At 66.9% G+C, this 115343-nt stretch carries 97 protein-coding genes, 3 tRNA genes, 2 pseudogenes and 1 riboswitch (2 of these 103 only partly in view); of the genes and pseudogenes, 49 read left to right on the top strand and 53 right to left on the bottom strand.

Annotated elements, in window-relative coordinates; all coding sequences use genetic code 11:
* Both CCO03_RS15495 and CCO03_RS15500 read left to right on the top strand, forming a co-directional pair.
* Positions 1-1823: the 3' portion of an Rne/Rng family ribonuclease gene (locus tag CCO03_RS15495; RefSeq protein ID WP_087284796.1), read on the top strand. Its footprint begins 1261 nt before the window's first position; only the last 1823 of its 3084 coding nucleotides appear in the window; its start codon lies beyond the left edge, outside the window; it ends in the stop codon at positions 1821-1823.
* A gap of 213 nt (positions 1824-2036) precedes the next feature.
* Positions 2037-3362, top strand: a complete 1326-nt coding sequence (locus tag CCO03_RS15500; protein WP_087282493.1) for a replication-associated recombination protein A — start codon at positions 2037-2039, stop codon at positions 3360-3362.
* A 98-nt stretch (positions 3363-3460) separates the two neighbouring features.
* On the opposite strand, the pseudogene CCO03_RS19910 reads toward CCO03_RS15500, so the two are convergent.
* From CCO03_RS19910 to CCO03_RS15520, 4 genes and pseudogenes are all read right to left on the bottom strand, one after another.
* Positions 3461-3595, bottom strand: a pseudogene (locus CCO03_RS19910) (class I tRNA ligase family protein); the annotation flags it as partial.
* A gap of 322 nt (positions 3596-3917) precedes the next feature.
* Complete coding sequence (gene lolA / locus CCO03_RS15510; RefSeq protein WP_236903877.1) at positions 3918-4550, bottom strand: outer membrane lipoprotein periplasmic chaperone LolA; 633 nt, start codon at positions 4548-4550, stop codon at positions 3918-3920.
* Positions 4551-4927: 377 nt separating this feature from the next.
* Positions 4928-7300, bottom strand: coding sequence for a DNA translocase FtsK (locus CCO03_RS15515; protein ID WP_087282497.1), 2373 nt, complete (start codon positions 7298-7300; stop codon positions 4928-4930).
* Positions 7301-7358: 58 nt separating this feature from the next.
* Positions 7359-8033: a Crp/Fnr family transcriptional regulator gene (locus CCO03_RS15520; protein ID WP_087282498.1), complete on the bottom strand. Its 675-nt coding sequence runs from the start codon at positions 8031-8033 to the stop codon at positions 7359-7361.
* Between the two features lie 175 nt (positions 8034-8208).
* Between CCO03_RS15520 and trxB the strand changes: the two genes are divergently transcribed.
* From trxB to CCO03_RS15585, 13 genes are all read left to right on the top strand, one after another.
* Positions 8209-9195, top strand: coding sequence for a thioredoxin-disulfide reductase (gene trxB / locus CCO03_RS15525; protein WP_087282500.1), 987 nt, complete (start codon positions 8209-8211; stop codon positions 9193-9195).
* 210 nt (positions 9196-9405) lie between these two features.
* A complete protein-coding gene (gene rpmB, locus CCO03_RS15530; protein WP_087282502.1) occupies positions 9406-9639 on the top strand; it encodes a 50S ribosomal protein L28 in 234 nt (77 codons plus the stop codon).
* A gap of 26 nt (positions 9640-9665) precedes the next feature.
* A complete protein-coding gene (rpmG, locus tag CCO03_RS15535) occupies positions 9666-9836 on the top strand; it encodes a 50S ribosomal protein L33 (protein ID WP_087282504.1) in 171 nt (56 codons plus the stop codon).
* A gap of 183 nt (positions 9837-10019) precedes the next feature.
* Complete coding sequence (locus tag CCO03_RS15540) at positions 10020-10403, top strand: ComEA family DNA-binding protein (protein WP_087282506.1); 384 nt, start codon at positions 10020-10022, stop codon at positions 10401-10403.
* Between the two features lie 110 nt (positions 10404-10513).
* Complete coding sequence (locus CCO03_RS15545; RefSeq protein WP_157667729.1) at positions 10514-11521, top strand: recombination-associated protein RdgC; 1008 nt, start codon at positions 10514-10516, stop codon at positions 11519-11521.
* A gap of 78 nt (positions 11522-11599) precedes the next feature.
* A complete protein-coding gene (gene crcB / locus CCO03_RS15550; protein ID WP_418236029.1) occupies positions 11600-11998 on the top strand; it encodes a fluoride efflux transporter CrcB in 399 nt (132 codons plus the stop codon).
* Positions 11999-12328: 330 nt separating this feature from the next.
* Complete coding sequence (locus CCO03_RS15555) at positions 12329-12598, top strand: BTH_I0359 family protein (protein WP_087282510.1); 270 nt, start codon at positions 12329-12331, stop codon at positions 12596-12598.
* A 372-nt stretch (positions 12599-12970) separates the two neighbouring features.
* Positions 12971-14011, top strand: a complete 1041-nt coding sequence (gene pyrC, locus CCO03_RS15560; protein WP_087282512.1) for a dihydroorotase — start codon at positions 12971-12973, stop codon at positions 14009-14011.
* A gap of 138 nt (positions 14012-14149) precedes the next feature.
* Positions 14150-14995 (top strand): NYN domain-containing protein, encoded by an 846-nt coding sequence (locus tag CCO03_RS15565; RefSeq protein ID WP_087282514.1) that lies wholly within the window; start codon positions 14150-14152, stop codon positions 14993-14995.
* Positions 14996-15332: 337 nt separating this feature from the next.
* A complete protein-coding gene (gene htpX / locus CCO03_RS15570) occupies positions 15333-16214 on the top strand; it encodes a protease HtpX (RefSeq protein ID WP_087282516.1) in 882 nt (293 codons plus the stop codon).
* A 188-nt stretch (positions 16215-16402) separates the two neighbouring features.
* Positions 16403-17104 (top strand): MarC family protein, encoded by a 702-nt coding sequence (locus tag CCO03_RS15575; protein WP_087282519.1) that lies wholly within the window; start codon positions 16403-16405, stop codon positions 17102-17104.
* Between the two features lie 168 nt (positions 17105-17272).
* On the top strand, positions 17273-18316 hold the full coding sequence (locus CCO03_RS15580; RefSeq protein WP_087282521.1) for a type IV pilus twitching motility protein PilT: 1044 nt from the start codon (positions 17273-17275) through the stop codon (positions 18314-18316).
* A 76-nt stretch (positions 18317-18392) separates the two neighbouring features.
* Positions 18393-19529 (top strand): PilT/PilU family type 4a pilus ATPase, encoded by a 1137-nt coding sequence (locus tag CCO03_RS15585; RefSeq protein WP_087282524.1) that lies wholly within the window; start codon positions 18393-18395, stop codon positions 19527-19529.
* A gap of 415 nt (positions 19530-19944) precedes the next feature.
* Here the strand turns inward: CCO03_RS15585 and CCO03_RS15590 are convergent, their stop codons facing one another.
* The 8 genes and pseudogenes from CCO03_RS15590 to CCO03_RS15625 all read right to left on the bottom strand — a co-directional run bounded on the left by CCO03_RS15590 (position 19945) and on the right by CCO03_RS15625 (position 30933).
* On the bottom strand, positions 19945-21726 hold the full coding sequence (locus CCO03_RS15590; protein ID WP_087282526.1) for an acyclic terpene utilization AtuA family protein: 1782 nt from the start codon (positions 21724-21726) through the stop codon (positions 19945-19947).
* Between the two features lie 92 nt (positions 21727-21818).
* Positions 21819-22586, bottom strand: coding sequence for an enoyl-CoA hydratase/isomerase family protein (locus tag CCO03_RS15595; protein WP_087282528.1), 768 nt, complete (start codon positions 22584-22586; stop codon positions 21819-21821).
* 312 nt (positions 22587-22898) lie between these two features.
* A complete protein-coding gene (locus CCO03_RS15600; protein ID WP_087282529.1) occupies positions 22899-24989 on the bottom strand; it encodes an acetyl/propionyl/methylcrotonyl-CoA carboxylase subunit alpha in 2091 nt (696 codons plus the stop codon).
* A 10-nt stretch (positions 24990-24999) separates the two neighbouring features.
* Complete coding sequence (locus tag CCO03_RS15605; RefSeq protein ID WP_087282531.1) at positions 25000-26178, bottom strand: acyl-CoA dehydrogenase family protein; 1179 nt, start codon at positions 26176-26178, stop codon at positions 25000-25002.
* Positions 26179-26275: 97 nt separating this feature from the next.
* Positions 26276-27906 (bottom strand): annotated as a pseudogene (locus CCO03_RS15610) (acyl-CoA carboxylase subunit beta).
* A gap of 29 nt (positions 27907-27935) precedes the next feature.
* The gene (locus CCO03_RS15615) at positions 27936-28736 is read right to left on the bottom strand and encodes a TetR/AcrR family transcriptional regulator (RefSeq protein WP_157667730.1); all 801 of its coding nucleotides are present in this window, start codon (positions 28734-28736) and stop codon (positions 27936-27938) included.
* A gap of 256 nt (positions 28737-28992) precedes the next feature.
* Entirely contained in the window at positions 28993-29451 is a 459-nt protein-coding gene (locus CCO03_RS15620; RefSeq protein WP_335583021.1) for a Rid family detoxifying hydrolase, read from the bottom strand.
* Between the two features lie 36 nt (positions 29452-29487).
* Positions 29488-30933 (bottom strand): aminotransferase class V-fold PLP-dependent enzyme, encoded by a 1446-nt coding sequence (locus CCO03_RS15625; RefSeq protein ID WP_087282535.1) that lies wholly within the window; start codon positions 30931-30933, stop codon positions 29488-29490.
* 257 nt (positions 30934-31190) lie between these two features.
* Here CCO03_RS15625 and CCO03_RS15630 point away from each other — a divergent pair, with 257 nt between their 5' ends.
* From CCO03_RS15630 to CCO03_RS15640, 3 genes are all read left to right on the top strand, one after another.
* Positions 31191-32549 carry a cache domain-containing protein gene (locus CCO03_RS15630; RefSeq protein WP_169717481.1) on the top strand — a complete coding sequence of 453 codons (1359 nt, stop codon included), beginning with the start codon at positions 31191-31193 and terminating at the stop codon, positions 32547-32549.
* 17 nt (positions 32550-32566) lie between these two features.
* Positions 32567-33205: a response regulator gene (locus tag CCO03_RS15635; protein ID WP_087282539.1), complete on the top strand. Its 639-nt coding sequence runs from the start codon at positions 32567-32569 to the stop codon at positions 33203-33205.
* Positions 33206-33356: 151 nt separating this feature from the next.
* Positions 33357-33433 (top strand) — tRNA-Met (locus CCO03_RS15640).
* Between the two features lie 622 nt (positions 33434-34055).
* Here CCO03_RS15640 and CCO03_RS15645 read toward each other — a convergent pair.
* Positions 34056-34643, bottom strand: a complete 588-nt coding sequence (locus CCO03_RS15645) for a lytic transglycosylase domain-containing protein (RefSeq protein WP_087284802.1) — start codon at positions 34641-34643, stop codon at positions 34056-34058.
* 352 nt (positions 34644-34995) lie between these two features.
* The gene (locus CCO03_RS15650) at positions 34996-36738 is read right to left on the bottom strand and encodes a proline--tRNA ligase (protein ID WP_087282541.1); all 1743 of its coding nucleotides are present in this window, start codon (positions 36736-36738) and stop codon (positions 34996-34998) included.
* A gap of 102 nt (positions 36739-36840) precedes the next feature.
* Between CCO03_RS15650 and CCO03_RS15655 the strand changes: the two genes are divergently transcribed.
* Positions 36841-37569, top strand: a complete 729-nt coding sequence (locus tag CCO03_RS15655) for an RNA pyrophosphohydrolase (RefSeq protein ID WP_087282543.1) — start codon at positions 36841-36843, stop codon at positions 37567-37569.
* A 68-nt stretch (positions 37570-37637) separates the two neighbouring features.
* Complete coding sequence (locus CCO03_RS15660; RefSeq protein ID WP_157667731.1) at positions 37638-38183, top strand: CNP1-like family protein; 546 nt, start codon at positions 37638-37640, stop codon at positions 38181-38183.
* 194 nt (positions 38184-38377) lie between these two features.
* On the opposite strand, the gene proB is transcribed toward CCO03_RS15660, so the two are convergent.
* The 4 genes from proB to rplU form a co-directional block, all read right to left on the bottom strand.
* Complete coding sequence (gene proB, locus CCO03_RS15665) at positions 38378-39514, bottom strand: glutamate 5-kinase (RefSeq protein WP_087282547.1); 1137 nt, start codon at positions 39512-39514, stop codon at positions 38378-38380.
* A 151-nt stretch (positions 39515-39665) separates the two neighbouring features.
* Entirely contained in the window at positions 39666-40739 is a 1074-nt protein-coding gene (gene cgtA / locus CCO03_RS15670; protein ID WP_087284803.1) for an Obg family GTPase CgtA, read from the bottom strand.
* 173 nt (positions 40740-40912) lie between these two features.
* On the bottom strand, positions 40913-41173 hold the full coding sequence (gene rpmA / locus CCO03_RS15675; RefSeq protein ID WP_087282549.1) for a 50S ribosomal protein L27: 261 nt from the start codon (positions 41171-41173) through the stop codon (positions 40913-40915).
* A gap of 13 nt (positions 41174-41186) precedes the next feature.
* On the bottom strand, positions 41187-41498 hold the full coding sequence (gene rplU, locus CCO03_RS15680) for a 50S ribosomal protein L21 (protein ID WP_087282550.1): 312 nt from the start codon (positions 41496-41498) through the stop codon (positions 41187-41189).
* 331 nt (positions 41499-41829) lie between these two features.
* Here rplU and CCO03_RS15685 point away from each other — a divergent pair, with 331 nt between their 5' ends.
* Both CCO03_RS15685 and CCO03_RS15690 read left to right on the top strand, forming a co-directional pair.
* Complete coding sequence (locus tag CCO03_RS15685) at positions 41830-42759, top strand: polyprenyl synthetase family protein (RefSeq protein WP_087284805.1); 930 nt, start codon at positions 41830-41832, stop codon at positions 42757-42759.
* 25 nt (positions 42760-42784) lie between these two features.
* Positions 42785-42861 (top strand) — tRNA-Pro (locus tag CCO03_RS15690).
* Positions 42862-43222: 361 nt separating this feature from the next.
* Here CCO03_RS15690 and CCO03_RS15695 read toward each other — a convergent pair.
* Both CCO03_RS15695 and ffh read right to left on the bottom strand, forming a co-directional pair.
* Positions 43223-44164: an NUDIX hydrolase gene (locus CCO03_RS15695; protein WP_236903879.1), complete on the bottom strand. Its 942-nt coding sequence runs from the start codon at positions 44162-44164 to the stop codon at positions 43223-43225.
* 121 nt (positions 44165-44285) lie between these two features.
* Positions 44286-45692 (bottom strand): signal recognition particle protein, encoded by a 1407-nt coding sequence (ffh, locus tag CCO03_RS15700; protein WP_087282555.1) that lies wholly within the window; start codon positions 45690-45692, stop codon positions 44286-44288.
* A gap of 101 nt (positions 45693-45793) precedes the next feature.
* On the opposite strand from ffh, the gene CCO03_RS15705 reads away from it, so the two are divergent.
* The 6 genes from CCO03_RS15705 (at position 45794) to CCO03_RS15730 (ending at position 51714) form a co-directional block, all read left to right on the top strand.
* Positions 45794-46600, top strand: coding sequence for a cytochrome C assembly family protein (locus CCO03_RS15705; RefSeq protein ID WP_087282557.1), 807 nt, complete (start codon positions 45794-45796; stop codon positions 46598-46600).
* Positions 46601-46605: 5 nt separating this feature from the next.
* Positions 46606-46839, top strand: coding sequence for a PP0621 family protein (locus CCO03_RS15710; RefSeq protein ID WP_087282559.1), 234 nt, complete (start codon positions 46606-46608; stop codon positions 46837-46839).
* Between the two features lie 65 nt (positions 46840-46904).
* Complete coding sequence (locus CCO03_RS15715) at positions 46905-48563, top strand: sensor histidine kinase (protein ID WP_169717482.1); 1659 nt, start codon at positions 46905-46907, stop codon at positions 48561-48563.
* Positions 48564-48568: 5 nt separating this feature from the next.
* Positions 48569-50083 (top strand): sigma-54-dependent transcriptional regulator, encoded by a 1515-nt coding sequence (locus tag CCO03_RS15720; RefSeq protein WP_087282563.1) that lies wholly within the window; start codon positions 48569-48571, stop codon positions 50081-50083.
* Positions 50076-50645, top strand: coding sequence for a 1,6-anhydro-N-acetylmuramyl-L-alanine amidase AmpD (gene ampD / locus CCO03_RS15725; protein ID WP_236903881.1), 570 nt, complete (start codon positions 50076-50078; stop codon positions 50643-50645). The genes CCO03_RS15720 and ampD overlap by 8 nt, the downstream gene beginning before the upstream one ends.
* A gap of 472 nt (positions 50646-51117) precedes the next feature.
* A complete protein-coding gene (locus tag CCO03_RS15730) occupies positions 51118-51714 on the top strand; it encodes a hypothetical protein (RefSeq protein WP_205690321.1) in 597 nt (198 codons plus the stop codon).
* A gap of 108 nt (positions 51715-51822) precedes the next feature.
* On the opposite strand, the gene CCO03_RS15735 is transcribed toward CCO03_RS15730, so the two are convergent.
* The 7 genes from CCO03_RS15735 to CCO03_RS15765 all read right to left on the bottom strand — a co-directional run bounded on the left by CCO03_RS15735 (position 51823) and on the right by CCO03_RS15765 (position 58313).
* Positions 51823-52734 carry a carbohydrate kinase family protein gene (locus tag CCO03_RS15735; protein WP_087282567.1) on the bottom strand — a complete coding sequence of 304 codons (912 nt, stop codon included), beginning with the start codon at positions 52732-52734 and terminating at the stop codon, positions 51823-51825.
* A gap of 42 nt (positions 52735-52776) precedes the next feature.
* Positions 52777-54186 carry a zinc-ribbon and DUF3426 domain-containing protein gene (locus tag CCO03_RS15740; protein ID WP_087282569.1) on the bottom strand — a complete coding sequence of 470 codons (1410 nt, stop codon included), beginning with the start codon at positions 54184-54186 and terminating at the stop codon, positions 52777-52779.
* A gap of 144 nt (positions 54187-54330) precedes the next feature.
* Positions 54331-55230: a 50S ribosomal protein L11 methyltransferase gene (prmA, locus tag CCO03_RS15745; protein ID WP_087282572.1), complete on the bottom strand. Its 900-nt coding sequence runs from the start codon at positions 55228-55230 to the stop codon at positions 54331-54333.
* Between the two features lie 24 nt (positions 55231-55254).
* Positions 55255-56607 carry an acetyl-CoA carboxylase biotin carboxylase subunit gene (gene accC, locus CCO03_RS15750; protein ID WP_087282574.1) on the bottom strand — a complete coding sequence of 451 codons (1353 nt, stop codon included), beginning with the start codon at positions 56605-56607 and terminating at the stop codon, positions 55255-55257.
* Positions 56608-56616: 9 nt separating this feature from the next.
* Positions 56617-57069, bottom strand: a complete 453-nt coding sequence (gene accB / locus CCO03_RS15755) for an acetyl-CoA carboxylase biotin carboxyl carrier protein (RefSeq protein ID WP_087282576.1) — start codon at positions 57067-57069, stop codon at positions 56617-56619.
* A gap of 108 nt (positions 57070-57177) precedes the next feature.
* Positions 57178-57561: a TlpA family protein disulfide reductase gene (locus tag CCO03_RS15760; protein WP_236903884.1), complete on the bottom strand. Its 384-nt coding sequence runs from the start codon at positions 57559-57561 to the stop codon at positions 57178-57180.
* A gap of 146 nt (positions 57562-57707) precedes the next feature.
* Positions 57708-58313: a hypothetical protein gene (locus CCO03_RS15765; protein WP_087282580.1), complete on the bottom strand. Its 606-nt coding sequence runs from the start codon at positions 58311-58313 to the stop codon at positions 57708-57710.
* A 79-nt stretch (positions 58314-58392) separates the two neighbouring features.
* On the opposite strand from CCO03_RS15765, the gene mpl reads away from it, so the two are divergent.
* The 7 genes from mpl to CCO03_RS15800 all read left to right on the top strand — a co-directional run bounded on the left by mpl (position 58393) and on the right by CCO03_RS15800 (position 65473).
* Positions 58393-59778, top strand: coding sequence for a UDP-N-acetylmuramate:L-alanyl-gamma-D-glutamyl-meso-diaminopimelate ligase (gene mpl / locus CCO03_RS15770; protein WP_087282582.1), 1386 nt, complete (start codon positions 58393-58395; stop codon positions 59776-59778).
* A 134-nt stretch (positions 59779-59912) separates the two neighbouring features.
* Positions 59913-61646 carry a type IV-A pilus assembly ATPase PilB gene (gene pilB / locus CCO03_RS15775; RefSeq protein ID WP_236904156.1) on the top strand — a complete coding sequence of 578 codons (1734 nt, stop codon included), beginning with the start codon at positions 59913-59915 and terminating at the stop codon, positions 61644-61646.
* A 19-nt stretch (positions 61647-61665) separates the two neighbouring features.
* Entirely contained in the window at positions 61666-62883 is a 1218-nt protein-coding gene (locus CCO03_RS15780) for a type II secretion system F family protein (RefSeq protein ID WP_087282585.1), read from the top strand.
* Complete coding sequence (locus CCO03_RS15785) at positions 62884-63753, top strand: prepilin peptidase (RefSeq protein WP_236903886.1); 870 nt, start codon at positions 62884-62886, stop codon at positions 63751-63753.
* A complete protein-coding gene (gene coaE / locus CCO03_RS15790; protein ID WP_087282587.1) occupies positions 63750-64355 on the top strand; it encodes a dephospho-CoA kinase in 606 nt (201 codons plus the stop codon). Before CCO03_RS15785 ends, coaE begins: the two co-directional genes overlap by 4 nt.
* Positions 64356-64480: 125 nt before the next feature.
* Entirely contained in the window at positions 64481-65242 is a 762-nt protein-coding gene (zapD, locus tag CCO03_RS15795; protein ID WP_087284808.1) for a cell division protein ZapD, read from the top strand.
* A 3-nt stretch (positions 65243-65245) separates the two neighbouring features.
* A complete protein-coding gene (locus CCO03_RS15800) occupies positions 65246-65473 on the top strand; it encodes a DNA gyrase inhibitor YacG (RefSeq protein WP_087282589.1) in 228 nt (75 codons plus the stop codon).
* A 352-nt stretch (positions 65474-65825) separates the two neighbouring features.
* Here the strand turns inward: CCO03_RS15800 and CCO03_RS15805 are convergent, their stop codons facing one another.
* The 4 genes from CCO03_RS15805 to secA all read right to left on the bottom strand — a co-directional run bounded on the left by CCO03_RS15805 (position 65826) and on the right by secA (position 71360).
* Positions 65826-66299: an NUDIX domain-containing protein gene (locus CCO03_RS15805; protein WP_087282591.1), complete on the bottom strand. Its 474-nt coding sequence runs from the start codon at positions 66297-66299 to the stop codon at positions 65826-65828.
* A complete protein-coding gene (locus tag CCO03_RS15810; protein ID WP_087282593.1) occupies positions 66296-67171 on the bottom strand; it encodes an ATP-binding protein in 876 nt (291 codons plus the stop codon). The genes CCO03_RS15805 and CCO03_RS15810 overlap by 4 nt, the downstream gene beginning before the upstream one ends.
* Before the next feature lie 108 nt (positions 67172-67279).
* Positions 67280-68509, bottom strand: a complete 1230-nt coding sequence (argJ, locus tag CCO03_RS15815) for a bifunctional glutamate N-acetyltransferase/amino-acid acetyltransferase ArgJ (RefSeq protein ID WP_087282595.1) — start codon at positions 68507-68509, stop codon at positions 67280-67282.
* Positions 68510-68582: 73 nt separating this feature from the next.
* On the bottom strand, positions 68583-71360 hold the full coding sequence (gene secA / locus CCO03_RS15820) for a preprotein translocase subunit SecA (RefSeq protein ID WP_087282597.1): 2778 nt from the start codon (positions 71358-71360) through the stop codon (positions 68583-68585).
* Between the two features lie 355 nt (positions 71361-71715).
* Between secA and CCO03_RS15825 the strand changes: the two genes are divergently transcribed.
* Positions 71716-72021, top strand: coding sequence for a DciA family protein (locus tag CCO03_RS15825; protein ID WP_087282598.1), 306 nt, complete (start codon positions 71716-71718; stop codon positions 72019-72021).
* Positions 72022-72245: 224 nt separating this feature from the next.
* Here CCO03_RS15825 and CCO03_RS15830 read toward each other — a convergent pair whose 3' ends face one another.
* The gene (locus tag CCO03_RS15830) at positions 72246-72992 is read right to left on the bottom strand and encodes a response regulator transcription factor (RefSeq protein WP_087282600.1); all 747 of its coding nucleotides are present in this window, start codon (positions 72990-72992) and stop codon (positions 72246-72248) included.
* Positions 72958-74997 carry a PAS-domain containing protein gene (locus CCO03_RS15835; RefSeq protein ID WP_087282601.1) on the bottom strand — a complete coding sequence of 680 codons (2040 nt, stop codon included), beginning with the start codon at positions 74995-74997 and terminating at the stop codon, positions 72958-72960. Before CCO03_RS15835 ends, CCO03_RS15830 begins: the two co-directional genes overlap by 35 nt.
* 247 nt (positions 74998-75244) lie before the next feature.
* On the opposite strand from CCO03_RS15835, the gene acs reads away from it, so the two are divergent.
* Both acs and CCO03_RS15845 read left to right on the top strand, forming a co-directional pair.
* Positions 75245-77215, top strand: a complete 1971-nt coding sequence (acs, locus tag CCO03_RS15840; RefSeq protein ID WP_087284810.1) for an acetate--CoA ligase — start codon at positions 75245-75247, stop codon at positions 77213-77215.
* Between the two features lie 225 nt (positions 77216-77440).
* Positions 77441-77968 carry a ferritin-like domain-containing protein gene (locus CCO03_RS15845; RefSeq protein WP_236903888.1) on the top strand — a complete coding sequence of 176 codons (528 nt, stop codon included), beginning with the start codon at positions 77441-77443 and terminating at the stop codon, positions 77966-77968.
* Positions 77969-78643: 675 nt separating this feature from the next.
* On the opposite strand, the gene CCO03_RS15850 is transcribed toward CCO03_RS15845, so the two are convergent.
* Positions 78644-79630 (bottom strand): Bug family tripartite tricarboxylate transporter substrate binding protein, encoded by a 987-nt coding sequence (locus tag CCO03_RS15850; protein ID WP_087282605.1) that lies wholly within the window; start codon positions 79628-79630, stop codon positions 78644-78646.
* A 373-nt stretch (positions 79631-80003) separates the two neighbouring features.
* Entirely contained in the window at positions 80004-81437 is a 1434-nt protein-coding gene (locus tag CCO03_RS15855; protein ID WP_087282606.1) for a cation:proton antiporter, read from the bottom strand.
* A 139-nt stretch (positions 81438-81576) separates the two neighbouring features.
* On the opposite strand from CCO03_RS15855, the gene CCO03_RS15860 reads away from it, so the two are divergent.
* On the top strand, positions 81577-82071 hold the full coding sequence (locus CCO03_RS15860) for an acyl-CoA thioesterase (protein ID WP_087282609.1): 495 nt from the start codon (positions 81577-81579) through the stop codon (positions 82069-82071).
* Between the two features lie 475 nt (positions 82072-82546).
* Here the strand turns inward: CCO03_RS15860 and CCO03_RS15865 are convergent.
* The 6 genes from CCO03_RS15865 to petA all read right to left on the bottom strand — a co-directional run bounded on the left by CCO03_RS15865 (position 82547) and on the right by petA (position 86814).
* Positions 82547-82622 (bottom strand) — tRNA-Thr (locus CCO03_RS15865).
* Positions 82623-82773: 151 nt separating this feature from the next.
* Positions 82774-83283, bottom strand: coding sequence for a ClpXP protease specificity-enhancing factor (locus CCO03_RS15870; protein ID WP_087284812.1), 510 nt, complete (start codon positions 83281-83283; stop codon positions 82774-82776).
* A 7-nt stretch (positions 83284-83290) separates the two neighbouring features.
* The gene (locus tag CCO03_RS15875) at positions 83291-83908 is read right to left on the bottom strand and encodes a glutathione S-transferase N-terminal domain-containing protein (protein ID WP_087282610.1); all 618 of its coding nucleotides are present in this window, start codon (positions 83906-83908) and stop codon (positions 83291-83293) included.
* Positions 83909-84015: 107 nt separating this feature from the next.
* Complete coding sequence (locus CCO03_RS15880) at positions 84016-84768, bottom strand: cytochrome c1 (RefSeq protein ID WP_087284814.1); 753 nt, start codon at positions 84766-84768, stop codon at positions 84016-84018.
* A gap of 24 nt (positions 84769-84792) precedes the next feature.
* On the bottom strand, positions 84793-86208 hold the full coding sequence (locus CCO03_RS15885) for a cytochrome b (protein ID WP_087282612.1): 1416 nt from the start codon (positions 86206-86208) through the stop codon (positions 84793-84795).
* Between the two features lie 9 nt (positions 86209-86217).
* Positions 86218-86814 (bottom strand): ubiquinol-cytochrome c reductase iron-sulfur subunit, encoded by a 597-nt coding sequence (petA, locus tag CCO03_RS15890; RefSeq protein WP_087282614.1) that lies wholly within the window; start codon positions 86812-86814, stop codon positions 86218-86220.
* A 174-nt stretch (positions 86815-86988) separates the two neighbouring features.
* Here petA and mscL point away from each other — a divergent pair, with 174 nt between their 5' ends.
* The gene (gene mscL / locus CCO03_RS15895) at positions 86989-87414 is read left to right on the top strand and encodes a large conductance mechanosensitive channel protein MscL (protein ID WP_087282616.1); all 426 of its coding nucleotides are present in this window, start codon (positions 86989-86991) and stop codon (positions 87412-87414) included.
* A 45-nt stretch (positions 87415-87459) separates the two neighbouring features.
* Here mscL and pdxA read toward each other — a convergent pair whose 3' ends face one another.
* Positions 87460-88521 (bottom strand): 4-hydroxythreonine-4-phosphate dehydrogenase PdxA, encoded by a 1062-nt coding sequence (pdxA, locus tag CCO03_RS15900; RefSeq protein ID WP_087282618.1) that lies wholly within the window; start codon positions 88519-88521, stop codon positions 87460-87462.
* A gap of 9 nt (positions 88522-88530) precedes the next feature.
* Positions 88531-89313, bottom strand: a complete 783-nt coding sequence (locus CCO03_RS15905; protein ID WP_236903889.1) for a Nif3-like dinuclear metal center hexameric protein — start codon at positions 89311-89313, stop codon at positions 88531-88533.
* A gap of 74 nt (positions 89314-89387) precedes the next feature.
* On the opposite strand from CCO03_RS15905, the gene CCO03_RS15910 reads away from it, so the two are divergent.
* Positions 89388-90539 carry a trypsin-like peptidase domain-containing protein gene (locus tag CCO03_RS15910; protein WP_087282621.1) on the top strand — a complete coding sequence of 384 codons (1152 nt, stop codon included), beginning with the start codon at positions 89388-89390 and terminating at the stop codon, positions 90537-90539.
* A gap of 173 nt (positions 90540-90712) precedes the next feature.
* Here CCO03_RS15910 and thiC read toward each other — a convergent pair whose 3' ends face one another.
* Entirely contained in the window at positions 90713-92662 is a 1950-nt protein-coding gene (gene thiC / locus CCO03_RS15915) for a phosphomethylpyrimidine synthase ThiC (RefSeq protein ID WP_087282623.1), read from the bottom strand.
* Between the two features lie 135 nt (positions 92663-92797).
* Positions 92798-92908, bottom strand: a riboswitch (TPP riboswitch).
* Between the two features lie 136 nt (positions 92909-93044).
* Here thiC and CCO03_RS15920 point away from each other — a divergent pair.
* Both CCO03_RS15920 and CCO03_RS15925 read left to right on the top strand, forming a co-directional pair.
* Complete coding sequence (locus tag CCO03_RS15920; protein WP_236903891.1) at positions 93045-93434, top strand: nuclear transport factor 2 family protein; 390 nt, start codon at positions 93045-93047, stop codon at positions 93432-93434.
* Between the two features lie 166 nt (positions 93435-93600).
* Positions 93601-94044: an acyl-CoA thioesterase gene (locus CCO03_RS15925; protein ID WP_087282626.1), complete on the top strand. Its 444-nt coding sequence runs from the start codon at positions 93601-93603 to the stop codon at positions 94042-94044.
* 293 nt (positions 94045-94337) lie between these two features.
* Here the strand turns inward: CCO03_RS15925 and CCO03_RS15930 are convergent, their stop codons facing one another.
* The 3 genes from CCO03_RS15930 to CCO03_RS15940 form a co-directional block, all read right to left on the bottom strand.
* Entirely contained in the window at positions 94338-95327 is a 990-nt protein-coding gene (locus CCO03_RS15930) for a tripartite tricarboxylate transporter substrate binding protein (RefSeq protein WP_157667732.1), read from the bottom strand.
* A 477-nt stretch (positions 95328-95804) separates the two neighbouring features.
* Positions 95805-96494 carry an HAD family hydrolase gene (locus tag CCO03_RS15935; RefSeq protein ID WP_087282630.1) on the bottom strand — a complete coding sequence of 230 codons (690 nt, stop codon included), beginning with the start codon at positions 96492-96494 and terminating at the stop codon, positions 95805-95807.
* Between the two features lie 148 nt (positions 96495-96642).
* Positions 96643-97377, bottom strand: a complete 735-nt coding sequence (locus CCO03_RS15940) for a DUF4197 domain-containing protein (protein ID WP_087282632.1) — start codon at positions 97375-97377, stop codon at positions 96643-96645.
* Positions 97378-97464: 87 nt separating this feature from the next.
* Between CCO03_RS15940 and CCO03_RS15945 the strand changes: the two genes are divergently transcribed.
* The 4 genes from CCO03_RS15945 (at position 97465) to CCO03_RS15960 (ending at position 103550) form a co-directional block, all read left to right on the top strand.
* A complete protein-coding gene (locus CCO03_RS15945) occupies positions 97465-99372 on the top strand; it encodes a pertactin-like passenger domain-containing protein (protein WP_205690322.1) in 1908 nt (635 codons plus the stop codon).
* A gap of 94 nt (positions 99373-99466) precedes the next feature.
* Complete coding sequence (locus CCO03_RS15950; protein ID WP_087282636.1) at positions 99467-100330, top strand: HpcH/HpaI aldolase/citrate lyase family protein; 864 nt, start codon at positions 99467-99469, stop codon at positions 100328-100330.
* A 461-nt stretch (positions 100331-100791) separates the two neighbouring features.
* Entirely contained in the window at positions 100792-101493 is a 702-nt protein-coding gene (locus tag CCO03_RS15955; protein WP_087284818.1) for a LuxR C-terminal-related transcriptional regulator, read from the top strand.
* Between the two features lie 107 nt (positions 101494-101600).
* Complete coding sequence (locus tag CCO03_RS15960; RefSeq protein WP_157667733.1) at positions 101601-103550, top strand: sensor histidine kinase; 1950 nt, start codon at positions 101601-101603, stop codon at positions 103548-103550.
* Positions 103551-103870: 320 nt separating this feature from the next.
* Here CCO03_RS15960 and CCO03_RS15965 read toward each other — a convergent pair whose 3' ends face one another.
* Positions 103871-104323, bottom strand: a complete 453-nt coding sequence (locus CCO03_RS15965) for a YchJ family protein (RefSeq protein ID WP_169717483.1) — start codon at positions 104321-104323, stop codon at positions 103871-103873.
* A 296-nt stretch (positions 104324-104619) separates the two neighbouring features.
* On the opposite strand from CCO03_RS15965, the gene CCO03_RS15970 reads away from it, so the two are divergent.
* A complete protein-coding gene (locus CCO03_RS15970) occupies positions 104620-105456 on the top strand; it encodes an NAD-dependent protein deacetylase (protein ID WP_087284822.1) in 837 nt (278 codons plus the stop codon).
* A gap of 195 nt (positions 105457-105651) precedes the next feature.
* On the opposite strand, the gene CCO03_RS15975 is transcribed toward CCO03_RS15970, so the two are convergent.
* The 4 genes from CCO03_RS15975 to CCO03_RS15990 form a co-directional block, all read right to left on the bottom strand.
* Positions 105652-106572: a hypothetical protein gene (locus CCO03_RS15975; protein WP_087282639.1), complete on the bottom strand. Its 921-nt coding sequence runs from the start codon at positions 106570-106572 to the stop codon at positions 105652-105654.
* A 296-nt stretch (positions 106573-106868) separates the two neighbouring features.
* Positions 106869-108434, bottom strand: a complete 1566-nt coding sequence (locus CCO03_RS15980) for an acyl-CoA synthetase (protein WP_205690416.1) — start codon at positions 108432-108434, stop codon at positions 106869-106871.
* A 707-nt stretch (positions 108435-109141) separates the two neighbouring features.
* Positions 109142-109900: a class I SAM-dependent methyltransferase gene (locus CCO03_RS15985; protein WP_087282644.1), complete on the bottom strand. Its 759-nt coding sequence runs from the start codon at positions 109898-109900 to the stop codon at positions 109142-109144.
* A gap of 625 nt (positions 109901-110525) precedes the next feature.
* Positions 110526-111866, bottom strand: coding sequence for a threonine ammonia-lyase (locus tag CCO03_RS15990; RefSeq protein WP_087282645.1), 1341 nt, complete (start codon positions 111864-111866; stop codon positions 110526-110528).
* A gap of 250 nt (positions 111867-112116) precedes the next feature.
* On the opposite strand from CCO03_RS15990, the gene CCO03_RS15995 reads away from it, so the two are divergent.
* On the top strand, positions 112117-112812 hold the full coding sequence (locus CCO03_RS15995) for a YqaA family protein (protein ID WP_087282647.1): 696 nt from the start codon (positions 112117-112119) through the stop codon (positions 112810-112812).
* A gap of 225 nt (positions 112813-113037) precedes the next feature.
* Here the strand turns inward: CCO03_RS15995 and CCO03_RS16000 are convergent, their stop codons facing one another.
* Positions 113038-115343, bottom strand: the 3' portion of a protein-coding gene (locus CCO03_RS16000) for an AAA family ATPase (RefSeq protein WP_087282650.1). Its footprint extends 613 nt past the window's final position; 2306 of the gene's 2919 nt are visible here — the last part of the coding sequence; its start codon lies beyond the right edge, outside the window; its stop codon occupies positions 113038-113040.

Here is a 115343-nt window from a genome sequence, read left to right on the forward strand (position 1 = left end):
TCCTGCGCATCATCCAGGAAGAGGCCATGAAGGACAGCACGGCCGCCGTGTACGTCCAGGTGCCGGTCGAGGTCGCCAGCTTCCTGCTCAACGAAAAGCGCGCCGAGATCGCCAAGATCGAACTCATGCAGCGCATCAGCGTGCTGCTGATCCCCAACAAGACGATCGAGACGCCGCACTACAAGCTCGAACGCCTGAAATTCGACGATCCGCGTCTGGATCGCATCGAGCCCAGCTACAAGCAGGTCGACGAGTTCGAGGACCCGACGGCCATCACCCGCCGCTCAAGCACGCCCAAGAACCGCCAGACGCCGCGCATCAAGAACATCCTGCACGACGGTCCCGCGCCCGAGCTGGAACCCCAGCCGGAAGCGGCAGCCGCAGCGCCGGCCACGCCGGCCGTGGCACCGCCACCGGCCCCTGCGCCCGTGGTTCAGCCCTCCGTCGAGGTGCCGGGCTGGATCGCCAAGCTGCTGCAGATCTGGCGCGCCATCTTCGGCAACGACGCGCCGACCATGCCGATGCCCACGCCGGCACCGCAGCCCACGCCCCAGCCCATGGCGCCCGCGCCGCAAGGCCCCATCGACGACGCCCCCGCGCCTGGCGCCGAAGACCGCCGCAACGAACGCAGCCGCCGCGACGGCCGTGACGAACGCCGCCGCGGGGAAGGCCGGGATGGACGCGATGGCCGCCGCGACGAGCGTCGCCGGGACACCCGCGAAGGGCGTGACGAGCGCCGCCGCGACGACACCGACTGTGCCGACCGCCAGGACGACGACCGCAGCGAGCGCCAGGACCGCGCCCGCGGTGAGCGCCCCCGCAGCGAGCGCAGCGGTGAACGCGACCGGAGCGACCGCGGCGGCGAACGCCGTGCGCGCCAGGACCGCAGCGAGCGCGACGACGAGGCCGGTGACGACGAGCGCCGCAGCCGCCGCGACGAACGCGACAGCCGCGAACCGCGTGAAAGCCGCGAGCCGCGCGAATTGCGTGAGAACCGCGAACCGCGCGAGAGCCGTGACACGCGCGAAGGTCGCGAGCCCCGCGAAGACCGCGACTCGCGTGAGGGCCGTGAGCCGCGCGACAACCGAGACGGCCGTCCCAGCCGCGACGACCGTGAACGCGAGCGCAACGGCCGCGACCGCCGTGAACGCGATGCGCTGAGCGACGACACCGGCCGCGACGAGGCCGGCGCGACCGACGACCGCCAGGAAGCGCGCGAGCCGCGTGAGCGCCGCTCCCGCGATCGCTTTGGTCGCGACCGCCGTGAACGTGGCGACCGTGTCGAGCGCGACGACCGCGAGGACCGTGACATGCCGGCCCAGGACGACGCCCAGCCCGATGCCGCGCCGACACGCGCCGAATCGGCCCCGCGTTCGTACTTCCAGCGTGCGCAGGGCGACGCCAGCCCGGCCCGCGCCGACGTGGTGAACGCCTCGGCGGACGAGCTTGCCAGCAGCCCCGCGCCCACCACGGTCAGCGCAGCACCGGCCAACCCGGCCCCCGTGAGCCCGGCGCCCGTGGCGGTGGCCGCTGTGGCCGCCGCCGAGGTGGTCGCCGACACAGGCCGCATGCCGCGCATCGGCCGGTACGAGCTGCCGGTGCAGGAGCTGACCCAGGTGGCCAGCGCCGCGCAACTGGAGTGGGTGAACTCCAACGCCGAACGCGTGGCCGCCGTGCAGGCCGCCATCGCCGCCGAGCCCAAGCCGGTGCACGTGCCGCGTCCCCGCCCGGTGCTCAAGCCGCTGGACGAGCTGCCGCCGGTGCTGGTGGAAACCAAGCGTCAGCTGGTCAGCCCGCTCGTCGAAGACGACGTCAGCCTGTGAGTCGCCCCCTCGGGCTCGCCACGGCGGGCCCGGACCGGCGCACAGGCTGAGCATGCAGCCCACGGCCCGATGCCAGCGCCTGCGCGTCATCGGCCTGCGGCTGCAGCGCTTTTGCCTCTTCAAAAATGACGCAGTATGGGTCGATTCCCGTTGAACATTCAACGAGAATCGACCCATACTGCATTGAATCATCCAATCCCTGGAGCAACCACCATGGATTTGTTCAGCACCGCGCCCACCCCGCCTCTGGCCGAGCTGCTGCGTCCGCAAAGCCTCGATGAGGTCATCGGCCAGTCGCACCTGCTGGGTGAAGGCAAGCCGCTGCGACTGGCCTTTCAGTCGGGCAAGCCCCATTCCATGATCTTCTGGGGGCCGCCTGGCGTGGGCAAGACCACGCTGGCGCGCCTGACCGCCACCGCGTTCGCCTGCGAGTTCATCGCCTTGTCGGCCGTGTTCTCCGGCGTCAAGGACATCCGCGCCGCCATGGAGCAAGCCCAGCTGCACCTGGCCCAGGGCAAGCACACCATCCTGTTCGTCGACGAGATCCACCGCTTCAACAAAAGCCAGCAGGACGCGCTGCTGCCATATGCCGAAAGCGGCCTGGTCACCTTCATCGGCGCCACCACCGAAAACCCCTCGTTCGAAGTCAACTCGGCCCTGCTCTCGCGGGCCCAGGTGTACGTGCTGCAGTCGCTGTCGGACGAGGAGCTGCAGCAGCTGCTGGCGCGGGCGCAAGCCAAGGCCTTGACCGGGCTGAGCTTCGACGACCGGGCGCGCGACACGCTGATCGGCTATGCCGACGGCGATGCCCGTCGCTTTCTGAACCTGCTGGAGCAGACGCAGACGGCCGCCCGCACGGCCGGCATCACGCACATCACCCCCGAATTCGCGGAGAACGCCCTGAGCCTGAACGCGCGCCGTTTCGACAAGGGTGGCGACAATTTCTACGACCAGATCTCGGCGCTGCACAAATCGGTGCGCGGCTCGCACCCCGATGCCGCGCTGTACTGGCTCACGCGCATGCTGGACGGCGGCGCCGACCCGCGCTACCTGGCGCGCCGCATCGTGCGCATGGCCTGGGAAGACATCGGCCTGGCCGACCCGCGCGCCATGCAGATCGCGAACGACGCCGCGCTGACCTTCGAGCGCCTGGGCAGCCCCGAGGGCGAGCTGGCGCTGGGCCAGGCCGTCATCTACCTGGCCGTGGCGGCCAAGAGCAACGCCGGCTACAACGCCTACAACCAGGCCCGCGCCTTCGTCAAACAGGACAAAAGCCGCGAAGTGCCCGTGCACCTGCGCAACGCGCCCACCCAGCTGATGAAGGAACTGGGCCACGGCCACGCCTACCGATATGCGCACGACGAGCCCAACGCCTATGCGGCCGGCGAACGCTACCTGCCCGACGGCATGGCCGAGCCGCGCTGGTACCAACCCGTGCCACGCGGGCTGGAGGGCAAGATCGGCGAGAAACTCGCCTGGTTGCGCGAGCTGGATGCGCAAGCGGACCCCGCCAAGCCGACACCGCGCGATGCCGGATGATCAGGCTGCGGCAGAAGCATTGCCGCAGTATGTATGGTCTACCGCTCTCACATGAACGATGACGACCGCATACCCCTTTGGGGATGTCACACCCATGCGATCGGCAGGCCGTGGTCCCAACCCGGCACGTACATGGCGTCCAGTCCCTTGAGCTGGCGCGCCTTGACGATCATGTCCTTGAGTATCTTGTTCACGGCATGGCCGATGTGAATCAGGCCGTTGGCGCAGGGCGGCCTGATTGGGCTCGAGTTGCCGGGCGCCACTTGCCAGCGTCGAACCTGAGCCCCCTGATGGCGCCCAAGGCGCTGAAGACGCTGCGCAGTGCCATGGCCAAATCTGCACGTACCAGGCGACGGTGTGGAGCAGGCCACCGACCTGCACGGCGATGGCAATGTCGTCGGCCATGGCGCTGCTGCACGATCAGGCGTCTGTTGCGTGACGGCTCAGGCGGAAGCACAGGCCCATGGGGCTGCTTGTCGCGGATGTCGCGTGCGCAAGCCATGAAGCGCTTTCCCTCTGGACGGACACGCTCGATCCCGCGTGAGAGCGGATCACTCACTCCTTCAGCACATCGGCGCCCGCGGGCGGCTTGAATTGGAAGGTTGCGGCCGGCAGGGCTGCGTTGGACTCGAAGCCGCCAAAGGTGATGACCGAACGCTGGCCAAAGTTGTCGGTGATGTCCAGGGTCTGCAACTGCGGCCCCTTGTCGCCGGGCTTGAGGCCGACGCGCACGCTCTTGATCTGGCCATCGGGGTTCTTGGGCGTGGCCAGCACCCATTGCTGGGCCTCGGCATCGGGCAGGGCCTTCAGCTCGAAATCCTTGCGCAGCGCATCCAGGTTGTTGGCCGACGAGACGATGGCCGCCGGCGTCGAGCCCAGCACCTGCGCCTGGGCCTTGCGCGTGACCTGGTTCAGGTCGGCGTCGTACAGCCACAGGGTCTGGCCATCGGCCACGATGGTCTGGGCAAAGGGTTTCTGGTAGTCGAAGCGGAACTTGCCCGGACGCTCAAAGGCGAACTGGCCGCTCTGGGTCTTGGGCGCGCCCGGCTTGCCATCTTTACCGGGCGGCGTGACCACCTGGGTGAAGCTGGCCTGGCCGCTGCGGACCTGGGCGGCAAACTGCGCCAGGCTGTCCAGGCCATCGGCCCAGGCCGGCGCCTGCAGCGCAGCCCCCAAAGCGAGGGCCATCAGGGAAGGTCGAAGAAGGCGTGTCATGCGGGATGGATCAAGGGTAGCGGTCAAGGTCACCAGCCTAGCGCAAGCGAAGTGCCCGCACGTCAAGCCGGCGTGAAGCCGTGCAAGCAGACGTCACGGCACGCGGCTGGGATGGCGGCGATGCGGGGTCTCACCTCATGGGTCCGATTCGGCTCGCATGCGTGAGGCGGGTTGAAAACGTCGTGAGACCGTTTGGTCCTCAGCTTCCGTGGTCGCTGCATCGCCAACCTGGGGGAAAGAGTTCGTGCCCGGCTGCGGCCATGCATCGCATCATTTGGCAGTATGCAGGGGTTGCCGTTGTGAATTGAACGGCGACCCCACCATACTGCCCTGATGCAATCACTCCTGCATCATTCGCCGTTGCGCGCGGGCACGAGGATGTCGCGTTGACCATTGGCGCCCAGCGCCGAGACGACGCCGGCGTTCTCCATGTCTTCGAGCAAGCGGGCCGAGCGGTTGTAGCCGATGCGCAATTTGCGCTGGACGTAGGAGATGCTGGCCTTGCGGTCCTTCAGCACCACCTCGACGGCCTGGTCATACATCGGGTCCTTCTCGCCACCTTCGCCGTCGCCACCGCCATAGCTGGTGTCCTCGCCGTCCACCGTGCCCCCTTCCAGCACGCCGTCGATGTAATTGGGCTCGCCCTGGGTCTTCAGGTATTCAACGACGCGGTGCACCTCGTCGTCACTGACGAAGGCGCCGTGCACCCGCGTGGGCAGCGAGGTGCCCGAGGGCATGTAGAGCATGTCGCCCATGCCGAGCAAGGCCTCGGCGCCCATCTGGTCGAGGATGGTGCGGCTGTCGATCTTGCTGCTGACCTGGAAGGCGATGCGCGTGGGGATATTGGCCTTGATGAGGCCGGTGATGACGTCCACGCTGGGGCGCTGCGTGGCCAGCAGCAGGTGGATGCCGGCGGCCCGCGCCTTTTGCGCCAGGCGCGCGATCAGCTCCTCGATCTTCTTGCCGACCACCATCATCAGGTCGGCCAGCTCGTCGATGATGACCACGATGTGCGGCAGGCGGTCCAGCGGCTCGGGGTCGTCCGGCGTCAGGCTGAACGGGTTGTAGATGAACTCGCCCCGCGCCTTGGCTTCGTCCACCTTCTGGTTGAAGCCGGCCAGGTTGCGCACGCCGACCTTGCTCATCAACTTGTAGCGCCGCTCCATCTCGGCCACGCACCAGTTCAGGCCATTGGCCGCCTGCTTCATGTCCGTCACCACAGGGCACAGCAGATGAGGAATGCCTTCGTAAACCGACATTTCCAGCATCTTGGGGTCGATCATCAGCAGGCGCACGTCCTTGGGCTCGGCCTTGTAGAGCAGCGAGAGGATCATGGCGTTGATGCCCACCGACTTGCCCGAGCCGGTGGTGCCTGCCACCAGGGCGTGCGGCATCTTGGCCAGGTCGGCGACGATGGGGTTGCCGACGATGTCCTTGCCCAGGCCCACGGTCAGCAGCGACTTGGCTTCGTGGTAGACCTGCGAGCCGAGGATCTCGGACAGGCGGATGGTCTGCCGCTTGGCGTTGGGCAGCTCCAGCGCCATGAAGTTCTTGCCCGGGATGGTCTCGACCACGCGGATGGAGACCAGCGAAAGCGACCGCGCCAGGTCCTTGGCCAGGTTCACGATCTGCGAGCCCTTGACGCCGGTGGCCGGCTCGATCTCGTAACGCGTGATGACCGGGCCGGGCGCCGCCGCCACGACCTGCACCTCGACGCCGAAGTCCTTGAGCTTTTTCTCGATCAGGCGGCTGGTCATCTCCAGCACCTCGGGCGAGACGGTGTCCTGCTTGACCAGGGCTTCGTCCAGCAAATCGACCTGGGGCAGGTTGCTGTCGGGCAGGTCCTTGAACAGCGGCTTCTGGCGCTCTTTCACCACCCGCTCGCTCTTGGCGGGCTCGGCCACAGGTGGCTCGATCACGCGCGGTTGGGGCGTGGGCGAGAACGCAGCAGGCTCGACCACGTCGTCCAGGGTCGTCGAAGGCGATTCATCGCGCCGTTCACGCACGGCACGGCGCCCCACCGCCTCGTCCTCGGCAACTTCGCGGCGAATGCGGCGCGCCTGCACCAGCGCTTCCAGCGCGCGGCCGATGCGTTCCGCCAGGGATGACCAGGAAAACCGGAACACGGCCGCCAAGCCGAACACCACGCCGGCGATGCACAGCAGTCCGGAGCCCGTGAACCCGAACCAGTTCTGCATGAGCTGGCCCGAGAAATGCCCGAGGATGCCGCCCGCGTGGCCGCCCGGCACCACGGCGTCCAGGCGGTACAGGCGGCTCCACTCCAGCGCACAGCTGGCCACCATGAGCAACACCAGCCCCAGCCAGAAGCCGGCGCGCGTGGCCAGCATGCGTTCAAGCTCACCCGCGCCGGCCAGGTCAGCCGGCGACGTTTGCGGCTCCAGGCGCATCCAGCGCGCCAGTGCGCCCAACCAGGCGCGGATGCCGGCCGCCACGGCCCACCAGACCGAGTAGCCAAACAGGGCAAAGCCGAGGTCGGACAGGTAGGCGCCGGAATGGCCCGCCCAGTTGCGCACGGCCCCCCCGGTGCCGGAGGTCATGAAGGCCTCGTCCAGGGCGGAATGAGACAACAGGGCCATGAGCACGAAAATGATCAGGGCCAGACCGAGCACCAGGCCGGTCTCCTGAATCAGGCGTCCCACGGATCGGCGCAGCGAAAACCGCTCGGTACCTTCAGCGTCCAAAGTATTGAGTGAATAAGCCATGGCAAATCGATCTGCGAGCTTAACCGATCGATTTGGCGTCTGGACGGGGTGTCCGGCCTCAGCTCAGCGCGTGCAAGCGCTCCTTGACCAATAGTCCACCATCGGGCTGGGTTTCGATGAGCGCGCGCTCTTCCAGGTCCTTCATCACGCGGCTGACCATTTCGCGCGAGGCGCCCACCATCTTGGCAATGTCCTGTCGCGAAATCTTGTCGCGGATGCGCAATTCACCGTCCGGGCCTTCCACGGCGAACTCGAGCAGCGCACGCGCCACACGCCCGTAGACGTCCATCAGCGCCAGCGATTCGATCTTGCGGTCGGCGTGGCGCAGCCGTTGCACCAGGCCTCGCATCACGGCGTAGGCCATGGACGAGTTCTCGGGCAGGCAACGGGCGAACTCCAGTCGGCCCAGCATCAGCACATCGGTCTGGATCTCGGCCTTCACCGTGGCCGAATGGGGCTGGTTGTCAATCAGGCTCATTTCGCCGATGTAATCGCCCGGGTGCATGGTGGCGAGGATCACCTCCCGCCCCCGCTCATCGGCCTTGATGACGCGCACCCGACCGGTCAACAGGATGAACAAAGCATTGCTCTTCTTGTCCTGTTCCACGATGACCTCGCCACGTTTGAAGCGGCGCTTGACCACCGAGTCCGCTACGGATGCCGCCTGCGCATCGGTCAGGACGGAAAACAGCGGCACCCGACGAATCAAGTCCAAGCTCGACAACATGGTCATGAAAACACTCTCCTGGAAGCAATTTCAGAAGTCAGCGCGGTGGCACCCCACACAAAATCACCACCGACTGCGTCAAACTGGACATCCTGTCCAGGGCAATAGTTCACCAAATTCGCATCTGCTGGATGCGTATGCTAGCGTAGCGGCTTCTCTTTTGAGCAGTACAGCAACAGAAATGAAGCACAGCAAGCACGCGCGGGTATTGATTCTTGGTTCCGGCCCGGCTGGTTATTCGGCGGCGGTCTATGCGGCTCGCGCCAACCTCAACCCCATCCTGGTCACGGGCATTGCGCAAGGCGGCCAGCTCATGACCACCACCGACGTGGACAACTGGCCCGCCGACGTGGATGGCGTTCAGGGCCCTGAACTGATGGCTCGCTTCCAGAAGCACGCCGAGCGCTTCAACACCGAGATCATCTTCGACCACATCAACCACGTCGACCTCAGCCAGCGCCCCTTCCGCTTGGTGGGCGACTCGTATGAGTTCACGTGTGACAGCCTGATCATCGCCACCGGTGCCTCGGCCAAGTACCTGGGCCTGCCCTCCGAAGAGTCGTTCAAGGGTCGCGGCGTGTCGGCCTGCGCCACCTGCGACGGCTTCTTCTACCGCGAACAGGACGTGTGCGTGGTCGGCGGCGGCAACACCGCCGTCGAGGAAGCCCTCTACCTGTCCAACATCGCCCGCAAGGTCTACCTCATCCACCGCAGGGACAAGTTCCGAGCCGAACCCATCCTGGTGGACAAGCTGATGGCCAAGGTGCAGGCCGGCAAGATCGAGCTGAAGACCTTCCACACCCTCGACGAGGTCCTGGGCGATGCCAGCGGCGTCACCGGCATCCGCATCCGCAACACCCAGACCGACGCCACGGAAGACCTCCAGCTCATGGGCTGCTTCATCGCCATCGGTCACTCGCCCAATTCCGAGCTCTTCACCGAGCAACTCAAGCTGCAGAACGGCTACATCGTCACCCAGGCCGGCACCAACGGTTTCGCGACCATGACCAGCGTCCCCGGCGTGTTTGCCGCCGGCGATGTGCAGGACCACGTCTACCGCCAGGCCATCACCAGCGCCGGCACGGGCTGCATGGCGGCCCTGGACGCCCAGCGTTACCTTGAGCAAGAGGTGGAGACGCTTGAGCGCCCTGCCGAAATCTCGCTATAATGCCGGGTTTTCCGCGCTCAGTCGGGTGCGGATCAGCGATGGTGCCACCACGGCGCCCAGGCCTTCCCTTTGGGGCAGTGCCGGGTGCCAGGCATCTCCGGGGCAACCGCCACCCTGAAATTGGCGAGGTGAGGCAGCGGCCGATGCATGTCGGCCAGGTGCATTCCCCACGGGGATGCAAGCTGCCGTTAAAACAGATGGAGTGTCCTCATGGCACGCGTGTGTGAAGTCACGGGCAAGAAGCCCATGGTGGGGAACAACGTTTCCCACGCCAACAACAAGACCAAGCGTCGTTTCCTGCCCAACCTGCAGTACCGCCGCTTCTGGGTGGAAAGCGAAAACCGCTGGGTGCGTCTGCGCGTTTCGAGCGCTGCACTGCGCCTGATCGACAAGAACGGCATCGACGCCGTGCTCGCAGACATGCGCGCACGTGGTCAAGCCTGATCGCCAACGCAAGGAGTTAACACATCATGGCAACCAAAGGCGGACGCGAAAAAATCAAGCTGGAATCGACGGCTGGCACGGGTCACTTCTACACGACCACGAAGAACAAGAAGACCATGCCCGAGAAGATGTCCATCACGAAGTTTGACCCCAAGGCTCGCAAGCATGTCGAGTACAAGGAAATCAAGCTGAAGTAAGCACACGCGTTTCTGGCGTTACCAGAAAATGCGCAAGAAGCCCGACTGTTCGACAGCCGGGCTTTTTTCTTGCCCAAATGGTCAATCTCTACGCCATTCGTCTTCGGGAGTGCCCCTGATGGTTGAGCCCCGGGAAAGCCGGTTCAATCAAGCTCCGACCAACAGTTTTGGAGGAGATGCACCATGTTCAAAATCATCCTTGCCGTGTTCGCCGCCTTGTACGCTTCGCTGGCCATGGCCGCCGTGGAGGTCAACACGGCCACGGCCGCCGACCTGGACACCATCAAGGGCATTGGCCCCAAGATGTCGGCCTCCATCCTGGATGAGCGCAAGAAGAACGGCAACTTCAAGGACTGGGCCGACTTCGCCGCGCGCGTGAAGGGCGTGGGCGAGAAGAACTCGGTCAAATTCTCTGACGCAGGCCTGACCGTCGGCGGCAAAGCGCTGTCTGGCGCGGCGCCCAAGGCCGCAGCGGCCAAGCCGGCCGCAACCCCGGCAACCGCCAAAGCCGCGGCACCTGCCACGGCTGCCGCGCCGGCCAAGAAGCCCGCCAGCGGCGCCAAATGACCTGGCCCGCCCGGCCCCGGGTCTGCTGCAGCCAGCCCGGGCGCCCGCTGCGAATCCTCTAAGATGGTGGGTTTCCCCAAGCCCGGCTTGGACCACCTACAGGATTCGCAGTGTTTTCAAACCTCATGCTGTTCCGGATTGAAGCCGGCTGGCCGCAATCCCTCACCGAACTTCAAGACGCGCTGATGCAGGAGGCCTTTTCGCCCTGCAGCGCCACCCAGCAAAAGGCCACGGGCTGGGTGCCCGTACGTGGCCAGAACCACGGCGAATTCGCGGAATCCGTGGCCGGCCAGTGGATTGCCAAATTCACCATCGAGACCAAGGCCGTTCCGGCCGACGCACTGCGTCGACGCGTGGACGAGCTGGCGCAGCAGATCGAAGCCACCACAGGCCGCGTGCCTGGCAAGCGCGAGAAGAAAGACCTGCGTGACGACGCGCTGCAAGAGCTGCTGCCCCATGCCTTCCCCAAGCAATCGAGCAACTGGGTCTGGCTGGATCCCGAATCCCGCATCCTCGCGCTGGACGCGGCCAGCCCTGGCAGGGCCGACGAAATCACCAGCAGCCTCACGCGCGTGGCGGGCCGTGGATTTGGTCTGCGCCTGATCCAGACCCACAGCACACCGCAGTCGGTGATGGCCCACTGGCTGGGCAGCGAAGAAGCCGATGCCATGCCCAGCGACTTTGCGCTGGGGCGTGAGTGCGAGCTCAAAGGCGGTGGCGAAGAGCCCGCCATGGTCAAGTTCAAACGCCACGACCTGTCCACCGACGAAGTGCGCCAGCACCTGGCCGATGGCAAGCTGCCCATCGCCCTGGCCGTGAACTGGGAAGACCGCGTCCGCTTCACGCTGACCGAAGCGCTGGTGCTGAAGAAAATCGGCTTTGACGACAGCGTGTTCGCCGATGCCGGCGACGACGACGACCGCTTCGACACCGACATCACCATCAAGACCGCCGAGCTGCAGGCGCTGATCGCCAGCCTGCTGCAAGCCCTGGGCGGCGAACAGGCCCCGGGCGCCCTACCTGGCGCTGCGCCCACGCCTGCAGCCGCGCTTTCGGCGGGAGCGACTGAGGCCACGGGCCAGGCCGCAGAGGCATGGGCCGAAGGCCCACCGTTCTGACACTCAACAGGAGTACCAGAACACCCTCGATGAATGATCATCGCAGGTGCACGGATACCCCTTGAATCGCCTCGCACCATGACCGCCCTTCCCCAGGACCTGCGTTTCGCCTTGGCCATCTGCGTGGGCGCCTGCGTGGGTGCGCTCCTGCGTTGGCGCCTGGGGGTGTGGCTCAACCAGCCCGGGGCCTGGATGCCCTGGGGCACCTTGACGGCGAACTGGGTCGGCGCGCTCGTGATTGGCGTGTGCATCGGCATCTTCGAGCTGCGTACGGACCTCGACCCGGCCTGGCGCATGTTCTGGATCACGGGCCTGCTGGGCGCCTTGACCACCTTCTCCAGCTTCAGCGCCGAAGTCATCGCCATGCTGCAGGACGGCCGCCTGGCGCGGGCCCTGGCCACCACCAGCCTGCACCTGGCGGGCTCACTGCTGCTGACCTGGGTCGGGTTGCAGGGCGTGCGCAGAATCCTTTCCTGAGTATGAAACCACTGCCGTTGGTGGTTGAACGACAGTGACCTGATACCCCTTGATCCATTCAACAAGGCATCGCTTCGTGGGATGGGGCGGCGGCGCCCGCACCCTGCCCACAGGGAGCGGCGTCATCGGGCCCTTCTGGGGCCCGCCGCGGCACCGAATTGCCAAAAAACCACGCTTGCCGACATCCAGGCCCCGTCAACAGCGGGAATCCATCGTGCGTTGAAGGATTGCGCTCAGAATGGGTTCAACGGCTTCTGGCATTGACTTTGCTTGAAATCGTGCACCCCGACCCCAAGTCCACTCGGACACACCATGAAAGGGAACCCCCAGATGAACATGCTTTACGACTCCGACACCTTCTCGGTCGTGCACCTGTTCGCCGAAGCCGTGGGGCCGCAAGACGGGCCAACGCTTGAACGCCACGGGTTCGAAATCGTGGACAAACGCACGGGCAAAGAGGTGTATCTGGACGGTTCCTGGGCCGAGCTGTTCCAGGTCCACATCCAAGCCTGGCAGGCCAAGACCCCGACCCAGGAAGAGGTCGAGGACACGCTGGAAGGCTTCGCGGTGCTGGCTCAAAACCCGGTGCTGATGCACTGAGGCCTCATCACCAATCCACCGCGTGGGCGCCCGCCCCCTGAGCCGCCACAGGCCCCTGTGGCGGCTTTTTCATCGGCCGATGCCGGATGAACGGTGCGCGCCCGGCCGCCACGGAACGGCCAGCTCACCCACGCAGCGCATGCGGTGCTTGCTCAGAGGGTCGATGCCATCGCCGCCTCGCTCGGCCGCATCGCCACCCTTGAGCTCGCCGCGCGCCGGCATCCTGCGACGGGCGGATGCCTGCTTGAAACGCCGCCCCGCAGCTGGGGCCCGTCGCCGCTCTCGACCTGCAGGTTCCGGCCGCGCAATCCGGCCTGCGAGAATCGGCGGGTTCGGGGCCTGACCCCGCCGTCCTGTCTAGACCCGCATCGAATGTCCGCCGTGAACACCCTGACCCTGACCCGACCCGACGACTGGCACCTGCACGTGCGCGATGGTGCCGCCCTGCACAGTGTGGTGCCCCACTCCAGCGCGCAAATGGGCCGCGCGCTCATCATGCCCAACCTCAAGCCGCCGGTGACCACGGCGGTGCAAGCCCAGGCCTATGCCGAGCGCATCCGCGCCGCCGTTCCGGCGGGCCACCGCTTCACGCCGCTGATGTCGCTGTACCTGACCGACACGCTGGCCCCGGACGAAATTCGCGCCGCCAAAGCCGCTGGCGTGGTGGCGTGCAAGCTCTACCCGGCTGGCGCCACCACCAACAGCGACGCCGGCGTCACCGACATCCGCAACACCTACGCCACGCTGGAAGCCATGCAGCGCGAAGGCGTGCTGCTGCTGATGCACGGCGAGGTCACCGATCCCGAGGTTGACCTGTTCGACCGCGAGGCCGTCTTCATCGACCGCGTGCTGCAACCGCTGCGCCGCGACTTTCCCGAGCTGAAGGTGGTGTTCGAGCACATCACCACGCGCGAGGCCGCTCAGTACGTGGCCGGCGCCGACACCTTCACCGCCGCCACCATCACGGCGCACCACCTGCTCTACAACCGCAACGCCATCTTCACGGGCGGCATCCGGCCCCACTTCTACTGCCTGCCCGTGCTCAAGCGCGAGCAACACCGCCAGGCGCTGGTGACGGCGGCCACCAGCGGCAGCCCCAAGTTCTTCCTGGGCACCGACAGTGCCCCGCACGCCGCGCTGCTCAAGGAAGCCGCGCTGGGCTGCGCCGGCTGCTACACCGCCTACGCCGCCATCGAGCTGTACGCCGAGGCCTTCGACCGCGCCAACGCCCTGGACAAGCTGGAAGCCTTTGCCAGCCTGAACGGCCCGGCCTTCTATGGCCTGACGCCCAACACCGACACCATCACGCTGCAGCGCGAACCCTGGACCGTGCCCGAGGCCTACCCGTTTGGCGAAACCCAGGTCAAGCCCCTGGGCGCAGGCGAAACCCTGCAATGGAAGCTGCAAGCCTGATGCAGATGATGGGGTATGCCTGAATCTCCGTTTTCAAGACAACGGAGATCGATGCATACCCCGCCTCCATCACACCTCGTTCGGCCCGCAACCCTGGGGCCGCTGGCAGACAGGCCTCTTCAACGGAACAGGACGCCCATGGAACCCGTGCCGCGCATCGCCTTGCTGATCGACGCCGACAACTCGCCGGCCGACCTGATCGACGAAATCCTCACCGAGCTGTCCACCCTGGGCGTGATCAACATCCGGCGTGCCTACGGCAACTGGACCAAGTCGGCACTGGGCGGCTGGCAGGACCGGCTGCTCGAGTTCGCCATCCGGCCCATGCAGCAGTTCGACTACTCGCGGCGCAAGAACGCCTCGGACATGGCGATGACGGTGGACGCCATGGAGCTGCTCTACACCGAGCGGCCCGATGCCTTCGCGATTGCGTCGTCCGACGCCGATTTCACGCCGCTGGTCATGCATCTGCGCGCCAAGGGCGCGGCCGTGTACGGCTTCGGCGCCGCCCAGACGCCCAAGCCCTTCGTCAACGCCTGTTCGCGCTTCCTGTACCTCGAGGCGCTGCGCGAAGCCAGCGAAGAGCCTGCCAATACCCCGTTGACGGAGGCGGTGGCGCCCCAAGCGCACGGCACGCAGCCGCCAGCGGTAACGGCGTCGGACGCCAGGCCCAACGATGCGCCCCCCGCGCCCGAGGGCAGCAACCCGCTGCCGCCCTGCGCCAGCCTGCGCGTGCCCACCTCGCAACTGCGGCAGAACGCCCGGCTGATGAACGGGCTGCGCAGTGCCGTGCAGGCCAATGCCGATGAGCAAGGCTGGGTGCGCGTGGGCACGCTGGGCCACCAGATCGCCAACAAGGAATCGTTTGACGCGCGCAACTACGGCTACGGCAGCCTCAGCAAGCTGCTGGCGGCCACCGAAGCCTTTGAGCTGCGCGACGAAGGCACGCCCAAGGTCGCCGTGCGCGTGAAGCCCAAGCGCTGAGGCCCACGACCGGCCCCCGCCAGCCCCGCAGCCCCGCAGCCCCGCAGCCAGCTGCATTGGGCCAGGGCATCGCCCCGATCGTCGGGCGAATGCGCCTTCAACGGAGTATGCAGGCTTTGTCGATCATTTTTCATCGGCAAGGCCGGAATACTGCCTTCATCAACCCCACCATCTTCAGCATGCCGTCCTGCCACGGCCAGCCGGCCAAGCGGCGCAGTTACCGCATCTTTGAAAGCCTTTTGCGGTGACGGATTTGCGTTCAGTGCGGTTGAAGTTGGCAGGCTTGTCCCTACCATTCGAAACCTGACATCCCTGCCAAAAGGAATCGAGCTCCCCCATGAAACGCATTGCCCTGTTCGTCTTGACCAACCTGGCCGTTGTGGCCGTCATCGGCTTGGTCGCCAACCTGTTGGGGGTAAGGCAGTACATCACCGCCAACGGCATCAACTTCAGCTCGCTGCTCGTGTTCTCCATCATCGTGGGGTTCACCGGCGCCATCATCTCGCTGCTGATGAGCAAGTCCATGGCCAAGATGAGCATGGGCGTGAAGATCATCAACCAGCCCAGCAATGCCGACGAGGCCTGGCTGGTGGACGTGGTGGCGCGGCTGTCGCAAAAAGCCGGTATCGGCATGCCCGAGGTCGGCATCTACGAGGGCGAGGCCAACGCCTTTGCCACGGGCGCGTTCAAGAACTCCTCGCTGGTGGCGGTTTCCACCGGGCTGCTGCGCGGCATGACGCGCGACGAGATCGAGGCCGTGCTGGCCCACGAAGTGGCCCACGTGGCCAATGGCGACATGGTCACCATGACGCTGATCCAGGGCGTGATGAACACCTTCGTGGTGTTCGCCTCGCGCGCGCTGGGTTACGTGATCGACGGCTTCCTGCGCGGCAACCGCAGCGATGACGCGCCGCAAGGCACGGGCATCGGCTACATGATCACCGTGTTCGTGCTCGACCTGGTGTTCGGTTTCCTGGCCCACATCATCGTGGCCTGGTTCTCGCGCCACCGCGAGTTCCGCGCCGACGCGGGCGCCGCTCACCTCATGGGCCAGTCGCAGTCCATGGTCAATGCCCTGGCCCGCCTGGGTCAGATGAACAACCAGGACCTGCCCAACAAGAGCCTGGCCACCATGGGCATCGCCGGCGGCATCGGCAAGCTGTTCTCGACCCACCCGCCGATCGAGCAACGCATCGCGGCCCTGCAACAGGCTCGCTGACCAGCGCCCTGGCGCCCTCGGCCGCACAGCCGGGCAGCGCCAGCAAGACGCCCGACCCAGCCCGGCCCGCGCCGGGCTTTTTGTTGGAGTGCCGGTGCTGAAGGCGTAGCGCTTGAGGGCATTGGCTGACGAAGCCTCACGGCAGCCCTCGCTACACTGGCTGATTCTTGCCGCGGGAAGGATGGACGATGGACATGGACGTGGGGGCGCTGTTCGGAAGCTTTGGTCGCAGCTACCTGTTCGTCATCGCGGCGGTGCTGCCCATCATCAACCCGGCAGCCGTCGCACCGATTTTTCTCACGCTGACCGAGGGCGCCGACGTCGGCACCCGGGTCAGCCTGGCCAAGCGAATTGCCACCAACTCGTTCATGCTGATGCTGGGCGTGTTGCTGGTGGGCTCGTACGTGCTCGACTTCTTCGGCATCTCGCTGCCCATCGTGCGCCTGGGGGGCGGCCTCATCGTCGCGGCCTCGGCCTGGCGCCTGCTCACCGCCAGCCAAGACACCAGCGACCACCGCGAAGCCCTGGCCCAGGCCTTCACGCCCGAGCAGGCGCAACGCCAGGGCTTTTTTCCGCTGACTTTTCCCATCACCTGCGGCCCTGGGTCGATCTCCGCCATCATCACCGTCGGCGTGACCCTGCACGATGGCCGCACGTCGTTCGGCATGGCCAACGCCCTGGGCGGCGCCGCGGCCCTGGCGTCGCTGGCGGCCCTCATCTACCTGGCTTACCGCTACGCGCAGCAGATCCTGCGTCCGCTGGGCGAGGCCGGCATGTTGGTGTTCACGCGGCTGTCGGCCTTCATCCTGCTGTGCCTGGGCATCCAGATCATGTGGGACGGCACGAGCGAGCTGCTGCGCGGGGTGCTGACGCTGCAGGTCCGCATGTGAGCACAGGCGCCATACCCTGGGGGTGAGCGTTGTGGCACCGTGACAGATGTGTGCAATCTGCGCGGCGATTGGCAGGCGCCAGCAGGCGCCGCCCCGTGCAAAGCCACGGAACCTCGTCATAATCGTCTCAAGCGTAGCAAACTGTAAGTCTCACACCGGAGGAACCCCGTGGACATCACCCAACTGCTGGCGTTCAGCGTCAAGAACAAGGCGTCTGACCTGCACCTGTCAGCCGGGTTGCCCCCCATGATTCGCGTGCACGGCGACGTGCGTCGCCTGAACGTGGAACCGTTGGACCACAAACAGGTGTTCGCCATGGTGTACGACATCATGAACGACGCCCAGCGCAAGGCGTACGAAGAATTCCTGGAGGTGGACTTCTCGTTCGAAATCGACGGCCTGGCGCGCTTTCGCGTCAACGCCTTCAACCAGAACCGGGGCGCCGGCGCCGTGCTGCGGACCATCCCGAGCAAGATCCTGTCGCTGGAGCAGCTCAACGCGCCCAAGATCTTCGGCGAGCTGTCGCTGCAGCCGCGGGGCCTGGTGCTGGTGACCGGCCCCACGGGCTCGGGCAAGTCCACCACGCTGGCGGCCATGATCAACCACCTCAACGAAAGCGAGTACGCCCACGTGCTGACGGTGGAAGACCCCATCGAGTTCGTGCACGAGTCCAAGAAGTGCCTGATCAACCAGCGCGAGGTCGGGCCGCACACGCTGAGCTTCACCAACGCCCTGCGGTCGGCCCTGCGCGAAGACCCCGACGCCATCCTCGTGGGCGAATTGCGCGACCTGGAGACGATTCGCCTGGCCATGACCGCCGCCGAAACCGGCCACCTGGTGTTCGGCACGCTGCACACCTCGTCGGCCGCCAAGACCATCGACCGGATCATCGACGTGTTCCCAGCCGAGGAAAAGGAAATGGTGCGCTCCATGCTGTCCGAGTCGCTGAACGCCGTGATTGCCCAGACCCTGTGCAAGACCAAGGACGGCCAGGGCCGCGTGGCCGCGCACGAGATCATGATCGGCACCCCGGCCATCCGCAACCTGATCCGCGAGGACAAGGTGGCTCAGATGTACTCATCCATCCAGACCGGCCATGCCTACGGCATGCAGACGCTGGACCAATGCCTGTCCGACCTGGTGCGGCGCAACGCGATCAGCAAGGCTGAGGCCCGTGGCAAGGCCAAGATTCCGGAGAACTTCCCCGGTTGACGACACGCGGGCGGCCCAGCCGCCCCCTTGGGTTCATTCGGTGCCCAGCGCGGCACCGAGCTGATGGAGGATTCGCATGGAACGCGATCAGGCTTCAAAGTTCATCAACGACCTGCTCAAGCTGATGATCAGCCGCAAGGGCAGCGACCTGTTCATCACGGCCGACTTTCCGCCGGCCATCAAGGTCGACGGACGGATCAACAAGGTGTCGGCCCAGCCGCTGACCGCGGCGCACACCCTGGCGCTGGTGCGCTCGGTGATGAACGACAAACAAGGCGCCGAGTTCGAGCGCACCAAGGAGTGCAACTTCGCCATCTCGCCGGCCGGCATCGGGCGTTTCCGCGTCAACGCCTTCCTGCAGCAGGGCAAGGTGGGCATGGTGCTGCGGTTGATCCCGCAGGAACTGCCCACCATCGATGGCCTGGGCATGCCGCAGGTGCTCAAGGACGTGGCCATGTCCAAGCGCGGGCTGACCATCCTGGTCGGCGCCACGGGCTCAGGCAAATCGACCACGCTGGCAGCCATGGTGGACTGGCGCAACCTCAACTCCTACGGCCACATCGTCACCGTGGAAGACCCGGTGGAGTTCGTGCACCCGCACAAGAACTGCATCGTGACCCAGCGCGAAGTGGGCCTGGACACCGATTCGTGGGAAGCCGCCCTCAAGAACAGCCTGCGGCAAGCGCCCGATGTCATCCTGATGGGCGAAATCCGCGACCGCGAAACCATGGAGCACGCGGTGGCCTTTGCCGAAACCGGTCACCTGTGCCTGGCCACGCTGCACGCCAACAGCGCCAACCAGGCGCTGGACCGCATCATCAACTTCTTCCCCGAAGAGCGGCGCGCTCAGCTGCTGATGGACCTGTCGCTGAACCTGCGCGCCCTGGTGTCGCAACGCCTGCTGCCCAAGCAGGACAGCAAGGGGCGCACTGCCGCAGTCGAAATCATGCTGAACTCGCCGCTCATCGCCGACTTGATCTTCAAGGGCGAAGTCGGCGAGATCAAAGAGATCATGAAGAAAAGCCGCGAGCTGGGCATGCAGACCTTCGACCAGTCGCTGTTCGACCTGTTCGAGGCCAACCAGATCACCTTCGAAGACGCGCTGCGCAATGCCGACTCGATGAACGACCTGCGCCTGCAGATCAAGCTGCACAGCCAGCGCGCCAAGTCGCTGGACCTGGCCGCCGGCACCGAGCACCTGGCCATCGTCTGACGCGGCGCTCAGCCGCGGGCACGGTGGCAATGGCCCACGGCGGCCCGGCCCCGTGTTGGGCACCGCGGGCGTGAGCAGCGGTGGGCGCGGGTAGCGCGCCCACGCCTCGTCGAGCGGGATGGCCTGGACCCGTGCGCCAACCGCGTTGCAGGCCTTTTGAGCAGGCGCAGCGCACGCACGTCGTGCACGCCCGCCGCAGCGTCGGCGCACGACTTAGGCGCCATTCACCGCGCCCGACACACGCGAGTCCCGGGCGCTTCGTACGCCTGAAGCGCCAGGCCAAGCCACGTCCCACCATGCGCGGGCATGGCGCCACGGCATCGACCGCGCCATTGACTTCAACCCATCGACAGTATCGACTCACTGCCGTTTCCAAACAAACGGCAACGCAGCCATACTGCCGTTTACCAGATGCTCAGGTCAGCCAGGCCTTGGGCACCTTCACCGGCATGGTCAACAGGATCTGCGCCATGCCTTTGCCGAGCGGATCGTTGCGCAGCGACGCCATGCCGCCGCCATCCAGGGCCTCTTCGCAAACGAAGTTGACGGCGTCGAAGCCCGGCAGGTCGTGGCGGGTGACGCGCCCTTTGACCAAATGCGCCAGCCACTGGCGCACGGTGTCGGGCGTGACCTGGGCGCGGATCAGCGGCAGGTACTCGGGCCGGCGTGCGATGAGGCCGATGTTCGAGGTGTCGCCCTTGTCGCCACTGCGGCCCCAGGCCAGCGTGATGAGCGGCACGGCCTCGGTTTCGCCGGGCATCTGCACCGGCACCGGCTCGGTGGCTGGCGTCTCGGCCGACGGGGCCAGCGGCACGCCGGCGGGCACCGCCACTTCGGTGCGCACGCCGTCCAGCACCACGGCCGGGTGCAGCGCGCCCTTGTCCAGCAGGAAGGCGTACTGCCGGATGGAGGGCGACGGCGTGGCGCGCCCGCTGCCCGAGCCCGTGGTGCCGGGCGACCAGCTGGTGCCGGCGGGCGCCACCTCGCGCGCGAACAGCTCCAGCGCCGCCTTCTCGGGGTGCATCACCGCCAGGCGCATGACGGCCTCGCGGGTGCCACGCGCCTGGGCGTGCGGGCCGAACAGCGATTCGGCACCCACGATGTCGACGTGCGTGCGCGTGTAGTCGCCCAAGCCACGTTCGGCAAACAGCCGCCGCGTGCGCGTGAGGATGGCCTCGGCCGTGCGCTCGGCCTTCTTCACGGCGTCCACGCCCACGATGGTGAGCTGCGCGTTGCAGCGAAAGCCGTCGACGTAGGTGGCGCTGACCTTGTAGGTGTCGGTGGGCGGCCGGCCGCGGGCGCCCTGCACCTCCACCTGGTCCGGCCCCAGCTGCGTGAGCCGCACCTGGGTGAAATCGCACACCACGTCGGGCAGGATGTAGGCCGCCGGGTCGCCGATCTCGTAGAGGATCTGCTCGCCCACGGTGGCCGTGCTCACCAGGCCGCCCGTGCCCGGCGGCTTGCCCACGGTGAAGCGGCCATCGGCCTGGCAGTCCACCACCGGGTAGCCGATGTTGGCCCAGTCGGGCACCTGCTCCCAATCGGTGTGCAGGCCACCGGTGGTCTGGGCCCCGCACTCGATGATGTGGCCGGCCAGGCTGCCCTGCGCCAGCCGGTCGTGGTCGTCGGCCGACCAGCCGAAGGCGTGCATCAGCACCCCCAGCGTCACGGCCGAATCGACACAGCGGCCCGTGACCACGATGTCGGCGCCCGCATCCAGCGCCTGCTTGACCGGCAGGGCCCCCAGGTAGGCGTTCGCGCTCACCACCCGGGCCGGCAGCGGCTGGCCTTTTTGCATGTCGCGCACACCGGCCTCGCGCAGCTGCGGCACCAGCGGCATCACGTCATCGCCTTCGACCACGGCGATGCGCAGCGTCAGGCCCTGCTCCTGCGCCAGGGCCGCAATCGCAGCCGCGCAGCCATGCGGGTTCATGCCGCCCGCGTTGCTGACCACGCGGATGCCCTTGGCGGCGATCTCCTGCATCAGCGACTTCATGGTCACGGTCACGAAGTCGGTCGCGTAGCCCAGCTCGGGCTTTTTCATGCGCGCCGAGGCCAGGATGGACATGGTCAACTCGGCCAGGTAGTCGAACACCAGGAAGTCGATGTCGCCGTGGCGCACCAGCTGCGGCGCGCCCACGCTGGAATCGCCCCAGAAGCCCGAGGCACCGCCGATGCGGATGGATTGCTTGTTCATGTGGTCTCCTGCCATGCACAGCAGTATCAATCGCTACCGATGACTGTTGAATCGGCAAACAACCCATACTGCATTCAATGAATTGCCGCGCGTCAGCTGCCGGTCCAGTTCGGGGCGCGCTTTTCGCGGAATGCCAGCTGGCCCTCCCGGGCGTCGTTCGTCAGCGCGAACAGGCCGATCTGGCTCTCGGTGAAGGCCATGGCCTGCTCGAACGGCATGGCCTCGACGGTCTTGAGCGTGTACAGGCCCCGGCGCACGGCCGCGGGCGATTTGTTCAGCAGCCGCGCCAGCAGCCAATCGAGCTTGGCGTCCAGGTCGTCGGCCACGTGGTTGATCAGGCCGACCTGCAGCGCGTCCTGCGCGCTGATGGGCTCGCCGCACAGGCACAGCTCGTTCAGCACGCGGCGCGGCACCAGGTTCTGCAGCACCGCCAGCACCTGGGCCGGGAACACGCCCACCTTCACCTCGGGCAGGCCGAAGATGGCCTTGTCGCTGGCCACCGCCATGTCGCACATGGCCATCAGCCCCATGCCCCCGGCCATGCAGGCGCCGTTCACGCGCGCGATCAGCGGCACGGTGGCATGGCGCGCCGTGCGCAGCAGCTCGGCCAGCCCCTGGTAGGGTTGGGCATAGTCGAACGCGAACGACTTGCCCGTGGCGAGGTCGGCGCCAGCGCAGAACGCCTGCTCGCCCACACCGGTGATCACCACGGCCCGGATCGCGGCGTCGGCGCTGGCGCGCGCGATGCCATCGCGCAGCCCCTGCAGCACGGCGGGGCTCATGGCGTTGCGGCGCTCGGGCCGGTTGATGGTCAGGTGCAGCACGGCGCCACGCAGCTCGGTCAGCAACTCGTCACTCATGGGGATCTCCTTTACGTCAGCTCGCGTCGGCTCGTGCCCCGTTCACGGGGCCACGCGCAGCGCGCGGGGGTTCGGTGGCCACAGCATGCGGCCGTTTCTCGGGCTGGGCAGCCCCGCACCGGACTCGGCACGCCTTGCTGCCCCGATGGCACAGGTATTGGCCATTTGGCATTGCATTGCCATCGATCATGACCCGATACACCATCTTGCGAATGAAAGCCTGCCGGCGACGAGTACCTCGCGTCATCGCCGGCCTTGCGCGACAGCGTCGTCACCCCCTGGATGCCGCGCCGGCGCGCAGGCACCGCGCGCTCAGGCCGCGGGTTGCGGCGCCTCGACGCCAAAGCGCAGCAGCATCTGACCCGGGCTGACCTGCTGGCCAACCTCGACCAGCACCTCGGCCACCATCGCCTCGGCCGGCAGGGTCAGCGCATGTTCGAGCTTCATGGATTCGATGACCACGGCCACCGCGCCCGCCACCAGCGTGGCGCCGGGCACTGCATCGACGCGGATCACACGGCCGTTGAACGGCGCACGCAATTCGGTGCCGGCATTGCCCGCGCCGCCTTGCCGGGCCGGCTGCAGGCTGAGGTCGTCCAGCCACAGCTCGGCGCCGGTGTCGGTCTGCAGCTGCCACCGGTCGGTGGCCACACGCTGTGCCCACACATGCCGCATGCCGTCGCTCGCCTGGCACGACCAGCCATGGGTATCAGCCTCTGGCATTTTGTGTTTCATCGACAGCGGCTGCATACCCGCTGACAACGGCATGAACCGCCAGCGTGTGGCGTCGGCCGTGGCTTCGTCGGCCGGGGCTGGCCGTTCGAGGCAGATGGCGCCGTCCCGGTCGACGCGCCCGCTCAGCGCATGCGTGGCATCGCGGTGGCGCAGGCGCAGCGGCCGGGGGTAGGCGCACGGCAAGCGGGTGACGCCGCCCTGCCCCACCAGCGCAGCCGCGGCGACTGGCAAGGCCGCCTGCTCATGGGCCTGCAGCTGCTCGCGCAGACCCGCCGCCGCCGTCTGCAAAAACGGCACCAGGGCCTCGCCGGCGCGAAACGTGGGGTGGTCCAGGCAGGCAGCCAGGAAGGCCCGGTTGGTGTGCAGGCCCAGCACGCGGGTCTCGCGCAGGGCGGCGCACAGCGCGTCGATGGCCTGGGCGCGCGTGGGCGCGTGCACGATGAGCTTGGCCAGCATGGCGTCGTAGTGCGGGGTCACCTCGGTGCCCTGTTCCAGGCCCGAGTCGATGCGCAGCGCACAGCCGCTGCCGACCGGCAGGCCGGGCGCGTCGGGCGGCAGCGCAAACGACGCGGCGGCGGGCCAGTGCAACGCCCGCACGGTGCCGGTGCGCGGCGCAAACTGCTCGTCTTCGGCGCACAGCCGCACCTCGATGGCGTGGCCGCGCGTGCGGAGGTCCGGCACCTCGGCCTGGGTCCAGGGCAGCGGCTCGCCACGCGCAACGCGAATCTGCCAGGCCACCAGGTCCTGGCCCAGCAAGGCCTCGGTCACGGGGTGCTCGACCTGCAGGCGCGTGTTCATCTCCATCAGGTAAAAGCAGGCCGCGTCGCCCTCCCCTTCCAGCAGGAACTCCACCGTGCCGGCGCCCACATAACCGGCCGCCTGCGCCAGCGCCACGGCGCACTCGCCCATGCGGGCGCGCAGCTCGGCCTGCACGGCCGGGCTGGGGGCCTCCTCGATGATCTTCTGGTGCCGGCGCTGCACCGAGCAGTCGCGTTCGCCCAGGTGGATGGCATGACCCTGCGCATCCGCGAACACCTGCACCTCGACGTGGCGCGGGTTGAGCACAGCGCGCTCGATCAGCACGCGGTCGTCGCCAAAGCCCGCCAGGGCTTCGGACCGGGCGCTGCGCAAGGCCGCCGCGAATTCGCCCGCCTGGGTGACCAGGCGCATGCCGCGCCCGCCGCCGCCGGCCACGGCCTTGATCATCACGGGCCAGCCAATGCGCTCGGCCTCGCGCGCCAGCAGGTCGTCGTCCTGGTCGTCGCCGTCATACCCCGGCAGGCAGGGCACCTGGCTCTGGCGCGCCAGGGCCTTGGCGCCGGCCTTGCTGCCCAGGGCGCGAATCGCCGCGGGCGGCGGGCCGATCCAGGTCAGCCCGGCATCCAGCACGGCCTGGGCGAAGTCGGCGTTCTCGCTCAGGAAGCCATAGCCGGGGTGGATGGCATCCGCCCCCGTGGCCCGCGCCGCCGCCAGCAGCTTGTCGACGCGCAGGTAGCTCTCGGCCGACGTGGCTCCGCCCAGCGCATGCGCGGCACGGGCTTCGCGCACGTGCAGCGCACCCGCGTCGGGGTCGGAAAACACCGCCACGGTGTCCAGCCCCATGGCGTGCGCGGTGCGGATCACGCGGCGCGCGATTTCGCCGCGGTTGGCGATCAGGATGCGTTTCATCGGCCGGCCTTCAGTCGCGCTTGGTTTTCGCCATGCCCATCAGCTTGGCCAGGATGCCCAGCATGACCTCGTCGGCGCCGCCCCCGATCGAGCCCAGGCGGCCGTCGCGGTAAAAGCGCGAGACGCGGTTGTCCCAGGTGAAGCCCATGCCACCCCAGAACTGCAGGCAGGTGTCGGACACTTGGCGGCTCATGCGGCCCGATTTCAGCTTGCACATGGTGGCCAGCTCGTGCACGTCCTGGCCGCTCACGTACATCTCGGTCGCCCGGTACAGCAGCGCGCGCAGGCACTCCACCTCGGTCGCCAGCTCGCCCATCTTGAACTGGAACCACTGCATGTCGGCCAGGCGCTGGCCGAACATCTCGCGCTGCTGGGCGTACTCGATGGTGAGGTCGATGAGCTTGCGCAGGCCGCCCGAGTTGCTGGCGGCGGCGAACAGGCGCTCTTCCTGGAACTGCTGCATCTGGTAGATGAAGCCCTTGCCTTCGTCGCCGATGCGGTTGCGCTGCGGCACGCGCACGTTGTCGAAAAACAGGTGGCCGGTGTCGCTGGAGTTCATGCCGATCTTGCGGATCTTGTTCACCGTGATGCCGGGCACGAGCTTGCCGTTCTCGCGCAGGCGCACCATGATCAGGCTCTTGTTGTGGTGCTTGTTGCCGTTCACGGGCTCGCCCGTGTTGGCCAGCATGCACATCCAGTCGGCCTGCAGGCTGTTGGTGATCCACATCTTCTCGCCGTTGATGACGTAGTCGTCGCCGTCCTTGCGCGCGAAGGTGCGCACCGACGACACGTCCGAGCCGGCACCGGGTTCGCTCACCCCGATGCAGCCCACCATGTCGCCGCGAACAGCCGGCGCCAGGAACTCGCGGCGCAGCTCGTCCGAGCCGAAGCGCGCCAGCGCCGGCGTGCACATGTCGGTCTGCACGCCAATCGCCATGGGGATGCCGCCGCACGGGATGTTGTGCAGGGTTTCGGCCATGGCCACGGCGTACGAGTAATCGAGGCCGGCGCCGCCGAACTCAACGGGCTTGGTCAGGCCCAGCAGGCCCAGGTTGCCCAGGCCCTTGAAGACCTGGTGCGCGGGAAAGATGCCGGCCTCTTCCCACTCGTCCACGTGCGGGTTGATCTCGGCTTCGATGTAGCGCTTGAGGCTGCGCTGGATTTCCTGGTGTTCGTGCGTCCACTGCATGGTGTCTCCTGTTCGCGGGTCGTGCGAATGTTTTATGGGGGTATGCATCCATTGCCGTTTCAAACACAAACGACAACACGGGGTACTGCCAAATCAATCACATGCGCTGCACGCCAAACTGCAAGGGCACCAGGTCGCGCTGCCGTGCATCGGCGCAAATGGCCAGGCAATTCGCCAGCACGGCGCGGGTGTCGCGCGGGTCGATCACGCCGTCGTCCAGCATCTGGCCGCTGGTGTAGAAGGCATCGGCCTGGCTCTCGAAGTTCTCCACGATCTTGTCGCTTTGCGCCTGCAGCACGGCCGGGTCGATCGTCAGGCCTTTGCGGGCGGCCGTGCCTTCGGCCACCATGCGCATGGTGCCGGCGGCCTGCTCGCCGCCCATCACCGCGGTGCGGGCGTTGGGCCAGCTGAACAGGAACCGCGGTTCGAACGCCCGGCCGCACATGCCGTAGTTGCCGGCGCCAAAGCTGGCCCCGCACTGCACGGTGATCTGGGGCACGAAGTGACCGGCGTTGGTCACGGCCTGGATCATCTTGGCGCCATGCTTGATCATGCCGGCCTGCTCGCTGTCCTTGCCCACGATGTAGCCCGTGGTGTTCTGCAGGTAGACGATGGGCTGGCCCAGCTTGCACAGCCACTCGATGAAGTGCGTGGCCTTGTTGGCCCCGGCGAAGTCAATCGGGCCGTTGTTGCTGATGAAGCCCACGGGGTGACCGGCAATGCAGCCTTGCACGCACAGCGTGGCAGCCCCATACAGGGGCTTGAACTCGAGCAGGGCCGAGTCGTCGACCAGGCGCGCCATGACCTCGCGCATGTCCACGGGGGTGCGGCCGTCGGTGGACATGATGGACAGCAGGTCGTCCGCGGGCAGCGCCGGCTCGGCTGCCGGCGGCTCGTCCACCCGGGGCTGCCAACCCAGGCCGGCCACCACGCTGCGGGCGATGCCGATGGCATGGCGGTCGTCCTCGGCCAGGTACTCCCCCAGGCCCGAAACGCTGGTGTGCATCTCGGCGCCGCCCAGCTCCTCTTCGGTGGCGATCTCGCCCGTGGCCGCCTTGAGCAAGGCGGGCCCGCGAGGAAGGCGCGCGAGCGGCCGCGCACCATGATGACCACGTCCGACAGACCCGGCATGTAGGCGCCGCCGGCCGTGCCCGAGCCATGCTGGATGGTCACGATGGGAATGCCTGCCGCCGACAGGCGCGCCAGGTTCCGAAACAGGGCGCCACCGCGCACAAAGCCTTCGACGCGGTACTTCATCAGGTTGGCGCCGGCGCTCTCCACCAGGTAGACGAAGGGCAGCTTGTTCTGCAGCGCGATCTCCTGCGCGCGCCAGGTCTTCTCGCCGCCCATGCGCTGCATGGCCCCGGCGTCGATGCCGGAATCGTTGGCCACGATCACGCAGCGCGTGCCGCTGATCCAGCCGATGCCCGCGATCACGCCGCCCCCGGGCACCGACTTGGCCAGGTCAGGCTGGTCCACACCGTAACCTGCCAGCGGGCAGATGGGCAGCCAGGGCCGGCCCGGATCCAGCAGCAAGGCGATCCGCTGGCGGGGCAGCAGCTGGCCGCGCTTGTCGAACAATGGCAGCGCGCGTGCCGAGGCGTCGGCGGCCCGCTGCTCCAGCGCGTGCCATTGGTCCAGGCGCGTCAGCATGGCGTCGCGGCGGCGCAAGGCTTCGGCGCTGCTCGGGTTCCAGCGCGATTCGAACCGGGGAAAAGGCGTGTTCATGGGGCTCATGGATGCAGGAGAAAGGGCCTTCATGCAGCCCGTTGCTTGGACAACACCAGCGGTGAGGTGGCGGGTGACGGCGTGTCGGTGTTGCGGCGCCCACCGCGTCGCCAGGCCTCGCGCACCACGGTTTCGGGGTCGAAGGCCGCCGGCGGCAAACCGGCCGGGCCCGGGGTGCGCGGCTGTTCGCTGACCAGCGCATTCAGGCATTCGCGCGCCAGCTGCTCCAGCCGCAGCGCACCCTTGGGCTTGAACCAGGTCATGCTGCCGTGCAGCACGCCAAACAGCATGGAGCGCGCCAGCGAGGCGTTGGTGCCCAGCAGGCCTTGGTCCTCGAGCTGGGCCAGTGCATCACGCCAAGGCACTTCGTAGGCGTCCTTGAGGACCTGGATGGTTTTGCGCTGTGCGGGCGGCACCGAGCGCCATTCGTGGTGCATCACGGGCACGAAATCGTTGCCCGGCAGCCAGAGCACGTAGAGGTGGTTGAGCACCAGCGCCGCCAGCCGATCGCGTGCCGTGATGTCGCCCGGCAGGGCCGCCAGCACCGCGTCCTGGCTGCGCTGGGCAGAGCGCATGCCCTCCTCCATGATCGCCACCAGCAAGGCGTTCTTGCTCTTGAAATGGTAGAAGGGCGAGCCGCTTTGCATGCCCGTGGCCTGGGCGATGTCGCGCGTGGTGGTGGCGTCGAAACCCTTGCGCCGAAAGTGCTTGGCCGCCGCCACGATCAAGGCCTGGCGGCTGGCGCCGTCGCCCGCCTTGCGGGGACGCCCGCGCCCGCGCTTGGGGATCTCGGGCGCTTCAGAAGGGGACAGGGACTGGGCCGTGCTCATGCCCTTCAGTCTAGGCCAGTTCATCATTTAATCAAGCAAGCGCTTGATTAAATGAAAGGCCAGTTGTCGCTCAGGTGATTCCGCTTGGGGACCGGCCCCGGAAGTGCGTCCCGGGGTGCGACCATCCGCTTGCCACGCCAACCAGCGCCTGACATGCGCGCATGTCTTCATGGGTATACAGGCACTGCCGTTTCACATCAAACGACAGCACCTGCATACTCTGTACCAACATCGAAAACAGGCAGATTGCCTGCGCTCAGGGTTTGACGGCGATGGCCCCGATTTCGATCTTCACATCACGCGGCAGCCGGGCAACCTGCACGGTGGCCCGCGCCGGGGTCACGCCCGTGAAGAAGCTGGCATAGGTTTCGTTCATCTTGGCGAACTCGTTGAGGTCCTGCATGTAGACCGTGGTGGACACCACATGGGCCAGCGTCAGGCCTTCGGCGGCAAGCACGGCCTTGATGTTGTTGAGGATCAGTGTGGTCTGGGCCTCGATGGGGGCGTCCTTGTCGAGGACGTTGGTCTTGGGGTCGATGGGCAAGGTGCCCGACACGTAGATCACGTTGCCCGCCTTGATGGCTTGCGAGTACGGACCGATGGCCTTGGGGGCATCGGGCGTGGCGATGGCCTGGATGGCCTGCGCGTGGGCGCCGGCCGCCCAGCATGCAGCGGCCATCGCGACAGCCAGGGCAGGTTTGAAGAACATGGACATGGAGTGCTCCTGAGGGTGAACGGGGGTTGAACGGATTCAGGCCATCTTCTGGGCCAGGTCCCACATGCTGTCGACCAGGCGGTCGATGTCGTCCGCGTCGTGCCAGAGGTGGGTGGAAATGCGCAGGCCGTTGTGGTTGGCGGCCGCCCCGATGACCGGGATGCTGGCGTTGCGGATCTCGAAGCCCGGCGCATAGTCGCTGCGGATGCGGCTGACGAATTCCGAGGCTTTGGCACTGACCATGACGTCATCCTTGTTCTTGAACGGGTTGAAGCTGGTCAGGGCCGACAGCAGTTTGGGGTCGTCCTTGGGGGCGTACAGCGCCTCGACGCCCCAGCGCTCGGCGATCTTTTCCTTCAGGTACGACGACAGGGCCAGGTCATAGGTCTCGATCTTCTTGCGGCCGATGCTGTCCCACAGCTCGCACGACGCCACCAGCGCCTCGAACATCGGCGTGTGCAGACTGCCGCACGAGGTGACGCTGGCCGCGATGTCGTACGACGCGGTACCGGTCGTGGTGCGCGCAGCGGCGCTGTAGGTGCTGGTGTGCACCGGAAACCAGGTCGGCAGGGGCAGCGGGTTGGACGCCCGGATCTTGTTGCGGATGATCAGGATGCCGGTGGAGCCCGGGCCGCACTGCCATTTGTGGCCGGCCCCCGACATGAAGTCGACGCCCAGGGCGCCGTAGTCGAAATGCATCATGCCCGGCAGGTGCGCACCGTCCACGATGCTGATCAGCTCGTGGGACTTGACCACCTCCATCAGCTCGGCGATCGGCAGCAAGGTGCCGGTCAGGTAGGTGGGACAGGACCAGACCATCGCCCGCACGCGCTTGCCCTGCGCCTTGAGGCCGCGGATGTGCTCGTCGAACAGGTTGGTGTAGGTGGCGGCCGTCTGGTTGTTGCCCACCGGCAGGCTCACCCGCGAGATCTCGACGCCATAGCGGTCACGGGCGATGTTCATGGGCGTGTTGCCGCCGCCGTGCTCGTGGTTGGTGGTCACGATCACATCGCCGGCTCGCCAGTCCAGGCCCAGGATGGCATGGCACATGCCCGACGAGGTGTTGGCGGAAAAGGCCAGTTCGTCGGCATCGACGCCGAAGCTCGGGGCCACGCGTTGCCGCAATTCGAGCAGGTTGCCGTAGCCACTGCCCGACTCCTGCGCCTTGGCCAGGTTCTTGGCGGCAAAGGTGTCCAGCGACACCTGCGGCATGGAGCCCCCGGTGCCGACGTTCATGTGCACCTTGTCGCGGCTGAGCACGAACATGTTTTCCACGTCGGTCCAGAACGCCGCGTCGCGCACCAGCTCGGCCCGCATCTGGTCCAGCCCGGTCGAGGCGTCTGCCCCGCCGCAAGCCGCCATCATGGGGGTGAGTGCCGCAGCGCCCGCGCCATAACCCAGCATGCGCAGAAAATCCCGCCGCTTGGCCGTCCATTTCTCGATGCCCATTTTCTCGCCATTGCAATCCACCATGCCTGACATAAACACTCCTGTCGGTTCACATTGAAAATGATGCGACTTGCGCCGAATCTGCCCACAAATTCTAGGCACAACCAATATCACCGCATCGATTTAAATTCCCTTACGCAGCACTACGCAATTCACATGCCAACATGGCATGGAAACTGCATCGCTCAGCATCCCAGCCGATATTCAAACCGGTGAGCACAAGCATGGCGAAAGCTTCGTGGTTCAAACCTCCAATTTGGTGCAGCTCCATCCAATCTGGTGCAAGTGCCGTGACCGGACAGATGGGCGTGCGCGGCCTGCTGCTAGCCCTGATCGTGGTGCTCTCCACCCTGCTGCTGCAGACCTGGGCCGTGCATCAGCAAGCTGGCCGCGCTGCACACGCCCAGCGTGAGCTCATGCTTTCGACCACCCGCATGAGCCAAGAGCGGGAGCTGCGGCAGCTGGTCGAGGTGGCCAAAACCGTGATCCACCGCATGGCCGATCAGCCCGGCGATGTCCAAGCGCTGCAGCGCCACGCCCTGGCCATCCTGGCCGAGCTGGACCTGGGCCACAACGGCTACTTCTTCGTTTACGACGCGCAAGGCGAGTTGATGCTGGACCCCGCCCAGATGCGGCTGCAAGGCGTGGATTTCTGCGACCCCGAGGCCAATGGCTCCCAACAGGCACGGCAATTGCTTTTAACTGCCCAGCAAGGCGGTGGGATGGTGCGCTACGACTGGCGACATCCGGCCTCGCAAACCCAGGCCAAGAAAATGTCTTACGTGGCACCCGTGGGCCGTTGGGGCTGGACCATTGGCACCGGCATTTACGAAAACGACGCCATCCAGCATTTTGAAGCCATCGGCCAGCAAGCCCGAAAGGGCTTGATGAGGACATTTGAAATCACCTTGATCGTGGGCTTGATCACGATTTTCTTGGTGGTGGCGTTTTCCTATGGCTTTCACCGCCATATATTCTCGACTTTCAATCAGAAAATCGCGCACTTGATTCAGAACGAGCAAAAACACCAGCATCACGTGGCACGCGAACTGCACGACGGGGTGTTGCAGGTCATGAGTTCGGCCAAATACCTGCTGGAGTCGGCCCAGCTGTGTGCACCGCCCAGCCACCCGCCCTCGAAGCAGCAGGCGCTGATGGACCGCGCCCTGAGGCAGCTCGGCATGGCGCTGGTGGATGTCCGCCACCTGGCCCACGGCCTGCACCACAACCCGTTGCAGCACGGGCTGGTGCCTGCGCTGTCCCAGTTGCTGGATACCGCCCGCGCGCTGGGCTTCAAAGCTCGCCTGCATGTCGACGGCACCGCAGACACCTTGAGCCAGGCCATGCAGCTTGACCTGCACCGCATCGCCCAAGAAGCCGTCGCCAACGCACAAGCCCACTCGGGCGGCAAGCGCCTCGACCTTCACCTGCGGGTAGGCCCCCGCCAGGTCCAGCTGGACGTCATCGACGATGGCCGCGGCATGCACGACGCGGGCGCCCCACAGGGCGGTGAGCGAGGCATGGGCCTGCGCAACATGGTCGAGCGCGCCGCTCAGCATGACGGCCAGGTGCAGTGGCTGGATGCCCCTCAAGGCACCCATGTCCGGGTTCAGTTGCCCATCGCCTCGCCGTCTACCCCCTCTGTCTGACCCGCTCGTCCCAGCCCATGCCTGACGCCCTTCGCCTGTTCCTCGTCGACGACCACCCCCTGGTGCGCGATGGCATACGCGCCCACCTCGAACTGTCGGGCCACCGGGTCTGCGGGGAAGCCGCTTCGCCCCAGGATGCCCTGCTGCAGCTGCGCCGCGTGCCAGTGGACCTGCTCATCACCGACATGCGGCTGGCCAGCGGCAGCGGCATGGACGTGCTGACCGAGCTCGCGCGCGAACGGTCCGACTTGCCGGTGCTTGTGCTCACCATGCTGAGCGAGCCCGCGTTCGTGCAGCGCGTGATGAGCGCGGGCGCCCTGGGCTATGTGCTCAAGGACGATGCCGGCGCCACGCTGCTGCAGGCCATCGCCACCATCGCGGCAGGCGGGGTGTTCCTCAGCCCGTCGCTGGCCCCGGGCGACCTGAACCTGTTCCGTGACCGGCCCCACCTGAGTCCACGCGAGCTCGACGTGCTGCGCATGCTGGCCGACGGCGCCAGCAGCAAGGCGGTGTCCGAACACCTGGGGCTTTCGGTGCGAACCGTGGAATCGCACCGCCTGCGCCTGCGCAGAAAGCTGCACCTGGAAGGCGCTGGCAGCCTGGCGCGCTACGCCCAGGACTACGCCGCGCTGGAGCCTGTTGGCCCGACTTCATGATTGACGCCGCCCATCCTTTGGCAGTATCCAGCCTTTCTCGTTGATGATGAATCGATGAATTGGTCATACTCCTTGATTTGAAGCTAGTTTGAAAAATTATCGAGGCATCACTTGCAACCCGCCCAAAAACTCGGCTAGAATCTATGTCTTCGGCGCTTTAGCTCAGTTGGTTAGAGCGATGGAATCATAATCCACAGGTCCGCGGTTCGAGTCCGTGAAGCGCCACCACAACACGAAACAAGCCCAGCCTAACCCGCTGGGCTTTTTTCATGCCCGCATCACGACGAATGCAACGGCTGACCGATGCCCCGGCAGCGGGGACAACAGCATCCCGCGATGCGCTCAACACGCTCGCAGAGGTCAAGGTCACCAAACCCATGCAGAGGCTGAGCCAGAACAGCCCGGCGACACCGCGGTCCGCGGACGCAAGGCGCGCAACTCGGAAGATGGCCCGCGGTTCACGCAAAGCAAGTCCCGCTTCGCCACCCCACCTGCACACCCAGTGACAGCGCCCAGCTCACCCGCTCGTTCGGTGGCGAACAACGCATCCGTGTGGAACGGGCCGCGTGCCACCGCTGCAGCCGAACTGGTGCCCCATGGACACGTTTCGCATGCAGGGTCGGTGTGGCTCGCTGGCGGGCGACCCGCCCAGGATGTCTGACGGCCACGGGCCCTGTGTCAAGCGGGACTGGCTGGTCAGGCCAGGTTGAGGCGCCCGCCCCTCAGCCTGCCCGATGGCGCCGCAAGATCAAACGGGTCGGAGCCGGGGTCAAACCCGAGGGGGCAGCACGTGGGCCCGCAGGTCAGGCGCGATGCAGACACGACGAGGAGGCCTCCTCACCGCTTCACCTCAAGCAGGCATCAGCCATTGGCGCTGGGCGCCGTACACCAGGTTGGGGTAGGTGTCCTTGCCGCGCGAGCCGTTGTAGCGCCCCAGGGCCATGAAGGTGTCGCCGCGTTCACGGTCCAGGTAATGACGCAGGATCACGCAGCCAAAGCGCAGGTTGGTCTGCATGTGGAACAGCTTGTCGGCGTCGCCGTCGCCGATCACGCGCGTCCAGAACGGCATCACCTGCATGTAGCCGCGCGCACCCACGGGCGAGACGGCGTACTTGCGGAAACCGCTCTCGACCTGCACCAAACCCATGACGAGCGAGATGTCCAGCGCCGCGCGCTTGGCCTCGTACCACAGGGTCTGCAGAAACTCGACGCGCTCGGTCTGGTTGGTTTTGCGCCGTTGCAGGCGGTCGCTCATGGCGATCAGCCACCGCAGGTAGTCCATGCGCGCTTCGGTGCTGGCAAACACCGGCACCGGAGGGGCGCTGTTGGCAATTGCGGACGACAGGGCGGAGCGCACCGAGTCGGCCAGCGGCTCCTCCAGCTGACCGCCCGCCCAGGCGGCCGATGGCGCCAGCGCGGCCAGACCTCCCGTCGCCATGCCCAGCCCAGCCGCGCCCAACAGGCGCAGGCTGGCACGACGATCCGGTTGGCGAACCGGTGGGCATGGGCCGCTCAAGGCAGCAGGCGGCAAAGAACGGCACGCATCGCCGCACGGTTCAAGCGTCGCAGTTTGAACACTGGATTGGAGTATACCCACACCTCCGTTGCCATCCAAACGGCATGCAGGCCATACTCCCTGACACGCATGGACAGACCCAGCACCCGCTGGCCGCGTGTGGCCCGCTCGCTGGGGCGACTGCGGCATGGGCAACGCGTTCGCCTCACGCCTCAAACCGCATCCCCTGCCGTGGATGCCACGGCTCGAGCTGGCCTGCCCCGCCCGCGCTCACTCACACCCCCAGCTTGGCCTTGAGCCAGTCGCCGATGCCCTGCGCAGGCACCTTCTGCGCCTCGGCGTCGCGCCGGTGCTGGTACTCGAGCTGGCCTTCCTTCAGGCCGCGGTCCGAAATCACCACGCGATGCGGCACGCCGATCAGCTCCCAATCGGCAAACATGGCGCCGGGCCGCTCGCCGCGGTCGTCCAGCAGCACGTCCACGCCGGCGCCGGCCAATTCGTCGTGCAAGGCTTCAGCGGCCTGCTTGACGGCATCGCTGCGGTCCATGCCGATGGGGCAGATCACCACCGTGAACGGGGCAATGGCGTCCGGCCAGATCATGCCGCGCTCGTCGTGGTTCTGTTCGATGGCCGCCGCCGGCAGGCGCGTGATGCCAATGCCGTAGCACCCCATCTCGAACGGCTTGGGCTTGCCATCCTCATCGAGGAAGGTGGCGTTCATGGGCAAGCTGTACTTGGTGCCCAGGTAGAAGACGTGGCCGATTTCGATGCCGCGCTCGATGGCCAGCTCGCCCGGGCCATCCGGTGCCCGGTCGCCGGCGACCACGTTGCGCAGGTCGGCGATCAGATCGGGCTCGGGCAAGTCGCGGCCCCAGTTCACCCCCGTGAGGTGGACGTCGACTTCGTTGGCGCCGCAGACCCAGTCGGCCATCACGGCCACGTCGCGGTCGGCCACGACCTTGACCGGCGCCTGCAGGCCCACCGGACCCAGGTAGCCCGGCTTGGCACCAAAAGCCGCCTCGATCTCGGCCGGGGTGGCAAAGCGGAAGCCGGCCAGGCCCGGCAACTTGCCGACCTTGACCTCGTTCATGTCGTGGTCGCCGCGCAGCAGCAGCAGCCAGACCTGGGTCTTGACGACTTCGCCCTGCTCGTCCTGGGTGTCGGTGGCCAGCACCAGCGACTTCACCGTCGTGGCCAGCGGAATGTTCAGCAAGGCCGCCACATCTTCGCAGGTGGACTTGCCCGGCGTGGGCGTGCGCGTCAGCGCCTGGCTGGCGGCGGGACGGGGCTGCGTCGGTGCCGCTGCCTCGGCCTTTTCGATGTTCGCCGCGTAGTCGCTGCTCGGGTTGTAGACGATGGCGTCCTCACCCGTGGCGGCAATCACCTGGAACTCCTCGCTCAGGTCGCCGCCGATGGCGCCGCTGTCGGCCGCCACGGCCCGGTACCGCAGGCCAAAACGGTCAAAGATGCGGCGGTAGGCCTGCGCCATGCCCTGGTAGCTGGCCTTGGCTGCTTCCGGGCTGCGGTCAAAGCTGTACGCATCCTTCATGATGAACTCGCGACCGCGCATCAGGCCAAAACGCGGCCGGCGCTCGTCGCGGAACTTGGTCTGGACCTGGTAGAAGTTCTTGGGCAGCTGCTTATAGCTGCGCAGCTCCTGACGCGCGATGTCGGTCACCACCTCTTCGCTGGTGGGCTGGATGATGAAATCGCGGTCGTGGCGATCCTTGATGCGCAGCAGCTCGGGGCCCATCTTGTCGAAGCGGCCCGTCTCCTGCCAGAGCTCGGCCGGCTGCACCACGGGCATGGTCACCTCCACGGCGCCCGCCCGGTTCATTTCCTCGCGCACGATGGCCTCGACCTTGCGGATGACGCGCAATCCCATGGGCATGTAGGTGTACACCCCGGCGCCCAGCTTTTTGATCATGCCGGCACGCGTCATGAGTTGGTGGCTGACGATCTCGGCGTCCGCAGGCGCTTCTTTCAGCGTCGAGATGAAGAATTGAGAGGCTTTCATGGGGAATGACCACACGCGGCTGGCGTGTGCGGGGTGGGCCCGGTTGATGCCGCCATGGGGCTGTGCATAATGGGTCCAATTTCAAGAATTTGGGGTGTGATTATGCTCGACAGAGAAGGCTTTCGCCCTAATGTCGGCATCATCTTGCTCAACCAGAAAAATCAGGTGTTCTGGGGCAAGCGGATCCGCAGCCACAGCTGGCAGTTTCCACAAGGGGGCATCGATCGCGGTGAATCGCCTGAACAGGCCATGTACCGCGAGCTCCATGAAGAAGTGGGCCTGCATCCGGAACACGTGCGCATCGTGGCCCGTACCCGCGACTGGTTGCGCTATGAGGTGCCAGACCGATACATACGCCGCGAATCGCGCGGCTTCTACCGCGGTCAGAAACAGATCTGGTTTCTGCTGCAACTGACGGTGCAGGATTGTTGCCTGAACCTGCGTGCCACGGACCATCCCGAATTCGACGCTTGGCGCTGGCACGACTATTGGGTGCCCCTGGACGTGGTGATCGAGTTCAAGCGGGGCGTGTACGAACTGGCGTTGACCGAGCTGTCGCGCTTCCTGCCACGCCCGACGTCACGCAACCGCTACCTGCGCAACCGGTCACGTGATCGCAATGGTGGGGGTGCCGCCAACTCGGATTTCAGCCCCTTGGAACCCATGTCCGCGGCCAGCTCCGCGGGGCACCGCCTGAACACACCTGCGCAAGAAGGGACACGCCTGGCACCTCAACGCGCGGCCAGCCAGGATGCCAGCCTGAATGCACCGGCCGCCGGCATGTCTTTCTCACCCGCCGAGGTGCTGCGCCGGCTCGATGGCGTGCGTTGATCTGGGGTGCGCGCTGTGCACCCAGGTGCAAGCGCACCCTGCCCCCTTTGAGACTCCAGAGGTCTGTTGTGTTGTTCAAGTCTTGCAAGCCGGCCATGGCGCCGCGCGTCGTTCACGGGCTGGCCGCGGCCAGCTTGGCCCTGCTCATGGCCACCCCGGCAGCCGCCCAGTTCCGGCTTGTGGATCCCGATGAAACCTGGACGGAAGCCGAGATTCCGCCCCCGCCCGCCTACAACGTCAACAAACTGATCAAGGTCGAGGGCCCCGTGGCGTCCTCGCTCACCTTTGGCGTCGATCCGGCCACCATCAGCATCGGGCCCGACTACGTCGTGCGCTACGTCATCGTCCTGCAAGGCCCTGCCGCCGTCACGGCGGTGTACGAAGGCATCCGCTGCAATACGGGCGCCAAACGGGTCTACGCGCGGCGCAACGGCACCTCCGAGTGGGAAACGGTGAAAGAGGATTGGATGCCGCTCAACAGCTCGTCGGCCACCAAGTACGCCTGGAACATGGCGCGCGACGGCGTCTGCATCGGCGTGGCCACGAACAACTCCGTGCGAGACATCGTGCGCGACCTGCAATCCAACCGCGGCGTCATGAACATGTACCGCTGAGGTGCGTCAGCACCCTCGGCCCATCCGCAGCTCCGTCGGGGTCTGAATCCGTTCTGGTACTGGGGCGTCACGCGTGCCGGTCGAAAGCGACAGCCCTCAACAGAACCCGAGCAAAAATGGCTTGACCCCGGTCACACCCTCGTGGACCCCGCCAACGTTCGCCGCCATCAGGCAGCCAGAAGTGATGGCACTGATCAGCGATTGACCACCAGGTTGTCGCGGTGCACCAGCTCGGGCTCGGCCACATAGCCAAGCAGTTGCTCGATGTCGCGCGAGGGGTGACGGCACAGCTTGCGGGCCTCGTGGCTGGCGTAGTTGGCCAGCCCGCGGGCCACCTCAATGCCCTCAGGACCGAGGATGGCAATCACATCGCCCCGTGAAAACTCGCCGTTCACCTGCGTGACGCCCACCGGCAGCAAGCTGGTGCCCTGTTCGCGCAGCCGCTGCACAGCCCCGGCATCCACCACCACGGCGCCCGCCAGTTGCAGGTGGTCGGCAATCCACTGCTTGCGCGCCTGCTGCTTGTGCGTGCCGGCCACCAACGCGGTGCCAATGGCCTCGCCCCGCGCCAGGCGCAACAGCACATCGGGCTCGCGCCCCCAGGCGATGACGGTGCTGGCGCCCGAGCCCGCGGCGCGCTTGGCCGCCAGGATCTTGGTCAACATGCCGCCTTTGCCGATGCCCGTGCCGGCGCCACCCGCCATGGCCTCGAGGGCAACGTCGCCGGCCTTGGCCACATGCACGAATTCGGCCGTCGGATCCTTGCGCGGGTCCGCCGTGTACAAGCCCTTCTGGTCGGTCAGGATGACCAGCGCGTCGGCGTCGACCAGGTTGGCCACCAAGGCACCCAGGGTGTCGTTGTCACCGAACTTGATCTCGTCGTTGACCACCGTGTCGTTCTCGTTGATGACCGGGATCACCTTGTGGTCCAGCAAGGTCAGCAAGGTGGCGCGAGCGTTCAGGTAGCGCTCGCGGTCCGCCAGATCGGCGTGCGTGAGCAACACCTGGGCGCTGCAAAAGCCGTTGTCGCGCAGTTTGGTTTCGTAGATTTGCGCCAGGCCCATTTGCCCCACGGCGGCGGCGGCCTGCAGCTCGCGCACCTCTTTGGGCCGGGTGGCCCAGCCCAGCCGCTTCATGCCCTCGGCCACGGCGCCGCTGGACACCATGATGATTTCGCGGCCTTGCCGGCCCAGCTCTGCCAGCTGGCGACACCACTCGCCCACCGCCACCTCATCCAGGCCCTTGCCTTCGTTGGTGACGAGGCTGGAGCCCACTTTGATCACGATGCGCGAGGCATGCTGGAGGATGGGGGCATTGAGAGGATGGACCATGACCGAGCAATCAGAAAGGCAATGCACGCTTTCGCGTCGAGATCAACAGGAGTATGCAGGCATTTCCGTTATTTTCATAATGGTAATTGACCCATACTCCTTTTGATGGTTTCAATTGAACAACCGCCTCAAGCGGACTGGCTGACTGGCCTCAGCCCACCTCGCCATCCACAGGCCGGAAGCGCGGGTCCACCTCCAGATCGTCCAGCGACGGCTGCTCGGCAGCGACCTGCTGGAAGATGTCCCGCATCAGCTGCTCACAGCCCTGGCGCGTCAGAGCCGACAGCTCATACACCGGCCCCTTGAAGCGCAGGCGCTTGACGATGTCCTTGACGCGCGCGGCGCGCTCATCCTCGGGCACCATGTCCATCTTGTTCAGCACCAGCCAGCGCGGCTTGGCATGGAGCTCAGGGTCGAACTTCTTCAACTCGGCCACGATGGCCTTGGCTTGCGCCACGGGGTCCACCGCCTCGTCAAACGGGGCCGCATCGACGATGTGCAGCAGCAGGCGCGTGCGCTGCAGGTGGCGCAGAAACTGATGGCCCAGGCCCGCACCTTCCGACGCGCCTTCGATCAACCCCGGCACATCGGCAATCACAAAGCTCTGCTCAGGCCCCACACGCACCACCCCCAGGTTGGGGTGCAAGGTCGTGAAGGGGTAGTCGGCGATCTTGGGCCGCGCATTCGACACCGCCGCAATCAGCGTGGATTTGCCCGCATTGGGCATGCCCAGCAAGCCCACATCCGCCAGCACCTTCAGCTCGAGTTTGAGGTTCTTGCGCTCGCCGGGCCACCCCGGCGTCTTTTGCCGCGGTGCGCGGTTGATGGCACTCTTGAAACGCAGGTTGCCGAACCCGCCGTCGCCACCCTTGGCAATCATGAGCTTCTCGCCCGGCGTGAGCAACTCGTACAGCACCTCGCCCGTCTCGGCGTCGGAGATGATGGTGCCCACGGGCATCTTGAGCGTGATGTCGTCGCCGGCCGCGCCGAACATGTCCGACCCCATGCCGTGCTCGCCACGCTTGGCCTCGTGGCGGCGCGAGTAGCGGTAATCGACCAGGGTGTTCAAACCCACATCGGCCAACGCCCAGACGTGGCCGCCACGGCCACCATCCCCGCCGTTGGGGCCGCCAAATTCCTTGTACTTTTCGTGGCGGAACGAGACACAGCCGTTGCCCCCGTCGCCTGCGGCAATGTCAATGTAGGCTTCGTCAACAAATTTCATGGCCATGCCTCACAACGGCGATGCGCGATGCCGCGCCGTCGAATGTTTAAATGCCAGACCTTCAACCTGAAGACCGACCCCCGGGGCACCTGTTCTGCGTCGACCAAAAACAAAGCCCCGCGAGCGGGGCTTGGTCCAGCTGGAACAGACACCGAAGTGTCGGCCTCCATCGATCAGGCAGCGGGGGTGATGTCCACCACTTGCTTGCCCAGCGCACCGCGCGTGGCAAAACTGACCCGACCGTCCACCAGCGCATACAGCGTGTGGTCCTTGCCCTGGCCCACGTTCACACCGGCGTGGAACTTGGTGCCGCGCTGGCGCACGATGATGGAGCCAGCCGAGATGGTCTGACCACCGAAGGCCTTCACACCGAGCATTTTGGGCTTGGAATCACGCCCGTTTCGCGTTGAGCCGCCGCCTTTTTTCTGTGCCATGAGGTCTTACTCCTTAAGCGTTGATGGTGCCGATTTCCAGCTCGGTGAAGAGTTGGCGATGGCCTTGACGCTTTTGATAGTGCTTGCGACGACGCATCTTGAAAATGCGCACCTTGTCGTGCTTGCCTTGGGAGACGACCTTGGCCGTCACGGTTGCGCCAGACACCAGGGGCGTGCCGATCTTCAGGTCGCTGCCAGTACCCACTGCCAGCACCTCGCCGAGCACCACCTCTTGGCCAACGTCCGCAGCAATCTGTTCTACTTTAATCTTGTCGCCGGCAGCAACGCGATACTGCTTGCCACCGGTTTTTACGACCGCGTACATAGGAATCCTTCGAGATAATTGCCTTGGCGTGTCTCGCAATCCGCCGCACTCGGTCACCCGAAGCGGTCATTGCGCAAACCACGCCACTCTTTTTGCAAAGAGCCCAAGATTCTAGCACTTTTGGCAGCTGCTTGCACAAGGCCTGCGCACGAGGTCAGCGAGCACCCCTCGGACCAGGCGGGTCGTGAAGCACGCGCCACTCAGGAGCCCCCCGGTGAACCGCAACGGACCCGGCTCCGCCCCTCCCTATAATTTTGGCCATTCCAAGCCAGTCGAGCCGTCCGTTTTGTCCTCTGCCCCCCCTTCCCCTTTGTCGCTCATCGCACCCGACATGGATGCGGTCGACCACGTGATCCGCAACCGGCTGGACTCGGGCGTGCCCCTGGTGGGCCAGGTCGCGCGCTACATCATTTCAGCCGGCGGCAAACGCCTGCGTCCCGCCATGCTGCTGCTGGTCTGCGGCGCACTGAACTACCGCGAACCCACCCGTCACACGCTGGCCGCCGTCGTCGAGTTCATCCACACGGCCACCCTGCTGCACGACGACGTGGTCGACGCCTCCACGCTGCGCCGCGGCCGGGACACCGCGAACGAGGTATTCGGCAATCCCGCCAGCGTGCTGGTAGGCGACTTCCTCTATTCGCGCGCGTTCCAAATGATGGTCGAGTCGCACAACATGCGCGTGATGGAGGTGCTGGCCGAAGCGACCAACGTCATCGCCGAGGGCGAAGTCCTGCAGCTCATGAACATGCACGACGCCTCGCTCAGCGAAGCCGAGTACCTGCGCGTGATTCGCTCCAAGACCGCCAAGCTGTTCGAGGCCAGCGCGCGCATTGGCGCCCTGCTCGCCGAGCAGCCCCCCGCCATCGAAGAGGCCTGTGCGACCTACGGGCAAGCCATCGGTACGGCGTTCCAGCTCATCGACGACGTGCTGGACTACGACGGCGCCTCGGCCGAAATGGGCAAAAACATCGGCGATGACCTGCGCGAGGGCAAAGCCACGCTGCCGCTGATTGCCGCCATGCAGCGCAGCGCCGAGAGCGATGCCGCCGTGATCCGCCATGCCATCGAAGAAGGCTCGACCGAGGCACTCGAGCAGGTGATCGCCATCGTGGCGCGATCGGGTGCGTTGGATGTGGCTCGCCAGGCCGCGCAATCCGAGGCGCAACGCGCCATCGATGCAATTTCTGTGCTGCCGCCGTCGGAATACCGCGAAGCCCTGATACAATTGGGGACTCAGCTGCTTTCGCGGCGCGCTTGACCCGCACAAGCCGCCGCAACAGTATCGGGGTGTAGCTTAGCCTGGTAGAGCGCTACGTTCGGGACGTAGAGGCCGGAGGTTCGAATCCTCTCACCCCGACCAGGATACAAGGGCCAAATCAGGTGACTGATTTGGCCCTTTTCATTGCCAGTCCCTCGCACACTCCATGAAGGGGTGTAATGCCGATTGTTGGGTCTCGCCGCAGTGTGCAGGCCCACGCGAGCCGATGTCGAATCAAAGGAGTATTGGCCGATTGCCGTTCACTCTGAATCGACAAAAGCCGCATACTCCTGCACCGTGTGTCCCTCACCTGTCGCTGCAATGGCGGCCTGCGCAGGTGGCTTGCGCGCTGGGAAGCTGGCCATGGGACATGTCAGGGCTGTGGATGAGCATTCCACGCCATACCCCATTCGGCCAGCCCGCCAGCAAGGCATCACCGCCAGGCCAACCAATGGTCAGAACCTCAGCCCCCACGCGCCAGGGGCAGCTTGCTGCCCGCCAGGGCGCGCTCCAGCATCACGTCGCGGCGAAACCGAAACAGCTTGGCGGGTCGACCGGCGCCCGCCTGCGTCAGTGCACCGGTTTCCTCGACGAGGTCTTGTTGCTCGATCAGGCGCCGGAAGTTTTGCTTGTGCAGCACGCGACCGGCCAAGGCCTGCACGGTCTGCTGCAGCTGCAGCAGGGTGAACGCCGGCGGCATCAGCTCAAACACCACGGGCCGATACTTGATCTTGGCCCGCAACCTCGCGATGCCCGTGGCCAGGATGCGCCGGTGGTCGTGCGCCATGGGCGCGCCCAAGCCGGCAAGGGGGGCATGCAGCGCAGGCCCATGCCTGCGCACGGCTTCAGGGACCAAACCCGCTTCGAACATGAGTTCATAGCGCTGCAGAACCAGGTCTTCGTTCCAGTCGCTGCCATCCAGCCCAAAGGCTGCGGCCGCACGCTGCCAGCGTCGCTGCGCGCGCTCACCTTCGACCTGGTGCGCCCACCCTTGCAGGGCCGGCACCACATGCGCCTCGATGACGGCGGGCGCGCCCTCCCGCCAGTCTTCCCAGGGGAAGTAACGGTACCAGTCCTGCCAGCCCGCCTGCGAATCGGCCGAGCCGCTCGGGTCATCCCCCTCCGGCTCCCGCGTCAACGCCAGGTAGCTGATGGACACGATGCGGGCGCCATCGGCGTACGCACGATCGCGATCGGCAAAGGTGTAGAGCTGCTCCACATAGCCCAGCGGGTGATGGGTCTGCGCCTCGACCCAGGCGCGCAAGCCCATCTGCAAGGAGCGGTGTTCGGCCTCAAACGGCCCGGCGGGCAACAGACTGCCGCCCTGAATGGTCAGCACGCGGGGTTGACCCTGGGTGACGGCGACCAGCACTGCCACCAATTCGGCATGGACGGATTGCGTCACTGCGCGCCTCGCATGCCGGATGTGGCTTCGAGCAAACTCCAGGGAGTATGCGCCATTTGCCGTTTGAATTTCATCGGCAGCCCGCAGATACCCCCATACCTCTCAAAGATTCCACGCACGCTCAAAACGGCAGCTTTCCGCCCGGACCACCCAGGCCCGGGGGCATGCCTCCGCCGCCCATCAAGCCTTTCATGCCCCCCAGGCGCTTCATCATCTTCATGAGGCCGCCACCCTTCATCTGCTTCATCATGCCCTGCATCTGCTCGAACTCCTTGAGCAGCCGGTTCACCTCTTGCACATGCACGCCGGCACCGGCGGCGATGCGGCGTTTGCGCGTGGCCTTGATGAGCTCGGGCTTGCGCCGCTCCTTTGGCGTCATCGAGTTGATGATGCCTTCCTTGCGGCGGATGTCCTTCTCGGCGCGGGTCAGGTCCGCCTCGCTGGCCTTGGCGGCAATCTGCGTCGGCAGCTTGTCCATCAGGTTGGACAAGCCCCCCATTTGCTTCATCTGCTGCAGTTGGTTGCGGAAATCCTCCAGGTCGAAACCACTGCCGGTCTTGACCTTGTCAGCCAGCTTGCGCGCAGCCTCCATGTCCACGCCCGTGGCCACTTGCTCGACCAGGGCGACGATGTCGCCCATGCCCAGGATGCGGCCGGCGTGGCGCTCGGCATCGAACGCCTCGAGACCATCGATCTTTTCGGACACCCCCGCGAACTTGATCGGCGCCCCGGTGATCTGCCGCACCGACAGCGCTGCACCGCCGCGCGAATCGCCGTCCATCTTGGTCAGCACGATGCCCGTGAGCGGCAAGGCCTCCTTGAACGCCTTGGCGGTGTTGACGGCGTCCTGGCCCTGCATGGCGTCCACCACGAACAGGGTTTCGACCGGGTTCAGCTCGGCATGCAAGGCCTTGATTTCGGCCATCAAGGCTTCGTCGATGGACAAGCGGCCCGCCGTGTCGACCAGCAACACGTCGTAGAACTGGCGGCGCGCGTGGTCGAGCGCCGCCTTGGCAATGTCGACCGGCTTTTGCGACGGGTCGCTGGGGAACCAGTCGGCGCCGGCCTGCGCGGTGACGGTCTTCAACTGCTCGATGGCCGCGGGTCGGTACACGTCCCCGGACACGGTCAACACCTTCTTCTTGCGCTTTTGAATCAGGTGCCGCGCGAGCTTGGCCGTGGTGGTGGTTTTGCCCGCGCCCTGCAGGCCGGCCATCAGGATCACGGCTGGAGGCTGCGCCGCCAGATCGAGATCGGCCACGCCTTCGCCCATGGTGGCGGCCAACTCTTTGTTGACGATGCCCACCAGGGCCTGGCCCGGTTTGAGCGAGCCCAGGACCTCCTGGCCCAAAGCCTTCTCTTTCACGCGGGCGACGAAATCGCGCACCACGGGCAAGGCCACGTCGGCCTCCAGCAAGGCCATGCGCACCTCGCGCAGCATGTCCGCCACGTTCTCTTCGGTGATGCGGGCCTGGCCGCTGATCTTCTTGACCAGCAGCGATAATTTGTCGGTGAGTGCGGTTGCCATGCGTGAAAACCTGAACGAGGACGGCGTGGCGCGCGAAAGCGCCGGGAATCGAGCTCGGTGCCCAAACCCTCTGGTTTGAAGCCAACCACTAAACTGATTGCATGATTTTAGCGAGTGCGTCTTTGGGCCACTGGGCCTTGCCCGGGTTGGCCGCACTGGTCTACGGCTTGGTCGCCCTGGCCGGCAAGCGCCTGAGTGCGAGGGCAGCGCGCGTGTCCCTGATGCTGGCCTGGCTGCTGCACGGATGTGCCATTGGACAGGATCTGTTCAGCACCCCGCCGCATTTCGGTTTCGCCCAGACCTGTTCCATCACCGTGTGGCTGATGATGACGGTGTACCTGGTGGAGAGCCAGGTCATGCCGCAGATGAAGGCGCGCCTCGCCCTGGCCGGATTTGGCACGGCGGTGCTGCTGCTCACGCTGGCGTTTCCGGGCCACCCCCTGCCCCCGACCCACTCCGTGCTGCTGCCCCTGCACTGGGCACTGGGCATCGCGGCCTATGGCCTGTTTGCCGTGGCCGTGGTGCACGGCTGGGTCATGGCGCGTTCGGAATCCCGCATCCGCCAAGGGCAAGAGGCCGATGCCGGCGTGCCCTTGCTGAAGCTGGAGCGCCTGACCTTCCGCTTCGTGGCGGCGGGCTTCGTGCTGCTGACCGCCACCTTGCTCGTGGGCACCTTGTTTGGCGAAGCGCTGTACGGCAAGGCGCATCTGGGCTGGCGCTGGGACCACAAGCGCGTGTTCGCGCTGCTGTCCTGGCTGGTGTTTGCGGTGCTGCTGTTCGGGCGCTGGCGGTTTGGCTGGCGCGGCAAGCGCGCCCTGCGCATGCTGTATGCCGGCTCGGCACTGCTGCTGCTGGCCTATGTGGGGTCCCGCTTCGTCCTGGAAGTGGTGTTGAGGACACCGGCTTGAAATACATGGTGCTGCTCCTGGCCGTCCTGGCCGGCGTCTGGCTGGTCAAGCGCCAGCAGGCGCGCAAGCTGCATGCGGCTCAGTCCCGCCGCCGCCGGCCGCAGGTGACGCACGCCACCCCCATGCTGGCCTGCCGCCACTGCGGCGTGCACGTCCCCCAGCACGAGGCGGTTCAGGGCCGCCTCGGGGCATATTGCAGCCGCGCGCACCAGCAGGCGAGCGAACCCTCGCGCTCATGATGGCCGCCACATCGTCCCGCACGCCTGCCCCTCGCGACGGGTTGGCGCGGCTGTGGCAGGGTTTCATGACGGGGCGTGTGCTGATCGCCTTCGCCCTGTTGTTGCTGCAGATGGTGTTGACCATCAACAACATCAAGTACTCCAACCAGGGCCTGTGGACCTTTGCGCTGTGCGTCGCCTACCTGGCGCAAACCGTCTTGGTCCGCGTGGTGTTCAACCCGGTGAGGCCGGGCAACGCCTTTGCACGGCAATGGGTGGCCACGGCGCTGGTCGATGTGGTGATGTTCGGCATGTTGCAGTTCACCCGCAGCGGCACCCTCACCTACCTGCCCTTGTTCGTGTACCCCGTCCTCACCTCGGGGGTGCTGGCCACCCGCAAGCTGGCACTGGGCACGGCGGCGCTGTGCACGCTGATCTTGCTGGGCGAGCCCTGGTTGACCGGCCAGCACCTGGACGCTCAGGTGACCTCCGGCCTGATGCAGGGCGCGCTGGCCTCCACGGGCTTGTTGCTGGTGGCGCTGCTGACCAACCAGCTCACCCACCGGCTGCAGCAGGCCCAAGCCCACGCCCGGCGTACCCAGGCCGATGCGCAGCGCAGCCGCGCCGAGGCGCAGATCATGCGGCTGATCAACGAACGCGTGATCGATGCCATGCCTCAGGGCATCCTGGTGCTGAACGAAAAACTGCAGGTGCGCTCGGCCAACCCGGCCGCGCTGACCATGCTGGGGCTGCCTGAAACACACCTGCTGGCTTCGCTCAGGCTGACCGACCAGGCCGGCTGGATCGAGCTGGTGGACGTGGCCAAGCTGACCTTTGCCCGTGGCGCCATCGACCATGCGGAGATCAACGTCACCCAGCGCTCCCGCACGCAGGTGCACCTGACGGTGAACACGCAAACCACCTCGTCGCCAGAAGCCGCCCAGCGCCCCATGTGCCTGATGTTCATGCAGGACCTGCGCGAATCGGAGGCCAAGCTGCGCACCGAAAAACTGGCCTCCATGGGCCGCATGTCGGCCGCCGTGGCCCACGAGATCCGCAACCCCCTGGCGGCGATCTCCCAGGCCAACGCCTTGCTGCAGGAGGAGTTGAACGACCCCATGGCACGCCGGCTGACGGGCATGGTCGAGCAAAACGCGCAGCGCCTGGGGCGCATCGTCGACGACATCCTGGACGTTGCCCGCGTGAAGGAAGTCGGCGAGCGCGACGAGTCCGACGCCCTCGCGCTGGATGCCCACGTCCGCACCCTGTGCCAGGAGTGGGCCGATCAGCACCAGGTGGGCACGCGCCTGCAGGTCAAACTCAGCGCCGACGAGGTGCTGGCGGCGTTTCGCCCCGACCACCTGCGCCGGATCCTCGTGAACCTGCTGGACAATGCCGCCCGCTACGCCACGCACGCCCAAGGCGCCATCCAAGTCAGCACCCATGCGGACCGGGCCACCGGCCCCGTGCTGCTCATGGTCTGGAGCGACGGCAAGGCGCTGGACCAAGGCGTGCAAAAGCACTTGTTCGAGCCCTTTTTCTCATCCGAAAGCCGCTCCAGCGGGCTGGGCCTCTACATTTGCCAGGAACTGTGCCACCGACATGGCGGGGCCATCGCCTACGAGCGCACGCCACGCCAGATCAACGGCAGCACCCAACAAGGCAACGAATTCTTCATCAGCATGAAGCGCTGGCAACACACGGCCAACGCCCCCTTGGACCCTGACGCTGACACCAGCCGCTGACACCCATGCCCGCTACCCCCGCTCGCATTCTCATCGTGGACGACGAACCGGATTTGCGCACCCTGTATGAGCTCACCCTTTTGCGCGAAGGCCACAAGGTGGAGGCGGCCGGCACGGTGAGCGAGGCCATGTCCTTGCTCAAAGGCCATGGCTTCGACCTCATCATCACCGACATGCGACTGCCGGATGGCCTGGGTCTGGACATCCTGCAGCACGTCACGCAAACACAGCGGCGCGAGAAGGCCGTGGTCATCACCGCCTATGGCTCGGCCGAAAGCGCCGTCGAATCCCTGAAGGCCGGTGCCTTCGACTACCTCACCAAGCCGGTCGATCTCAAACAGTTCCGCGCCGTCGTGAGCACGGCCTTGGCGGCGCAGGCGCCCCCCGCCGTCGCGGCGCAAGAGCGCAGTACCGCGCCGGCTCCCCTGGCCGCTGAACGCGATCCCGGCAGCATGACCCATCCCGCCGGCGAAGCGGCGCTCCATCGCCTGGTGGGCAACTCCGCGCTGATGCAGAACGTGCGGGCACGCATCGTGAAGGCAGCCCGCTCCATGGCGCCCGTGCTGGTGCGCGGCGAATCCGGCACCGGCAAAGAGCTGGTGGCCAAGGGCGTCCATGCCTGCAGCCACCGCAGCGAGGGACCGTTTGTCGCCGTGAACTGCGGCGCCATTCCCGAAGCCCTGCTCGAGGCCGAATTTTTCGGCGCCCGCAAAGGCTCGTTCACCGGCGCCACCCAGGACCGCCCGGGCTTCTTTCAAGCCGCGCAAGGCGGCACCTTGTTCCTCGATGAAATCGGCGAACTCCCGCTGTCCATGCAGGCCAAGCTGCTGCGCGCCCTGCAGGAACGCAAAGTGCGCGCCTTGGGCACCACACAGGAAGAAGCCGTGGACGTGCGCATCGTCAGCGCCACTCACCGGGATCTGGCGGCTGCCGTGCAGCAGGGCACCTTCCGCCAGGACTTGTACTACCGGCTGAACGTCATCGAAATCCTGTTGCCCGCCTTGCGCGACCGCCTGGAAGACCTGCCTGCCCTGTGCGACGCGCTGTTGGACAAGCTGGCCACCGAAAGCGGCTACCCCATACCCCACCTGACGCCGCGGCAGCTCCGCACCCTCGCCTCATTGCCGCTGGAAGGCAACGTGCGCGAGCTGGAAAACCTGCTGCAACGCGCCATCGCGCTGGGCGATGAATCGAAGCTGCAGCTGGACACGTCGCTGGCCGACGACCCCGAAGTCCTCGCCATCGACATCCCGCTGACGCCCTCCACGACGCCCGAGTTCCCGATCGTGCCCCCTGCACCGGTCCGCACGTCGCAGGTTCCGGCCAGCGACACCACCTTGCCCGCCGACCTGTCCAAATGGCTGGACGAACAAGAGCGCCAGGTGTTGGTCAAGGCCCTGGAAGAGACGAACTTCAACCGCACCGCGGCGGCGGCCAAGCTGGGCCTGAACCTGCGTCAGATCCGCTACCGCATGGCACGGCTGAACATCAACGCCCCCGGCCATGACGACGATGCCTGACCCCACCCTGTGGCGTGACGGCTGGCTCAGCGGCATCGTCCATCGGCCTTCACCCAATTTCGGCCCCCGGCCTGCGCAGGCCAGCATCGACCTCGTGGTCGTGCACTCCATCAGCCTGCCGCCGGGTGAGTACGGGGGCCCGCAGGTCGAGCAGCTGTTCACCAACCAGCTCGATTGGGACGCCCACCCCTACTTCACCGCCCTCCGCGGGCTGGAGGTGTCGTCGCACTTCTTCATCCGGCGGACCGGCGAGGTCGTGCAATTCGTCAGCTGCGACGCGCGGGCCTGGCACGCGGGTCAATCCAGCTTTCAAGGTCGGCCCAACTGCAACGATTTTTCCATCGGCATCGAGCTTGAAGGCCTGGAAGGCTCTCGCTTTGAGACACCGCAGTATCATGCCTTGTCCGATTTGATTGAAAGCATTGCAGCCCACTACCCCCTGAAATGCGTGGCAGGTCACGAGCACATAGCCCCCGGGCGCAAAGCCGATCCAGGCCCCGGTTTCGACTGGCCTCGCCTGGCTGAACTGCTGCATGGCACGCCCCTGACGCTGGCCGTTTGATCCGCCAAACCAGCGACGCAAACTCAGAAATCGCCCGAAAAAACCAAGCCATCGGGCTTTGCGCGCCATACCCATGCCTGCGGGCCATTCGGTGGGGGTATGCACGATCTCACCGACCTTTTGACCGCGCAGGGCGTGCCCAGACGATGTGGGCACACAACAAGTTGCGAACGTCCAGTTGACATTCATGGCATGGGCGCTATGAATTTCGTCGGCTTGCTACCATAATCTGAGCACGTCGCAAATTCGCGAGGGTCGCCGACGTGCACGCATCGCGTGTTTCGGGCTCGAAGGGCCGAACGCCGCTGTGTGCAGGTCAGTGCCGATTGGCGGTGTACCAGTACCCCCGCAATCCAGACACCCAGTCATGGTGCCGTGCTTGAGGGCAGCGCCATCATCGTTCCGTGCGGATCAGCAGGCGCGGGCGAAGCCACTCCACTGTTGATACTTGTTGCCACATAGGAGATTCGACATGGCTAGCAAAAAGCCCGCAAGCAAATCCGACGAGAAGAAGGTGAAGGCCGCCAAGCCTGAAGCCAAGAAGGCTGAGCCGGCCAAGAAGGCCACCGTGGCCAAGACGGTTGCTGCCAAGGCACCGGCCAAGAAGGCGGCTGCTCCCGCCAAGAAGGCTGCCGCTGCGCCCGCCAAGGTTGCAGCCAAAGCACCGGCCAAGAAGGCGGCTCCCGCCAAGTCGGCCGCCGCCAAGGCACCGGCCAAGAAGGCTGCCGCTCCAGCCAAGTCCGCTGCTGCCAAGGCGCCCGCCAAGAAGGCTGCCGCTCCGGCCAAGTCCGCTGCTGCCAAGGCACCGGCCAAGAAGGCGGCCGCTCCCGCCAAGTCGGCTGCTGCCAAGGCGCCGGCCAAGAAGGCGGCTGCTCCCGCCAAGTCGGCTGCTGCCAAGGCGCCGGCCAAAAAGGCCGCAGCTGCACCGGCCAAGAAGGCTGTGGCGGCGCCCAAGGCCGCTGCACCTGCCAAGGCTGCCACCAAGAAAAGCGCCGCCAAGAAGGCCTTGCCGACGTCGAAACTCAGCCCCAAGGCGACCTGGCCGTTCCCGACCAGCAGCAAGCCCTGAGCTGCGCTTCCCCATGAAAAAAGCCTGGCCATGCGCCAGGCTTTTTTCATGGGTATGCCATGGTTTCCGTCATGAAATCAACGGCAATGGCTGGATACTGGCCTGCCCTCAAGCCAGCCAGGTCGCCAGCATCTGGGCATCCACCGTGTAGTTCTGCGGGCCCTGCACGGCCACTTTCAGCGCGCCGATGCGGTTGCCGAGCTCGGCACAGCGCACCAGCGACCAGCCTTGCTCCAGCCCATGCAGGAAGGCCCCGCGCCAGGCATCGCCGCAACCCGTGGGGTCCACCACCGCGTCGGCGACCACACCGGGCACCGAGGTCGCCTGCCCCGCTTCCCACACCGTGCAGCCTTGTGCCCCCAAGGTGACCACGAGGCCCCGAACCCGGCGCGACAGCTCCGCCTCGTTGGTCTGCAGCCGATCGCACAGCATCCTGGCCTCGTAGTCGTTGACGGTGATCCAGTCGGCCTTGGCCACCAGGCCGTCGAGGGTGGGGCCATCGAACATCGGCAGGCCCTGTCCGGGGTCGAACACAAAGGGTACGCCGTGGGCCTGCAGCTGCTCGGCATGCGTCAGCGTGGCCTCGCGGCCATCGGGCGCCAAGATGGCCACGCGCAAACCTGGCAATTCAGGCACCACCTGTTCATGGGCATGCTGCATGGCGCCCGGATGAAACGCGGTGATCTGGTTGTTGTCGCGGTCGGTCATGATCATGGCCTGCGCCGTGAAGGTGCCCGGCACGGCCCGCACGCCTTGTGTCGTGATGCCCTGCGCCCGCAAATGGGCCAGGTAAGGCTCGCCGTCATCGCCGATGGCCGCCAGGGGCACGGGCTCGCCACCCAGCTGCTTGAGGGCGTAGGCGATGTTGCCGGCACAGCCGCCGAAGTCGCGCCGCATGCTGGGCACGAGGAAGGACACATTGAGGATGTGCAACTGGTCGGGCAGGATCTGGTCGGCGAATTGACCACCGAATCCCATGATGGTGTCGTAGGCGACGGAGCCGCAAATCAAACTGGCCATGGCAACGAAAAAGTGAGTGACGGCTGCCGGTTGAACCGGTCGTCAGGGGTAAAAGGCCAGCACGCGATAGCCGGCCACTTGCGAGGAGAGTTGCGGGTCCAGCGACAGGGTCAGGCCCCCGCTCCAGTCCCGGCGCGGCAGCAGAACCTGAGGCGCCTTGACGTCGCCGGGCTGCAGCACGCGCTTGAGCAGCACCTGGTCTTGGGCATCGGTCAACGACAGCTCGAACGCCGGCGTCGCCAGCTCCAGCCGTTCGATGTTGCGCACGCTGAGGTTGAGTCGGAATTCGCCGCTGGGCAGGCGGTTGAAGGACGAGCCCTCGATGGCCACCCCATCGAGCAGGCGGTAGGGCTTCACCTCGCAGCCCAGCACGCCGCACAGGGTCACCAGCCCGGGCTTGGCGTCGGGGTAGCTGGCCGCCAGCCAGTCGCGCCGGTCGTGCACCCAGCGCAAGGCCAGCAGCGCGCCGACCAGCACCAGCGCCAGCACCAAGCTCACCCGCACCCACGGCTGCCGCCAGAACTGGCGGCGCTGCGCATCGCGCACGAACGAAGGCACGTCGTCTTCAGGCGGCTGCACGACAGGCGCGGGCGCCGGCTTGCGGGGCCGGGCTTTGCGTGCAGGAGCCTTGGCGCGGCTGGCACGGTCACGTTCGGTGCGCTCCGCATCCTCGCTGCGGGCCGGCGCCGCCCAGGCGGCTTCGCGCAGAGGCGGCGGGGCCCCTGTAACCTCTGCGCTGGCCTTGACCAGGGCCGGCATCTCCGCCTTGTCGGCCGGGCCGGCATTGCGTCTGCGGATGATGTGCGAGGCGATGTCACGCGCATGGTCGCTGCGGGCATCGCGGGCCTGGGCATCGTCCGCCGGTGCAGGCAATTCCGCATCAAGCTGACTGATGACGAAGTCCACAGAGGCCACCGCGGGCGTCTGCGACATGGTCGGCAGAGGCTGCGCCTGCCCCGGCGCGTCGGTCGATGGCTCGGCCACGGCCGCGGGCTGCCCCAGCGGCTGCACCCCCTCCATCAGCGACGCCGGCGAGGACTCCTCGGGCGTTGCAAAGCTGGCGTTGGTCAGCACCACCGTGGTCGTCAGCTCGGCGTCTCGCGCCAGCGGTTCCTCGGTCGCCTCATTCAAATGGGGGTATGCGGGTGTCACCGTTTGGTCATCAACGACAACGGGAGCATACTGCTCAATACCTTGTGATGCATCACCCCCAGATGGTGGGCGGAGACCTTCGCCCTCGCGCGCGGCATCGTCGAGCAGCAGCGGCCATCCCGAATGGCCGGCGTCGGCCGAATCAGAACCCGGTCTGGGTTCGGTGTGCTGCATCTGCTCGCCGGCATCGAACACCGTGCCGCAGCTGCCGCAGCGCACCCAGCCTTGCGACAAACGCAGCTGATCGGGCACCACCTTGAACAGGGTCTCACAGCTGGGGCAACGGGTGATGCGGCTCATGGGGCAGGAATTCTAAGGCGATGCCAAGGCGGGTCGTGGAAGGATGGCGGCCACAGCCACACGCAGCCTGCACCGCGTCTCGGAACTCGTCCCGAAGGCGGGTTGCCGGGTGTCTCCCGCCCGCATCAGGCGATGCAGCGGACGTCAGGCAGGCTTGTGCGCATGCAGCAGCACCCAGCCATCCTCCCGATCCGCCACGGACAAGGAGACCCATGGGGCATAGGCTTGCTGAAGCTCGTCCACCTGGCGCTCGAGCACGCCGGCCAGCACCAGGTGCCCGCCCGGCCGCACATGCGACACCAGCAACGGCGCCAGCACCTTCAGGGGCTGAGCGAGGATGTTGGCCAGCACGGTGTCGTACTCGCCTTGCGCCTGGTCTGGCAGGCCGGCCTGCAACTGCACGCCGTTGGCCAGGGCGTTGCGCTCGGTCTGCGTCACGGCATCGGGATCGATGTCCACGGCATCGATCCGGGCCGCCCCCCACTTGCCGGCCCCGATGGCCAGGATCCCCGATCCGCAACCGTAGTCCAGCACACGGGCCAACGCCTCGGGCTGCTGCGGGGCTTGGCGAGCGATCCACCGCAGGCACATGCGTGTGGTGGGGTGCGTGCCCGTGCCAAACGCCAGGCCCGGGTCCAGGCGAATCAGTTTGACGGCCTGCGCGGGCGGCTCGTGCCAGGTCGGCACGATCCAGAACTCGGGCGTGATCTCCACCGGCTCGAATTGCGATTGCGTCAGCCGCACCCAATCCTGTTCGGCCAGGGGCACCACCCCAGCCACTTCGCCATCGGCGAAGAAGGGCTGAAGTTGAATCAGCTGGGCCGCCTCGTCCGCCTGGGCGCGCGAGGCAAACAAGGCCACGATCAAGGAGGCCTCCCAGCCGGGCTGCGGGGGCGGCATGCCCGGCTCGCCAAACAAGGGGGTCTCGTCGGCCGTCAGGGCGTTGGCATCCTCGACCGACACCGACAGGGCGTCCAAGGCTTCCAGCGCCTCGCACACGGTGTCCACGTTGGCCAGGGCACACCGCAGGCGCAGCTCATGCATGCCAGAAGCTGTGTCGCTCACTGCTCAGTCCTTGTTGCGTTGCGTCAACCACTGCTCCAGGTAGTGGATGTTGGTGCCGCCTTCGATGAACTTGCCATCCAGCAACAGCTCGCGGTGCAGCGGGATGTTGGTCTTGATGCCTTCCACCACCGTCTCGCCCAGGGCATTGCGCATGCGGGCCATGGCCTGCTCGCGCGTGTCGCCGTACGCGATCACCTTGCCGATCATGGAGTCGTAGTTCGGCGGCACGAAGTAGTTGCTGTAGACGTGCGAGTCGACCCGGATGCCGGGACCGCCCGGCGCATGCCACTGCGTGATGCGGCCCGGTGAGGGCATGAAGTTGAACGGGTCTTCCGCATTGATGCGGCATTCGATGGCATGGCCGCGCAACTCGATGTTGCGCTGCGTGAAGGGCAGCTTTTCACCAGCAGCCACCAGGATCTGCGTGCGGACGATGTCCACGCCCGAGATCATTTCGGTGACCGGATGCTCCACCTGCACGCGCGTGTTCATCTCGATGAAGTAGAACTCGCCGTTTTCATACAGGAACTCGAAGGTGCCGGCTCCACGGTAGCCGATCTTCTTGCAGGCGGCCACGCAACGCTCGCCGATGCGCTCGATCAGACGGCGCGGGATGCCCGGCGCCGGCGCCTCCTCGATGACCTTCTGGTGGCGCCGCTGCATCGAGCAATCGCGCTCACCCAGGTACACGCCGTTCTTGTGTTTGTCGCACAGCACCTGAATTTCCACGTGACGCGGATCCTGCAGGTACTTCTCCATGTAGACCGCGGCGTTGCCGAAGGCTGCCTGCGCCTCGCTCTTGGTCATCTGCACGGCATTGACCAGGGCGGCCTCGGTGTGCACCACCCGCATGCCGCGGCCACCACCGCCGCCCGCTGCCTTGATGATCACCGGGTAGCCGATGGATTTGGCAATGCGGCGGATCTGCACGGGGTCATCGGGCAATTCGCCATCCGAACCCGGCACGCAGGGCACGCCGGCCTTGATCATGGCTTGCTTGGCCGACACCTTGTCGCCCATCAGGCGAATGCTCTCCGCGGTCGGACCGATGAACTGAAAACCGCTGCGCTCCACGCGCTCGGCGAAGTCGGCGTTCTCGCTCAGGAAGCCATAGCCGGGGTGAATGGCTTCGGCATCCGTCACCTCGGCCGCCGAGATGATGGCCGGCATGCTCAGGTAGCTCTGCGCCGAAGGCGCCGGGCCGATGCAGACTGCTTCGTCTGCGAGCTTCACGTACTTGGCATCGCGATCGGCCTCGGAATACACCATCACGGCCTTGATGCCGAGTTCACGGCAGGCGCGCTGCACGCGCAGCGCGATCTCACCCCGGTTGGCAACCAGAATTTTTTTGAACATCGGGATCGCTCACTCGATGACGAACAGGGTCTGTCCGTATTCCACGGCCTGGCCGTTGTCACCCAGGACCTGCTTGACCACGCCGGCCTTGTCCGCCTCGATTTCGTTGAGGATCTTCATGGCCTCGATGATGCAGAGGGTATCGCCCACCTTGACCTGGGAGCCCACTTGCACGAACGCCTTGGCGCCCGGGCTGGGGGCCGAATAGAAGGTGCCCACCATGGGCGATTTGACTTCATGGCCCGCAGCCGCGGCAGGCGCTGCATCGGCAGCCGGTGCAGCGGCAGGAGCGGCGACCGCAGGAGCCGCCACGGGCGCAGCCACCTGCAGCGGCGCCACCGTCGTCACCACAGGGCCGCCCTTGACGATGCGAACACGCCCTTCCGCCTCGGTGATCTCCAGCTCGGAAACGTTGGAGTCCGACACGAGATCAATCAGTGTTTTGAGTTTACGCAGGTCCATGAAGTATGGCGATCGTCGCCCCAGATTTGCAGCAAACGCCGCGAACAGTCATCAAGACATCCTCATTCATCATCTATTGCCTTGAATCGCAAAGACGATGACTCTCATTCAAGCCAACATCTGCAACCAGTTTTTCAAATCAGAAGAGGACAATTGACCGATTTTACGTTGGACCAGCACGCCCTGGCGATCCAGAACCACGGTGAACGGCAATCCTCCGCGGTCGTTGCCCAGTTGGCGCATCAGTTCCACGCCACCCGCTCCCGCCAGGCCAACAGGAAATTCAACGGGTACGCGCCGCAGAAACTGGGTCACTGCTGCGCGTTGATCCAGGGCCAGGCCCACGACCTGCCAGCCCGCTTGCGCATGGTCTGCATGAAAGCGGCTGAGCAGCGGCAATTCTTCCACGCAAGGCGCGCACCAGGTGGCCCAGAAATTGACCACGACCCGTTTGCCCTGAAACGCGCTCAGGTGCAAAGGCTGTTCGGTCATGCCTTCAGCCGGAAACGCCCACAATGCCGATTCGGCGGCACCCAGGGCCCCAGCTTGCCCACCTTGACGCCACAAGACGTCAGCCCCGACCCCCAAGGCCAACGCGCCCAGACCGGCGCCTTGCAGCAGCCGCCGACGTGAAGCACTCATGCCGTCCCTCCTTGTGCCTGCGCCGCACTCACCAAGTTGCGAACTGCCTGCAGGTCACCGCGCGGCACGCGGCCCTGTGCATCTGGTTTGAGCGCGCCTCGCAAGTCGTCGTGGTCGTACACCATCAGGTGAACAGCCACCTCCGACGCCAATTCGCGACTGCGCACCACCACCGTCAACGCCTCCACCGGCCGGCCATGCATGCCCGTCACCGTGGCCGGCTGATAGTGAATCTGCTGATCGATGAGCGCAATCTCCGCCGATTTGGAGTCATCGCAAAACAATTGCAGGTGAATGTCCGACATTCGTGTCGCGGTGCCATGCCAGACAGCGCCGGACAGGTGCGGGCGGAACTCGGCCAGCCGCTCCATCCAGCGCAGGGCAAGGGCACGCAGCGCCGCCAGTTCACCGGGCTGGGTATCGGCATGGAAGATGGCGATGTGCTCTCGCACCTGGACTTCCACTTCGTCGTTCCCCGGCATGGGTGAACGGGGCGGCAGTCCCAGTTGCTTGACCGCCAAACGCTTGGCCGAGCCATAGTCCAGTCCCTCGTCCACGATCAGCCGCGCGGCGGCTTGAGCGATTTCCAAACTGATGTCCATGGCGGGATTGTGAGGCTTGGCCACCTCACCAGCTGACGCAAGGCCAAGAGGGCCCGCAGCCCGCTTCTACAATCCCGCCATGCACATTCATGTACTCGGCATTTGCGGCACGTTCATGGGCGGATTGGCCGCCCTGGCTCGGGAAGCGGGGCACACCGTGACGGGATGCGACCTCGGGGTCTACCCCCCGATGAGCGACCAGCTGCGCGCGCTGGGCATCGAGCTGATCGAGGGCTATGGCGTCGATCAGATGCACCTGCGCCCCGATGTGTACGTCGTCGGCAACGTGGTGAGCCGGGCACGGCTCCCGAATGGTGAAGCCAGGTATCCCCTCATGGAGGCCATCCTGGAATCGGGGGCGCCGTATACCAGTGGCCCGCAATGGCTCGCCGAGCATGTGCTGCAGGGCCGGCATGTGATGGCGGTGGCCGGCACCCACGGCAAAACCACCACCAGCGCCATGTTGAGCTGGATCCTCGATCAAGCCGGTCTGACACCCGGCTTTCTGATTGGCGGCGTGCCCCTCAACTTCGGCACCTCGGCGCGCCTGGGTTCATCGTCCACCACAGCCGATCGCCCCCTGTTCGTGATCGAGGCCGACGAATACGACACCGCCTTTTTCGACAAGCGCAGCAAGTTCGTGCACTACCGGCCGCGCACCGCGATCTTGAACAACCTGGAGTTCGACCACGCCGACATCTTCGACAACGTGGAGAGCATCGAGCGCCAGTTCCATCACCTGGTGCGCACGATTCCTGCCAGTGGTCGCATCGTCGTCAACGGGGAAGATGCCCACCTTCGGAGGGTTCTGGCCATGGGTCACTGGAGCGACGTGCTGCGCTTTGGGGGTGCCGGATGCGCTTATGAGGCACGCGGCACCGACGCGCGGTTTGACATCGTCCAAAACGGTGAGACGGTGGCCTGCGTGGATTGGTCTCTGAATGGTCGCCACAACCAGCTCAACGCCCTGGCCGCCTTGGCCGCTGCAGGGCACGTGGGCGTCGATCCCGAGGTGGCCGCCGCGGCCTTGAGCAACTTCGACAACGTCAAGCGGCGCATGGAGCTCAAAGGCACCGCTCAGGGCGTCACCGTCTACGATGACTTCGCACACCACCCCACCGCGATTCGCACCACCCTGGACGGACTGCGCCGAAAAGTGGGCCCCACAACGCGCATCCTCGCCGTGCTGGAACCCCGCAGCAACACCATGAAGCTCGGCAGCATGAAGGCTCAGCTGCCCCAAGCCTTGTCCCCAGCCGACCGGGTCTACTGCCACACCCATGGGCTGGACTGGGATGTTCAAGCCGCGCTCGGCAGCCAAGCCTTCTGCACCGCCGACCTGCAAGAGCTGGTGGCCCGCATCGCCCTGGACGCCCAAGCAGGCGACCAGGTGATCTGCATGAGCAACGGCAGTTTCGGCGGCATCCACGAGCGGCTTCTGGCGGCACTTGCAGCCCGGCCCTGAGCTTTCACATTTGTGCGACACAAAGCGGCTACTTTTCTACGCATTCAAGTTTTTAGAGCGCGAGGAATTTGCAGATCCCCTTCAATTGACGGATGATCGAGCACAACTTGTTGCAACTGTCACGTCTAGCGAGCATGGAGTCCACCCTGGCCAGTAAGAGTTTTGCCACCGCCCTGCCGGGGCTGGGCCGCGCGCTGATTGCAGCAGGCAGGGTGGACGAAGCGACGGCGGGCAAGGCCTTTGAGCAGGTCAAAGGCGACACCACGGCGTTTTTGCCCGAACTCATCAGTCGCGGCGTGGTGACGGCTTCCGAGGTTGCGCACACCCTGGCCGACACCTTGGCCGCCCCGTTGCTGGATCTGGCTTCGCTGGATTACGACAGCCTGCCCAAAGACCTCATCGACGCCAAACTGGCTCGGCAGTATGCGGTGTTGCCGCTGGCCAAGAAGCGCGGGCGGCTGGTCGTGGCCACCGCCGACCCCACCCTTCAGGAAGCGGCTGAGAAGATCAAGTTCACCACCCAGCTGGGGGTGGAATGGGTGGTCGCTGAATACGACAAGCTGCAGGAAGCCATTGCCGCTGTCACCGGCTCGGCCAATGAGGCAGTCGGCAACTTCATCGCCACCGATTTCGGCTTCGACGATGCGTCTTTCGCCACCGATGGCGAAGACGACAGCGGCAAAGACGACACCAGCGATGTGGAAGACGCGCCCATCGTGCGCTTTCTGCACAAGATGCTGGTCGACGCCTACAACATGCGGGCCTCCGACCTGCATTTCGAGCCATTCGAGCACAGCTACCGCGTGCGCTTCCGCATCGACGGCGAACTGCGCGAAATCACCTCGTTGCCGCCCGGCATCAAAGAAAAGCTGGCGTCCCGCATCAAGGTGATTTCCCGCCTGGACATTTCGGAAAAGCGCGTTCCTCAAGACGGGCGCATGAAGCTCAAGCTGGGTCCGGAACGCGTGATCGACTTCCGTGTGAGCACCCTGCCCACGCTGTTTGGCGAAAAAATCGTCATCCGGATCCTGGACCCCAGCAGCGCCAAGATGGGCATCGACGCCCTGGGCTATGAGCCGATTGAAAAAGAGCGCCTGCTGGAGGCCATTGCCCGCCCCTACGGCATGATTCTGGTGACCGGCCCGACCGGCTCGGGCAAGACCGTGTCGCTCTACACCTGCCTGAACCTGCTGAACAAGCCCGGTGTCAACATCTCCACGGCAGAAGACCCGTCGGAAATCAACTTGCCCGGCGTGAACCAGGTCAACGTCAACGAAAAGGCGGGGCTGACCTTCGCCACCGCCCTCAAGGCTTTCCTGCGCCAGGATCCCGACATCATCATGGTGGGCGAAATCCGGGACCTGGAAACCGCCGACATCGCCATCAAGGCCGCTCAAACGGGTCACCTGGTGCTGTCGACGCTGCACACCAACGACGCCCCGACCACCTTGACGCGCATGCGCAACATGGGCATTGCGCCCTTCAACATCGCATCCAGCGTCATCCTGATCACGGCGCAGCGGCTGGGGCGAAGGCTGTGCCCGGCCTGCAAGGAGCCCATCGACGTTCCGCGTGACGCGCTGCTGGATGCCGGATTTGACGAAGAAGAACTGGACGGCAGCTGGGTGCCCTACCGCCCGGTGGGCTGCGGCAAGTGCAACAACGGCTACAAGGGCCGGGTCGGCATCTATGAAGTCATGCCCATCACGGAAGACCTTCAACGCATCATCCTGGCCGACGGGAGTGCCTTGGAAATCGCGAAGCAGGCGCGTCAGGAAGGCGTGCGCTCGCTTCGACGCTCTGGCTTGCACAAGGTGAAGCTGGGTGTGACGTCGCTGGAAGAAGTCCTGGCCGTCACCAACGAATGATCAAGAATCAGGAAAGACCATGGCCACAGCTGCTTTGCGATCAGGTTCGGATGTGCTGTTCGAATGGGAAGGAAAAGACCGACACGGCAAGATCGTTCGTGGCGAGCTGAGGGCGGGTGGCCAGGCCCAGGTGCAGGCGACGCTGCGGCGTCAGGGCATCGTCACCACCAAGATCAAAAAGCGCAAGATGCGCTCGGGCAAGCGCATCAAGCCGCGGGACATCGCCATTTTCACGCGCCAGCTGGCCACCATGATGAAAGCCGGCGTGCCCCTGCTGCAGTCGTTCGACATCGTGGGCCGAGGCAACCCCAACCCCAGCGTGGCACGGCTGCTCAACGACATTCGGGCCGATGTGGAAACCGGCACCTCCTTGTCTTCGGCCTTCCGCAAGTACCCGCTGTACTTCAACAACCTGTATTGCAACCTTGTGGAAGCCGGTGAGGCTGCCGGCATCCTGGAAAGCATCCTGGACCGCCTGGCCACCTACATGGAAAAGACCGAGGCGATCAAGTCCAAGATCAAATCGGCCTTGATGTACCCCATCGCCGTGATCGTGGTCGCCTTTGTCGTGGTGTCCATCATCATGATCTTCGTGATCCCGGCGTTCAAGGAGGTGTTCTCGAACTTCGGCGCCGACCTCCCGGCGCCGACCTTGTTCACCATCGCCATCAGCGAGTTCTTCGTCGCGCACTGGTGGTGGATGTTCCCACTGATCTTTGCCGCCGTTTTCTTCTTCATGCAGGCCTGGAGACGCAACGCCAAGGTACAGCTCGTCATGGACCGGCTCCTGCTGAAACTGCCGATTTTCGGCCCCCTGGTCGAGAAGTCGATCGTCGCGCGCTGGACGCGCACGCTGTCCACCATGTTCGCAGCCGGTGTGCCTTTGGTCGAATCGCTCGACTCGGTGGGCGGCGCGTCTGGCAATGCCATCTACGCCCAAGCCACCGAGAAGATCCAACAAGAGGTGTCGACGGGAACCAGCCTCACCACGGCCATGACGAACGTCAACCTGTTCCCCAGCATCGTGCTGCAGATGGCTGCCATCGGCGAAGAATCCGGCTCGCTCGATCACATGCTGGGCAAGGCGGCCGACTTCTACGAAGCCGAGGTGGACGAAGCCGTGGCCGGCCTGTCCAGCCTCATGGAGCCCATCATCATCGTCGTGCTCGGCGTCATCATTGGCGGCATCGTGGTGTCCATGTACCTGCCCATCTTCCAATTGGGGCAAGTGGTTTAAGTGCTGGATCTGTCTTACCTGCCCCCTGCTGCCGTGGCGGGCTTGCTGGGTGTGCTCGGCCTGCTGGTCGGCAGCTTTCTCAACGTCGTGATCCACCGCCTGCCCAAGATGATGGAGCAGGAGTGGGCTCAGGATTGCCGCGAGCTCCTGGGCCAGGAGGCGGTCGACACCGCGCCCTACACGCTGTGGGCCCCTCGGTCTGCCTGCCCGCATTGCGGTCACCAGATCCGCTGGTACGAGAACATCCCGGTGGTCAGTTACCTGGCCTTGCGGGGACGCTGTTCGGGCTGCAAGGCCCCCATCAGCGCCCGCTACCCGGTGATCGAGGCGGTCACGGCCCTGCTGTTTGCCTGGTGCGGCCATCAGTTCGGCGCCACCTGGGCCGCACTGGCCTGGTGCGCGTTTTCTGCCCTGCTGGTCAGCATGACCTGCATCGACTGGGACACCCAGTTGCTGCCCGACGATTTAACCTACAGCCTACTGTGGCTGGGCCTGCTGGGTTCGGTGGTCGGTTGGACCGGCGTGCCCGTCGCCATGGCCGTGCTGGGCGCGCTCGCCGGCTACCTGTCGCTGTGGACCGTCACCCAGGCCTTCAAGCTGCTCACCGGCAAGATCGGCATGGGCAACGGTGACTTCAAGCTGTTTGCCGCCCTGGGTGCCTGGTTCGGCTGGCAAGCGCTGGTGCCCATCATCCTGCTGTCCTGTGTGGTGGGCATCGTGGTGGGCGTGGCCCTCAAGGCCATGCGCAAAAGCGGACAAGGCGATCCCATCCCCTTTGGCCCGTTTCTGTCGGGTGCGGGATTCCTGGCCATGTTTCTGGGCGGGCCCGCGTTGTTGCAGGGGATGGGTCATTTGGTGTTGGGTGCATGACAGTCATTGGCGTCACAGGGGGCATCGGCTCCGGCAAATCCACGGTCTGCCAGATCATGGCGGCATCGGGCGCGGCGGTGATCGATGCCGATCAGATCTCGCGCGACCTCACGGCCGCTGGCGGCTTGGCCATGCCGCAGGTCGCGATGGAGTTCGGCGAAGCCATGGTGCTGGACGACGGCAGCATGAACCGCGCCGCCATGCGTGACCTGGTGTTTCAGGACCCCGCCGCCAAGGCGCGGCTGGAACACATCATCCATCCCTTGATTTCCAGCATCAGCGCCCAGCGCGAGGCTGCTGCAAAGGCTGCACAGCTGCCGCTGATCGTGCACGACGTACCCTTGCTCGTTGAATCCTTCGGCAACTGGCGCGAGCGCCTGGATGAAATCTGGGTGGTCGATTGCAGCGAAGCCACCCAGATCGCACGCGTGCAGGCCCGCAGCCAGCTCCCGCGCGAGGCCATCCTGCGCATCCTGGCCGCGCAGGCCACGCGCGAACAGCGCCTGGCGGCGGCCGATGTCGTGCTGCTGAACGAGGACAAGACGCTGGAGGAGCTCACCAGCATGGTGAAACAAGCCATCGGCCGCTTCGGGCTATCATAGGCAGCTTCCAACCCCTCATTCCATCCATCGAGTTCACGATGGGCCTTGCACATGCCGTGCCGCTGCACGGTGCGTGACGCCAACCCCGTGATCGTGGCCCCATGGAAGCAGCTGCCGGCGCCAGTGTGATCCTGTACGAATACCCGTTCAACGAACGCATCCGAACCTATCTGCGCCTGGAGCAGATGCTGCACCGTCTCAGCGAGATGATGGCCAGGGATACGGCCTACGACCATCACTTCGCGCTGCTCACGCTGTTCGAGATCATGGATGTGGCCGCCCGCGCCGACCTCAAGGCCGACATCCTCAAAGACCTGGATCGCCAGAAGGGCCTGATGAACAGCTACCGGGGCAACCCGGCCATCGTCGAGTCGGCCCTGGACCACGTCATCGCCCAGCTGGACACCGCCTACGCGGCCCTCAACCAGCAGCAGGGCAAGGCCGGCAGCGAACTGCTGGACAACGACTGGCTGATGAGCGTGCGCAGCCGCACCGTGATCCCCGGCGGCACCTGCTCGTTCGACCTGCCGGCGTACCACGCCTGGCAGAACCGCCCGGTGCAGGAGCGCAAGTTTCAGCTGGCCGAGTGGATCAAGCCCATCACCCCCATGGCCCAGGCCATCGGCCTGCTGCTGCAGATGCTGCGGGACGCGGGCACGCCCCAGCGCGTGCTGGCCAAGCATGGGCAGTTCCAGCAGCCGTTGCCGCAGGCGCGCTCGTTTCAGCTGGTGCGCGTGCTGCTCGACGAACACCTGGGGCTGGTGCCCGAAATCAGCGGCAACCGGCTCATGATCTCGGTGCGCATGACGCGGCATGACGTCAACGCCAAGCTCGAACCCCACCGCGAAGACACCGCGTTCGAGCTCACCTTGTGCGCCGGAGGCTGACCCATGGCGGCCCCACGTCCCTCCCCTCCGACCCTGCAGCCCCGCACCGTCACCTGCCCGGGCTGCGGCGGCCCCAGCCGCTACGCCAGCGACAACCCGTACCGGCCGTTTTGCAGCGCCCGCTGCAAAGGCGTGGACCTGGGTGCCTGGGCCAGCGAACAGTTCCGCGTGCCCGTCGATGCGACACCCGACCCCGACGCACCGCCAGCCGATCCGAATCCGACGCGCTGAGCGCCTCAGGCTCGGATCAGCAGTATGGCAAGATTTTCGTTAAAGGATCAACGACCATCAAGCCATACCCCATGGCGGTATACACGCGCAGCAGAACCTCAACGCCCACACTTGACGCAGCATGGAGATGGAGATGTTGAACGGGCGCAAAGGGTCTTGGTCGCAGCCGAAGTCGACTGACCGCCTAATGGCCTGCGGGCATCGCCCTGGCTACCGCCTCAAACCGACATCGTGCAAGCCTGTCCTGTGGGGCGGATTAGGCCGTTGACGGCGAACAAACCCTTGTCGGTCACCAGGGGCACTTCGCCCATGCCGTGATGGCTGGATCGAACCCACCATCCCGGTCCAACCATCAGGCGCGCTCGAAGCCACCTTCGGCCTGCAGCCACTCCAGCACCGGCAGGGCCCCGGGCAAGATGGGTGCCACGCGGGTGGGCAGGTCCTGCCACGCAAACCGCTGACCCTCGCGCATGGCCAGCTCGCCTTGCCAGGCCAGCACCTTGCAAAAGTTCAGGTTGACCAAGGCGTGCGGGTAGTCGACCTGCAGGCTGCGCCAGGGCTGCACCTCGGTCGCGCGCACGCCCAGCTCCTCGTCCAGTTCGCGGACCAGGGCTTCGGTCACCGACTCGCCCTGCTCGAGCTTGCCGCCCGGAAATTCCCAATAGCCGGCGTACACCTTGCCCTCGGGGCGCGAGGTCATCAGAAACGCCTGGCGGCCCTCGCCAGCGTCGCACACCAGCACCCCCACGGCCACCTCGACCACCTGGCGCTCGCCCGCCTGGTCACGCGCCCGCTGGGGGTCGGCCTTCAACGGCGCGCCGCTCATGCCACGCCGGCGCGACCGGCCCAATCGCGCGCAAACTGGTAAGCCACCCGGCCGCTGCGCGAACCGCGCTCCAGCGCCCACACCAGTGCGGGGGCGCGTGCCGCCTCGATCTGAGCGGCATCCGCGCCCATCGACGACAGCCACTGGCCCACGATGGCGAGGTACTCGTCCTGCGAGAACGGGTAGAAGCTGATCCACAAGCCAAAGCGCTCGGACAGGGAGATCTTTTCTTCGACCACCTCGCCGGGGTGGATCTCGCCGTCGGCACTCGTGGTGTAGCTCAGGTTGTCCTTCATGTGCTCGGGCAACAGGTGGCGCCGGTTGCTGGTCGCATACACCAGCACATTGGGTGTGGCGGCCGCCACCGAACCATCGAGGATGGACTTGAGTGCCTTGTAGCCGCTCTCGCCCTCTTCAAAGCTGAGGTCGTCGCAGTACACGATGAAGCGTTCGGGCCGATCGGCCACCCACTCGATCACATCCGGCAAATCACCCAGATCGGCCTTGTCGATCTCGATCAGGCGCAGCCCCTGGGCGCTGTAGGCGTTCAGACAGGCCTTGATCAGCGAGGACTTGCCCGTGCCGCGCGCACCCGTCAGCAGCACGTTGTTGGCCGGCAAACCTCGGACGAACTGCTCGGTGTTGCCCTGGATGCGCGCCTTCTGGCCGTCGATTTCCTTGAGGTCGTCCAGGCCCAGCGTGGCCAGGTGGCGCACGGGCTCCAGCCGCCCCACGCCATTGGCACGGCGGCGGTACCGCCACGCCACGGACTGGGACCAATCGGGCGCCTGCGAGGGCTGCGGCAGCACGGCTTCCACGCGCGCCAGCACCGCTTCGGCGCGCCTGAGCAGGGATTCAAAGGCCTCGTTCATGGTATCGACCTGGGACAGCGCACTGTCCCGTTTGCTTGAAAATTCAATGCAGTATGCGCCATTTTCCGTTGTATTTCAAACGGCGACAAAGGCATACTGCTCCATCGATCAGGAGCGGTAGTCGGCGTTGATCGACACGTAATCGTGGCTGAAGTCACAGGTCCACAGCGTGGCTGCGGCCTCGCCCCGGCCCAGCACCACGCGCACGGTGATCTCGGCTTGCTTCATCACGCGCTGGCCATCGGCCTCGACGTAATCGGGGTTGCGTCCGCCCTGCATCGCCACCCGCACATCGTCCAGGTACAGGTCGATCTGCGTCTGATCCAGATCGTCGATGCCGGCATACCCCACCGCAGCCAGGATGCGCCCCAGGTTGGGGTCGCTGGCGAAGAAGGCCGTCTTGACCAGCGGCGAATGGGCGATCGCGTACGCCACCTGACGGCACTCCTCGGTACTGCGGCCGCCTTCCACGCGCACGGCGATGAACTTGGTCGCGCCCTCGCCGTCGCGCACGATGGCCTGCGCCAGCTCCAGCGCCACCGCCTGCAGGGCCGCCTTCAGCGCCTGCCCGTCGGCGCTGGCCCAGCTGCTGATGGGCACATTGCCCGCCTGGTGGGTGGCGACGACGATGAAGGAGTCGTTGGTCGAGGTGTCGCCATCGACCGTGACGCAGTTGAACGAGGCATCGGCCAGGTCACGCGCCAGCTCGCCCATCAAGGCGGCGTCGATGGCGGCATCGGTGGCCACAAAGCCCAGCATGGTCGCCATGTTGGGGCGGATCATGCCGGCGCCCTTGCTGATGCCGGTGATGGTGACGGTCTTGCCGCCCAGGTCGACCTGGCGGCTCACTGCCTTGGGCACGGTGTCCGTGGTCATGATGCCCTGGGCCGCATCCAGCCAGGCGTCGGCACCCGCCGCTTCGATCGCGCGCGGCAAGGCCGCCTCGATGCGCGCCACCGGCAGCGGCTCCATGATCACGCCCGTCGAGAACGGCAGCACCTGCTGGCTGCGCACGCCCAGCAGGTTGGCCGCGGCCACGCAGGTCGTGCGGGCACGCGCCAGGCCGTCGGCCCCCGTGCCGGCGTTGGCGTTGCCGGTGTTGATGACCATGGCGCGCACGCCCTGGCCCTGCGCCAGGTGTTCGCGGCAGACCTGCACGGGTGCGGCGCAGAAGCGGTTGCGCGTGAAGGCGCCCGACACGCTTGCGCCTTCATCCAGCAGGAACACGACCACGTCCTTGCGGTTGGCCTTGCGCACCCCGGCCTCCACCACACCGATGCGCACCCCGCTCACGGGATGCAGGTCACTTGCTTCAGGGGTCTTCAGGTTCACCGCCATGGCGTTCTCCTTGGATGTCAAACAACAAGGCCGCCCCAGGGCAGCCTTGCATCTCGTGTCGTTCGCGTGCCGATCAGGCCAGTTTGCCGTGACAGTTTTTGTACTTTTCGCCGCTGCCGCAGGGGCAGGGTTCGTTGCGGCCCACACGCGGCACCTCGCCGACCGGGGCGGCCGGCGGTGCGTCGCTCACCTGGGCCTCGACGATGCCGTCGTCGCTGTAATCGGCATGCACGGTGTGGCCGGCCTGGGCGAGCTGCTGGTTGCGCGCGTTGGCCTCGGCTGCGGCGGCAGCGGCCTCTTCGGGCGACTGGATGCGCACGTGCATCAGCACGCGCGTGACCTCGTTCTTGACGGCGTCCAGCATCTGGCCGAACAGCGCAAACGCCTCGCGCTTGTACTCCTGCTTGGGCTGCTTCTGCGCAAAGCTGCGCAGGTGAATGCCCTGGCGCAGGTAGTCCAGCGAGGCCAGGTGTTCGCGCCATGAGGTGTCGATGCTCTGCAGCAGGATGGCCTTCTCGAACTGCACGAACTGCTGTTCGTCCACCTGGGCCAGCTTGGCCTCGTAGGCCGCGTTGGCCGCCTGCACGACCTGCTCGCGCACGTCTTCGTCGCTGAAGGCGTTGGACGACTCGATGGTCTGCTGCAGCGGCAGGTCCAGGCCCCACTCCGACTGCAACACCTGCTGCAGGCGCGGGATGTCCCATTGCTCTTCGACCGAGCCGGCCGGCACGTACTGCGCCACCAGGTCGTTGAACGCGCCTTCGCGCAGGCCCGTGATCTGCTCCTTGAGCTCGCGGGCATCGAGGATCTCGTTGCGCTGCTGGTAGATCACCTTGCGCTGCTCGTTCGAGACGTCGTCGTACTCCAGCAGCTGCTTGCGGATGTCGAAGTTGCGCGCCTCGACCTTGCGCTGCGCGCTTTCGATGCTGCGCGTGACGATGCCGGCCTCGATGGGCTCGCCCTCGGGCATCTTCAGCCGCTCCATGATGGAGCGCACGCGGTCGCCCGCGAAGATGCGCATCAGCGGATCGTCCAGGCTCAGGTAAAAGCGCGAAGAGCCGGGGTCCCCCTGGCGGCCCGAGCGGCCGCGCAGCTGGTTGTCGATGCGGCGCGATTCGTGGCGTTCGGTGGCGATGATGCGCAGACCGCCCAGCGAGGTCACCGCGTCGTGGTCCTTCTGCCATTGTTCGCGCAGCGCCTGCTCGCGGGCCGGGTAATCGGCCGGATCCACCGCGGGGTCGTCCTGCATGGCCTGAATGGCCTTCTCCAGGTTGCCGCCCAGCACGATGTCGGTGCCGCGGCCCGCCATGTTGGTGGCGATGGTGATCATCTTGGAGCGGCCCGCCTGGGCCACGATGTCAGCCTCGCGCGCATGCTGCTTGGCGTTCAGCACCTGGTGCGGCAGCTTGGCCTTGTTCAGCAGGTTGGAAATCAGCTCGGAGTTCTCGATCGAGCTGGTGCCCACCAGCACCGGCTGACCGCGCTCGTAGCATTCGCGGATGTCGGCGATGGCGGCGTCGTACTTTTCCTTCGAGCTCTTGTAGACCCGGTCGAGCTGGTCGTCGCGCTTGCTGGGCTTGTTCGGCGGGATCACCACGGTTTCCAGGCCGTAGATTTCCTGGAATTCATACGCCTCGGTGTCGGCCGTCCCCGTCATGCCCGACAGCTTGCCGTACAGGCGGAAGTAGTTCTGGAACGTGATCGAGGCCATGGTCTGGTTCTCGGCCTGGATGTCGACGCCTTCCTTGGCTTCGACGGCCTGGTGCAGGCCTTCGCTCCAGCGGCGGCCCGACATCAGGCGACCCGTGAACTCGTCGACGATCACCACCTCGGGCTTGCCGTTCTCACCGGCCTGCACCACGTAGTGCTGGTCACGGTGGTACAGGTGCTGCGCGCGCAGCGCCGCATACAGGTGGTGCACCAGCATGATGTTGCTGGGGTCGTACAAGCTGGCGTCGCCGGCCAGCATGCCGCGCTCGGCCAGGATCTGCTCGGCCTTCTCGTAGCCCGACTCGGTCAGGTGGACCTGATGGCCTTTTTCATCGACCGTGAAGTCACCCGGCTTGGTCACGCCCTCGCCCGTGCGCGGATCGGCCTCGCCTTCCTGCCGTTCGAGCAGCGGCACCACGTCGCGCATGGCCATGTACAGCGTGGTCTTGTCTTCGGCCGGGCCGCTGATGATGAGCGGCGTGCGCGCCTCGTCGATGAGGATGGAGTCCACCTCGTCCACGATGGCGAAGTTCAGGCCGCGCTGCACGCGCTCGACCGGCTCGTACACCATGTTGTCGCGCAGGTAGTCGAAGCCGTACTCGTTGTTCGTGCCGTAGGTGATGTCGGCGTTGTAGGCGGCCTGTTTCTCGCCGCGCGACAACGTGGGCAGGTTCACGCCCACCGTCAGCCCCAGGAACTGGTACAGCCGCGAAAGCGTCTGTGCATCGCGCGAAGCGAGGTAGTCATTCACCGTCACCACGTGCACGCCCTTGCTCGACAGGGCGTTCAGGTACACCGGCAAGGTGGCGGTCAGCGTCTTGCCTTCGCCCGTGCGCATTTCGGCAATCTTGCCGTGGTGCAGCGCCAGGCCGCCCATCATTTGCACGTCGAAATGGCGCATCTTCATGACGCGCTTGGACGCCTCGCGCACCACGGCAAAGGCCTCGGGCAGCAGCTCGTCCAGGCTTTCGCCCTTGCCGATGCGCTCGCGGAACTCCTCGGTCTTGGCCTGCAGCTGCTCATCCGACAAGGCCTGCATGCCCGATTCCAGGCCATTGATCTGCTCGACCGTTTTGCGGTACTGCCGAAGCAGGCGGTCGTTTCTGCTGCCAAAAAGCCGGGTGAGGAAGTGGATTGCCATGAGATGAATGCTCAGCTGCGACCAGCGCAGCTGGAAAGTGAATGGGGGCGCCGAAAGACGGTCTGCGGCGATTCAAGGGTGGGCCCGGCTCCCCATGAATTCAAGGGGCAGGCGCCGCTCCAGGATGCGCTTCACGAAGCCTCAGGGGCATCGAACATTCTAACCGGGGCCCGTTACACACCGGGCCGCCCGGCCATCCCGCATGGCCAGGCCGGGCAAAGTACCGCCTGGGCGCTGCCCCGACGCGGCGCCGGCCCCACGCCGCGAACCCCGGCGCCCGCGCCGGCATGCGGAGCTGGCCCTGGAACGGGTCCCTGACCCGGTCCCGCCAGGCCGATTTGCGACAATCCCGGCCATGTACCGCCTGCACACCACCGTCACCGCCTCCAATGCCGCCGAGCAGGCGCCACAGCTGCGGCAGTTGCTGGCCCTGTCGGCGCAGTCCAACCACCGGCTGGCGCTGATTCGCAGCCTGCTACCGCCCACCTTGCGCAACAGCGTGCGCGCCGGCCCGGTGCAGGACACGGAGTGGTGCCTGCTGGTGGCCAACGCCAGCGTCGCGGCCAAGCTGCGCCAGCTCACGCCCATGCTGCTGGCCCACCTGCGCACCAAGGGCGAGTCGGTGCAAACCCTGCGCATCAAGGTCAGTACACAGATTTGAAGACCCATCAGGAGTATCGGCTCACCGCCGTTTGAATGCCATCGGCAATTTGCCCATACCCCATCACGCGATTGCTGAGCACTGACATGACGTGGGCTGACGCCAGCGCTGCGCCCCAGGGCGCACGTGGCGCCCAAGTGCCGGATCAACGGCGCCGCGCCCAGCCTCCGCGCCTGAGATGCCGTTCAGCCGCAGCCCCGCGGCCAGCGCCTCGCGTGCCACCCTCAGGCCCAACTCACATCGGCCGCAAACATGTAACCCGCGCCGTACACTGTCTTGATGAGCGTGGGGTCGCTGGCGTCGGGCTCGATGCGCTTGCGCAGGCGCGAGATGCGCACGTCGATGCTGCGGTCCGTGGGCAGCAGGTCGCGGTTGCCCATCAGCTGTTCGCGCGTGAGGATCTGGTGCGGGCGCTCGACGAAGCAGCGCAGCACCTGGGTCTCGGCCGTGCCCAGCAGGTGCTCCACGCCATCCGGCCCGCGCAGCAGGTTGGCCGCGCAATCCAGCCGCCAGCCGACGAAGCTGGCATAGCGCCGGCGCTTGTTGCCCGGCAAGCCCTGCAGCGCGCTGCGGCGGCGCAGGATGGAGCGGATGCGGGCGACCAGCTCGCGCGGCTCGAAGGGCTTGATGACGTAGTCGTCGCCACCCAGCTCCAGGCCCATGACGCGATCGGCCGTGTGGCCGCGCCCGGTCAGGATCAGCACACCGGCGTCGGACTCGGCCGTGAGGCGCCGCACCAGGTCCAGGCCATCCATGTCGGGCAGGCCCAGGTCCACCACGCAGAGGTCGGGCTTTTCCAGTTGGATGCGCCGCAGCACGCTGGCGCCGGTGGCGAAGGCCTCCGCGGCAAACCCGAAATCCTTCAAGGCCGCCAGGATCAGCCGCGCCACATCGGCGTCGTCCTCAATCACAAAAATGAGCGGCAGCGGCGCGCCCTCAGCCAGCGCGCCCGGATTGCTCTGCGTGTTCATCGTGCCCCCTTTCAATCGCCGCCAGCAATTCTGCCCGCGTGAACGGCTTGGTCAGCGTCGGCACACCGCGCATGCCGACGGCGCCCGGCGCGTACGCGCTCATGAGCACCACCGAGGCCACACGGCCACTGGCGCGCGCCCGCGCCGCCACGTCGCGGCCGTCCAGCGTGCCCGGCATGACGACGTCGCTCAGCAGCAGGCGCACCTCGCTCAGCTTGGCCAGCAGCGACAAGGCCTCGTCGGCGCTGCCCGCCTCCACCACGGCATAGCCCAGCTCGCGCAGCTGGCGGCGCACCACACCACGCACCTCGGCGTCGTCGTCCACCAGCAGCGCCAGGCCGGTGTGAACGGGTGCGGGCGCAGGCTCAGGCCCCTCGTCGGGCTCGGGCGCCTCGCTGGCCGGCACCCACAGGCTCACGCGCGTGCCCTCGCCCGGGGTGCTGGAGACGTCGATCGCCCCGCCCGACTGCTTGACGAAGCCGTACACCATGGCCATGCCCAGCCCGGTGCCGCGCCCCGGCCGCTTGGTGGTGAAGAAGGGGTCGAACAGCTGGCTGAGCGTGGCCGCGTCCATGCCCGAGCCGTTGTCGCGCACCTCCATGCGCACGTAGGCCCCAGGAGCGGTTTCCAGGGTCTGGGCCGCGGCCTCGTCCAGCTGCACCGCCCCGGCCTGCAGCCGGATGTGGCCCTGCGCCGCGATGGCATCGCGCGCGTTGAGCACCAGGTTGATCAAGGCCTGCTCCAGCAGCATGGGGTCGATCCAGGCCCACAGCGGCGGCGGCGGCCCCGCATTCGCGGCTGCCGTCATCGGGGCCGTGGCCAGGGATGGGTCGGCCGCCGCTGCAGGCAACGCCGCGTCCACCTCGCCCAGTTGCAGGTCGATGCGCTTGGGCAGCGAGCGCCGCACCAGCTGGGCGACCTGGCCCAGCAGCAGGCGCACGTCCACGTGGTCGGCGCGCAGAGGCTGGCGGCGCGCAAAGCTCAGCAAGCCCTTGATCAGCTCGGCACCCCGGCGCGAGGCGCGGATGGCGGGCTGCAGGTACTCCTGCACCACGGGGTCGTCCGCGGCATGCTGGGCGATGGCCTCCTGATTGCCGATCACCACGGTGAGGATGTTGTTGAAATCGTGCGCGATGCCGCCCGTCAACTGGCCCAGCGACTCCAGCTTCTGCGCACGTGCCACCAGCGTCTGCGAGCGCCGCTGCTCGGATAAATCGAACGTCAGCGCAAAACAACCCACCACCTGCCCCTGAGAGAAGTCGGGCACCAGCGTCGTTCGCACGTACAGCGCCAACCCGTTCTTGGCCTTCAGCTCGTACTCGCAGCTGACGGTTTCACCAGCCAGCGCACGCTGCAGGTGCGGCCGCAGCAAGCGGATGGTGGCCATGTCGAAGATGTCCAGCGCGTTCAGCGCCGGGTTGCTGGCCAGCGACACCCCGAACAGCGTTTCGTACTGCTGGTTCAGGTACTCGTAGCGGCCCAGCGGATCAATGTAGGCCACCATGGCCGGAATCGAGTCCATGATGAGCCGCATGCGCCGCTCGCTGCGCACCAGCGCGGCGGTGCGCGCCTCGACCCGCGACTCCAGCTTCTGGTTCTGTTCGCGGATGGTGCGCTCGGCGTTGCGCTCGCGGGTGACGTCGGTGTAGATGGTGATGAAGCCCAGCGACGGCAGGGGCTGGCCGCGGATGCGCAGCACCGTGCCATTGGGGCGCGTGCGCTCGAACTCGTGCGGCTCGAACACCTTGGCCAGCTGCACGCGGTCGTACACCTGCTCGCGCGGGTCGCCCGGTCCGTAGTCGCCGCGCTCGGCGTTGTAGCGGATGAAGGACTCGAACGGCGCGCCGAAGTACGCCATCTCGTGCGGAAAGCCCAGCAGCGTGGTGTAGGCGCGGTTCCAGCCGACCAGGCGCAGGTCGGCATCGAAGATCGACATGCCCTGGTCGATCAGGTCGAGTCCGGCCTGCGTGGTGGCGATGCGGATGGGCCAGTCTTGTTCGGTCATGGTGGGCCTGAAGAGGATGGTGGGCTGAATCACATCACACGGCAGTATGGATTATCCGCCGATCTGTTTTGATCGGGAATGGACAGATACTCCGTCAAACAGAAGCCACAGCGGACACCTGCAATCATTCGTCACGATTGGCGGCCATTGGTGAAAAACTCATCGGCGATGCTGCACGCACGGCTCCACCGCAGGGCCATTTTTCCGGCGCATGCCCGCATGCCGCCTTCCATGACACGAGGCAATGATGAGCGAGACAAGCACCCAACTCTATCCCCCGCCCGCCGAGATGGCGCGCACCGCCCATGTGCCGGGGTTCGCGGCTTATCAGGCCCTGGTCCAGGAGGCCGATGCCGACCACCAGGCCTTCTGGGGCCGGCTCGCCCGGGACGTGCTCACCTGGCGCACCCCCTTCACGCAGGTGCTCGACGAGTCGAACGCCCCGTTCTACCGCTGGTTCGAGGGCGGCACGCTGAACGCCTCGCACAACTGCCTCGATGTGAACGTCGAACGCGGGCTGGGCGACAAGACCGCGCTGATCTTCGAGGCCGACGACGGCACCATCACGCGCGAGAGCTACCGCCAGCTGCTGGCCCGCGTGTGCCGCACGGCCAATGCCCTGCGCGCCATGGGCGTGCAAAAAGGCGACCGCGTCGTCATCTACATGGCCATGTCCATCGAGGGCGTGGCCACCATGCAGGCCTGCGCCCGCATCGGCGCCATCCACTCGGTGGTGTTCGGCGGCTTCTCGGCTCAGGCGCTGCGCGACCGCATCGCCGACACCGGTGCCAGCCTGGTCATCACGGCGGACGAGCAGGTGCGCGGCGGCAAGCGCCTGCCGCTCAAGGCCATCGTGGACGACGCCCTGGCCCTGGGCGGCTGCGAGGCCGTGCGCCAGGTGCTGATGTACACGCGCACGGGCGGCCAGGTGCCTTTCGTGCCCGGGCGCGACGTGAAGATGAGCGAGCTGCTGCCCGAGCAGGCCGACACCTGCGAGCCGGAATGGGTCGATGCCGAGCACCCGCTGTTCCTGCTCTACACCTCGGGCTCGACCGGCGCGCCCAAGGGCGTGCAGCACAGCACCGGCGGCTACCTGCTGCATGCGGCCCTCACCACCCGCTGGACCTTTGACCTGCGGCCCGAGGACGTGTTCTGGTGCACGGCCGACATCGGCTGGGTGACCGGCCACACCTACATCACCTACGGCCCGCTGGCGCTGGGCGCGACGCAGGTGGTGTTCGAAGGCGTGCCCACCTACCCCGACGCCAGCCGCTTCTGGCAGATGATCCACAAGCACCAGGTGTCGATTTTCTACACCGCGCCCACGGCCATCCGCTCGCTCATCAAGGCCTGCGAGGCTGCGCCCGCCCAGCACCCGCGCCACTTCGACCTCTCCAGCCTGCGCATCCTGGGCTCGGTGGGCGAGCCCATCAACCCCGCGGCCTGGACCTGGTACCACGAGCACGTGGGCGGCGGCCGCTGCCCCATCGTCGACACCTTCTGGCAAACCGAGACCGGCGGCCACATGATCACGCCGCTGCCCGGCGCGACCCCGCTGGTGCCCGGCTCGTGCACCCTGCCCTTCCCGGGCATCGCCGCCACCATCGTCGACGAGACCGGCAACGAGCTGCCCTGGGGCCAGGGCGGCATGCTCGTGGTCAAGCGTCCCTGGCCGTCCATGATCCGCACCATCTGGGGCAACCCCGAGCGCTTCAAGAAGAGCTATTTCCCCGAGGAGCTGGGCGGCACCATCTACCTGGCGGGCGACGGCGCCGTGCGCGACGAACAGACGGGCTACTTCACCATCACCGGCCGCATCGACGACGTGCTCAACGTCAGCGGCCACCGCATGGGCACGATGGAGATCGAATCGGCCCTGGTGGCGCACACCGAGCTGGTCGCCGAAGCCGCCGTGGTGGGCCGCCCCGACGACACCACCGGCGAAGCCATCTGCGCCTTCGTGGTGCTCAAGCGCGCCCGCCCCACGGGCGAAGAGGCCCAGCGCATCGCCAAGGAACTGCGGGACTGGGTCGCCAAGGAAATCGGCCCCATCGCCAAGCCCAAGGACATCCGCTTTGGCGACAACCTGCCCAAGACGCGCAGCGGCAAGATCATGCGCCGCCTGCTGCGCTCAGTCGCCGCCGGGCAGGCCATCACGCAGGACACCAGCACGCTGGAGAACCCCCAGATCCTGACGCAGCTGGCTGAAGTGAACTGACCCCACCGTCGCCGCGGTCATCGCCGCCTCGACCCGCTGCACAGCCCATGGCGTCCCGCCATGGGCTGTTGCGTTTGGGGTGCCGTGCGGGCGGCCCTGTCAGACACCGCCGTGTGCGAATCCTCAAGCTTGACCCACAGACGCGGGCACGTCAGCCGCGTACCGTGAAGGGGCACGCCATGGCCTCGGCCGTGGCTGGTTTCAGACCCACGACAAGGAATGCACATGACCTCCCACACCCTGGTGCTCGACCAAGCCCGCCTGAACGCCGCCAAGACCAGCCTGGAAGACGGCGCCGTGACGCCCGAATTCGGCCCCTGGCGCGAAGACATCATCCAACTGCTCAACGACTCGCTGGCCACCGAGCTCGTCTGCGTGCTGCGCTACAAACGCCACCACTTCATGGCCAAGGGCCTGGCCTCGCCAGCCATCGCCGAGGAGTTTCTGGTGCACGCCAACGAGGAACAGGCTCACGCCGACCGCATCGCGCAACGCATCGTGCAACTGGGCGGCGAGCCCGACTTCAACCCCGACACGCTGAGCCAGCGCAGCCACGCCGACTACGACGCGCACAACGACCTGAGCACCATGATCCGCGTCAACCTGGTGGCCGAGCGCGTGGCCATCGACGCCTACTCGCAGATGATCGAGCTCATCGGCACCAAGGACCCGACCACGCGCCGCCTCATCGAAGGCATCCTGGAGCAGGAGCAGGAGCACGCCGACGAACTGGCGGACTGGCTGGACAAGTGACGGGTGCCGATGCGGGCGGCCAACTGGCCTATCGGCCACGGACCCGGCGATCCGCGGGCGCAAGGCTGCATCGAGAACTTCAACGGCCTCGTCATGTCGGTGGCGTTGCCGCCCAGCTCGTCTTGGCACAGGCTCAGGTCAGTGCTGGCGTGATGCGTCAACGCGAATGACCGCTTGCACCGCGCAAACGCCAACCACCCCGAGCGCGCCGCGATGGCACTCGCGGGGATCGGCGGCCCTGCCAAGGCTGCAGCGTCACACGGGGCGCGGTTGCCATGGTCGAAAGACTGCACAGGTGATCCAGAAACCCCATGCAGAGTATGGCGCCATTGCCGATATCAGCAAAACGGATCTGCGGTCATACTGCCCTCCTCTCAACGGCTGAGACCAGTCAGGCCGCACATGGCCGCTGAGGATGATCCGCCCTCGCGATCCGTAGTCACGCTCAGGCCAGCACCGGGCCGGCTTGAATCGTGTGCTGGCAGCGACCAGGTCCAGGCGGTTCGGCGGGCCACGCACCGGTGAAACGACGGTCCAGCCGCGTCCCCCGTTTGCGAGGCCAAGCATTGGCGCCATCCGCCCGCCGCACCAACGACAACGGGGGCCGCAGCCCCCGCCTCTGTCATGCCACCCCGCGACCACAGCGCCGCGAGGCGCCCGGGCCGCATGCCGCCATCAGGACTTGATGCCGTTGTCGGCGATGACCTTTTTCCAGAACTGCAGGTCGTGCTGCATCATGGCCTTGGCCTGCGCGCCCGTGCCCACCTTGGGGATGGTGAACAGGTCTTCCATGCGCTTGCGGATGGCCGGGTCGCCAATCGCCTTGTGCACGGCGTCGTTCATCTTGGCCGCCAGCTCGGCCGGCATGTTGGGCGGGCCCACCAGGTTCACCCAGGCCGGCACCGACGCCAGTTCCTTGAAACCGGCTTCGGCGGTCGTGGGCACACCGGGCAGGTAGGGCATGCGCTGCGGGTAGTTCAGCGCGATGCAGCGCACCTTGGGGTTCTTGAGGTGGGCGCTCAGGTTGGTCGGGTCCATGGCCACCATGCCCAGCTGCCCACCCAGGAAGTCCTGCAGCGCCAGCTGCGAGCCCTTGTAGGCCACGTGCTGCATCTTCACGCCGGCCAGGTTGCACAGCTTTTCGGTGGTCAGGTGGCTGATGCTGCCGGCGCCGGCCGTGCTGTAGTTGATGGTGCCGGGCTTGGCCCGCGCCACCTCGACCAGGTCCTTCAGCGTGTGCACCTTGGCCAGGTCGGGCAGCTCGGGGTTCACGGCGAACACGGTGAACTGCTCGTACAGCTCCGAGATCACGGTGATCTTGTCCAGCGCCGGCTCGTGGCCCTGCAACACAAACCCCATCATGGTGGTCGTGGGGTAGAACGAGTAGACCTGCGAGTCCGGCGCCGAGCCCTCGAGCTGGCGAATCGCGATGGTGCCCGACGCGCCCGGCTTGTTCTCGATGACCAGGGTCTTGCCCAGGGTCTTGGCCATGTGCGGCTGCAGCAGGCGCGCGATCACGTCCAGCGACGACCCGGGCGGAAAGCCCAGCACGATGCGCACGATGTCCTGCTGCGCCAAGGCCGGCGCCGCGCCCATGCCCGACAACGCCAGGGCCGCCGCACTGCCCAGCACATGACGACGACGCAATCCAGATGTGTTCATACCCGCTCCTCAAGCCCTGAAACGCGGCTGGATAGCCGCAAAAGCCGCAGATGCTGAAGGCGTTCCCGCACTTTGCGTGTCACGTGGGTGGCCGCCCGTCTGCACCGTGGTGGCGCTCAAGCCCTTGACGCGGGGACGGCCCGCAAGTTCCAGGCGACAACCCGCATAGGGTTTGCCCGCACGGCGTCAGGCGCACGGAGAGCGGCCGTCACGTCACGTCGGCAAGCGCCATCGTGAACCACGTCCCATGCAGGTATGGCCTCATCATCGATCATTTTCAATCGGCTGACACAGCATACTGCTCACCTGCCAGCACGCACAGGCCAAGGCCTGGGTCCACCGCGGTGCCTGCAAGCGCAGCGCAGCGCGGGCGTCAGCGCTCGGCCTGCGGGGCCTGCAAAGGCCCCTGCGACGGTGGCGGGCCCTCGGTCTCGGCAGGCCAGGGGGCAGGGACGTCCGCACCGGGTGTGGCGGCGCCCGGTGCCGTGTCCAGCGCGGTTTCGGGCGCCGCTGCCGGTGCAGCGGTTGCCGGTGCATCGACTGCCGCAGCCTCTCTCGACACCGCATCCACCGCCACGGCATCGCCCGGCTTGCCCCGCTTGCTTCCCGGCACATCGCCACTCAGGCGCAGGGCATAGGCCGCCAAGGGCGGGCCCAGGGTCTCGAACACGGCCACGGCGGCCAGCACCACGGCCCCCACCTGGCCCGCCATGTCGGGCAGCAGGTGGGTGGTGTTCTGCACCAGCCCGATGGCCAGACCGGCCATGGGCACCAGCAACAGCCCGGCCGACAGCGCCTGATGGCGCGGGTAGCCGAAGCGCCGGCCGCAGCCATAGACCGAGGCCACCTTGGCCAGCGACCGCACCAGCACGAAGGTGAACGCCAGTGGCGCGTAGTGCAGCACCTCGGCCACGTGCAGGCGCGCGCCCGCCAGCACAAACAGGATGATGAAGAACAGGTCCGAGCTGGCGCCGAAATCCACGCGCGCCAGGCGCGAGCGCCGCTGCAGCCAGCGGCAACCGATGCCCAGCGTCAAGGTGGTGAACAGCGTGGACACCTTGAACATGGTGGCCAGGCCGATGGCCATCATCACCGCCCCCACGATGAGGGCGAAGCGGTAATGCGCATCGTCTGACGTGGTGAAGCGACCGATCAAGGTGGCCACGTACGCCACCAGCAAGCCCAGCACCACGGCGCCCAGCAGCTGGTACAGCGGCAGCAACACGGCCGTGTGCAGGCCCACGTCGGCCTGGCTCAGCGCAAACGGCAGCGCGAACGTGAACAGCACAAAGGCGAACACGTTGTTCAGCGCCACGAGGGCCTTCGCGGTCTCCAGCGTCGGGCCGCGTGCGTGCAGCTCGTGCGAGACGTGAATCAGCACCGAGGGCGACGACGACACGGCGATGGCGGCCGCGATGACGGCCGCCATGGCCCCCATGCCCATGGACATCAGCAGCGCCAGCACCCCGACGAAGGTGAGCAGGCTCTCGACCAGGCTGGTCACCACCAGGGCCGGGGTGCGCAGCACCATGAGGGGGTGCAGCGAGGTGCCGAGCTTGAACAGGATCAGCCCCAGCGCGACGTCGGTCAGCGGCTGCGCGCGGTCCAGGTCGTCGGCCGACAGCAGGCCCAGGCCACTGGGGCCGACCAGCAGCCCCACGGCCATGAAGCCGGTGATGGTGGGCAGCCAGCTCAGCCGCTTGGCCAGCAGGCCGCCCAGCGTCCCGAAAGCCACGACCAGGCCGAACAGGGCCAGCAAACTCAAGGGCGGCCAGGCCGCGGGGTAGAAGTGGTTGATGGCGTCCATGTGAGGCGGGGAATGGTAGCAAGCCACCGGGCCCGTTCACGCCCACCCGGCCATCGGCCCGGAACGGCCCCTGGTTACACTGCCGCCTTTGGCCTGCGACCAGCCCGGCTGGCCCAGACCGCACCGCAGGACGACCCCCATGGACATGCCCACGCACCAGCTCACCATGAGCGTGCTGATGACCCCCGACACCGCCAACTTTTCAGGCAACGTGCACGGCGGCACCATCCTCAAACTGCTCGACCAGGTGGCCTACGCCTGCGCCGCGCGCTATGCCGGCCACTATGTGGTCACCATGTCGGTCGACCAGGTGGTGTTTCGCCAGCCCATCCACGTGGGCGAGCTGGTCACCTTCCTCGCCGCCGTCAACCACACCGGCACCTCGTCGATGGAGGTGGGCATCAAGGTGGTGGCCGAGAACATCCGCACCCAGGAAGCACGCCATGTGAACAGCTGCTTTTTCACCATGGTCGCCGTGGACGACGACCGCAAGCCCATCCGCGTGGCGCCGCTGCAGCCCGGCACCCCGGACGAACACCGCCGCTACGCGGAAGCCGAGCTGCGCAAACAGCTGCGGCTGGAGATGGCGCAACGCGCCAAGACCCTGGGCGTGCCGGCCGCGCCCACACCCTGACGCCCGGCGGGGTAGGTGAACAGGTCTGCCGCCTACCCGCCATCGACGCACTCTTCCGGGGTGAAGGCTCGCGTGTCCCACGACGCGCACCACCCGTCGCACTGGTGGATGCACCGCGATGGAGCTCGCAAGCCAGCGGCTCGCGCACCTGGTCGTGGTGTCAGCTCGCGACGGCCTCCGCTCACGGCTGGATGAGCGCCCAACGCCCGCACCCTGCGCCGGCTCGCGTGTCCGGCAGCCCGCACCACGCCCATCGGCGGCCTTCATCCACGGCTCGCAGCCGGCTGCATCGCGGAACGCTGTTCCTTCGCCGCTTGGTTCAGGCTGCCCGCTGAACGCGTCGGGCGATCTTGCGAGCGACCGTCAAACGCACGGTGTTCAGCGGCACCTGAGCAACCACAGGCCATGAAAAAACCCGCGACGCTAGAAAGCATGCGGGTTTCAAGAGGATTTGGGTCTGTTTGAGACCCTCAAATGGTGCCGCTTGTCGGATTCGAACTGACGACCTACCGCTTACAAGGCGGTTGCTCTACCAACTGAGCTAAAGCGGCGAAAGCGCAGATTCTAATCGCAAAAAACGGGGAAACCCGATTCTGGCCCGATCCAGGTGCACATCGGCTGCGCACAGATGCATCCAGGCAGTATCACCTTGTGGCCGATAAAAATACAACGGCCGTCAAGGGATACTGGATGGGACTCACCTCATTTGATGCGACGCAAAGTGGGCTTGCCGCCACCCGGCTTGGGATCAGGGTCTGCGGGCTCGGCCTCGCCGGTGCCGTCAGTGCGGGTGTCGCTGCCGGATGCCTCCGGCGCCTGCTCCTCGGTGCTGGTGACCAACTGCATGGCGGGTTTGGCATCCGCGGCGTCATCCCCCTCGTAGACGGGGGTGTCCTCCGGTGGAAAGCCCATCCCCTGGCCGTTCTCGCGGGCAAACAGGGCGATGACCCGCCCCACCGGCACGTAGATGTCGCGCGCCACGCCCGAGAATCGGGCCTTGAAGGTGACGGCATCGTTGTCGATGCGCAGGCCGTGCGCCGCGTCCTGGCTGATGTTGAGCACGATCTCGCCATCCTTGACGAACTCGTGCGGCACCACCACCGTATCGTCAACCGCGACGGCCACATGCGGCGTCAGCCCGTTGTCGCCACACCACTCGTACAAGGCGCGCAGCAGGTAGGGCCGGGTCGACGTCGGTTGCGATGGGTCCATGCTCATCTCACTTGCGCATGACTTTTTCGGACGGCGTCAGCGCCTCGATGTAAGCCGGTCGCGAGAAGATGCGCTCGGCGTACTTGAGCAGCGGCGCGGCATTCTTGGACAGCTCGATGCCGTAGTGGTCAAGGCGCCACAGCAGCGGGGCCAGGGCCACGTCCAGCATGGAGAAGTTTTCGCCCAGGATGAACTTGTTCTTGAGGAACACGGGCGCCATCTGCGTCAGGCGGTCGCGGATGTGCGAGCGGGCCTTCTCCACCGCCTTGTCGGCCGACTTGCCGCTGCGGTTGCTGGCCTCGAGCACGGAGACGTGCGTGAACAGCTCTTTTTCGAAGTTCAGCAGGAACAGGCGCACACGGGCGCGATCCACGGGATCCCCAGGCATCAGCTGCGGATGCGGGAAGCGCTCGTCGATGTACTCGTTGATGATGTTGGACTCGTAGAGGATGAGGTCGCGCTCGACCAGGATCGGCACCTGCCCGTAGGGGTTCATCACGGCGATGTCTTCGGGCTTGTTGTACAAGTCCACATCGCGGATTTCAAAGTCCATGCCTTTCTCAAACAAGACGAAACGGCAGCGGTGAGAGAACGGGCACGTCGTTCCCGAGTAAAGCACCATCATGGCAAGAACTCCTCAAAACCAAAAAGAGTGGGACGACGCGCAAACTGCAGCGGCGAACCCACTCTGCACACCCTGAGCACCAGGCTCAGGGCACAAACCCATGAATTTTACTCAACCTCTTTCCAGTACGCTTTGTTCAGGCGCCAGAACATGAAACTGAGGACGAGTAAAAACAGCATCACCGCCACACCGATGCGCACCCGCGTGTTCTGAGCAGGCTCGGCCATCCAGGTCAGGTAGTTGACCAGGTCGTTGACGTCGCGGTCGAAATTGGCCGATGTGCCGGGGCTGACCTGCTTCCAGCCCTTGAACACCGACACCTCCTGCCCGTGTGCGCTGACCTTCTCGAAGATCGGCTCGTGCTCGCCCTGCATCTCCCACAGGGGGTTGGGCATGCCCACATTGGGGTACAGCACGTTGTTCCAGCCCGTCGGCCGGTTCGCATCCCGGTAAAACGAACGCAAGAAGGTGTAGAGGTAATCGGCGCCAGTGCCCCCATGCCCGGCACGCGAGCGAGCAATCACGGTCAAGTCGGGCGGGTTGGCCCCAAACCACTTCTTGGCATCATGGGGGTCGATGGCCGCGACCATGGTGTCGCCCACCTTGGCCGACGTGAACACCATGTAGTCCTTGATGTCCTTCTCGGACAGGCCGATGTCGGTCAGGCGGTTGTAGCGCATGAACGCGGCCGAATGGCAGTTCAGGCAGTAGTTGACGAACAGCTTGGCACCGCGCTGGAGCGACGCCAGGTCATTGGTGGCGACCTTGGCCTTCTGCCAGGACACGCCTTCGGCACCCGCCGCCTGCGCGCCCCCCAGCAAGGCCAGCGACGCCCAAGCACCGAGCAGGATCTTTTTGATCATCTTCATCGCGCGTTCTCCGAATCAATGCGGCACATAGACGACGCGCTCCGGCACCGGCTTGGGCTCACCCAAGCGACTCCACCAAGGCATCAACAGGAAAAAGGCAAAGTACAGGATGGTGCCCACTTGCGACATGCGCTCGAACACCGGCGACGGCGGCTCCACGCCAAGCCAGCCCAGCATCAGGAACACCACCACGAACACGGCGTAGACGTAGCGGTGCCAATCGGGACGATAACGGATCGACCGCGCGGGGCTGTGGTCCAGCCACGGCAGCAGGAACAGGATGATGACCGAGCCACCCATCACCACCACGCCCCAGAACTTCGCATCGATCACGCGCAGCAGCACCATGGCCACGGCCGCCGCAACCACGATCAAGGCCTTGATCGGCATGGCCAATCGGGTCTTCACACAGGCAAAGGCTGCAGCCAGGGCCAGCGCGATGATGAACACCCAGGTCATCTGGTCGGTGGTGGCACGCAGCATGGAATAGAACGGCGTGAAGTACCAGACCGGGGCAATGTGCGAAGGCGTGACCAGCGGGTCTGCCGGGATGAAGTTGTTGTATTCGAGGAAATAGCCCCCGAACTCGGGCGCGAAGAACACCACGGCCGAGAAGAACAACAGGAACACCGACACCCCCATCAGGTCGTGCACCGAGTAATAGGGGTGGAACGGCACGCCATCGGCCGGCGCAGTCGCCGACCAGCGGTTGCCCTTGGGGCCCTTCTTGATCTCGATGCCGTCGGGGTTGTTCGACCCCACGTCATGCAAGGCCAGCAGGTGAGCCACCACCAGGCCCAACAGCACCAGCGGCACGGCGATCACGTGGAAGCTGAAAAAGCGGTTCAGCGTCGCATCGCCCACCACGTAGTCACCGCGAATGTACAGCGACAGGGTTTCGCCCACGAACGGAATGGCCGAGAACAGGTTCACGATCACCTGCGCGCCCCAATACGACATCTGGCCCCAGGGCAACAAATAGCCCATGAAGGCTTCGGCCATCAGGCACAGGAAAATCAGGCAGCCGAAAATCCAGACCAATTCACGCGGCTTGCGGTATGACCCATACAGCAACCCGCGGAACATGTGCAGGTAAACCACGACGAAAAATGCCGATGCACCCGTGGAGTGCATGTAGCGGATCAGCCAGCCCCACGGCACGTCGCGCATGATGTACTCGACGGAAGCGAATGCCTTGGCCGCGTCCGGCTTGTAATGCATGACCAAAAAAATGCCGGTGACGATCTGAATCACCAGGACCAGCAAGGCCAGAGAGCCGAAGATGTACCAGAAGTTGAAATTCTTCGGCGCGAAGTATTCCGACATGTGCACCCGATACGCATCGAATGCCGTGGGAAATCGATTTTCGAACCAATTACCGACCTTGGCCGAATTGCGGGCGTTGGGTGAGATTGTTTTGAATTCCGCCATGTCGCCCCCTTATGCCTTCTTGTCTTCGCCGATCAGCAAGGTGGTATCCGACAAATACATGTGCGGCGGCACCTCGAGGTTATCGGGAGCGGGTTTGTTCTTGAACACACGTCCCGCCAGGTCAAAGGTCGATCCGTGGCACGGGCAGAGGAAGCCGCCTTCCCAATCGGCCGGCAACGACGGCTGCGGGCCTGGCGTGAATTTGTCAACCGGTGAACACCCGAGATGGGTACAAATCCCGATGACAACCAGGATTTCTGGCTTGATAGATCGGGTTTCGTTCTTGGCGTACTCGGGCGTGGGAAACGCGGTGCGGTTGGACTGAGGGTCTGCCACCTCGCCGTCGGTTTTCTTCAACGACGCCAATTGCTCCGGCGTGCGGCGCATGATCCAAATGGGCTTACCGCGCCATTCGGCATTGATTTTCCCGCCAGGCTGAAGGCCGGATATATCCACCTCCACCGGGGCCCCTGCCGCTTTTGCACGCTCCGAAGGACCAAAGCTCGAAACGAAGGGAACTGCAACTCCGACTGCACCGGCTGCACCGGCACAGCCCGACGCGATCAACCACGTCCTCTTACTGCTATCCACTGGCGTATCACTCATGGAAATCCTCGGGGTATCAGGTCTTGGGTCTGGGTCAGGACTCGAAAAACCATTGTAGCGGAGGGGCATCTTTGTAAACCAGTCACAAGGTGACGCATTTGTGCCTGTCACCTGGGTGCTTTCGGGTAAGCAAATTGGCTAAACTGCGCCCACGTTTCACAGATGAGGTAGCGCATGGGAATGCTGCAGGAATTCAAAGAATTTGCCGTCAAAGGCAACGTCATGGACTTGGCCGTGGGTGTGATCATCGGCGGCGCCTTCGGCAAGATCGTGGACTCCGTGGTGGGCGACCTCATCATGCCGGTCATCAGCAAGGTGGCCGGCGGCCTGGACTTCTCGAACTACTACCTCGGCCTGGCGGGCCAGGCAGCGGGCCTCACGCTCGAAGAAGCCAAAAAGCAAGGCGCCGTGTTCGCATACGGCAACTTCATCACCATCTTGATCAACTTCATCATCCTGGCGTTCATCATCTTCATGATGGTCAAGCAGATGAACCGCCTGCGCCGCGAGGAGTCGCCGGCCGCCCCCGAGCCCGAGGTCACGCCCGAAGAGGTCACGCTGCTGCGCGAAATCCGCGACAGCCTGAAAAACAAGGCCTGACGGTGCCCGGCCCGGCGCAAGGCCGGACAGACTCACCGTCTTGATTCAACGGGGCCAGCCTGCCAGCTGCTTGGCCACGCGAATCGCCTGCACCAGGCTGGCTTCACTGGCGCGCGCGGTGCCGGCGATGTCGAACGCGGTGCCGTGGTCCGGGCTGGTGCGCACCAGCGGCAAGCCCAGGGTGACGTTCACGCCCTCTTCCACCCCCAGGTACTTCACCGGGATCAGCCCCTGGTCGTGGTACATCGCGATCACGGCATCCACCGGCTCAGGGCCGGCTTGGCTCTGGCGCGCCACCATGAAGACCGTGTCCGGGGCCAGGGGCCCGCGCACCTGCACACCGCGCACCTGCGCCGCCTGCACGGCGGGGCCGATCACGGTCATCTCTTCGGTCCCGAACAGCCCTCCTTCGCCCGCATGCGGGTTGAGCCCAGCTACCAGCAAGCGCGGCGCGCGCCCCAGCATGCGGCGCAGCGACGCGTCGGCAATGCGCAGGGTGTCGCTCACCGCGGGCAGCGTCACGCGCTCGATGGCCTCGCGCAGCGAGACGTGGATGCTGACCAGCACCACCCGCAGCTCATCGTTGGCCAGCATCATGCGCACCGGCACCTCATGCACAGGTTGATGCAGGTATGCCGCCGCTTCCGATTGAAGTAATTCGGTGTGCCCGGGATACTGGTCATACGGCGCACCGCCTTCGGCCAGTGCCTCCTTGTGCAGCGGTGCGGTCACCAGCGCGGCCACGTCGCCCCGCAACGCCGCCTGCGCCGCCCAGCTCACGCACGCCCCGGCATAGCGGCCGGCCTCGCCACTGACCTGTCCCCAGGCCGGTGGCGACGTCAGGCCAGGCAGGGGGTACACCGGCAAGCAGCGCGGTGGCGCCGTCAGCGCTTGGGCCGGTGAATCGATCACCATGCAAGGCAGCGGCGGCAGAACCAGCGCCTGCGTCACGCACGCGCTGGCCCGGCGCAAGGTGGCCAGGTCGCCCACCACGAAGCAGCCCGACGTCTGTTCGGGCGCCAGCAGAAAGGCCTTGGCCAGGATTTCGGGCCCGATGCCCGCGCCATCGCCCATGGTGAGGGCCACCGCCCGCTGCTGCTCGCTCATGGTTCCCCCTCAGGCCGGATTGTCGATGTCGATGAAGGTGTGCTGCAGGCCCAGCTGCCGCGCCACGTGGTCCGCCATCGCGGGCGCGCCATACCGCTCTGTCGCATGGTGACCACAGGCGAAAAAGGCCACCCCGCACTCGCGCGCCAGGTGGGCCTGCGGCTCCGAAATCTCGCCCGTGATGAAGGCCTGGGCTCCGGCGTCGATGGCGGCTTCGAAAAAGCCTTGGGCACCGCCACTGCACCACGCCACACGCTGAATCGGCGCCGCCACATCGCCCACCGCCACCACGGCCCGCCGCAACACAGTTTGCAGGTGCGTGGCCAAGATGTCGCGGTCGGCAAAGGCACCGCCATCGGCGCGCGCCCCCAGAAACCCCAGGTCCTGCTCACCGAACCGCGTCTGGGCGGCCAGGCCCAGCACGCGCCCCAACTCGGCGTTGTTGCCCAGGCGGTCGTGGGCATCCAGCGGCAGGTGGTAGGCGAACAGGTTGATGTCGTGAGCCAGCAGGCGCTGCAGCCGCGCCTTCATCCAGCCCGTCACCGTGCCGCTTTGCCCCCGCCAGAACAGGCCGTGGTGCACGAACACCGCGTCGGCGCCCTCGGCAATCGCCGCGTCGATGAGGGCCTGGCTCGCGGTCACGCCGCTGACCAGCTTGCGCACGCGGGGCTTGCCCTCCACCTGAAGCCCATTGGGCCCGTAGTCCTTGAAGCGCTCGGGGTGCAGCTCGGCGTTGAACGCCGCCAGCAACGCGGCGCGGTCCACGCCGGACGAATCGGTTGAAGAAGCCATGTGCCGATTGTCGGCCATCGCCGCGCCACGCTGTCTGCCGGGCCGGGGCAGCCGGATGCAGGACAATGCGCGCCATGAAACGCGTATGGCTTTTGTTTGCCCAGGTTGTCACCGTGCTGCTGGCGGCCTACTTCGTGGTCGCCACCCTGCAGCCCCAGTGGCTCAAACCCGGCAAAGCCGTGCTCCCCGCCAGCCCGGGCGTCGCGGTGATCGAGGCGCCCCCCAGCGCCCCGGGCGACACGCCCACGGCCTCGTTCCGCAACGCCGTGAAGCGGGCCGCACCCAGCGTGGTCAGCATCAACACCAGCAAGAACACGCGCCACCCGAACATGAACGACCCGTGGTTCCGCTTCTTCTTCGGTGAGCAGAACGCGCAGCCCCAGGCCGGCCTGGGTTCGGGCGTCATCGTCAGCGCCGACGGCTATGTGCTGACCAACAACCACGTCATCGAAGGCGCGGACGAAATCGAGGTGGTGCTCACCGATGCGCGCGCCGCACGCGCCAAGGTCGTGGGCACCGACCCCGATTCGGACCTGGCCGTGCTCAAGATCGACCTGCCCAACCTGCCCGTGATGGCGTTTGCCGACTCCGACGCCTCCGAGGTCGGCGACCGCGTGCTGGCCATCGGCAACCCCTTCGGCGTTGGCCAGACCGTGACCAGCGGCATCGTTAGCGCGTTGGGCCGCAACCAGCTGGGCATCAACACGTACGAGAACTTCATCCAGACCGACGCCGCCATCAACCCCGGCAACTCGGGCGGCGCGCTGGTCAACATCGACGGCGCCCTGCTGGGCATCAACACCGCCATCTACTCGCGCTCGGGCGGCAGCATGGGCATCGGCTTCGCCATCCCCTCGGCCACGGCGCGCACCGTGCTCAACGCCATCGTGCGCGACGGCCGCGTGACCCGCGGCTGGATCGGCATCGAACCCAGCGACCTGACGCCCCAGCTGGCCCAGACCTTTGGCGCCAACGTGAACGCGGGCGTCATCGTCACCGGCGTGCTGCAGAACGGCCCCGCCGCCCGCGCCGGCCTGCTGCCGGGCGACGTGATCACCCAGATCGGCGACCAGGCCGTGCGCAACTCGGCCGAGCTGCTCACGCGGGTGTCGCAGCTGCAGCCCGGCGCACCCGTGGCCTTCCAGCTGATCCGGCGCGGACAGGCGCTGACGCTGGAGGTGACGCCCAACGTGCGCCCCTCGCAGCAGCGAACGCGTCAGCGCTGATTAGCAGGAGTATGCACCCACTGCCGTTGGTGAAAAAACGGACGTGACACCATACTCCTTCAAAACACTCACCTCGACCAGAGCACCAGCCAGAAGGGCTTCACGCCTGCACGCGGGTGCGCCAACGCACAGGCCAGCCCTGGCAGGCCAGCCGTGGCGGCCTGCGCAGGCTGTCAACGCGCCGTGGTGTCGCTGGTCCGCGTGTGGATGGGGATGTAAAGCTCGCCGCCCGCGCGGTTGAACTCCTGGGCCTTGGCCTGCATGCCGGCCGCCAGGCCCTGCTCGGCGCTCACGCCCTGGGCGGCGGCGAATTCGCGCACCTCCTGGGTGATCTTCATCGAGCAGAACTTGGGCCCGCACATGCTGCAGAAGTGCGCTTCCTTGCTGCTGTCCTTGGGCAGGGTTTCGTCGTGGAAGGCGGCGGCGGTTTCCGGGTCCAGGCCCAGGTTGAACTGGTCCTGCCAGCGGAACTCGAAGCGGGCCTTGCTGATGGCCTGGTCGCGCAGGCGGGCACCGGGGTGGCCCTTGGCCACGTCGGCGGCGTGGGCAGCAATCTTGTAGGCGATCAGGCCCTGCTTCACGTCCTCGCGGTCGGGCAGGCCCAGGTGCTCCTTGGGCGTCACGTAGCACAGCATGGCCGTGCCCATCCAGCCGATCATGGCGGCGCCGATGGCGCTGGCGATGTGGTCGTAGCCGGGCGCGATGTCGATGGTCAGCGGGCCCAGCGTGTAGAACGGCGCCTCGTGGCAGGCCTTGAGCTGCTCGTCCATGTTGGCCTGGATCATGTGCATGGGCACGTGGCCCGGGCCTTCGATGATGGTCTGCACGTCGTGCTTCCAGGCCACCTGGGTCAGCTCGCCCAGGGTTTTCAGCTCGGCGAACTGGGCCTCGTCGTTGGCGTCTGCGCCCGAGCCGGGGCGCAAGCCGTCCCCCAGCGAGAAGCTGACGTCGTACTGCTTGAGGATGTCGCAGATGTCTTCGAAGTGCTCGTAGATGAAGCTCTCGCGGTGGTGCGCCATGCACCACTTGGCCATGATGGAGCCGCCCCGGCTGACGATGCCGGTGACGCGGTCGGCCGTGAGGTGGATGAAGGGCAGGCGCACGCCGGCGTGGATGGTGAAGTAGTCCACGCCCTGCTCGGCCTGCTCGATCAGCGTGTCGCGGAAGATGGCCCAGGTCAGGTCCTCGGCCACACCGCCCACCTTTTCAAGCGCCTGGTAGATCGGCACCGTGCCGATGGGCACGGGGCTGTTGCGCACGATCCAGTCGCGCGTGGTGTGGATGTGCTTGCCGGTGGACAGGTCCATCACCGTGTCCGCGCCCCAGCGCGTGGACCAGACCAGCTTTTCCACCTCTTCCTCGATGCTCGACGTGACGGCGCTGTTGCCGATGTTGGCGTTCACCTTCACGAGGAAGTTGCGGCCGATCATCATGGGCTCCACCTCGGGGTGGTTGATGTTGACCGGCAGGATGGCGCGGCCGCGCGCGATCTCGTCACGCACGAACTCGGGCGTGATCGGGCCTTTGGGCAAGGCCGCCCCCATGGCGTTGCCGGCCAGGCGGCGCTCGCGCTCGGCGTGGCCCTGGTAGGCGGCCATCCACTCGCGGCGGCCGTTTTCGCGCAGGGCGGCGAACTCCATCTCGGGCGTGACGATGCCGCGCTTGGCGTAGTGCATCTGCGTGACGTTGGCGCCGGACCTGGCGCGCCGCGGCTGGCGTTGCAGGCCACGCGCCTCGGCGCGCAGCGCAGCGATGCGCGGGTTGTCGCGATCGCCCTTGCCGCCGTCGTCCAGCAACTGGGCGATGCGGCCGTCATAGGCCTCGGTGTCAGCCCGCTCGGCAACCCAGGCCGCACGCAGGGCCGGCAGGCCCTGGCGCACGTCCAGCTGCTGGGTCGGGTCACCGTAGGGGCCCGAGGTGTCGTACAGACTGACCCGCTCGCCGTTGGTCAGCTGCACGTCGCGCACGGGCACGCGCAGGTCGGCGCGCGAGCCCTCGATGAAGGCCCGGCTCGACGCCGGAAACGGCTGGCGCGCGCGCGCCAGCGAGGCCGCAAAGTCTTCTGGCGACAGGCCGCCTTTGGCGGCCGGGCTCAACTGATCGGGGGTGTTCGGGGCATTCATGCGGGCATCTCCTGTGGGTGAGTGGATTGCCCCGCATCGCCCGGTGTGCATGACGCATGGACGGATACCCAGATGCTTGCCCTGCGCCATGGGAACCACGGATGCCGGGTGTGGATGTCCGCCACGGCATGAACGCCTTGTGGCTGCAGCTCTTCTTACGCTGGTACTAACCAGATCAAGTTCGCGGTTCCGGCGGTCAGGTCCGCCGTCTCAGCACGCCATGTTCGTGCACCCCGGAGCAAAGGCGATTGTAGGCCCAACCCCCCGCCCCCGCGCGTCGTGTCCATGCGGGTATTCGCGTGTGCTGCAGGTGCCAGGGGCCACGCGGCGCGCCGTGCTATCAACACGCCCCATCACCCAACCCGTCACCCAGGAGCGTTTCATGTCGAACACCCCCAGCACCAACGCCGCGCACATGACCGCCGTGGCAGAGCGTTATGTGCAAGCCTTGAACCAGGGCGATCTCGACGCCGTCATGGCCTTGTTTGCGGCCGATGCCTGCGTGGAAGACCCCGTGGGCAGCGAGCCCCGCCGTGGCACCGAGGCCATACGCGGTTTCTTTCAGCGTGTGACCAGCACGCCCATGACCGTGGTGCACGACGGTGAACCCCGCGCCGTGGCCAACGAGGTGGCGTTTGGCCTCAAGCTCAGTTTCACGCGCGATGGCAAGCACACCACCTTGTCCGTCATCGACCATTTCCGCTTCAATGCCGACGGCGACATCGTGGCCATGCGCGCCTTCTTCGGTCCCCAGAACATCCACGTGGCCTGATGCCGCGCTGGTTCGGCAGCCGGCCCGCCACGTGCCGGCGCGCGGTGGCCAAGGCCAGCGCCAGCCCTGGTCCGCATCGCCTGACCTGGCCCGCGCCTGCTTCAGCCACCCTGCGTCTCGCCACAGGCGACAGACGCCGGCCCGGCATCCGTGGGATGCTGCGCCCATGCAAGCGTCCGACTTCCCCATCGTGACCACCGACAAGGTCCGCTACAACGACACCGACCGCCAGGGCCACGTCAACAACGCCGTGTTCGCCACCTTCATGGAGCTGGCGCGCGTCGAGGTGCTCGAGCGGCCCGAACTGGCCTTGAGCGAGGCCGGCACCTCGTTCGTGCTGGCCCGCCTGGCCATCGACTACCGCGCCGAGATCCATTGGCCCGGCGAGGTGCAGATCGCCACCCGCGTGGGCCAGGTCGGCCGCAGTTCCATCGCGTTCGAGCAGGCCATTTTTCAGCACGGCCAGCTCTGCGGCCATGGCCAGTCCGTGGTCGTGCTCGTCGATGGGCAGACCAAGCGTTCGCGTCCGCTGTCGGAGGCGGCGCGCGACCGCCTCGAGCGCCATCGCGCGCCAGCGGACGGACCTGAGCACGAGCCGGCGCCACGCTGATCCCGCCTTCGATCCGTGCCGATCCAGTCGACCACGCCATGCGGCCGACACCCACGGTCCGCGACACAACGCCCACAGCACCTCATCGCGCACGAAACCGCCGTGCCCTGCTCGACGTGTTGAGCGCCGATCAGGCCAAGCTCCGCAGGCCACCCCGCAGACAGACCGATGGGGTATGACCCCATCCACGTTTTTTGAACAACGGGAATGGGCGCATACCCCATTGAAAAAGGCCCGCTGAGCGGACCTTGACGCGGTGAACATGCCAGGGCCTTGGACCTGGCGCGTCCGGCTCACTTGGGGGCGTCGGCGCCGATCAGGCCCAGCATCTCCAGGTTCTTCTTCTCGTCCACCCACAGGCGCTCGGCCACCTTGCGGTACTCGGCGCTGGTCATGTAGGTTTCACCAAGGTCATAGGTTTCCAGGGCCTTCTTGAAGTTGGGATCCTGGATGGCCTCTTTGATGACGTCCTGAATCGTCTGCACGATCTTGGGGTCCATGCCCTTGGGGCCCACCAGGCCGATGGGGCTGTAGGTGACCACGTCGATGCCCAGCTCGCGCGCCGTGGGCACGTCGGGGATGAGGCGCTTTTCCGAGAACGTGACCAGCGCCCGGCCCTTGCCCTGGCGCACGTTCTGCGCCCAGCCACCGTCGATCACCCCTTGCACGTGGCCGCCGACGAAGGCCTGCAGCACCTCGGAGCCGCCCTTGAACGGCACCGACTGCAGCTGGATGCCCGTGTGGCGCGCCAGCAGCACGGTGGCCGCGTGGCCCGAACTGCCCGAGCCTGTGGTCGCGATGGACAGCGGCTGCGTGGCGACCTTGGCGCCCGAGACGAAGTCGTTCAGCGTCTTCCAGGGCGAATTGCCGGGCACGACCAGGCCATAGGTGTACGACGCGAAGGCGACGATGTAGGTCAGGTCCTTCATCGGGTCATAGGGCACCTTCTGCATGTGCGGCACCTTGAACAGCGTGGCCGGCGCCACGGCCAGCTGGTAGCCGTCGGGCTGCTTGGACTGCGCCATCATCGCCGCCGCCAGGGTGCCGGCCGCGCCGGGCCGGTTGTCGATCACCACGGGCTGGCCCAGCGACTTGCTCATCACCGGCCCCAGCGCGCGCATCATGGAATCGGTGGCGCTGCCGGGCGGAAACGGCACGTACAGCGTCACCGGCTTGGTGGGGAACTTGGCCTCGGCCAGCGCTGGCGCCGACAGCCCCAAGCCGGCCAGGGCCAGCGCGGCACACAGGGCGCGACGCGCCACGGAAGCATTCAAACGGGACATGGGCATCTCTCCTCCAAAGTGGGATCGGCTTCACGTGCATGCGAGCGTTTCACGCGAGCGACGCGCCGCAATATACGGACTGCGCCTGCGGCGAACTGACACCCAGGCGCCATGCGCGATCGCATGCCGGCGCACCTCGGCAAAGTCCGCATCGGGCCGGGCAACGCCTGCGTCACCCTGAAACGCGTCGCCACTTCACGCCGGCGCTCCATGCCTGGAAACCCGCCCTGCCCCTTGGCCGATCGCCTTCGGCGGGTGCCTGAGCGCATCGCAACCGCTTGGCCCGTGCGCGCCAGCAACGGCCGGGGCGGCTCAGGCCAGCCTGCGCGCCTCCGAACCCCGCCGCGGAACGGCCACTTGCCGCAGGCGGACAGGCTGCGTCCTGGCAGGAAGGTTCAGCAGAGCTCAATCAGGGGGCAGTATTCAATCAGGTGAACCATCTTTTCATCGAGAAGTCCATCATACTGGGACCCAATATCACACCCGAATCAGGCCCGGCAGCTCCCGCATGTGCGTGATGATGTGCGCGGCGCCGGCCTCGCGCAGGGCCTGCACCTCGGTGTGCACAGCCGCCTGGCCGGCCGGCGCAAACCCCACCACCGTCGCCCCCGCCGCCACCCCGGCCTGCACACCGGTGACGGTGTCTTCCACCACCAGGCAATCGGCGGGCGGCGTGGCCAGCGCATCGGCGGCCTTCAGGTAGACATCGGGAAAGGGCTTGCTGCGCGGCAGGTCGTGGCCGCTGAAGACATGGGCGCCAAACAGCGCCGCCAACCCCACCTGCGCCAGCTGCATCTGCACCTTGGCCAGGTCCGCGCCCGAGGCACAGGCGATGCGCCCGCCGACCCGGGCATGCACGGCCTGCACGGTCGCCACGGCACCGTCGATGGGCTGCAGCTCGGCCGCCAGCCGCGCATTGCGGCGCACGTAAAAGGCCTGCAGCCAGTCTTCGGTGAAGGGCTGCCCCGTGTGGGCTTCGATCAGGGCCGCCTGGCTGCGCACGGTCTTGCCGACAAAGCGGCGCAGGCATTCGTCGGCGCTCATGGCCCAGCCGCGTTCGGCCAGCATGTCGCGCAACACGCCGTTGGTGATGGGTTCGCTGTCGACCAGGACACCGTCGCAATCGAAGAGCACGGCACGCACACGGAACAAGGGAGAGGCAGACATGGTTCAGGCCAGGCAACAAAAGGCGCCACCCCAGGCGCCACGGGGCCAGCGGGCACAGCCGCCCGCCAGCGAACGAAAACAAGCCAAGGAAAGATGAGGCAGTATCAGCGGATGGCCATTTTCAAACAAACGGGTACCGCCGCATACTTCACTTCAAACCACCCAACACGCGCGTCAGCAAGGCGCTGCCCGCGCTCACGGGGTCCTGGCGCAGCGCGCGCTCTTGCTGGCCGATGACGGTGTAGAGGCCATCCACCGTCTTGCCCGTGACGTAGCCGGCCAGGTTGGCGTCCTGCTGCCGCAGCAGGCCATAGCGCGCCGCCGTGCCGGCCAGCTGGTCGTACTTCTGCACCAGCGCGACCTGGTTGGTGGTCTGCTGCACGATGGGCGTGAAGCGCTCGGTGAGCCCGCCGCGCGTCTTGCTCGAAAAGAAGTCGGTGACCGAGGTGTCGCCGCCGGTCAGGATGCCTTTGGCGTCGCTCACGCTCATGCCCTGGATGGCGCCCAGCAGCACGTCCTTGCCCTGGGGCACGGCCTGCTCGGCCGCGCTGTTCATGGCGGTTTCGATGCCATCGACCTGTGCGCCCAGGCCGAACTGGCGCATCAGCTTGGCCGCCTGGTTCAGCTGGCTGGGCAAGGCAATGCGCACCAGCGGGTTGTTCAGGTACCCGCCGCTCTGGCCCAGCAGGTCGATCGCCGCACCCGCACCCTGGGTCAGCAAGGCCTTCACCCCGGCCGAGGCATCGGCGTTGGTCAGCGACGCCAGCGCGCTGGCCTGGGCCTGCGCCAGGGCTGCCCAGTTCAGCGACAGGCCGCCGGCGGCCCCCGCCAGCAGCCAGCGCTGCAGCTGGCGGCGTGACAAAGTGGGGGAATGTGTGACCATGTGTGAGGATTTCTGAGCCTTCATGGCGCCCATTATGGGTGGGCCATTCAACAATGGCCGCTTCGCCTGCCCTTTCACCCGCCGGGCTTGATCGCCTGGCCTCCGTCCGTCACGCCCATGCCCCCTTCGACGACCTTCCCCCTCCGCCTGCTGGCCTGCTCGGCAGCCCTGGGCCTGCAGGCCCCCACGGTGTTCGCCCAGGCCTGCACGCTGTCGGCCAACAACACCATTGCGGCCACCAGCACGTGCAACAGCGCCGTCACCACCATGGGGTTGACGGGCGGTGGCGGGGCCCCCATCGCCGGCCAATCGCTGACAGCCACGGGCGGCACCGTGACCTTGACGGCGCCCGACGTCGTGGCCTGGCGCAACGGTGGCGCCAGCAACGGCGTGTTTGACCTGACCACCACAGGCACGCTGCAGGCGCAGGGCAACGTGACCCTCCACGACAGCAACGGCAACAACACCCGCGGCCTGTTCAACCGAGGCACGGCCGAGTTCCTGCAGAACCTGACCGTCTACAAGCCCACGCCCACGCAGACCAGCATGGCCAGCGAGTTCAACAACGCCGCCGCCATCGAACAGGCCGCAGGCTCACTGACCGTGCATGGCACCACCACCGTGCGCAGCGATGCCGCAGCGCCCAGCAATGCCAACAACACGCGCGATGGCATCCGCCACAACGGCGGCACGTCCAACTACAGGGGCGATGTGACCATCACCAGCCTGGGCGGCACGCGCATCGGCTTTTATCAGGCTGGTGGCGGCACGGTGAGCATTGACGGGGCCTTGAACGTCGAGCAACAGGCGACGATGTATGCCCGAACGGCGCCACTCCATGCTGCGGTCCGCCAGGAGGCGGTTGCCACGTCCTTTGCCGTGACCGGCCCCACGCGGCTGACCACGCTGGCCAATGGTGGCGCCGCCCTCATTGCCTCCAGCGTGATGCGCCTCAATGGCGGGGCGACGTTGACGGCAAATGGGGCGCCCTACATCGACCCACCGCCACCCGCTTCGCCAACCTTGACCCAGCGTGCAGCGGCGGTGCGCCTGGGCCCCGCAGCCGACGTGGCCATCGATGCACCCGCGTCCCTGCAGGCCAATGGCGAACAAGGCATCGCTGTGCAAATGACGGGGGCCGCCCGCTTGAGCGCGGCCCCCGGTGCGCAGCTCAGCGCCACCGGTGCCGACGGCACGGCCTTTGCGCTGCTGGGGGCCTCCACCCCGGTCACGCTGAACACGGCCACCGTCACCGCGCCCTGGCTGTGGCAGGCCGATGCCACCACGAATTGGGCGTTCACCGCCGAGGGCGGCACCTACACCGGCGCCAGCCAGCTCGCCAGTGGCGGGCAGCTCGCCCTCAACCTGGGCACCCGTGCGCTGTGGAACGTGACGGCCAACTCGGCCTTCAGCCAATTGACGGTGGCCAGCCAGGCCGTGGTCGATGCGTCGCAGGTGAATCCGCTCGTGCTGACGGGTGCGGTCACGCACCAAGACACCGGCGTCATCAGCCTGACTCGCTCCAACGCGGCGCCGAGCAACCTGCTGCAGGTCGCCGGCCCCTACACCAGTGGCGGCGTGCTGCAGCTCGACACCGTGCTCAACGCCGGCGACGCGGCCTCGCAGTCGGACGTGCTCGAGGTCGATTCGGCCGCACTGGGCAGCGGCCCCACCACGCTGCAGATCACGCCGCAAGGACCGGGTGCGCTGACCGAAGGCAAGGGCATCCTGGTGGTCAAGGTCCATGGCGCCTCGGCGGCCGACGCCTTTGTGCTGGCCAGCCCGCTGACGCAAGGGGGTTTCGACTACACCCTGGTGCAGGACGGCGACGGCAGCTGGTACCTGCGCTCCACCGCCGTCGTCGTGCCACCCACGGCGCGGGCCGTGCCCGTGCCGGTGGATGCGCCCTGGGCCCTGGCCGGCCTGGCGGCGCTGCTGGCCGCGGGTGTGGCGCGGGCCGGCCGGCAGCGCGCCCGTCGCACGGCGGACGCCTGAGCGCCGAGGCGGCCGCACGGGCGTGCTACCGTCGCCCCCGTGCGGCGGACCGGGGCACTGGTCACGCCCTGTTCAACACCCCACTGCCTCCTCCATGACCTCCACCGCTACCACCGCCCTGCGCTCCGTCCTCTACGTACCCGGCGACAAAGAGCGCGCGCTGCACAAGCTCGGCACGCTGGCCGCCGACGTGTACGTGATCGACCTGGAAGACGCCGTGGCCCCCGACCGCAAGGACACCGCCCGCGCCAACACCGCTGCCGTGCTGCAAGGCGGCACGGTGCCCACCGCCCAGCTCGTGGTGCGCGTGAATGGCGACGCCGCCAGCCAGTCGGCCGACCTGCAGGCGCTGCGCGGCTGCACGCCCCGCGCCGTGCTGCTGCCCAAATACGAAAGCCACGCTCAGCTGGCCGCGCTGCGCCAAGCCCTGCAGCAGGCCGGCCTGCCGACCAGCACCCAGGTCTGGGTGATGGTGGAGACGCCGATCGGCATTGCCCAGGTCGCGCAGCTGCTGGCTGTGGACAACGGCAGCTACCCACTGGCCGCCGTGGTCATCGGCACCAACGACATCGCCCGCCTGACCGGCACCAGCATGGGCGAAGGCCGGCGCTACCTGCTGCCCTGGCTGGCCACGGTGCTCATCCACGCCAAGGCCCAGCACCTTGCCGTGCTCGACGGCGTCTACAACGACTTTTCGGACACCGAGGGCTTTGCGGCCGAAGCCCGTCAGGGCCGCGACATGGGCTTTGACGGCAAGACGCTGATCCACCCCTCGCAGGTGGCGCCCGCCAACGCCAGCTTTGCCCCCAGCGACGCCCAGGTGCAGTGGGCCCAGGCCGTGGTGGCCGCGTTCAACCAGCCCGAAAACGCGAGCAAGGGCGCCATCCAGATCGACGGCGAGATGGTGGAGCGCCTGCACCTGGAGATCGCGCACCGCGTGCTGGCCGCCACCCGCTGAGGCGGCGCCCCTGCGGCCGCAAGCGCCTGCGCGCGCGAGGCTCAGCCCGGTCCATCCGCCCCGTCACCCTGCGGGTTGGTGTGATTGCCTTGGCGTGTGCATCTGACTTGGCATGAGTATGCCTGCATAGCCGTTCAATGGATAACGGAAATGCAGTGATACTGCCATCCAGCATCAACCACCCTGAATCGACGCCCTGAGCGGCGAGGCCTGCGCCTTGTCGCGTTTCAACGATCAAGCCGCCCGCCGAGGCAGCATGGCCACCGTCTGGCGCATGGCCGCAGCAGCGCGCAGCGGTGGCGGGCCTGCCCGGAGTCAGGTGATCCTGTCGTGCAAAGTCAGCGACGCGCGGGACCTCCGCGGCTGCGTGCATCCCCTGCGCCCTGCGCCCGTTCCACATTCACTGATTTCAGGGATAGGCGCCCCCGCCCTGCTGACCTAGGATGGCGACCGACATGCACATGCCCGCCTCCACCCTGCCTGGTCTGCCGACCGAATCCGTCCTGCCTGCCCCGGTGCTGGTGGTGGAAGACGAACCCGTGCTGCAGCATCGGCTGCGCCGGGTGCTGATGGACCTGGGCTACGCCGCGGACGCCCTGCAGTTCGCCGCCACCCTGGCCGACGCCCGCGCCTGCCTGGCCAGCATGCCCATTGCCCTGGCGCTGATCGACCTGGCCCTGCCCGATGGCAATGGCCAGGCGCTGATCGCGCAGCTGCGGGCCGACGACCCGGGCCTGGGCATCCTGGTGGTGTCGGCCTGGAGCTCGGAAGAAGCCATCCTGGGGGCCTTGCGCGCCGGCGCCACGGGCTATGTGCTCAAGGAGCGCGACGACTTCGAGGTCATGCTGTCCATCCGCAGCGTGCTGCGCGGCGGCGCGCCCATCGACCCCTTCATCGCCCGTCGCATCCTGGAGCTGCTGCCGGGCCAGCCCACCCAGGCCGATCCCGCAGCCAGGGCCACGTCGCTTGACGAGGCCCTGACCGATCGCGAGCTGCAGATCTTGGGCCTGGTGGCCGACGGCCTGTCCAACCGGGAAATCGCCGAGCAGCTGAGCCTGTCCCGCTACACCATCGAAAGCCACGTCAAGCGCATCTACCGCAAGCTGGCCGTGTCGTCGCGCGTGAACGCGGTGCGTGAGGCACGCACGCGGGGGGTGCTGTGAGTTCAGGACTTGGCCGGCGGTGGCGAGGGCTTGGGCTTGGGCATCGGGTGTGGTGGTGGCTGGGCTTGTGGCTGTGCCTGGCCTGGCCAGGCGCGCAGGCCCAGCCCTTGCCCAGGGGCCCGGGCCATGCCATCGAGACCTCGCCGCTGGCCGGTGGCGCCTGCACGGTGCAGGTGCTGGCCACCGAGGCTGCGCCCACCACCGATGGCAGCCGGCCCGAGCACGGCTGGGTGCCCGTCACATTGCCCGACCAATGGGCGCGGCGCTGGCCTCAGCACGAGGGTTCGGCGTGGTACCGCATCACCTGGCAGCGGCACTGCCAACCCGGCACCGCCCCGTCCGCCGCACTGATGGGCTTGGGCGTTGACGGCCTCAGTGTCGCGGGCGAGGTCTACATCAACGAGGACCTGCTGTGGCGCGATGCCTCGCTGACCGAGCCTTTGTCGCGCAGCTGGAACGTGCCGCGCTGGTGGTGGCTGCCCGAGTCCAGCATCGGGCCCGGCACCAATGCCATCTGGATCCGTGTCGTGGGGCATCGCGCGCTGTCGCCCGGCATGGGGGCGCTGCGCCTGGGGGCGCCCGAGGTGGTGGCCGATGCGTACGGCAACAGCCTGTGGCGCCAACGCACGCTCTATCAGATCAACGCGGTGCTGTCCGCCTTGGCCGTGGTGCTGTTCGGTGTCGTCTGGTGCCTGCGCCGTGGCGAGCAGGCGCACGGGTGGTTTGCCCTCATGTCGCTGAGCTGGCTCGCCTACCTGTCCACCTTCCTGGCCACCACCATGTGGCCGTTTTCCAATTCGGTGTCCCGGTCGCAGGCCAGCCTGCTGGCCTTGATGGGTTTTGTGGTGTGTGCCTGCAAGATGAGCCTGCGCATCGGCGGCCTGCGCTGGCCGCGCGCCGAGCGGGTGCTGTGGGGGCTGGCGGCGTTGGGTGCGCTGGTGTTGCTGATGCCCATGCCGGCCTCGACCGGCTGGCGCATGACCAGCGTGTGGCAGGGCGCCATCGCGGTGTTCCTGGTCAATGGGCTGCTGTTCCAGCGGCATGCTTGGTTTCCCCGCCAGGGCTCGCGCCAGCTCGCGCACATGCTGCTCGCCTGCTGCTGGCTGATGTTCATGGGGGTGGCCTTGCACGACGTGCTCATCCTGCAGAGCAACTGGCAGGTGGCCCGCAGCTGGGCAGCGCTGTGTGGCGTGCTCACCGTGGCCTTGATGACGCTGTTGCTGGGCGCTCAACTGGCCCAGCAGATGACGACGGTGGAGCGGTTCAACCGCGTGCTGAAAGACCGCGTGGCCCACGCCCGGGCCGAGCTGACCGAGGCGCTGGCCACGGCTCACACCCAGGCGCTGAACCACGCCAAGCTGCAAGAACGCATGCAGATCGCGCACGACCTGCACGACGGCCTGGGCGCCAGCCTGGTGCGTGGCATGGCCCTGGTCGAGCAATCGCCGCAGCCCGTGAACAACGCGCGCACGCTCTCGCTGCTCAAGTCCTTGCGCGATGACCTGCGCCAGGTGATCGACCAGGGCTCCAGCGCCGGCGCCACCGTGCCCGCCAGCCCCGTGCAGTGGCTGGCTCCGCTGCGCCACCGCTTCACGCGCATCTTCGACGAGCTGGACGTCACCTCGAGCTGGCAGGTGCCCTCGCAGTGGCAGGACCTGGGCGGCCAGCCCAGCGTATTGCAGTGCCTGGCGCTCACGCGCATCGTCGAAGAATGCCTGTCCAACGTCATCAAGCACAGCCAGGCCCGCCACGTGCGCGTGCACTGCACCGCCTTGCAGCCGCAGGGCCTGCAGCTGTGCATCGAAGACGATGGCGTGGGGTTTGACGTGGTGGCCGTGCGCGAGGCCGGCCAAAGCGTGGGCATGCGCAGCATGGCAGCACGGGCCGCGCGCATTGGCGGCACGCTGGACCTCACCTCGGGCGTGTGCGGCACCCAGGTGTGTGTGAGCGTGCCCCTGCTTCCGCCTGCCGACTGGCCCGCCACGGCTGCACGCTCGGCTGGTGCCACCCCGGCGCCCGAGGCCAGCGCGCCGACTCGAGCGCCTGAACCGGTGTGAACGCTGCAACCGGCCCAGGGGTGAACTGCCCCTGAGCGACTTCAGCGGCAGCGCTATCGCTGAAGCCAGCCACCACCAGGCGTGGGCTGCACCGGCTCAAGGAACGCACGCATCGGCGAACGTCGATATCTGGTTGCCGGCGACCAGCCGCTGGGCTCGGTGACGGCCCGCTGCGGCAGGCGCGGGCTGTGCGACGACAACGGCTGCATGCTGGGCCCGCCGAAGTCGGCCAGGCGCCCAAAGCGCAACGACTCCCTCACCCTCCACACAGTATCGGCCTATTCCCGTTTCATCTTGAACGGTAACCAACCCATACTGCGTCAATCCGATTCACCATCCACGGTCAGGTCATCGCCATCGACGTAGAACCAGCGCCCCGATTCGCGCACGAAGCGGCTGCGCTCGTGCAGGCGCACCCCACGGCCGGCGTGGCGGTAGCGCGCCACGAACTCCACCTCCGCGCGGTCGGCGTCGCCGTCCAGCGCGGGCACCGTGCGCTTGACGTTCAGGCCCAGCCACTTGATGCCGGCATCCAGCTCGAGCGAACCCGGCCGCGTGCCGGGATACCAGGTGGCCAGCAGGTAGGGCGCGCGGCCTGCCACGAACGCCGTGTAGCGCGAGCGCATCAAGGCCTCGGCGTCGGGCGCGGGCGCGCTGTCCAGGTGGTCGACGAAGCGGCCGCAGCAGGCGCCGTAGGCCAGGGGCTTGCGCGACGCCGACACGGCGCCGCACGGGCACGGCGCATCGGCCAGGGGACGGGTGAATTCGGTCATGAGGAAAGCGATGGACCCGCAGGTCCGGCATGGAAGGTGACTGGTGGCCGGTTGCCGGAACGCCAAGGAGCACCGGCACGCCAGGCGGCGCGCTGCACGGCCGGCCAAACCCGTGATTGTCCCGTACACCGGGCCGCCCCAGGCCACGCCGCTGCACGCGGGCAGCCTGCCGCAAGCTGCGCCATCATCACGGCCATGACGCCTGCACCTGCCCTGAGCGCGCCCGAGGTGGCCGCACCGTCCCACACGCCCGCACACACGGGCCCGCCCCCGAGGACGCTGCCGCGGGCAACACCCTGCCCCTCCATGAACTGGACGCGCTGCTCGCCTGCCTGGCGCCGCGCCAACCCTGGGCCGTGCTCTCGGGCGCCGGCCTGTCCACCGCCAGCGGCATTCCCGACTACCGCGATGCCCAGGGCGCCTGGAAACGCGCGGCCCCCATCCACCACCAGGATTTCATGGCCCATGCCGCCACCCGCCAGCGCTACTGGGCCCGCAGCCTGATCGGCTGGCCGGTGTTCCGCCAGGCCCGCCCCAACGCCGCCCACCAGGCGCTGGCACGCCTCGAGGCGGCGGGCCAGGTCGGCGTGGTCATCACCCAGAACGTGGACGGCCTGCATCAGGCGGCCGGCAGCCAGGCCGTGATCGACCTGCATGGTCGGCTCGACACCACCGTCTGCATGGGCTGTGGCCGCCGCAGTCCTCGCGCCGCCTTCCAGGCCGAGCTGCTGGCGGCCAATGGCAGCTGGCACCACCTGCAGGCGCCCGTGGCGCCCGATGGCGACGCCGACCTCAGCGGCGTCGACTTCTCGCGCTTCACCGTGCCCGCCTGCCCGCACTGCGGCGGCGTGATCAAGCCCGACGTGGTGTTCTATGGCGACAACGTGCCGCGCGAGCGCGTGGACCGCGCCATGGCGGCGCTGCGCGGCTGCGAGGCGCTGCTCGTGGTCGGCAGCTCGCTGATGGTGTACTCGGGCCTGCGCTTTGTGCACGCCGCGCAGGCCCGCGCGCCCCGCATGGCCATCGCGGCCATCAACCTGGGCACCACGCGGGCCGACGGCCTGTTCGACGCCAAGCTGCACGCGGCCTGTGCACCCGCCCTGCAGGCGCTGCAAGCGGCCCTGACGCGGTGACGCGCTGCTGAGCCCCCTGAGCCCCGGCGATGGCCTGCGGCAACCACGCGGCGCATGCGCGGCAAATGCACCGCCGCAAGCATCACCCCCCAGGCCCGGCGAACCGAACCAGGTCCATGGCCGATCGCACCGCCACCGGCATGAAAAAGCCCGCCAAAGCGGGCCATGGCTTGAGAGGCGGACGCCCTCCCAGATTCAAGCCTGGCGGGCCTTTTTGCGCCGGCTGCCCACGAAGGCCAGGCCACCTGCCAGCATGGCCAGGCCCCACGGCGCGAGACCCGGCACGGGCTTGGCCACCGCACCGCCGCCGGCGCCATCTAGGGTTTCGGACAGGATATAGGAGTAGTTCAGCACCACGCTGGCGCCGGGCGCCAGCGTGCCGATGTTGAAGGCCAGGCCGATGGTGTTGTCGCCATTGCCTGCATTCAGCCCAGCCAAAAAGGCATCTGGTGAAGTCGGCCATGGCGCATCAGGGCCAATGCCTGCACGGGGACTGTAGCTGGCGCTGGCCGTGGTGAGGCAGATCGTCTGGCCGGTAGAGGCGCCTTCGGCGCAAGCACGCGTTGCCGAAGGCAGGGTGTTGACCGTGTCGTAGTCGCCATAGGTGTTGACGTCCGGATCCGGGTCCAGCGTGCGCAAGGCCTTCAGGTTGGTCACCGCCGTGCCCGAGCGGTTGGTCAGCGTGGTCTGGATCGTGATCTCGGACCGCGTGCCCACGCGGCCCAGCGTGTACTGGTGACGGATCGACAACACCCCATCGGCCGTGGTCGAGTCCGCGCGCACCTGGGTGGGCGACAGGGCCGTCAGGGTGAAGGGGCTGTTGATGTTGTCGAGTGTCCCGCTGTTGTTGCTGCCCCAGTTCGCCCCGTCCGCCGTCAGGTAGAACCCTTCGAATTCGCTGCCGGGCGTGAGGAAGTCGTTGACACCGTAAGTCGAGGTACCCGTCGGATCGAACAGGATGCCCGGTGAGGTGCTGCCATTCGACCCCAGCGTGCCGTACAGGTCAGAGACACCGGCCTTGACGTAAGGATCCGCCAGCACAAGCGGCGCCGCTTGTGCCACCCCACACCACGCCACGCACAGCGCAGCCACGACCTTGCCCATTTGCCAGTTCATGCGGACCCCCATCCTCAAGTAACGTTTAAAAGGATGAATTATGTATCCTTTGGCATCAAACCTGGCCGTTTCCCCTCTGGCAGGATGTGTTCCATGTCAACCCCAACCGATTTGGCAGCGAGGCCGCGACCTGCAGGCCGGGCCGAGGCCCGCGGCCAGGCACCGGGCGTTGGCCGTATGTCGGTTCAAGCGCGGGCTGACGCCGGGCCCAGACGCCAAACGAGGCTGGACCCGAGCAGCCCTGGGGGCGGCACGTCGCCTGGCAGGGCCTGCCGGAGCGAGCAGGCCGCGTCCGATCAGCTCACGTTGCGCGAGCGACCTTCCCAGTGCGGAGCGCGCAGCTGGAACTTCTGCAGCTTGCCGGCCGCCGACATGGGCAGGGTGTCCTGAAACGCGACGCTGCGCGGGCACTTGTAACCGGCGATCAGGCCCTTGCAGTGGGCAATCACCTCGGCCTCGGTCAGCTCGGCCCCCTCGCGCAGCTGGATCACCGCGTGCACGCGCTCGCCCCATTTCTCGTCGGGCACCCCGATCACGGCGCTCATGAACACCTGCGGCAGCTGCGCAATGGCGTTCTCGACCTCGGCCGAGTACACGTTCTCGCCCCCGGTGACGATCATGTCCTTGAGGCGGTCGACCACGAACAGGTAGCCGGCCTCGTCCATGTAGCCCATGTCGCCCGTGTGCATCCAGCCGCCGCGCAAGGCATCTGCGGTTTCCTTGGGCTTGTTCCAGTAGCCCTGCATGACCATGGGCCCGCGCGCGCAGATTTCGCCCACGGTGCCGGTCGGCACCTCGTTGTCGTCACCGTCGACGATGCGCACCTCGGCAATCGGCGCCGTGCGGCCGGCCGAGCGCAGCATGCGCGTGGGGTCGGCGCCGGGCAGGTGGTCCTGCGGCGGCAGCACGGTGATGGTGGGCGACAGCTCGGTCATGCCGTAGGCCTGCGAGAAGCGCGCGTTGGGGAAGGCCTGCATGGCCTGCTCGAGCAGGGTCGCGTCCATGGGCGAGGCGCCATACGACACCAGCGTGAGGCTGGAGAGGTCGAACTCGGCAAAGCGCGGGTGCTCGATCAGGCGCTTGATCATGGTGGGCACCAGGAACATGTCGTTGGCGCCGTGCTTCTGGATGGCCGTCATCAGCATGACCTCGTCGAAGTATGGGATCACGACGATGGGCAGCAGCTTGGCCATCACCAGGATGGTGACGCCGCAGGCGGCCACGTGGAACATGGGCGGCGCGATGATGCCGATGGAGTCGCCGTTGCGCGCCTCGCGCGGCGCCATGGTCGAGGTGGACAGGCCGCTGATGCCCAGGTTGAGGTGGCTCAGCATCACGCCCTTGGGCTTGCCCGTGGTGCCACCGGTGTACATGATGGCCGCGAGGTCGTCGCCCTTGCGGTAGGCGTCTTCCACGGGCTGGGCCTGCGCCACCAGGTCCTCATAGGCCAGCATGCCGTCGGGCGTGGGGCCGCTGCCGCAGTGGATCACGGTCTTGAGCGAGGTCGACAGCTCGCGCAGCTTGGGCACCATGGGCGCGAACATGTCGTCCACCAGCAGGATCTGGGTGTCGCAGTCGTCGAGCGAATAGGCGACCTCCTGCGGGCTCCAGCGGATGTTGCAGGGGTTGATGACGCCGCCCGCCCACCAGGTGCCATAGAAGAACTCGACATAGGGAATCGAGTTGATCGACAGCATGCCCACCCGTCCTTCGGGCTGCAGACCCAGTTTTTGCAGCGCGCCGGCCAGCCGTGCCACACGGTCAGCCAACTGGCCATAGGTGCGCGTCTGGTCGCCGCAGGTGATGGCCACGGAGCCGGGTTTTTCGCGCAAGCCTTTGTGGATGGCCAGGGTCAGGTACATGCTCACGTTGTCTCCTTGTCAGTGCAATGGTTGTGCGCACAACGGTAGCGGCAAGCCGCGACGGCCGCTGTCGCGCAAGCTAGGCCGGCGCGCGGCGGTCCGCACCGCACTCAGGCAGGGCGGCACGCGGGCGGTTTTGACACGGCATCGGGTATCCGGCCGGCCCCGTTGCAAGGTCAACGGCAGTGATTAGATACCACTCTAAGTTTCGCCATTGCGCGGCTTGATGGCACGCATGGAGCGGGCGTCCGACTGCGTTGGGCCGCATCGCCACCCCGGGTTTGTCCCAGGTCGCGAACGCCGGATTCCTGCCTGGGTGAAGCCTGACTTCGCCGTGCCGGGGCCATGCATGGGCGCTTGGCGAACCCGTCGCCGCGGCCAGCCCGGTCGGGCGCGCATGGCGGGGGGCCTCGCCTGCGACGCATGCGGTCTGCCTGTGATGGGCCGATGCGTCGTCGGCCTGATCGCTCGCGCCATCAAGCCCGGCAACGACGTCATGGGGTGGCTCATGACCATCGTGCTGGGCGCGGCGCCCGTTGTGCGTCGTCGCGGACAGCTTGAGTGCCATGCAGTATTCACCCACCACCGTTCAAGATGAATCGGCAAGGCATCCATACTGCCCATGAACAATCGTGCAAACCAGCAGGGCGGGCCCCTGGCCAGAACCCTCGGCAGTCAGCCCCCCGACGCCGGGGGCGGCGCCGCACTCAGGCGGGCTTGGTCGCCGTGTACTCGCTGAAGATGCCCAGCTCGGTGTGGCGCTTGACCTCGGTGAAGCCGACGGAACGCAGCGTGTCCAGGATGCGCGCCGGCGGCGCGCAGGCTTCGATGCTGTCCCAGTAGTAGCGCCAGATCTTGGGGGTGTTGGTCTTGACGCCCCGCATCCTGGACGCAAACGGCACGATGCTGCGCATGTAGAACTTCAGCATGGCGTTGGCCATGCGGCCTTCGGCCGGCGTGATCTCGAGCACGCAGACGCGGCCGCCGGGACGCAGCACGCGGAAGAACTCGGCAAACGCCGCCTGCACGTCGCTGACGTGGCGCAAGGCGTAGCCCATGCTCACGAAGTCCTGGCTGGCGTCGCCCACGGGCAGCGCCTCGGCCTTGCCTTCGAGCAGCTGGACGGTCGCGGCCAGCGGGCTGGCCTGCATCATGCCGGGGCTGGGGTCCACGCCCACCACGCGGCTGGCGTCGCCGGTCAGGCGAATCGCCTGCGCGGCCACCAGGCCGGTGCCAAAGCCCACGTCCAGCACCTGCATGCCGGCGCACAGGCCCGCGCGCTGCAGCGCCCGGTGGCGGTAGCTGGGGCCGGTGCCGAAGGCGAGCATGGCCTCCACGCGGTCGTAGTCGGGCGCCGTGGTGTTGAAGATCTCGTGCAGGAAAGCAGCGCGCTCTGCTTCGCCCTCGTAGTAGTCGGACAAGGGCTGGTGCGGGGTGTGCACAGGGGCAGAGGAAGGCTGGTTCATGGCAGAGAAAACGGGGTGAGGAGACAAGCCGCAGCGGCCATCGGCAGCCCGGCAAGTTACCACGAACCCGCATGGGCACCGGAGGCGCCGGTCAGCGCAGGCATTTGGGCCTGCCACGCAGGGTCGCGTGCGTTTCACGCAGGCTCGCATGGGTGCCGGGCTTCAAGCGGCCGCCGCGAAGCGGGTCGTTCGGCTTGCTGATACGCACGCGGCCTTGACCGTGGGCTTCGCGCGATGCGCCAACCCTTGGCGGCTTGCCGATGCGCGCGTGGCCCTGACCTGAGGGACCTCGGCGCTAATCCACAGCATGGCTGTCCAGCTCCTGCCGTCTCGGCTGAGGCGTGCCCCGCGCGTGGCCGTCCATCCCGGAGTTCGTGTGCATTGAGCGCCGTGAGTGGCCCGCAAGTGCCTCTCCGCTGCGGGTGCCTGCTCGGAGGCGAACGCCTGAGCCGAGGCGAGTCCGGCCGGCCTTCTGAATGGGAACGTCCCAGGGGTGTTGATGTCGGCCACCACGCCAATTCAGACATGGCGTGGGCCGCGCATGCCGCCCCTCGGTGCGCGGCCGCTGGCCCTCCGTGGATGCGGGTGGCCGGTCCATCCGCTCCGGCGAAGGCTGCCGCGCCGCTCAGTCCAGCTTGCGCACGCTGAAGCCGCGGTCCTGCAGCGCGGTGATGACGTCGCGGACGTGGCGCGGCCCGCGCGTCTGCAGCACCAGCTCGATCTCGACATGCTGCGCCGCCAGCAGCGTGAAGGCGCGCTGGTGGTGCACCTCCTGCACGTTCGCGCCGGCGTCGGCCACGGCCTGCGTGACCTGTGCCAGCGAGCCCGGCACGTCGCGCGCCCCCACCACCAGGCGCACCAGCCGGCCCGACTGCACCATGCCGCGGTCGATGATGGCCGCCAGCAGCATGGGGTCGATGTTGCCGCCCGACAGCACCAGCCCCACCTTGCGTCCCGCAAACTTGTCCTTGTGGCGCAGCAGGGCGGCCATGCCCGCGGCACCCGCGCCCTCCACCAGCGTCTTCTCGATCTCCAGCAGCATGATGATGGCGTGCTCGATGTCGCCTTCGTCGACCAGCAGCAGCTCGTCCACCTGCTCCCGGATGACGGCCGCGCACCGCTCGCCCGGCGAGCCCACGGCAATGCCTTCGGCGATGGTGCTGGCCCCTTGCGGGTGGTGGCTGCCGGTCACGGCGTTGACCATGCCAGGGAAGCGCTCGGTCTGGACGCCAAAGATCAGGAGGCCCCCACGCTCCCCGCTGCGCGTGGTTCGCGGCCCCTGAACCGGGCGTCCCCCGAGGGGGCTGGTACCGCCTTGGGGCGGCCCGGCGTCGGCCCCCAGGCTCGCGTCGGCCGCTGAGGCCTGGCCACGCTGCAGCGAGCGGGCGGCGGTCGCCATGCCGGCCAGCAAGCCGCCGCCGCCCACGGGCACGATCAGGGTGTCGATGTCGGGCTGATCGGCCAGCATCTCGAGCGCCACCGTGCCCTGGCCGGCCATGATGGCGTCGTCGTCGTAGGGGTGGATGAACACCAAACCCTGCTGAACCGCCAGCTCGCGGGCGTGGCTGCGGGCCGCCTCCAGCGTGTCCCCGAACAGCACCACCTCGGCCCCGAAGCCCTCGGTGGCGGCCACCTTCACGCCGGGCGTGAAACGGGGCATCACGATGACGGCCCGCAAGCCCAGACGCTGCGCGTGGTAGGCCACGCCCTGCGCATGGTTGCCGGCGCTCATGGCGATGACGCCGGCCACGGTCTGGCCGCTGGCCCGCGCCTCGTCCATGACCGCGGTGAGCTTGTTGAGCGCCCCCCGTTCCTTGAACGAAGCCGTGAACTGCAGGTTCTCGAACTTGAGGTAAACCTGCGCCCCGGTGACCCGGGACAGGGTTTGCGAATGCAAACAAGGCGTGCGCTGCACCTGGCCCTGCAGGCGCTGCGCCGCAGCGTGGATGTCGGCTGGCGTGATCATGGGGCCATTGTCGGTGCTTGGCCCCGCGTCCGATCAAGTATCACTCATCTTATGGGGTATACGCCACTCGTCGATGAAATGAAAACGACAACGGGCACATACTCCAACATCTTGATGCATCCCGCCAACCCTGAACGGCCTGCTGCTCAATCGCGCCACGCCGAAGCGGCACGTGGTGGCGGACCGTGCCCTCGAGGTCCGTGACCCGTCGCCCCCCACCCCGTCGCCCCCCGCAGGGACAATCGCGCCCATGACCGATGTTTGGGACACCCTGTGGCACGGCCTGCACGCCACGGGGCTGACACAGCTGCCCCTGCCCGCCGCGCTGGGCGGGCTGTTCGCGCTGGCGCTGCTGTCGGCCACGCTGCTGCCGCTGGGGTCCGAAGCGGCGCTGCTGGCGTTGGCGCACACGCACGAGCACGCCCGGCTGTGGATCTGGCTGGTGGCCACGGCCGGCAACACGCTGGGCGGCCTCATCACCTACGCCATGGGACGCGGCGCGCACCGGCTGATGCAGCGGCCGCCCGACCCGCCCGAGCCAGCGGCTCCGACGGATGTGGCGCCGCCGGGTGGGCCCGCGCACCAAGCTGACCAGGCGACTCAGGCGGTGCCCGCCGAGTTCCCCGCGCCCCACGCGTCCGCCCCGCCGGCCACGCGGTCCGGCACCGCAACCCCAGGGGCCACGGCACCCGGGGCGCTCACGCCCCACGCCCCATCCTCATCACCGGCGGCCCCCGTGTCCCAGGCCCAGGCGCTGGCGCGGCGCTGGGTGCAACGGCACGGGGCGCTGGTCTGCCTGCTCAGCTGGTTGCCGGGGGTGGGCGACCCGCTGTGCGCCGCCGCCGGCTGGCTGCGCCTGTCGTTCTGGCGCTGCGCCCTCGCCATCGCCGTGGGCAAGGGGGCGCGCTACGCCGTCTTGCTGGGCACGTTGAGCGGCCTGGGGTGACGGAACCACTGGCTGGAGCGGGTGCGCCCATGGCGAACACCGGAGGACCGCCAACCGGGACGGCAAGGAGCTCACACCACCCATGCGGGCAGCGGGCAGCGGGCAGCGGGCAGCGGGCAGCGGGCAGCGGGCAGCGGGCAGCGAACGACGGCATCACCCAGGTATGGTTCCCTTGCCGTTCTTTTTGAAACGGCAGCAGCACCATACTCCATGATTGCCGCCATCCTAAGTGTCGGGCGCCCCCGCCTTCAGATCCGGCAACCAGAACTGCGCCGCGGCCAGGCCCTCCCAGCGTTCGCGGTGGCAGGTGAAGACCAGCACCTGGTGCCGCCTGGCCGCTTCGCGGAGCACCCGCTGCATGGCGGCCAGCCGTTCGGCGTCGGCATGCACCAGCGCGTCGTCCAGCACGATGAGCGTGGGCCGGCCGGCGGCCTTCAGCAAGTCGGCGTAAGCCAGGCGGCTGATCAGCGCCAGCTGGTCGCGTGCACCCACGCTGAGCTTGTCCACGGGCATGCCCAGCAGGTCGGCCGCACCGCGGTGCAGGCTCTGCGGCAGCAAGCCGTCGCCCAGGTGGACCTGGGCCTGCGGCCACACCCAGGGCACGTAGGCCTGCATGCGCAGGAACAGCGGCGAGGCAAAGCGCGCCAGCGCCGCCTGGCGATGCTGCGTGGCCAGGCGACACAGCAGGTCCAGCGCCTGGCTGCGCCCGTCCAGCTCGCGCACGCGGCGCTCGGTGCGCGCCAGCTCGGCGGCCAGCCGCTGGGCCCGCTCGTCCAGGCCTTCGTCGGCCATGTGGCCGTTGGCCTGCTGCAGCTTTTGCACCAGCAGGCGGCGCTGCACCTTGCGCTCGTCGTGCTGGGCCATGAGCTGCGCCACCGCGTGCGACAACCGCGCCACCGCATGCGCCACCTCGGCCGGCCGCGCGGCCGCCAGTTGCGTGGCGATGGCGCTCCGCTGCGTCTCCAGCGTGGCCAGTTGCTCGCTCAGCTGCTGCACCTGCTCGGCCGGATCGGGCGCACCTTCGGCTTCCTGCGCGGCTTCATCGGCCGCCCCCTGCAGACGTGCGCACTCGGCCTGCACGGCCTGGAGTTCGGCCCCCACGCGCAGGGCCGCCTGGGTGGCCGCCTGGGCCTGGCGCTGGGCCTGCGCCAGCCGGGCCGCCTGCTGCCCGGCCAGGGCTTGCGCCTGGCTCAGCGCCTGCTCGGCCGCCTCGGGGTCCAGGCTGGGCTCGGGCGCACCGGGTGCGGCATCGCCCCGTTCGGCCGCAGGTTCCAGGTCTTGACGCAGCTGCTGCCAGCGCTGCTCGGCCTCGTCGCGTTGCGCCTGCAAGGCCGCCAGGCCCTGCGGCGCCAGCGTGCGGACCTGCTGCCGCGCCAACGCCAGCGCGTGCTGGGCCTGTTGCGCGGCCTGCACGCGCGCCTGCAGCGCGGACCAGTCGGCCAGGCCCAGCGCCGCCAGGGCCTGCGCCTGGCGCGCCTCGATCTGGGTGAGCTGGTCCTGCAGCTGCTGCACGTCGCGCGCGCCACCCGGCGACACGCGCAGCTCGCCCCCGCCGGGCAGCACGATGCGCGCGGCCTGCGTCAGGCCCATCTGCCCCGTGCCCTGCAGCGGCAGCACCTGCTCGCCCACCTGCAGGACCACGCCGTGCTGATCGCCCAGCGACCACGACAGGCCGGTGCGGGCCACTTCCAGCTGCGCGCGCAGGCGCTCTTGCTGGCGGTGGGCGTCCTGCAGCTCGCGCAGCGCGGGCTCGGGCACGGCCTGGGTGCGCCAGGCGACCTCGCCCTGCTGCAGCTGGGCCTGGGCCGCCTGCGCGGCCTCGCAGGCCTGGGCGAGCCGCTGCCGCTCGGCCTGCACGCGCTGCGCGTGGGCCTGGTGCAGGGCCCGGTGGTGGGCCTGCTGCGCCGCCTGCACCCGCGCCTGGCTGGCCTGGGCCGCGGTCTGCGCCTGCGCCAGGGCGGCGTCGGCCTGGGCGCGCGTGGCCTCGGCGGCCTGGGCCTGGGTGTGCAGCTGCGCCGCGTGCGCCTGGCGCTGCGCCAGGTGCGCGCGCTGCTGCTGCGCCTGCTGCAGCTGGGCGCGCAGCCAGCGCAGGTGTTGCGACGCCGAGGCGCTGGCCTGCTGCAGCTCGCCCTGGCGCTGCGTCCAGGCGGCGATCTGCTGCTGGACCTGGCGCGCCTCGCCCAGCTGCTGCTGCAGGGGCTCCCACGGGCGTTCGGCCTCGTCGGCCTGCAGCGCCTGCGTGAGCTGGGCCAGCGTGTCCACGTCCACCGCGTAGCTGCCCAGCAGCGCCTGCACCTGCGCCAGCTCGTCCTGCAACTGGCGTTGCTGGGCCTGGGCCTCGGCCAGCTCGCCGCGTGGCCGGCCGGTGTCGGTCAGGCTGCGCCGGCGCTCGGCCTGCCACTGCGTCAGCAGGCGATCGCCCTCGCTGGCCGCGAGCTGCACGGCCGCCTGGTGCAGGGGGTTGCTGACGGCCGGCGCCTGCAGCGCCTGCTGCAAGGGCTCGCGCGCGTGCTGCGCGGCCTCGGCCAGCT

The sequence above is a fragment of the Comamonas serinivorans genome, from assembly GCF_002158865.1.
Taxonomy (GTDB): domain Bacteria; phylum Pseudomonadota; class Gammaproteobacteria; order Burkholderiales; family Burkholderiaceae_C; genus Comamonas_E; species Comamonas_E serinivorans.

Coding starts and splice junctions, on each gene's coding strand:
- acs (WP_087284810.1), top strand. CDS start 75,245: ATGAGCGAGACAAGCACCCAACTCTATCCCCCGCCCGCCGAGATGGCG.
- rpmG (WP_087282504.1), top strand. CDS start 9,666: ATGGCAACCAAAGGCGGACGCGAAAAAATCAAGCTGGAATCGACGGCT.
- CCO03_RS15980 (WP_205690416.1), bottom strand. CDS start 108,434: ATGTACCTGACCCTGGCCATCCACAAAGGCTTGCGCGAAAAACCCGGC.
- CCO03_RS15780 (WP_087282585.1), top strand. CDS start 61,666: ATGGCCACAGCTGCTTTGCGATCAGGTTCGGATGTGCTGTTCGAATGG.
- ffh (WP_087282555.1), bottom strand. CDS start 45,692: ATGGCAACCGCACTCACCGACAAATTATCGCTGCTGGTCAAGAAGATC.
- proB (WP_087282547.1), bottom strand. CDS start 39,514: ATGGTCCATCCTCTCAATGCCCCCATCCTCCAGCATGCCTCGCGCATC.
- CCO03_RS15555 (WP_087282510.1), top strand. CDS start 12,329: ATGAACATGCTTTACGACTCCGACACCTTCTCGGTCGTGCACCTGTTC.
- CCO03_RS15575 (WP_087282519.1), top strand. CDS start 16,403: ATGGACATGGACGTGGGGGCGCTGTTCGGAAGCTTTGGTCGCAGCTAC.
- CCO03_RS15650 (WP_087282541.1), bottom strand. CDS start 36,738: ATGAAAGCCTCTCAATTCTTCATCTCGACGCTGAAAGAAGCGCCTGCG.
- CCO03_RS15515 (WP_087282497.1), bottom strand. CDS start 7,300: ATGGCTTATTCACTCAATACTTTGGACGCTGAAGGTACCGAGCGGTTT.
- CCO03_RS15620 (WP_335583021.1), bottom strand. CDS start 29,451: ATGTCCATGTTCTTCAAACCTGCCCTGGCTGTCGCGATGGCCGCTGCA.
- CCO03_RS15595 (WP_087282528.1), bottom strand. CDS start 22,586: ATGAGTGACGAGTTGCTGACCGAGCTGCGTGGCGCCGTGCTGCACCTG.
- CCO03_RS15955 (WP_087284818.1), top strand. CDS start 100,792: ATGCCCGCCTCCACCCTGCCTGGTCTGCCGACCGAATCCGTCCTGCCT.
- CCO03_RS15635 (WP_087282539.1), top strand. CDS start 32,567: ATGCCTGACGCCCTTCGCCTGTTCCTCGTCGACGACCACCCCCTGGTG.
- CCO03_RS15720 (WP_087282563.1), top strand. CDS start 48,569: ATGCCCGCTACCCCCGCTCGCATTCTCATCGTGGACGACGAACCGGAT.
- accC (WP_087282574.1), bottom strand. CDS start 56,607: ATGTTCAAAAAAATTCTGGTTGCCAACCGGGGTGAGATCGCGCTGCGC.
- CCO03_RS15765 (WP_087282580.1), bottom strand. CDS start 58,313: ATGGACATCAGTTTGGAAATCGCTCAAGCCGCCGCGCGGCTGATCGTG.
- accB (WP_087282576.1), bottom strand. CDS start 57,069: ATGGACCTGCGTAAACTCAAAACACTGATTGATCTCGTGTCGGACTCC.
- CCO03_RS15950 (WP_087282636.1), top strand. CDS start 99,467: ATGACCTCCACCGCTACCACCGCCCTGCGCTCCGTCCTCTACGTACCC.
- CCO03_RS15715 (WP_169717482.1), top strand. CDS start 46,905: ATGACGGGGCGTGTGCTGATCGCCTTCGCCCTGTTGTTGCTGCAGATG.
- CCO03_RS15600 (WP_087282529.1), bottom strand. CDS start 24,989: ATGAAACGCATCCTGATCGCCAACCGCGGCGAAATCGCGCGCCGCGTG.
- CCO03_RS15910 (WP_087282621.1), top strand. CDS start 89,388: ATGAAACGCGTATGGCTTTTGTTTGCCCAGGTTGTCACCGTGCTGCTG.
- CCO03_RS15845 (WP_236903888.1), top strand. CDS start 77,441: ATGACCTCCCACACCCTGGTGCTCGACCAAGCCCGCCTGAACGCCGCC.
- CCO03_RS15540 (WP_087282506.1), top strand. CDS start 10,020: ATGTTCAAAATCATCCTTGCCGTGTTCGCCGCCTTGTACGCTTCGCTG.
- mscL (WP_087282616.1), top strand. CDS start 86,989: ATGGGAATGCTGCAGGAATTCAAAGAATTTGCCGTCAAAGGCAACGTC.
- cgtA (WP_087284803.1), bottom strand. CDS start 40,739: ATGAAATTTGTTGACGAAGCCTACATTGACATTGCCGCAGGCGACGGG.
- CCO03_RS15855 (WP_087282606.1), bottom strand. CDS start 81,437: ATGGACGCCATCAACCACTTCTACCCCGCGGCCTGGCCGCCCTTGAGT.
- rpmB (WP_087282502.1), top strand. CDS start 9,406: ATGGCACGCGTGTGTGAAGTCACGGGCAAGAAGCCCATGGTGGGGAAC.
- pyrC (WP_087282512.1), top strand. CDS start 12,971: ATGTCCGCCGTGAACACCCTGACCCTGACCCGACCCGACGACTGGCAC.
- trxB (WP_087282500.1), top strand. CDS start 8,209: ATGAAGCACAGCAAGCACGCGCGGGTATTGATTCTTGGTTCCGGCCCG.
- petA (WP_087282614.1), bottom strand. CDS start 86,814: ATGAGTGATACGCCAGTGGATAGCAGTAAGAGGACGTGGTTGATCGCG.
- pdxA (WP_087282618.1), bottom strand. CDS start 88,521: ATGAGCGAGCAGCAGCGGGCGGTGGCCCTCACCATGGGCGATGGCGCG.
- CCO03_RS15940 (WP_087282632.1), bottom strand. CDS start 97,377: ATGGTCACACATTCCCCCACTTTGTCACGCCGCCAGCTGCAGCGCTGG.
- coaE (WP_087282587.1), top strand. CDS start 63,750: ATGACAGTCATTGGCGTCACAGGGGGCATCGGCTCCGGCAAATCCACG.
- CCO03_RS15685 (WP_087284805.1), top strand. CDS start 41,830: ATGGATGCGGTCGACCACGTGATCCGCAACCGGCTGGACTCGGGCGTG.
- crcB (WP_418236029.1), top strand. CDS start 11,600: ATGACCGCCCTTCCCCAGGACCTGCGTTTCGCCTTGGCCATCTGCGTG.
- CCO03_RS15925 (WP_087282626.1), top strand. CDS start 93,601: ATGCAAGCGTCCGACTTCCCCATCGTGACCACCGACAAGGTCCGCTAC.
- prmA (WP_087282572.1), bottom strand. CDS start 55,230: ATGCATGAGCTGCGCCTGCGGTGTGCCCTGGCCAACGTGGACACCGTG.
- lolA (WP_236903877.1), bottom strand. CDS start 4,550: ATGGCCCTCGCTTTGGGGGCTGCGCTGCAGGCGCCGGCCTGGGCCGAT.
- CCO03_RS15520 (WP_087282498.1), bottom strand. CDS start 8,033: ATGACCATGTTGTCGAGCTTGGACTTGATTCGTCGGGTGCCGCTGTTT.
- CCO03_RS15590 (WP_087282526.1), bottom strand. CDS start 21,726: ATGAACAAGCAATCCATCCGCATCGGCGGTGCCTCGGGCTTCTGGGGC.
- CCO03_RS15935 (WP_087282630.1), bottom strand. CDS start 96,494: ATGTCTGCCTCTCCCTTGTTCCGTGTGCGTGCCGTGCTCTTCGATTGC.
- thiC (WP_087282623.1), bottom strand. CDS start 92,662: ATGAATGCCCCGAACACCCCCGATCAGTTGAGCCCGGCCGCCAAAGGC.
- pilB (WP_236904156.1), top strand. CDS start 59,913: ATGGAGTCCACCCTGGCCAGTAAGAGTTTTGCCACCGCCCTGCCGGGG.
- CCO03_RS15875 (WP_087282610.1), bottom strand. CDS start 83,908: ATGATGGTGCTTTACTCGGGAACGACGTGCCCGTTCTCTCACCGCTGC.
- CCO03_RS15705 (WP_087282557.1), top strand. CDS start 45,794: ATGATTTTAGCGAGTGCGTCTTTGGGCCACTGGGCCTTGCCCGGGTTG.
- CCO03_RS15735 (WP_087282567.1), bottom strand. CDS start 52,734: ATGGCCAGTTTGATTTGCGGCTCCGTCGCCTACGACACCATCATGGGA.
- CCO03_RS15645 (WP_087284802.1), bottom strand. CDS start 34,643: ATGGCGACGGGAGGTCTGGCCGCGCTGGCGCCATCGGCCGCCTGGGCG.
- CCO03_RS15870 (WP_087284812.1), bottom strand. CDS start 83,283: ATGGACCCATCGCAACCGACGTCGACCCGGCCCTACCTGCTGCGCGCC.
- CCO03_RS15615 (WP_157667730.1), bottom strand. CDS start 28,736: ATGAGCACGGCCCAGTCCCTGTCCCCTTCTGAAGCGCCCGAGATCCCC.
- rpmA (WP_087282549.1), bottom strand. CDS start 41,173: ATGGCACAGAAAAAAGGCGGCGGCTCAACGCGAAACGGGCGTGATTCC.
- CCO03_RS15885 (WP_087282612.1), bottom strand. CDS start 86,208: ATGGCGGAATTCAAAACAATCTCACCCAACGCCCGCAATTCGGCCAAG.
- CCO03_RS15835 (WP_087282601.1), bottom strand. CDS start 74,997: ATGACCGAACAAGACTGGCCCATCCGCATCGCCACCACGCAGGCCGGA.
- CCO03_RS15930 (WP_157667732.1), bottom strand. CDS start 95,327: ATGTCCCGTTTGAATGCTTCCGTGGCGCGTCGCGCCCTGTGTGCCGCG.
- CCO03_RS15920 (WP_236903891.1), top strand. CDS start 93,045: ATGTCGAACACCCCCAGCACCAACGCCGCGCACATGACCGCCGTGGCA.
- CCO03_RS15800 (WP_087282589.1), top strand. CDS start 65,246: ATGGCGGCCCCACGTCCCTCCCCTCCGACCCTGCAGCCCCGCACCGTC.
- CCO03_RS15810 (WP_087282593.1), bottom strand. CDS start 67,171: ATGAACGAGGCCTTTGAATCCCTGCTCAGGCGCGCCGAAGCGGTGCTG.
- argJ (WP_087282595.1), bottom strand. CDS start 68,509: ATGGCGGTGAACCTGAAGACCCCTGAAGCAAGTGACCTGCATCCCGTG.
- mpl (WP_087282582.1), top strand. CDS start 58,393: ATGCACATTCATGTACTCGGCATTTGCGGCACGTTCATGGGCGGATTG.
- htpX (WP_087282516.1), top strand. CDS start 15,333: ATGAAACGCATTGCCCTGTTCGTCTTGACCAACCTGGCCGTTGTGGCC.
- CCO03_RS15825 (WP_087282598.1), top strand. CDS start 71,716: ATGTACCGCCTGCACACCACCGTCACCGCCTCCAATGCCGCCGAGCAG.
- CCO03_RS15985 (WP_087282644.1), bottom strand. CDS start 109,900: ATGAACCAGCCTTCCTCTGCCCCTGTGCACACCCCGCACCAGCCCTTG.
- CCO03_RS15585 (WP_087282524.1), top strand. CDS start 18,393: ATGGAACGCGATCAGGCTTCAAAGTTCATCAACGACCTGCTCAAGCTG.
- CCO03_RS15760 (WP_236903884.1), bottom strand. CDS start 57,561: ATGACCGAACAGCCTTTGCACCTGAGCGCGTTTCAGGGCAAACGGGTC.
- CCO03_RS15730 (WP_205690321.1), top strand. CDS start 51,118: ATGGCTAGCAAAAAGCCCGCAAGCAAATCCGACGAGAAGAAGGTGAAG.
- CCO03_RS15830 (WP_087282600.1), bottom strand. CDS start 72,992: ATGAACACGCAGAGCAATCCGGGCGCGCTGGCTGAGGGCGCGCCGCTG.
- secA (WP_087282597.1), bottom strand. CDS start 71,360: ATGGCAATCCACTTCCTCACCCGGCTTTTTGGCAGCAGAAACGACCGC.
- CCO03_RS15860 (WP_087282609.1), top strand. CDS start 81,577: ATGGACATGCCCACGCACCAGCTCACCATGAGCGTGCTGATGACCCCC.
- CCO03_RS15975 (WP_087282639.1), bottom strand. CDS start 106,572: ATGAACTGGCAAATGGGCAAGGTCGTGGCTGCGCTGTGCGTGGCGTGG.
- CCO03_RS15605 (WP_087282531.1), bottom strand. CDS start 26,178: ATGCAGTGGACGCACGAACACCAGGAAATCCAGCGCAGCCTCAAGCGC.
- CCO03_RS15805 (WP_087282591.1), bottom strand. CDS start 66,299: ATGAGCGGCGCGCCGTTGAAGGCCGACCCCCAGCGGGCGCGTGACCAG.
- CCO03_RS15710 (WP_087282559.1), top strand. CDS start 46,606: ATGGTGCTGCTCCTGGCCGTCCTGGCCGGCGTCTGGCTGGTCAAGCGC.
- CCO03_RS15850 (WP_087282605.1), bottom strand. CDS start 79,630: ATGAACACATCTGGATTGCGTCGTCGTCATGTGCTGGGCAGTGCGGCG.
- CCO03_RS15740 (WP_087282569.1), bottom strand. CDS start 54,186: ATGAGCCGCATCACCCGTTGCCCCAGCTGTGAGACCCTGTTCAAGGTG.
- CCO03_RS15565 (WP_087282514.1), top strand. CDS start 14,150: ATGGAACCCGTGCCGCGCATCGCCTTGCTGATCGACGCCGACAACTCG.
- CCO03_RS15965 (WP_169717483.1), bottom strand. CDS start 104,323: ATGACCGAATTCACCCGTCCCCTGGCCGATGCGCCGTGCCCGTGCGGC.
- rplU (WP_087282550.1), bottom strand. CDS start 41,498: ATGTACGCGGTCGTAAAAACCGGTGGCAAGCAGTATCGCGTTGCTGCC.
- CCO03_RS15625 (WP_087282535.1), bottom strand. CDS start 30,933: ATGTCAGGCATGGTGGATTGCAATGGCGAGAAAATGGGCATCGAGAAA.
- ampD (WP_236903881.1), top strand. CDS start 50,076: ATGCCTGACCCCACCCTGTGGCGTGACGGCTGGCTCAGCGGCATCGTC.
- CCO03_RS15905 (WP_236903889.1), bottom strand. CDS start 89,313: ATGGCTTCTTCAACCGATTCGTCCGGCGTGGACCGCGCCGCGTTGCTG.
- CCO03_RS15995 (WP_087282647.1), top strand. CDS start 112,117: ATGACCGATGTTTGGGACACCCTGTGGCACGGCCTGCACGCCACGGGG.
- CCO03_RS15655 (WP_087282543.1), top strand. CDS start 36,841: ATGCTCGACAGAGAAGGCTTTCGCCCTAATGTCGGCATCATCTTGCTC.
- CCO03_RS15500 (WP_087282493.1), top strand. CDS start 2,037: ATGGATTTGTTCAGCACCGCGCCCACCCCGCCTCTGGCCGAGCTGCTG.
- CCO03_RS15990 (WP_087282645.1), bottom strand. CDS start 111,866: ATGATCACGCCAGCCGACATCCACGCTGCGGCGCAGCGCCTGCAGGGC.